The organism is Stenotrophomonas mori (genome assembly GCF_023556335.1).
In the GTDB taxonomy this organism is placed as follows: Bacteria; Pseudomonadota; Gammaproteobacteria; order Xanthomonadales; family Xanthomonadaceae; genus Stenotrophomonas; species Stenotrophomonas mori.
The window spans coordinates 1670-117012 of sequence record NZ_JAIKTS010000003.1 but is presented as its reverse complement, the minus strand read 5'-3'; the positions used below and the strand labels follow the sequence as shown (position 1 = coordinate 117012).

The following is a 115343-nucleotide window of genomic DNA, read 5'->3' as shown; positions in this document are numbered from 1 at the left end:
TCGCCCTGTATCGCCGTCATGTTGGCCAGGTGATTGCGCTGCAGGAATGCGTTCTTCCGGTACCCACCTCCAGCCGCCAACCTCGCCTCGCCGCCCGGCAACGTGAACACCGGGCCCTCCACCCCGATGTCATAGGCCCTTGTCTCATTGCAGAAGCACTGGTAGTTCCAGAGTGCGCTGCCGCCGTTGAGGATATCGATGTCGAACTGGCGATAATTGGTACGGTCCCTGCCCCAGTTCGCTCCAAGCTGGAGCATCCAGTCGCGTGGCAACGAGACCTCTATCCCTGGCGAGATCGATGCCGTCTCGGTCCGGGTCGTATTCATGAAGTAGGTCGCCCCCAGCCCGCCATTGTTCGGGAAGGTGAGCATGTGCCGTACGGTCCTCAACGCATCCAGCTTGAGTTCAACAGCGTCTCCCAGCGACTGGTGCATGCTGACAAGGGTGCTTTCCAGGTCCGTGTCCGGATAGAGCGTGCTGGGATCGAACATGCGCGCGGTGTAGTCACGCTGCCGCGCATACAGCCCGTCATTGTCGGTGTTGAGATGGGTCGCGATCAGCCCGCCGGTGGCCCACGTCGTCCCCGCCGTCAGGGTGTACTCGCGTGTCGCGAGCCCGCCTTGCGTGGCGGCGCCATAGCGCACCCCTGCGTTCACCCCATCGTAGTCACGCATCAGGATCACGTTGGCGACACCGCCCACGGCATCGGACCCGTGGATGGCCGAGGCACCGTCGGCAACGATCTCGACGCGCTCGACCGCTTCGACCGGAATCGCACTGATATCGACGGATTGGACGAAGCTTCCGTACGCCATGCGGCGGCCATTGAGCAGGGTCAGCGACGCATCGGGCCCCAGGCCCCTGAGATTCAGGCTCGATCCGCCGGTGACATTCTGGTTGGCAAGCCCTCCGACTCCTGCGGTGGCGCCCGCGGCGACACCGGGGTTCTGGCCTCCCCCGGCATTCTGCGGGAGACCACGGATCACCTCTCCCAGATCCGCGAACCCTTCTTCACGGATGGCTTCCGCGCCGATGATCACCGTCGGCGACGGTGCCGCACCGCCCCGTATCCGCGATCCGGTGACCGTCACCGCCTTGAGATCCGTGGCTGCCGCCCCCTTCCGCGACGACGAACGGGACGGAGGTGAGCCGGCAGGCCGCTTCCCTGCCCCGTCCTCCGGCACCTCCTCCGTGCCGGCGGCAGCTTCCTGGGCCATGGCCGCGTCGGGGATCCCGGCGGCCATGGCGAGCAAGGCGATGGAGATGGCGTTGCGTAGAACCCTGGTCTTCATGCTGCGTCCTTTTGCTTTCCATGAGTGATTGCCAAGGGATGGCCGGTCGCCATCCCGCGATGACAGACGCAATGCGGCGGGCAGGCCTGGAAACGCGCGCACTCCCCCGAGGCCCGGGAACGGCCATCGATCCAGTCGGGAATCGCACCCGCCCTCCAGGCAGGCCTTGCGGCGCATGGCCCGGCGACGGCCCGCAGGCCGCCCCCGTCATGCCGCGCCCGCGTCCGGCGCACTGCCCGGCCGCGATGTGCGTATTGCGTCCATTCATTAAACCGATGCGCACACTACGTTTAACGTAGTATCGATGTCAAGCGTCCTTTCGGAAGCTTCAGTCCATCGAAGTCCGGAACACGCGCGCAATTGGTCGAGAAGAAGCAGCTCCCCGTCTACAGCGTTCGCCTGCGCGAAGCACGGGAGGGCTATGGCATTTCGCAGCGCAACCTCGGCATCCGGGCCGGGCTGGACGATTTCGTCGCCAGCACCCGCATCAACCGCTATGAAACCGGGGTGCACCAGCCCGACCTGCAGACGCTGCAGCGCCTGGCCAAGGTGCTGGATGTGCCGGTGGCGTACTTTTTCGCCGAGGACGACGCGCTCGCGCAGGTGATCAAGGACTTCAGCCGCAAGGACGGCAACCGGGACTGACCCCGGGCCGGTCGGCTCTGGTAGGGCGTTCCCCTACCTCTCACAACAGACAAGGATCACAGGCAGGCACTGCGCTGCCTGACCACACGCTGCGAAGGCGGCGACGGGAATCTGTCGGCCGGGAGGGCCGGGGGGCCATCGGCAAGGCGGCATCCGGGCGCCGCGAGGCTGCCGGCCAGCGCACGCCGCCGGCATGCGCCGCTGCCGAGGAAGGCCGCAGCGCAGGTACGGGGTGTTCTTTCTTCTTTCCCGGCGGACGCCGGATGCGGCTGCCCGAGCGGGTGCGCCCTGTCGGCCGCCATGGCGTGCGCGACCGTACCCGCGGACCACGGCGGAGGGCCGCAGCGGCGCGCGCCGCCGCAGGCGCCCAGGACGGGTCCGGTGCCCGCCTCGTCGAGGCGGCCGGAACCCGTGCGCCCGCCTCAGACCCGGCCGAACACCAGGGTCGCGTTGGTCCCGCCGAAACCGAAGCTGTTCGACATGACCGTCTCCAGCCTGGCCTCGCGGCTCTGCTGCACGATCGGGAAACCGGCGGCACGCTCGTCCAGCTGCTCGATGTTGGCCGAGCCGGCGATGAAGCCGTCGCGCATCATCAACAGGCAGAAGATCGCCTCGTGCACGCTGGCGGCGCCAAGCGAATGCCCGGACAGGGACTTGGTCGAGGAGATCGGCGGAACCTTGTCGCCGAACACTTCGCGGACCGCACCCAGTTCGGTGATGTCGCCCAGCGGGGTCGAGGTTCCATGCGTGTTGAGGTAGTCGACCGGCCGGTCCAGCCCTGCCAGCGCCATGTTCATGCAGCGCACCGCGCCCTCGCCGGACGGTGCCACCATGTCGGCGCCGTCGGACGTCACGCCATAGCCGACCAGCTCCGCATGGATGTGCGCGCCACGGGCCACGGCATGCTCGTAGTCCTCCAGCACCAGCATGCCGGCGCCGCCGGCGATGACGAAACCGTCGCGATTGGCGTCGTAGGGACGCGAGGCCTGCGCCGGGGTGGCGTTGAAGCCGGTGGAAAGCGCGCCCATCGCGTCGAACATCACGCTCATCGACCAATGCAGGTCCTCGCCGCCACCGGCGAACACGATGTCCTGCGCGCCGTGGCGGATGAGGTCCGCGGCCGCGCCGATGCAGTGCGCCGAAGTCGCGCAGGCGGCGGAAAGCGAGTAGCTCAAGCCCTTGATGCCGAACGCGGTGGCCAGATTGGCCGATACCGTCGAGCACATGGTGCGCGGCACCATGTACGGACCGACCTTGCGCACCCCGCGGTTGCGCAGCAGGTCGGCGGCTTCCACCTGCCATTCGCTGGACCCGCCGCCGGAACCGGCGATCAGCCCGGTACGCGGGTTGCCGACCTGCCCCGGCTCCAGGCCGGCGTCGGCGATGGCGTCGCGCAGCGCGATGTAGCTGTAGGCCGCGGCGTCGCTCATGAAACGCTTGAGCTTGCGGTCGATCTGGGCCTCGAGATCGATCTCCACGCGGCCACCGATCTGACTGCGCAGGCCGGCCTCGGCGTGGTCGGGCAGCGCGACGATGCCGGAACGGCCTTCGCGCAGGGCGCTGGAAACGGTGGCGGGATCGTTGCCGAGGCAGGAGTTGATGCCCATGCCGGTAATGACGACGCGACGCATCAGAAGCTCTCGGTGGAAGTGAACAGGCCGACCCGCAGGTCCTTGGCGGTGTAGATCTCGCGACCGTCGACCAGCATGCGGGCATCGGTCTGGGCCATCACCAGCTTGCGGTTGATCACCCGCGTCACATCGATCTCATATTGCACCAGCTTGGCGCTGGGCAGCACCTGGCCGGTGAACTTGACCTCGCCGCATCCCAGCGCGCGGCCACGCCCTTCGGCGCCCAGCCAGGTGAGGAAGAAGCCGGTCAGCTGCCACATCGCGTCCAGGCCCAGGCAACCGGGCATGACCGGGTCGCCGAGGAAGTGGCAGCCGAAGAACCAGAGGTCCGGGCGGATGTCCAGTTCCGCACGCACCAAGCCCTTGCCATGCGGACCACCGTCATCGCGGATGTCGGTGATGCGGTCGAACATCAGCATCGGGTCGTTGGGAAGGCGGCCCTTGTTGGGCCCGAACAGCTCGCCGCGCGCACTGGCCAGCAGTTGTTCGCGCGAGAACGCATTGAGACGGTTCATCGAAGCGGTAATCCGGATCACGAAAACGTGGGTCAACGGCCGAGCATGCATGATGCGCGGGCTTTCAATCAACAGTTTTAACCGTACGCCCCCGTAGTGTCAGGCCCGGGAAACGTCCGCTGTCCGGGGCCATCGTACCAATGCGTACGGAGCCTCGGGCTATCATGCCGCTTTCGTCACCCCGGCGCGCTCTTCGGTCATGCGCAAGATCATCCATATCGACATGGACGCCTTCTATGCGTCGGTCGAGCAGCGGGACGATCCGGCGTTGCGCGGCAAACCCGTGGTCGTCGCCTGGCGGGGCGCGCGCTCGGTCGTGTGCGCGGCGTCCTACGAGGCGCGCAGGTACGGGGTGCGCTCGGCAATGCCGGCGATGCGCGCGGAGCGGCTGTGCCCGGACGCCCTGTTCGTGCCGCCGGATTTCGGCCGCTACAAGGCGGTATCCGCGCAGATCCGCGAAATCTTCCTGCAGTACACCCCGCTGGTGGAGCCGTTGTCGCTGGACGAGGCCTACCTGGACGTGACCGGCACGACGGCCTGCGGCGGGATCGCCACCGAGATCGCGCGCGCCATCCGTGCGCGGATCCGCGAGACCACCTCGCTCAGTGCCTCGGCCGGCATCGCACCGAACAAGTTCCTGGCCAAGATCGCCTCGGACTGGCGCAAGCCGGACGGCCAGTTCGTGGTGCCCCCCTCGCGCGTGGAGCGGTTCCTCACGCCGCTGCCGGTGAATCGCCTCCCGGGGGTCGGCAAGGTCATGCAGGCGCGCCTGGCCGCGCTGGGCATCGCCACGGTCGGCGACCTCCGCGGCCTCCCGGAAGAACAGCTGGAAGCGCTGTTCGGTACCATCGGCCAACGCCTGTACCGGCGTGCGCGCGGCATCGATGAGCGCCCGGTGGAGCCGGACCAGCCGGTGCAGTCGATCTCCTCCGAAGACACGTTCAGCGAAGACCTGCGCCTGGGCGAGTTCGACGAGACCATCTCCCGCCTGGCCGCCAAGACCTGGCACGCCACCGGGCGCACAGACCGTATCGGCCACACCGTCGTGCTCAAGCTCAAGACCGCGCAGTTCCGCATCCTCACCCGGAGCCTGACCCCCGACGCGCCGCCGGCCTCGATGGAGGATCTGCGCGACATCGCGCTGGCACTGTGCCAACGGGTGCAACTGCCGCCGGAAACCCGCTACCGGCTGGTCGGGGTGGGCCTGTCCGGCTTCCGCGACCGCGAGGATGCCCTGCTGCAGGGCGACCTGTTCCGCGGCATGCCGGCGGACTGAGCCGGGGCCGGCCCGCGCGCCCCGCTACACTTCCCCCATTTCCCGACAAGGAGGGCGCCACGTGGGTGCTGCGGCAGTGATATTCGACCTGGACGGCACGCTGGTGGACAGCGCCGAGGACATCGCCGAGGCGGTCAACCGCACGCTGGATGCCCTGTCGCTGCCGCGCGTGTCCGACACCACGGTGCGCGGCTGGATCGGCGAAGGCGTGCGCCGGCTGGTGGCCACCGCGCTGGCGCATGCCGGCAGCGAACGTGGGCTCGACGCGACCATGCCGCTGTTCATGCGCCACTACCATGACTGCCTGCTGCGCAGCCCGCGCCTGTACGACGGAGTCGCCGACGCCCTGCAGCGGCTGCAGCGCCGCGGCGTGCCGATGGCGATCTGCACCAACAAGCCGTCGGCCCTGGTTCCCCCGCTGCTGGACCACCTCGGCATCGCCGCGGGGTTCACGCATATCGTCGGCGGCGACACCCTGCCCCAGCGCAAACCCGCGCCCGAGCCGCTGCTGCATGCGGCGCACCTGCTGAACCAGGCACCGGCGGACTGCCTGATGGTCGGCGACTCGGCCACCGACCTGGGTGCGGCGAACGCCGCCGGCATGCCCATCGTGCTGGTGGGGTACGGCTATCCACGCGACCTGGACCTCGCATCGGCCGGCGCACTGGCGGTGATCGACGACCTCCGGCAGCTGGACGCCTGGACCTGATAGGCGCGCCGCCTCAATAGTGATAACTATTCTCATCTGATATACCATGCGCGGCGTCCGTGGCAGGCCGATGCGCCCAGCCGCATCCGGAACTGCTGCGCCTCACGCCATCGCCAGAGGCCTGCTCACCCCCGTCGAGAGGCCCGACTGATGTCCCCAACCCGCAGCGTGCGGGCGTGTCCGCACACCCGTGCTTTCCACCGCACTCCCTTCGCCACCTTGGCACTGTCGTTCCTGGCCGCCGGCCCGGCTTTGGCGGAGGAGGCGGCCGACGCCACCGACATCGCCGCCGTGCACGTCACCGCACAGCAGATCGCCCGCCAGGCGCTGGGGATCTCGACCATCACCGCCGAAGGCATCGAGAAGCGCACGCCGGCCAATGAAAACAAGCCCGGCCGCGCCTACTGGGCCAGCATGAACGTGGGCTTCTGATGGGGACGCGGCGATGAACGCAGCAGGCGGCATGCAGCGGCGGTTCGCCGCATGGCCGACGTTGGGAGCACTGTTCGCGCTGCTGCTGGCCACCGTGCCCTGGGCACAGGCACAGCAGCGCAACCCCCTGCAGACCATCGGCGAGACGGTCGCCGAGCGGACATCGCCGCACTACCGCTTCGAGCGCTTCGTGGTCACCAGCAGCGACGGCGACCGCCGCTGGCGCATCAACCTGGGCATCCCGCGCGGCCCGGCGCCGGCCGCCGGCTTCCCCGCGTTGTGGATGCTCGACGGCAACGCCGCGCTGATGGAATTCGACGCCCCGCTGTTGGAAGCGCTCGCCGGCAGCCCGCAGCCGCCGCTGCTGGTGTTCGTCGGCTACGACAACGCGTTGCGCATCGACTCGCCGGCGCGCACCCGCGACTACACCCCGCTGGCCGACCCCGATGCCGGCGACGACGCTCCGCGCGGTGGCGGCGCCGATGCGTTCCTGGACATGCTCGAACGCCAGGTGCGTCCCGAGGTCGCCCGGCGCGCACCGCTGGACGCGCACCGGCAAACGCTGTGGGGGCACTCGCTGGGCGGCCTGTTCACCCTGCATGCGCTCTATACCCGCAGCGGCGCGTTCCAGACCTATGTCCCCGCCAGCCCATCACTGTGGTGGGCGCAGGGCGCGCTGCTCGACGGTCCCGAGCAGCGCTTCGTCGACAACAATGCCGGGCATCCGGCCCGGGTGCTGCTGATGCTGGGCGGCGGCGAGCGCTCGCCGGACTTCAGCGGCCGCGACATGAACAACCCACGCGTCGTCGCCCACCTGCGGCGCATCTCCGGGGCACCGCCGGACGCCGCCTGGCAGCTGTCGCAGCGGCTGCGCCAGGTTCCGGGGCTCAGCGTGGAGTACCACCCGTTTCCCGGCCTCGGCCATGGGCCGATGCTGCGTGCCTCGCTGATGCGTACGCTGCACGTGCTGGCCGGCGTCCCCGACCGCAGCGGCGACCGGGCACCATGATTCCCGCTGCGGCCCCCGTTTCCGGCGCCGCAGCGGCACCGGTTTCCCCCTACCCAGGCCGTCCATGCGGCCAAGGCATGCCCACCACCCCGCGCCGCTGGCGCGCACTCCGTAGCGAGGCCTTGTCCATGATGTCCCACTCCCTTCCACGTTCCCTGCGCCGCGCGCGCCCGGCCCTGCTCGCACTGGCCCTGGCCTGCGCGGTGCCGGCTGCCCTGGCCGACGGCGCCTTCAGCCGCCCGGATACCGACTACCAGGGCCGCATCAGCCTGAAGTCGCAGCTGGTCACCCCGGGCAGCACCGCCGAGCTGGCCGGCGAAGGCTTCAAGCCCGGTCAGCGCGTCACCCTGCTGCGCGGCACCACCGTGCTGAACCCGCAGGCCTGGGTGGCCGATGGCGAGGGCCGGTTCAGCGCCAGCGTGGCGCTGCCGCAGGACGCCGCACCCGGCCGGCACCCGCTGCTGGTCCGCGTCGACAGCCCCGACGCCGCCGCGGTGTTCACCCTCAAGGTCTCCCCGGACCTTCCGCTGCAGGGTGCGAGCGGTTTCGCGGTGCGCGACGCGCATGTCGTCCGCGGGCTCTACCAGTCCGGCTACAGCGCCGCGTCCAACGCCCTGTTCGTGACCTCGGCCGTGGGCCGCCCGCCGGTGACCCAGTCCGAGCTGGTCAAGCTCGATCCGCGCACCCTGAAGGTGCAGGCGCGCGCCACCCCGGCGCCCGCACCGGCACCGCCGGCCGCGGCCGGGCAGCCGCCGCGGGACGGCGGTGTCTACGCCGTCTACGGCGTCGGCGTGGACGATGCCAACGGCAACGTGTGGGTCACCAACACCCGCCAGGACAGCATCGCGGTCTACCGCCAATCCGACCTGTCGCTGGTCAAGCAGTTCCCGGTCGGCACGGTGTCGCACGCACGCGACGTGCTGGTGGACGCGCAGCGCGGCAAGGCCTTCGTCTCGGCCACGGGCGGCAACCACATCGCCGTGTTCGATGCCGCCACGCTGCAGCCCGCCGCCGACATCGAGATCGCCTCGTCCCTGCGCGGCGGCCAGTTCACGCCGATGAGCCTGGCCCTGGATGCCGAGGCCGGGAAGCTGTACACGGTCAGCATCTCCAGCCCGGAAGCGGCGGTGATCGACGTCGCCAGCGGCAAGGTCGAGAAGGTGATCCCGCTGAGCAATGCCGAGAGCGCCTCGGGCGTGGCCTGGGATGCCGGCGCCAAGCGCCTGCTGGTGGCCTCCCAGGGCAGCGACAACCTGCTGATCGTCGACCCCGCCAGCGGCCGCATCGAGCATGACGTGGCCGTGGGTGCCGCGCCGCTGAACATCGCCGTCGACCCGGTGTCCGGGCTGGCCTACGTCAGCAGCCGCGCCTCCGGCAACCTGGCGGTGGTGGACCGCAGCGGGACCCTGGTCGCCAACCTCGATGGCGGCACCTTCCCCAACCACGTCCACGCCGACGGCAAGGGGTCGGTGTTCGCGGTCAACAAGTCGCAGGGCGAGAACGACCCGCGCGGCGACCGCGTGACCCGCATCGAGAAGCGCGCCCGCTGAGCCCGGGCGTCGGTGTTCCGGGTCCGCCACGGCGGGCCCGGAACCCGGTGCAGGTCCCGGATGGGCTGCATGGACACCTGCGCCGGGAAGCACCGGCCGGACGGCCGCACCACCGGTGATCGGTGATCACCCACCGCCCCGGTAGCCGGGGCACATCGTCAGCGGTCGCCAGCCGCCGGTTGCGGCACGCCTTGCAGGGGCGGTGACGGTTCGGCGAGCGGCTCCAGCGGCCCGACCCCCACCCCCCCTTCCAGCCCTTGAAATACGCCACGGACATCGCCTCCAGGGCGATGACGGCGCGCTCCGCCGATGGGCATTCATCGGAACTCTCAGGGCTCCCATGGCCCGCGTTGCTGCGCAGCCCGGCCACGCATACCGCAGGTCGGTAGGCCGCGTTTCCTGCGACCGTCGCGACCTCCCGCTTGAATCTCCTCAGCGCGCGCAGCGCCGCGACATCATCCCGGTAGCGGGGCCACAATGCGTCAAACAGCGCCTCGGCCCGCCGTCTCTCCTCGGTGGACAATGCCGCATGCACGGTCTCGGCCGCGATCTGGAAGGCCGGATCGCGCCGCTCCGCGGCCAGCCGAAGCCATGCCGCCCCCAGCAGCCGGTCGACGGCAAGCCCTTCCCCGTTGAAGTAGGCGATTCCCAGCGCGTACTGCGCAGGCTTGCTGCCCCAGCCCGCGGCGAGCCGGAAAAGCCGCTCACCCTGCCGGTAGTGTTTCCTGGCCCACATCTTCAGCCCGAGGCAATAGTTCAGCTCGCCCGGAAGAAACGGGTAGAGCGCCTGGTTGCATTGCAGCTCCAGCAACGGTTCTTCCACCGGCGACTGAGCCAATGCCGGAAACGCCCCCCCGGCCATCAGCGCGATCACCAACACCCGGACCTGCCTGCAGAGGGCAACCGCAAAGCCGCCCTCGACACCCACGCGAAACGCCTGCGTCGCAACGTCCTCCTCGAAGGTGGCCTCCACCGCCCGGGCACGCGGACCGCTACCCTGGAACGGTTCCTGCGCGGAGACGCCCCCTTGCGGGGGCGCTCCGTCAACCTCACTTTCCGCCCAGCTGCTCCCACAGGAAACTGTAGGCCAGCGCCGACATGTGCGCGGCCTGGGCGTTGTTGGCCGCGCCGCCGTGGCCGCCTTCGATGTTCTCGTAGTAGGTCACGTCCTTGCCGGCATCGATCATCTTGGCCGCCATCTTGCGGGCATGGCCCGGATGCACGCGGTCGTCGCGGGTGGAGGTGGTGAACAGCACCGGCGGGTAATCCTTGGCCGGGTCGAACAGGTGGTACGGCGAGAAGGTCCGGATGAAGTCCCAATCACGGGTATCCGGATTGCCGTACTCGGCCATCCACGAGGCACCGGCCAGCAGGTGGCTGTAGCGCTTCATGTCCAGCAGCGGCACCTGCACCACCACCGCACCGAACAGTTCCGGGTACTGGGTGAGCATGTTGCCGGTGAGCAGGCCACCGTTGCTGCCGCCCTGCACGCCCAGGTGCCGGGCCGAGGTGAGCTTGCGCGCGACCAGGTCCTGGGCCACCGCGGCCATGTCCTCGTAGGCCCGGTGGCGGTTCTGCTTCAGCGCCGCCTGGTGCCAGCGCGGACCGTATTCGCCGCCGCCGCGGATGTTGGCCACGACGTACACGCCGCCCTTGTCCAGCCACGCGCGGCCCATGCCACCGGAGTAGGACGGGGTCAGCGAGATCTCGAAGCCGCCGTAGCCGTACAGCAGGGTCGGGTTGGAACCGTCCCGCTTCATCGCCTTGTCGTGCACCACGAAGTACGGCACGCGGGTGCCGTCCTTGCTGGTGGCGAAGTGCTGCTCGATCACCTTGCCGCTCGCCTCGAAGAACGCCGGCATGGTCTTGAGCACTTCCGGCGCCTGGCCGATCTCGGCCAGGGCCAGCGTGGTCGGCGTCAGGTAGTCGGTGACCGTCATCCACACCGCGTCGCTTTCGTCCGCGTCCACCGCGCCCACCCCGATGGTGCCGAACGCCGGAGCACCGGCGAATTCGCCGCGGGTCCAGCCGCCGTCCCCGTGGGTCAGCACCTCCAGGCGGTTCTTGACGTCGTCCAGCACGTTGAGCACCACATGCGAGCGGGTCCAGGTCACCCCGGCCAGCGAGGTGGTGTCGGTCGGTGCGAACAGCACCTGGAAGTCGCGCTTGCCGGCCATGAAGTCGTCGAAGCCGATCGCCAGCAGCGAACCGGCGGCGTGGGTCGTGCCGCCCACCGTCCAGGGTTCGCGCAGTTCCAGGGTCAGCCACTGCCGGTGGACGCCCTTCTCGGCCGAATTCGGCGCATCGACCTTGGCGAGCGTGCCGTCGGCGCCGATCAGGAACAGCTCGTTGTTGTAGAACGCCAGCGTGCGGCTGACGAAGTCGCGCTCGAAGCCCGGCGTATCGTCGTGCATCGCGGCGATGTACATGTCCTCGGGCGTGCCCTCGTAGACCGGCGTGGCCGCCGACATCGGCGTGCCCCGCCGCCAGCGCTTGACCACCCGCGGGTAGCCGGAGGAGGTCATCGAGCCCTCGCCGAAATCGGTGTAGACGAAGACGTTGTCGCGGTCGATCCAGCCCAGCCCGCCCTTGGCCTCCGGGCGGAAGAAGCCGTCCTCCACCCATGCTTTGCCGGCCAGGTCGAATTCGCGGGTGACGTCCGCGTCCGCGCCTCCGCGCGACAGCGCGATCAGGCAGCGGCTGTAGTCCGGGCGCAGGCAGCTGGCGCCGTGCCACACCCAGTTCTCGCCCTCGGCCGCGTTCAGCGCGTCCAGGTCGAGCACGGTTTCCCACAACGGCTCGGCCTTGCGGTACTCCACCAGCGTGGTGCGGCGCCAGACGCCGCGCTCATGCTGTTTGTCCTTCCAGAAGTTGTAGTAGTAGTCGCCGATCTTCTCCACGCCGGGGATCTTGGCGTCGGAATCGAGCACTTCGCGGATGCCCGCCTCCATCTGCCGGAACGCGGGCGTGGCGGCCAGCCGGCCCTCGGCCTTGGCGTTCTGCTCCTTGACCCAGGCCAGCGGTGCGTCGCCGGTGACGTCTTCCAGCCAGGCGTAGGCGTCCTGTTCCTCCTCAGCGGCCATGAGGCCTCCGGACAGGCTCGCGGAAATCAGGCCTGCGGCGAGGCAGGCGCAGCGGAATCGGGTCATGACAGCTCCATGCGTTCATAGGCCGCGAACGCTAGCACAGGCCGCGCACCCCCTCCTCTGCCGAAGGTCAGCACCCGGCCGGAAGCCGCCGCCGTCCCTCAGGCGGCCGGTGCCGCCGCCCGGCGCCGGCCCTGGCCCCCCCGCAGGCGCCGGGCCTGCGGCCGCGGCCGATCCCGCCCCGCGCGGCCGCGGCGCCAGGCGGCCGGCAGACGGAAACGGTACAGCGCCCACCATGCGCTCAGCGGCATGCCCAGCAACCACAGCGGCAACCAGCCGATCCAGGGATTGCTGCCGCGCAGGGCCGGCCACACCAGCACCAGCGCCAGCCCGGCGAGCGCGGCCTGCCTGACGCAACGCAGCACCCGGGGGTCCGGTGCCGGGCGGCCACGGCGGGAACGGGAGGAAACGGGGGTCGGGCGCATGGCGGTCTCCGTGACGGTAGGCCGCGATCCTGCCCACCCGCCATCTCATCGGCTGCGACCTGCCATTGACGCATCCATCGCCGGCCATCGAACATGCTGCGGTCATACTCCACGGCGATCATGGTCCGCGATGCGAATGCTCCCCCCGCTTGTTGCCGTCCTGCTGCTCGGCCTGGTGCTGCCGGCCCCGCCTTCGTTCGCGCAGGAACCGCCTCCGCCGCCGGCCGCCGAGGGCAACGCCGAGGGTCCGGTGGACCTGCAGCGCTTCATGGGCCGCTGGTACGTGATCGGGCGGGTACCCAACTTCGTCGAGCGCGGCCACGTCGCCAGCGTCAACACCTATGCGCTGCGGGGCGGCGACCGGGTCTCCATCCGCTACCAGTACCGCGAAGGCTTCGACGAGCCCGAAGAGGAGATGGAGCTGCGTGCCCGGGTGGACGAGGACAGCGGCAACCGCCGCTGGCGCACCTGGTTCTACAAGGTGGTGCCCACCCACTCGCGCATCCTGGAAGTGGCGCCGGATTATTCCTGGGCGCTGATCGGCTATCCCGGCCGCGAGATGGCCTGGATCTTCGCGCGCGAGCCGGACATGGATGCGGCGCTGTACCGGCAGCTGGCGCAGCGCCTGCGCGACCGCTACGAGGTCAACACCGACAAGCTCAAGCGGGTGCCGCAGCACCGCGAACAGGTCGACCGGCTGGGCTTCGAGGTCCCCAACCGGAAATAGCCGGCCCCGGGCCAGGCGGCCGCGGCGGCCCGGCCGGCCTCAGTCGTAGTTGCTCAGGGCCAGCGACAGCAGCGCCTTGGCCTGCTCGCGCAGCGCCGGCGGCTCGACGATCTCCGCGTCCGAGCCGTAGTGCAGCACGTCCATCAGCAGCTCGCGCGAGACGCTGTACGGCACCTTCAGCTCGTAACGGCCATCGGCCAGGAACCGCCCCTGCTGCCGGGAGTGCCAGTGCTCGTCGGCCACCCAGCGCGCGGCCTTGGCGCTGAACACGATGGTCGCCCAGCCCTTGGGCGCACCGGAGAAGATGCCGTAGCCGGCCCCCAGCTGCTCATCGAGCTCGCTGTCGGGAATGTCGCGGGCCGGCTGGTCCACCACCCGCGCCTTGTGGATGCGGTCCACCGCGAAACTGCGCAGCGCCTCGCGGCCATGGTCCCAGGCGTCGAGGTACCAGTTGTCGCGGTAATGGGTGATGCGCTGCGGCGACACCGTGCGCCGGGTGACCTCGTCGGTCGAGCGTGCCCGGTAGTCGAAGGACAGCTGCCGGCGTTCGAGCACGCCGGAGGCCACGGTACGGAAACTGGCCTCGTCGAGCTTGCGCCCGCGGTGCGGGATCACCCGCACCCGTTCCACCGGCCAGGCCGACACCCCGGCCTGGGCTGCCAGCAGGCTCTCGATGCGCTGCTGCAGCGGCGCCAGCATCGAGGACAGCACCCCGCCGCCGGTCCGCGCCAGCAGGTGCTGGGAGGCGAGCAGGGCATGCAGCTCCGCCGAGCTCAGCCACAGCCCGGGCAGCTCGAAGCGCTCGTTCTCCCCGCTCTGGTAACGGAAGCCCGCCTCGCCATCGCCCTCCACCGGTGCCATCAACGCGTCGCGCAGGAAGGCCAGGTCGCGGTAGACGGTGGCGCGCGAACAGCCCAGCTCCTCCTGCAGGCGTACCACCGTGATCGGATAACGCGCCGATTTGAGCAGGCGATGCAGCGTATTGATGCGTTCGTAGCGGTCCATGGCCCGATTATGTCCGACTCGGGCGCGCAATGGTGCCCGGCCGCCGCCGCGGGGACACCGAACCGCAACTAAAGCCGGCCGCCGCCGGCGGACGGCCGGCGGAAAGGCTTCCGGTATCATCGAAACGCTTCCCGCCCCCCTGATCCGGAGACCCCCCGATGTCCCTGCGTGCTTCCCTGCTGCTGCCGCTGCTGCTGACCGCCCCGATGGCCTGGGCGGACGACACCTCCGACCCGGCCGCGATGACCTCGCCCTGGAGTGGCAGCGGCGGCGAGCTCGGCTTCGCCTCCGCGCGCGGCAACAGCACCACCGAGAGCTTCAACGGCCGGCTGAAGCTGCGCTACAGCGACGACGACTGGGTGCACAGCATGGACCTGTTCGGCCTGCGCTCCAGTGCCGAGTACAAGCAGAGCGACGACAACGGCGCCACCTACCGCAAGCGCCAGACCACCGCCAACCGCTACACCGGCAGTGCCGGCAGCGCCCTGCAGCTCGGCGAACACCGCCAGCTGACCGCCACCGTGCGCTATGAAAGCGACGATTTCGCCACCTACGACCGCCAGGGCAGCTTCGGTCTCGGCTACGGCACCCGGCTGATCGACGGCGAGCGGCTGGTCCTGGACACCCAGATCGGTCCGGGTGTGCGCCGCACCCACAATTCCGAGACCGACGAGAGCCGCACCGGGCTGATCGGCCGCGGCCTGTTCGACCTCAAGTTCGGCATCACCAGCAACACCGAGCTGGTGAATACGCTGCTGGTCGAATCCGGCTCGTACAACACCTTCGCGCAGAACGATTTCGGCGTCTCCGTGGCGATGAACAGCCATTTCGCGCTGAAGGCCGGCTGGCAGGCCCGCTACAACAGCGACGTCGCCCAGGACAAGCGCAAGACCGACACCCTGACCACGATGAACGTGGTCTACAGCTTCAAGTAAGCCCGCCGCGGCCGCGCCGCCCGGTGCCGCACCGGCACCGGCGGTTCAGCGCAGCAGCGCACCGGCGCCGTGGTCCAGCAGGCCCTGGGCCACGGTACGGCCCAGGGCCTCCGGGTCCCGCGCCGGGCCCTGCGCCTCGGCGCGCACCACGCGGCCGTCGGCGACCCCGCCGACCAGTCCCTGCAGCCACAGGTCCTCACCACGCCATTGCGCCAGCCCGGCCACCGGGACATGGCAGCTTCCATCCAGTGCCCGGTTCATCGCCCGCTCGGCCTCCACGCAGGGCCGCGTGCGCGGATCGTCCAGCACCGTCAGCAGCGCGACCACCGCCGCGGCATCGGCCCGGCACTCCACCGCCACCGCTCCCTGGGCCGGCGCCGGCAGCCACTGCGGCGGGCGCAGGCGGTCGCGGATGCGCGCACCGAAGGCCAGGCGCTCCAGGCCCGCGCAGGCGAGGATGATCGCCTCGTAGTCGCCGGCGTCGAGCTTGGCCAGGCGGGTATTGACGTTGCCGCGCAGGTCCAGCGGCTGCAGGTCCGGGCGCAGGGCGCGCAGCTGCGCCTGCCGCCGCAACGAGGACGTGCCGACGCGGGCCCCCTGCGGCAGGGCGTCCAGGCCCGCGAACCGGTTGGAGACGAAAGCATCGGCCGGGTCGGCACGCTCCAGGATCGCCGGCAGCGCGAACGGTGGGTCCAGCGCCATCGGCACGTCCTTGAGCGAATGCACCGCGCAGTCGGCGTCGCCACGCAGCATCGCCAGCTCCAGTTCCTTCAGGAACAGGCCCTTGCCGCCGATGGCGGCCAGCGAGCGGTCCAGCACCTCGTCGCCGCGGGTGCTCATCGGCACCAGTTCGACCACCAGCCCCGGATGCGCCTGGCGCAGGCGGGTGGCGACGTGTTCACTCTGCCACAGGGCGAGCGGGCTCTTGCGGGTGGCGATACGCAGGGTTTTCATGGCGCCATTATCGGCGCAGTGCTCAGCCCGCGGCCAGTTCCGCCTTCAGCGCCGCCACGCAGCGGCGGCTCACCTCCAGCGGTTGGGGCACATCGCGCAACAGCGCCTGCACCTGGCCGCTCGGCGTGCGCCGCAGCGCCTGCAGGCGCGCGCGCGCGACCAGGCAGTTGCGATGGATGCGCAGGAAGCGCAGGCCGAACTCGTCCTCCAGCGAGCGCAGCGACTCTTCCAGCAGGTCCTGGCCCAGGGTGTGGTGCACCACCACGTATTTCTCCTCGGCCTGCAGGTACAGCACGTCCTCCAGCGGGATCTGCCGCAGTTGGCCCCCGAGCCGCGCGCACAGCGCCCGCCGCCCTGGAGGCACGGCCGTCGCCGGCGCGGCGTCGCGCCCGGCGAGCAGGGCGCGCCCGCGATCCAGAGCCGCCGCCAGCCGCTCGGCCCGCACCGGCTTCATCAGGTAGTCGATCGCGGCCACGTCGAACGCGGACAGCGCATGCGAATCGTAGGCCGTGCAGAACACCACCGCCGGCGGCGCTTCCAGGTCGGCCAGCCGCCGCGCCAGGGCCATGCCGTCCAGGCCCGGCATGGCGATGTCCAGCAGCACCAGGTCCGGCCGCAGGCGTGCGCAGGCCTCCAGCGTCGCCTGCCCGTCGCCGGACTCGCCCACCACGCGGACATCGCCATGCGCGCACAGCAGCCGCCGCAGGCGGTCGCGCGCCAGCGGTTCGTCATCGGCAATGATTACGTCCATCGCCCTCCCCTTCCTGGTCGTTGCCGCACCGGTGCGGGTAGCCGTGCCGGTGCGGGATGTCCACTCTCCACCGCGCCGCTCAGCGCTGCGCGAAACGAGCCTGCAGCCAGTCGCCGAGGGCTTGGATCTCCTCGGCGCAGACCTGGTGCGCCATCGGATAGCGGTGCCACTCGACCGCGAACCCCAATCCCTTGAGCACCTGCAGGCTGTGCTCGGCCACCTGCAGCGGGATCACCGGGTCGCCGCTGCCATGGGCCATGAACACCGGCTGCGCGGTGGCCCCCTCGACCAGCTGCGCCGCGGCGGCGTCGACTTCCGGCAGGTAGGTGGACAACGCGACCAGGCCCGCCAGGGGCTGCCGCCGCTGCAGGCCCACGGACAGGGTGATGGCGCCGCCCTGCGAGAATCCCGCCAGGAGGATCCGTTCGAGTGGCAGCCCGCGTGCCTGTTCGCGCGCGATCAACGCTTCCACCTGCGCCACCGATTCGGCCACGCCGGCGGCATCGGCACGGCTGCGGAAATCCAGGCTGACGATGTCGTACCAGGCCCGCATCGGCATGCCGTTGTTGACGCTGACCGGACGCTTGGGCGCGTTCGGGAACACGAAGCGGATCGCCGGCCAGTGCGGACGCACCAGCTCCGGCACGATCGGCGCGAAGTCGTGGCCGTCGGCACCCAGCCCGTGCAGCCAGATCACCGACCATTCCGGCGTCGCGCCGGTTTCCTGTTCCACCGTTTCCAGCATGTGCATGTAACTCCAGCGAGGTACCGCGCATTATGCCCCTGCCGGCGCGGCAGCACCGGCAGCCGGGTTGTCGCTGCGGGCCGAAGGGCGAAGACGCCCGCGTATCGGGGCGGAATGGAGTGCGTATCGCCCGACGCGCGGGACGCAGGAAAGCCACGCGCATCCCGCCACGCCGCCCTCCGGGTGTTCCCCGCCGGCTCCATCGCCGCGGAAGGGGACCTGGAAGCCGCGGCGACGGCAGGCGGTCCCTGGGCCCGTCGCAGGACCCGTTTCGCTGATTCAAGCGCGCTGCCTGGCAGCAAGACAGTGCCCGCGCGCTACTCCTCCACGGAAAGCGGCACCTGCATCGCCGCGGCACGCAGTTCGGCCGCGCGCACCAGCACCGGCGGCGGCGCGCTTTCCTCGGGAATGGACAGCAAGCGGTGCCGGCGCAGCCAGTCCCCCAGCTTGCGCGAGGAGGTCAGCCCCACCACCGGCACCGCCAGCACCATGCCGATCACCACCGGTGACATCCACGCCGCCAGCGAGGGCGACACCGCATAGGCCATCGCTCCCATCGCCAGGCCGAAGACGCTCAAGCCGCCATAGCCGCGCACCAGCGCCCCCCACGACACCCGGCCATCATCACGCTGCTGGGCATCCCAGCCCGAATCCTTGCCGGCGAGCACCTCGGCGACGCCCCGCGACTGCACGTACATCACCACTGGCGCCATCAACGCCGCAAGCACCGTCTCCAGCAGCACGCTGGCCAGCGCGCGCAGGCCGCCGCCACAGCCCTGCCGCTCGCGGCGCGAACCGAGCATGGCCACGTAGCCCATCGCCTTGGGGGCCAGCAGCACCGCCATGGTGACGACGAACACCCACAGCACGCCACGCTCGTCCAGGCCGCGCCAGTAGTGCACCGGCGACAGCCGCAGGTGCAGCTCCTGCGCCAGGTCGATGCCGCCGCGCACCAGCGGGATGGCCATGCCGATCAGCATCAGCATCGCCCACATCGGCGCGGTGAAGTAATGCCCGATGCCGACCAGCATGTGCACCCGGCTGATCCAGTGCAGGCCCGCGGCGTGCACCACCTTGGAATGCTGCAGGTTGCCCTGGCACCAGCGGCGGTCGCGGATCAGCAGGTCGGTCAGGGTCGGCGGCCCTTCCTCGTAGCTGCCGTGCAGGTACGGCACCATGTGCGTGGCCCAGCCGCCACGGCGCATCAACGCCGCCTCCACGAAATCGTGGCTGAGCACGTGCCCGCCGAACGGCTTGCGCCCCGGCAGCTCCGGCAGCCCCGCCTGCTCGGCGAACGCGCGCGTGCGGATCACCGCGTTGTGCCCCCAGTAGTTGCTCTCCGCGCCATGCCACCAGGCCACGCCATACGCCATCACCGGCCCGTAGACGCGCCCGCCGAACTGCTGCATGCGCGCGAACGCGGTACGGCCGCCAACCACCGACGGCAGCGACTGGATCAGGCCGACACCCGGGTGCTGTTCCATCGCCGACGCCAGCCGGACGATCACGTCGCCGGTCATCAGGCTGTCCGCATCCAGGATCAGCATCTGCGGATAGGCACCGCCGAAACGGCGCACCCAGTCGGCGATGTTGCCGGCCTTGCGCCCGGCGTTGTCGGACCGGCGCCGGTAGAACAGCCTTCCGGTCCCGCCGGTGGCCGTGAGCAGCCGCGCGAACACGTCCTCCTCGGCGCGGCCGATGGCCTCGCGCGTGGTGTCGCTGAGCACGAAGAAGTCGAAGCGGTCGAGCTGGCCGGTGGCCGCCACGGACTCGTAGATCGCCTGCAGCCCGGCCATCATCCGCCGTGGATCCTCGTTGTAGGTCGGCATCAACAACGCGGTGCGGGCGCCCAGCACCGGCAACGGCGCATCCGGGTAGATGCCCAGCTTGCGCCGGCCACGCAGCAGGGCCTGCAGCCCGGCCAGGCTGCTGACGAAGGAAAACGCGACCCAGGCGAACAGCAGCACGAACAGCCCCAGCAGGCAGACCTCCAGCACATCGATCCCGCCGCGGGCCAGCACCCCGACCATCAGCCAGGTCGCGGCCGCGGTCATCAGCGCGGTGCTGCCGAACACGTACAGGCGCCGCAGCACGATGTTCGGCGGCGAGGTGTCCTGGCGGCGGCCCTGCAGCCGTCCGTGCCGCAGCGACTGCTCGGGCATCGGCAGCGGGCTTTCGGCCGGCAGCACCGCGATGCCGGCATCCCTTGCGGCGCCGTGCGGATCGCTCATGGCGCCTGCCGCGCGCGGACCGGCGCACAGGCGGACGGAGCCGGCATCGCGGACAGGCGAACGGCAGGGGCGGGAACAGGGCTTCCGTAGGGCACGGGGCTCTCCAGGGTGACGGGCAAAGGCTAGAAACTAGAAGATCGAACCTAAACAGGCTGCGAACACGCACGGAAACATCGACACGGCGTTCCTCCACGCCCCCTCGCCGCGTGCCTCCGGGGGCGGATTATCGACGAGAAACCGCCGCCCGCGTCATGATGCCCGCTGCAGTTCTTCGCTCGGCATGCCGACAGGATGCCGCGGCGCGGCCAGTCAGGCCCCGGCGCATGGCGTACCATTCCCGGCAGCCTCCGCCACTTACCGCCCTCGCCAGCCCCGCCAGTGCGCATGCCTTTTCCCACGTCCCCACTCCCTGTTTTCATCTGGAAGGCCAGGCGCGGCTTCCGGCTCGTGGGAGGGGGGCTCAAGTCGTTCGCCAACCGCGGCCTGAAGCAGACCCTCGCCCTGGCAGGGCAACGGCTGCGCTCCGCCACCGCGATGGTTCCGCCGGCGCCGGCACAACCGATGCGCGCTCCCGCGGCCTGCCCACGCCTCCTGGTGATCGACGCCGTGACCCCGGACCGCACCCGCGACTCCGGTTCCGTGCGCCTGATGGCGATCTTCGAACTGCTCGCACAGCAGGGGTTCCAGGTGACCTTCATGCCCGACAGCGGCCGGGCCAGCACCGCGGAGGCCGCCGCGCTTGCCGCCCAGGGGGTGGAGCTGATCGGCACCGGCGGCCGCCCCGACCTCCCGGACTGGCTGCGCCGGAATGCCGGGGTCCTCGCCGGAGCGCTCCTCTGCCGCCACTACGTGGCCGCACACCATCTGGGCCTGATACGCCACTTCGCCCCCTCGGCCACGGTGGCGCTGGATACCGTGGACCTGCATTTCGTGCGCGAACGGCGCACCGCGACGCTCTCCGGAAACCGCCGCGCACGGGCCAGCGCGGCGCGCACGCGCCGACGGGAGCTGCGCCAGGTACGGGCCTGCGATGCCACGTTCGTCGTCAGCGGCCCGGAGCAGCGCCTGCTGCACCGGCTGCTGCCCGATGCGCGCATCCGCGTGCTGAGCAACATCCATCCGCTCCTGCCGTGCCGTGCCGGTCCGGACGGGCGCGCCGGCATGCTGTTCGTCGGCGGCTTCGGCCACCCGCCCAACCGCGACGCGGTGCACTGGCTGGTCGAGGAGATCCTTCCCCGGGTCCGCCAGCAGGTACCGGACATGCCGCTGCACCTGGTGGGCGACATTCCCGACGCCGACGCCACGGCCCTGCGCAGGCCCGGCGTCGTGGTCCATGGCCGCATCGACGATCTCGGGCCGCTGATGGCCCATGCACGGATGGCGGTCGCGCCGCTGCGGGCCGGGGCCGGCGTGAAGGGCAAGGTGAACAGCGCGATGAGCCACGGACTCCCGGTGGTCGTCACTCCGATCGCCGCCGAAGGCATGTTCATCGAGGACGGCGAGCAGGCGCTCGTCGCCGACGGCACCGGGCCGTTCGCCGCCGCCGTGGTCCGCCTCGACCGCGACGACACGCTCTGGCAGCGGCTGTCCGACGCCGGCCGGGAAAACATACGCCGCCACTTTTCCGCGGAGAACGCGGCGCAGGTGCTGGCCGGGGTCTTCCCGTCCAGGCCCGGCTGAGCGCGGGCCGCGGAGGACGCCCCGCCTTCAGGCGAAGGCGACCCCGGTCCTGGCCTTCAGCTCCTCGAGCGTCACTCCCGGTGCGGCCTCCACCAGCGCCAACCCGGCATCGGTGACGTCGAACACCGCCAGGTCGGTGATGATGCGGTCGACCACGGCGACCCCGGTCAACGGCAGCGTGCACTCGGGCAGGATCTTGTGCTCGCCGTTCTTGGCGGTGTGCTCCATCAGCACCACCACCCGCTGCACGCCGGCCACCAGGTCCATCGCCCCGCCCATGCCCTTGACCATCTTGCCCGGCACCATCCAGTTAGCCAGGTCGCCCTTGTCGGTGACCTGCATGGCGCCGAGGATGGCCAGGTCGATGTGGCCGCCGCGGATCATCGCGAAGCTGTCATGGCTGCCGAAGTAGCTGGCACCGGCACGGGCGGTGACGGTCTGCTTGCCGGCGTTGATCAGGTCGGCGTCGATCTCCGCCTCGGTCGGGAACGGGCCGATACCCAGCAGGCCGTTCTCCGACTGCAGCCAGACATCGACTCCTTCGGGAATGTGGTTGGCCACCAGCGTCGGCAGGCCGATGCCCAGGTTCACATAGGCGCCATCGGTCAGTTCACGGGCGGCGCGCTGCGCCATTTCGTCACGGGTCCAGGCCATCTCGGTTGTCTCCAGTATTCAGTGGCTGCCACGGCCGCTCGGGCCGCGGTTCCTTCGCCTCGTCCGTTCCTGCGCGGGCCGCGCGCATCCGCGCCGACGCCGGCAGGAAGGCGGCCAGGGCGCGCTTACGCGCCCTGGCGCACGGTGCGCTGTTCGATGCGCTTCTCCGGCGTCGCGTTCAGGACGATGCGGTCGACATAGATGCCCGGCAGGTGTACTTGGTCCGGGTCGATCGCGCCCACCGGCACGAGCTCCTCCACCTCCACCACGCAGACCTTGCCGGCCATGGCGCAGGCCGGGTTGAAGTTGCGCGCGGTCCGGCGGAACACCAGGTTGCCGGCGGCGTCGGCCTTCCAGGCCTTGACCAGGGCCACATCGGCCTTCAGCGCGGTCTCCAGCACGTAGGGCTTGCCGTCGATCACCCGGGTCTCCTTGCCCTCGGCGACGACCGTGCCGTAGCCGGTGGCGGTGAAGAACGCGGGGATCCCGGCACCGCCGGCACGCAGGCGTTCGGCCAGGGTGCCCTGCGGATTGAACTCCAGCTCCAGCTCGCCGGCCAGGAACTGCCGTTCGAACTCCTTGTTCTCGCCCACGTAGGACGAGATCATCTTGCGGATCTGGCGGGTTTCCAGCAGCTGGCCCAGGCCGAAGCCGTCGACACCGGCATTGTTGGAGATGGCGGTCAGCCCCTTGACCCCGCTGTCGCGCAGCGCGGCGATCAGGGCCTCGGGGATCCCGCACAGGCCGAAGCCGCCGACGGCCAGGGTCTGTCCGTCGGCGACGACGCCATCCAGGGCCTCGGCCGCGCCCGCAAACACCTTGCCGCGCCGCCCGCTCGGGGTAGAAGGATCGCTCATCGCACCAGGCCCATTGTCGAAGGATGGCCGCATTCTAGCGCCAGTGCGCAGCGGCCCCTCTTGGACCTTCGTCCAGCCGCCAGACAGCCCGCTCATCGCCGAGCGACTAAACTGGGCACCTTCCATGCATCGACAGGTTGCCCCGCATGCCGTTACCCGCGTTCAAGGCCTATGACATCCGGGGCCGTGTGCCCGACCAGCTCAATGAAGAGCTCGCCCGCAGGATCGGCCGGGCCCTGGCAGCGCGGCTGGGCGAAGGCCCGGTGGTGCTGGGCCACGACGTGCGCCTGACCAGCCCGGGACTGCAGAACGCGCTGGCCGCCGGCCTGCGTGGCGAAGGCCGCGAGGTGATCGACATCGGCCTGTGCGGCACCGAGGAGGTCTACTTCCAGACCGACCACCTGGGGGCGGCGGGCGGGGTGATGGTCACCGCCAGCCACAATCCGATGGACTACAACGGCATGAAGCTGGTCAAGGAGCAGGCGCGGCCGATCAGCTCGGACAGCGGCCTGTTCGCCATTGCCGACGCCGTCGCCGCCGACCACGCCCCGCCGGCCGCGCCGCGGGCGGCACAGACCGCGCAGCACGACAAGAGCGCCTATGTCGCGCACCTGCTGTCCTACGTGGACACCGCCACGCTCAAGCCGCTGAAGCTCGTGGTCAATGCCGGCAACGGCGGGGCCGGCGCCATCGTCGACCTGCTGGCGCCGCACCTGCCGTTCGAGTTCGTGCGCATCTGCCATGAACCGGACGGCACCTTCCCCAACGGCATTCCCAACCCGCTGCTGCCGGAGAACCGCGCCGCCACCGCCGACGCCGTGCGCGCGCACGGCGCGGATTTCGGCATCGCCTGGGACGGTGACTTCGACCGCTGCTTCTTCTTCGACCATACCGGCCGCTTCATCGAGGGCTACTACCTGGTCGGCCTGCTCGCCCAGGCGATCCTGGCGCGGCAGCCCGGCGGCAAGATCGTGCACGACCCGCGCCTGGTCTGGAACACCCTGGACATGGTCCAGGCCGCCGGCGGCGTCCCGGTGCTGTGCAAGAGCGGGCACGCCTTCATCAAGGAGAAGATGCGCGCGGAGAACGCGGTCTATGGCGGCGAGATGAGCGCGCACCACTATTTCCGCGAGTTCGCCTATGCCGATTCGGGCATGATCCCCTGGCTGCTGCTCGCCCAGCAGGTATCGGCCAGCGGCCGGTCGCTGGCCGAGCTGGTCGAGGACCGGATGGCGGCGTATCCCTGCAGCGGCGAGATCAACTTCACCGTCGACGACGCCAAGGCCGCCGTCGCCCGGGTGATGGCGCACTTCGCCGCGCAGGCACCGGCGCTCGACCACACCGATGGCGTCAGCGCTGATTTCGGCGACTGGCGCTTCAACCTGCGCAGCTCCAATACCGAGCCCCTGCTGCGGCTCAACGTCGAAGCACGCGGCGATGCCCCCCTGATGCGCGCGCGCACCGACGAGATTTCCGCCCTTCTTTCAGCCTGAGACCGCCATGACCGACCTTCTTCCCGTCATCCTGTCCGGCGGCTCCGGCACCCGCCTGTGGCCGCTCTCGCGCGAAGCCTATCCCAAGCAGTTCCTGCCGCTGGCCGGTGCCGCGAGCATGCTCCAGGCCACGTGGCAGCGGGTCGCCCCGCTTGCTCCCCGCGGCCCGCTGGTGATCGCCAACGAGGCGCACCGCTTCGTCGTCGCCGAACAGCTGCAGCAAGCCGGCGCGCACCCGCAGGCGATCGTGCTCGAACCGGTCGGGCGCAACACCGCGCCGGCGATCGCGGTGGCGGCCTTGGAAGCCACCGCCGATGGCGACGATCCCCTGCTGCTGGTGCTCCCGTCCGACCACGTGATCGCCGACGAGGCCGCGTTCCGCACGGCGGTGGCCGAGGCCGCGAGCGCGGCGGCCGCCGGCAAGCTGGTCACCTTCGGCATCGTCCCCAGCGGCCCGGAAACCGGCTACGGCTATATCAAGGCTGCCCCCGGCGAAGGCGCGCGCGCGGTCGAGCGCTTCGTCGAGAAACCCGACCTGGCCACCGCCACCGAGTACGTGGCCAGCGGCCAGTACCTGTGGAACAGCGGCATGTTCCTGTTCCGTGCATCGCGCTATCTGGACGAACTGGCCCGCTGCGCCCCGGCCATGCTCGAGCGCAGCCGTGCCGCCTGGGAAGGCGCGCGCCGCGATGCCGACTTCACCCGGCTCGATGCCGAGGCCTTCGCCGCGGTGACGCCCGATTCGATCGACTACGCGGTGATGGAGAAGACCGCCGACGCCGTGGTCGTGGCCCTGGACGCCGGCTGGAACGACGTCGGCTCGTGGACGGCCCTGCGCGACGTGTCCACCCAGGACGGCGACGGCAACGCCCACCGCGGCGACGTCATCGCCATCGACTGCCGGCGCACCTATGCCTACAGCGAACGACTGGTAGCGATGGTGGGCCTGGAGGACGTGGTCGTGGTGGAAACCGACGACGCGGTGCTGATCGGTCACGCCGACCGCATGCAGGAGGTCAAGGACGTGGTGGCGCGGCTCAAGGCCGAAGGCCGCAGCGAAGCGACCTGGCACCGCAAGGTGTACCGGCCGTGGGGCGCCTACGACTCCATCGACCAGGGCGAGCGCTTCCAGGTCAAGCGCATCACCGTCAAGCCGGGCGGCACGCTGAGCCTGCAGATGCATCATCACCGCGCCGAGCACTGGGTGGTGGTCAGCGGCACCGCCGAAGTCACCCGCGGCGACGAGGTCCTCCTGCTCAGCGAGAACCAGAGCACCTATATTCCCCTTGGCGTCACCCACCGCCTGCGCAATCCCGGCAAGCTGCCGCTGGAGCTGATCGAGGTGCAGTCCGGCAGCTACCTGGGCGAGGACGACATCGTGCGCTTCGAGGACACCTACGGGCGCAGCTGAGGCGCCCGCGCGCGGCAGCGCCGGTGGCCGCGCGGCGGCACCAGCGCCTTCGTCCCCCGGCGGGGACGAAGGTCCCGTTCCATGGGGAGACCGGCCGCGCGTGGACCGGTCCGCCCGTGATCGGCGAAGGAGGGAATCCCGGCCCGCGGCCGTGGCTTGTGCCTGCGCCTGCGCCCGGGGTGGGCCGCGTCAGGCCGCCGCGATCTCCGCCATCACCCGCGCCAGGCCGTCCTGCCAGGAGGGCAGCGCGATACCGAAATCCTGCCGCAGCCGGCCGGTATCCAGCACCGACCAGGCGGGCCGCTTCGCCGGCGTCGGGTACGCCGTGCTGGGAATGGCTTCCACCGCCGGCACGCTCGCCAGCAGCCCGGCGGCCCGTGCCTCGGCGAAGATCGCCTCGGCGAAGCCGTGCCAGCTGGTCTGCCCCGACGCGGTCAGGTGCCAGGTGCCGGACAGCCCGCCGGGATGCCGCAGCGCCTGCACGGTGACGTCGGCGATCAGCGCCGCCGGCGTCGGCGTGCCGACCTGGTCGGCCACCACCCGCAGCCGTGCGTGCTCCCCGCCCAGGCGCAGCATGGTGCGCAGGAAATTGCCGCCGTGGGCGGCGTATACCCAGGCGGTGCGGAAGATCAGGTGGCGCCCGCCGGCGGCGCGCACCGCCTGTTCGCCGGCACGCTTGCTGGCGCCGTACACGCCCAGCGGCGCGGTCGGTGCGTCCTCCCGGTAAGGAACCGTTGCCTGCCCGTCGAACACGTAGTCGGTGGAGTAATGCACCAGTGGCACGCCGCGGGCGGCACACCAGCGCGCGATCGCGTCCGGGGCCTCGGCATTGGCACGGAATGCCGCCTCCGGCTCCCGCTCGGCACGGTCCACCGCGGTATAGGCGGCCGCGTTGACCACCACGGACGGCCGCAGGCGCTCCAACAGCCGCGGCAGCCGGTCGGGCTGGTCGAAATCGGCGACCTCGCACGCGCGCCCGTCGGGCAGCGTGCCGCTGCGGGTGGTGGCCACCCGCGCGCCCAACGGCGCCAGCGCGCGCAGCAGCGCCTGCCCGACCTGGCCGTTGCCGCCGAATACCAGAACCGTCATCCGCGCTCCGGCGCCGGCGCATAGACCGGCAGGCGGTCTTCGGCGATGTCTTCCAGGAACGGGGCCTGCTGGTCCTTGGCCGACAGGATCGGCTCGGCCAGCGGCCAGTCGATGGCCAGGGCCGCATCGTTCCAGCGCACGCCGGCATCGGCCTCCTTCACATAGACATCGGTGCACAGATAGCTGAAGACCGCACGCTCGGACAGCACCGCGAACCCGTGGGCGAACCCCTCGGGTATCCAGAACTGCTTCTTGTTCTCCGCGCTCAGCACCACGGCCTCCCAGCGCCCGAACGTCGGCGACCCGCGGCGGATGTCCACGGCCACGTCGTAGACCTCACCCTCCAGCACGCTGACCAGCTTGCCCTGCGGGCGCGGCCACTGGTAATGGAGTCCGCGCAACACGCCCCGGCTGGAGGTGGACACGTTGTTCTGGACGAAGCGGTCCGGCAGCCCCAGGGCCGCGAAGCGTTCCGCGTTCCAGGTTTCGAAGAAGCAGCCGCGCGCATCGCCGAACACCGCCGGCTCGATGATCGCGCAACCGGGCAATCGGGTCTGAATCACGTTCACGGCACCACTCCTCGTTGCAGCAGCTTGTTCAGGTACCGACCATAGCCACTCTTGAGCAGCGGCGCGGCCAGCGCCTCCAGTTCGGCGGCGCCGATCCAGCCCTGTCCGTAGGCGATCTCCTCCGGGCAGCACACCTGAAGGCCCTGCCGGGTCTGCAGGGTCTCGATGAAGTTGGCGGCTTCCAGCAGCGACTGGTGGGTGCCGGTGTCGAGCCAGGCATAGCCACGGCCCAGCGGCTCCAGGTACAGCGTGCCCGCCTCCAGGTAGCATTTGTTGAGGTCGGTGATCTCCAGTTCCCCGCGCGCCGACGGCCTGAGTTCGCGCGCATGGTCGCTGGCCTGCCCGTCGTAGAAGTACAGGCCGGTCACCGCATAGTTGGAACGGGGCACCAGCGGTTTTTCCTGGATGTCGACGACCCGCCCCGCGGCATCGAACTCGGCCACGCCGTAGCGTTCCGGATCATTGACCCAGTAGCCGAAAACGGTTGCGCCGGCCGTGCGGGCATCGGCCCTTGCCAGCAGTTCGCGCAGGCCGTGGCCATGGAAGATGTTGTCGCCCAGCACCAGGCAGCTGGGCATCCCGGCGAGGAAGTCGCGGCCGATCAGGTAGGCCTGCGCCAGCCCGTCGGGACGCGGCTGGACCGCGTAGCGGATGTCCATGCCCCATTGCGAACCGTCGCCCAGCAGCGCCTGGAACAGGGCCTGCTCATGCGGCGTGTTGATGATCAGCACCTCGCGGATGCCGGCCATCATCAACACGCTGAGCGGGTAGTAGATCATCGGCTTGTCGTACACCGGCAGCAGCTGCTTGCTGATGCCCTGGGTGATCGGATACAGCCGCGTGCCGGAACCGCCGGCGAGGATGATGCCCTTGCGTCGAACCATGTCGTCTCCCCTGGATCAGGCCGCGGTGCCGATGCGCTGCAGGCGGTAGCTGCCGTCGAGGACGCCATCGACCCAGGCCTGGTTGGCCAGGTACCAGTCCACGGTGAGTGCGAGGCCCTGCTCGAAGGTGCGGGCCGGTGCCCAGCCCAGCTCCTCCTGCAGCCGGGTGGCGTCGATCGCATACCGGCGGTCGTGGCCCGGGCGGTCGGCGACATGGACGATCTGGCGGCTGCGCGGCAACCCGTCCGCACGCGGCCGGCGCGCATCGAGCAGCGCGCAGACCGCCTGCACCACCTCGATGTTCTGCTTCTCGGCATTGCCGCCGATGTTGTAGGTCGCGCCCACCCGGCCGCCGGCCAGCACGGTGCGGATCGCCTCGCAGTGGTCGGCGACGAACAGCCAGTCGCGCACCTGCCGACCGTCGCCGTACACCGGCAGCGGTTCGCCGGCCAGCGCCTTGGCGATCACCAGCGGGATGAGCTTCTCCGGGAAATGGTACGGACCGTAGTTGTTGGAACAGTGCGTGGTCAGCACCGGCAGCCCGTAGGTATGGTGGAACGCCCGCACCAGGTGGTCCGACGCGGCCTTGGATGCCGAGTACGGCGAGTTGGGCGCGTACGGCGTGGTTTCGGTGAACTTTCCGGTTTCGCCCAGGGTGCCGTAGACCTCGTCGGTGGACACATGCAGGAAGCGGAACGCGGCGGCCGCCGCGGCCGGCAGCGTCTTCCAGTGGTCGCGGACCGCCTCGAGCAGCCCCAGGGTACCGACCACATTGGTCTGGACGAAGGCCCCCGGACCGTCGATCGAGCGGTCCACGTGGCTCTCGGCGGCGAAATTCAGCACGGCGTCGGGCCGGTGTTCGGCCAACAGCCGCCCGACCAGCTCGCGGTCGCCGATGTCGCCGTGCACGAAGACGTGCCCGGGATGGCCCCCCAGACCCGCCAGGGTCCGCAGGTTGCCCGCATAGGTCAGGGCATCCAGGTTGACGACCTTGACGCCACGGGCCACCGCCTCGAGCACGAAATTGCCGCCGATGAAACCGGCTCCACCGGTCACTAGCCATGTGGACACTGCTTGTTCTCCCGATAGCTTCCAGGCGTCCGCGCCGGAGCACACAGGATACAGCCAGCCCCCCGGCGGCTGGCCCTGCCGCCCCTGAACGGCGGGCCCGCACCGGCATGGCCGCCACCGGCGATCAGCGGCGCATGAACCGTCCGCACCGCATCGCGCGAGGGCACCGGCCGTGCCTGCCCGTGCATTCGCGCGCACATCCTCCAGCCGCTAGAATCGGGCGTTCATCCGTCCGGCGTCGCGCCGGCCCCCCGTAATCGAAGGATCCCGCAGCACATGAAAATCCTCGTCGCGTACAAGCGCGTGGTGGACTACAACGTCCGCATTCAGGTCAAGCCGGATGGTTCCGGCGTGGTTACCGACGGCGTCAAGCTGTCGCCCAATCCGTTCGACGAGATCGCGCTGGAAGAAGCGCTGCGCCTGCGTGACAAGGGGGTGGCGAGCGAAGTGGTCGTGGCGACCATCGCCCCGGCCGATGCCCAGGCCCACCTGCGCAACGGCCTGGCCATGGGCGCCAACCGCGCCATCCACGTGGTCACCGACCAGGCCATCCAGCCGCTGACCGCCGCGCGCACCCTGCTCAAGCTGGTGGAGAAGGAACAGCCGGACCTGGTCATCCTCGGCAAGCAGGCCATCGACGACGATGCCAACCAGACCGGGCAGATGCTGGCGACGCTGTGGGCGCGCCCGCAGGCCACCTTCGCCTCGAAGGTCGAGGTCGCCGACGGCAAGGCCACCGTGACCCGCGAGGTGGACGCCGGACTGGAAACCCTGGAGGTGGACCTGCCGGCGGTGATCACCACCGACCTGCGCCTGAACGAACCGCGCTTCATCAAGCTGCCGGACATCATGAAGGCCAAGGCCAAGCCGCTGGAGACCCTGCAGCTGGCCGACCTCGGCGTCGACGCCGCCGACACGTTCAAGACCACCCACTATGCCGCCCCCGCCAAGCGCAGCAAGGGCGTGATGGTGAAGGATGCCGCCGAGCTGGTGGCCGCACTCAAGCAGAAGGGGTTGCTGTAATGGCCAAGATTCTCGTCATCGCCGAACACCTGGACGGCAAGCTCAACAGCGCCGTCGCCAAGACCGTCTCGGCCGCCGCCGCCGTGGGCGGCGACATCGACGTGCTGGTGCTGGCCGCCGACCCGGCCGGCGTGGCCGCCGAGGCCGCGCAGATCGCCGGCGTCAACAGGGTGCTCACCCTGGCCAACCCGGCCAACGCGCACGCCCTGGCCCAGGTGCAGGCCCCCCAGGTCGCCAAGGCCGCCGCCGGCTACAGCCATGTGTTCGGCTGCTCGACCACCACCGGCAAGGACCTGATGCCCGCGGTCGCCGCCCTGCTCGGCGTCAACCAGGTCTCCGACCTGATGAGCGTGGAAGGCCCGCACACCTTCAAGCGCCCGATCTACGCCGGCAACGCCATCATCACCGTCGAGGTCCCGGCCGACCAGGTCGTGGTCGCCACCGTCCGCGCCGCCTCCTGGGCGGAAGCCGCCAAGGGTGGCAGCGCCCCGGTGGAGGCCCTGGACAGCGATGCCGCCCTGCCCACGCACACCCGCTTCATCGGCCTGGCCAGTGGCAAGAGCGACCGCCCGGACCTGCAGAGCGCCAAGCGCGTGGTGTCCGGCGGCCGCGGCGTCGGCTCCGAGGAGAACTTCCGGATCGTCTACGCGCTCGCCGACAGGCTCGGCGCCGCGGTCGGCGCCTCGCGCGCGGCCGTGGACGCCGGCTACGTGCCCAGTGACATGCAGGTCGGCCAGACCGGCAAGATCATCGCTCCGGAGCTGTACATCGCCGTCGGCATCTCCGGCGCCATCCAGCACCTGACCGGCATCAAGGACGCCGGCACCATCGTCGCCATCAACAAGGACGGCGATGCGCCGATCTTCGAAGTGGCCGACATCGGGCTGGTCGGCGACCTGTTCGCCGTGCTGCCGGAGCTGGAAGCCGCGCTGGGCTGAGCCGCTGCCGGTGTCCCGTGTGCGACGCCTGCCCCACTGGGGCAGGCGTCATTCGTTTTGCGACAGGCGCGTGGATGCGGCGGTCAACCGCCGTTCGAGGATATCCGCCGCCGAGCGCGCGTAGCTCGCGGTCAAGTGGTGGCGATCACGCCAGACCACGACATTGCCGATCACCACCGGGCAACGTGCGTCCGGGCACACGGTATCGGTCATGTCGACCAGGCCCACCGTCGGTGCCTTGCGCAGCGCCGACAGCTGCGGATCGCGGTGGGCGAGCTGCCGCAACGGCAACGCACAGCCGGCGTCGCGGGCCAGGCACTGGCCCGGGTCGCGCGCCCAGCGCGGCGTGTCGGCGATGACCACGACCTGCGCGCCAGAGGCCTCGATCCGGCTCCAGGTGCGGCGCAATGCGGCAGGGACCGAAGGTGCCTTCCCGCCGTTGCGCGCATGGGTCCGGTGACTGTACATCTGGCTCACGATGACCACGTCCGGGCGCTCCTGCTCGAGCAGCGCGAACAGGCGTTGCCCCCAGGCCCTGCATTCCCTGTACGGCTGGCCGTCGCGCCGTGTCATCACCGGCATCCAGCCACAGGAAGACTTGGTGTAGCTGCTGACGTTCCATTGCCGGCGCTTGGCGATTTCCTCGATGGCGGGCAGCCAGTTCACCGCATGCGAATCGCCCACCACCCACACTTTCAAGGCCCCTGACGGATCTCCGAAGCGGCAGGCCACCGGCTCGTCGCCCGCAAAGGACAGATGGCATCCATTGTCATAGGCGGCCGCCCGATCCAGGCCCAGCGCTTCCAGTGCCGGCGCATAGCCCTTGCCTTCCGGCGCCTGGACACCGTCCAGCACCCGCGCACCAGGATGCGTCGTGGCATCCACGCGTCCCGCAGCATGGATATACCCGAGCAGTGCCAGCGCCAACCCGACCGGAATAGCGGCAGCAGCCACCAGCTTCACCACGCCACGGCCGCCCTCACGGACGTGCCGGAAGCGGTCTTCGACCTGGCGCTTGCTCACCCAGGCCAGCCCGACCGCGACGACGACAAGCGCCAGCCCGCTCCAGAGGCCTGGCTCCCGTCCGCTATACGCCGCGTGGAAAACGATCAACGGCCAATGCCACAGATACAGCGAATACGAAATGTCTCCGACGAAGGTCAACGGGCGTATCGCCAGCACGCGGTAGCCGCCGCCGTCCGCACCCGCCGCCAGCACCGCCGCCGCACCCAGCACCGGCAGCAATGCCATGTAGCCCGGGAAAGGCGTGGCCGCCGAGAACGTGATCGCCGCATACAGGATGGCCACGATACCCGCCAGGCCCAGCCAGCCTGCGATCGGCCGCGGCAGAGCACGCGGCCAGGCTGCCAATGCGGCACCGATGGCCAGCTCCCAGACCCGCGCATGGCTGAAGAAATAGGCCTGCGCCGGCTCGGCACGCGTGGTCTGGATGGAAAGCAGCAGCGAAACGCCGACCACGGCCACGACCACGGCACGCACCACCCGGTTCGCCCCGAGCCGGAGGCGTGCCGCCACGAGGGACGCCAGGGCGATCAGTGCGGGCCAGACGATATAGAACTGCTCTTCGATCGACAGCGACCAGTAGTGCTGCACAGGGCTGGCCGCGTTCTCCGCCGACAGATAGTCCACCGCCGCGTGCGCCAGCCACCAGTTCTCGACATAGGTGGCCGACGCGACCACCTCCGCCGCCGTCTCCGCCCATCGATGCGCAGGCAGCAGCAAGGGCGTCGTCAACACGACGACGGCCAGCACCAGCGTCGCCGCCGGGAGCAGGCGCCGCGCGCGGCGGAGGTAGAACGTGGCGAAATCGATGCCACCGGTAGCCGCGGCCTCGCGCAGCAACAACGAGGTGATCAGGTAGCCGGAGATGACGAAGAACACGTCGACGCCGACATAGCCCCCGGGCAGCAGGCGCGGCCAGACATGGAACAGCAGCACCAGGCCCACCGCGACCCCGCGCAGCCCCTGGATGTCCTGCCTCAACCTAGCGTTCTCGGGGGGTGCGGACATGCAGGCTCGTCAGGACGGAAGGGAGGGAGGCAGCGCCGACACCGCGGCAGCCCCCGTCAGGTTCGATCGCAGACGCATGTCCACGACCAGGATGCTCGCGTGTATCGGTGGAGGAATGATAGGGCCGCGGTGCCGGCCCGTGCACAACCCGCCTGCAGGTATCGGCGCCGCCCGGGCACGGGACGCCCGCTCCCGCACGCCTTTCTCCGCCGATACTGCCGGCATGGCCCGGGCCACGTATCACGCGGCCTCGGCATCGAGGTCGGCGGACAGCGCCTGCACGCCCAGCCGGGCAAGACGGCGCCGGTAGGCCGCCGGCGTGCAGTTGTCGTGGGCATAGGCGAGCGCACGCTCGGACTGCTCCTGGAAGCGCGGCCAGTCCCGGTAGTAGGCCTGGATCAGTGCCTGTACGCCATCGGGCTCGGCGTAGAGCGCCGCCTCGCCGAACACCGGCTCGAACGTGGGCGGCAGCACCACCACCGCACCGGCGAACATCGCCTCCATGATCACCCTGCCGAACGCCTCGACCCAGTCCTTGTGGTGGAAATACACGAAGAAATCGATGGACCTCAGGAAATCCAGCGGCTGCAGCGTACCGAAGCCATGGACCTCCCAGCCCTCGATATCCTCGGCACGCAGGGCGCCGGACGCAATGACGTGATCGACACCGCCGAGCACCCGCACCTTGCACGTCCCGTCGGACGGGTACACCTTCAGCAGGGTCTCGCGGTCTTCCGGCCACTTCAGGTGGTGGTCCCGCGAGTGCCGGCCGATGACCGGAAGCGCCGCCACGGGCACCTCGCGCCGGTGCGTACGCACCGGCGCCTTGGCAAGCACCGCGATCCAGTCGACATCCAGCAATGCCCCCCCCGGCAGCTGCGGCTCCAGCATGCGGCGGATCGTGGCCGACTGCGGCGCCCAGCGCGGCGCGGGGCCGAAGGCCTCGGCGACATTCCGGCTCACTTGCCCCATTTCGTACGAGTGCCGGTCCTGATGCCGTTCGTAGGGCGGATGGTTGGCGACCACCACGGTCTGCAGCCCGCGTATGCCGGACGGCAGTGACGAGGTGTACTGGAAGCACGCCGGCCACCGCACGATCACCAGAGAAGCATCGGCCGGCGTGGTCATCGCGATCTGGGTGACCTTGCCGGACACCACCAGCGCGGTAAGCGCGTCGATGGGCTCACGCCGGGCCAGGTGCGTGAACAACAGGTTGTGCACATGCACGAGACCGACCTTCAGGCCGGCCGCCACGCAGATTTCCATTTCATGGATGAGCGAGTGCACGTTGCCGCCGGTGAAGCCCAGCTCGGAGACGAAGAGCACGTCGAACTGCTCGCGCCCACCCCGATGCGGCAGGAACGACATCGGCGCCGGGAAGGGGCGCGTCTCCGGACTGGCGGGCAGGTATGCACTGGCCTCGCCCGCGGCGATGCGCTCATGCCATTCACGGTAACGCGTACGGTAGAGCTGCCGCTCCGGATGCATGAAGCCACGGCACATGTCCGAACCGGACAGGCTGCCTACGTCCTGCAGGGCGAACAGCAGCGGCGGCGGGAGAATGCTCTCGATCTTCTGCTCGAACGCCAGGGCAATGCGGTGGATGAACTCGGCATCGCCCATCTTGCGCACAGCATCCCAGTAGCCCACACGCGCAAGCACCTCCGCGCGGCGGAACATGAGGCTGGACAGCGCGACATGCTGCAGGGTTCGCCCGGGATGGCGATGGCGGACCTCCAGGTTCACATCCACGCGCACCAGATTGACCAGGTTCGCGATGCGCCCGGAGTTTCGGGCCAGATCACTCGCCTGCCGCTTGATGCGCATCGGGTGCGACCAGTCATCGGCATCGTGGCAGGTGACGAATTCGCCCCGGGCCGCATCCAGGCCCGCGTTGCGGGCGACATAGGCTCCACGGTTCTGCGGACAGCGGATCAGCCGTATGCGCTCGTCGGCCTGGGCCCAGTGCGTCAGCACCGCCTGGTGCTCGGCGGGACTGCCGTCATCGACGATGATCAGCTCCAGGTTCTTCCAGGTTTGAGCAAGCACCGAACGGATCGCCACGTCGGTATGCGCGCCCGCGCAGTAGACCGGCATGATCACGCTCACCAGAGGCCCATCCACGCTGGCGGCCTGCACGCCCGCCGCCAGGCGGGAAAACGCGTTGCCGGCCGCATCGGCCATTTCGACGGCGGCCAGCTGCCATTCGCCATAGCCCGCGTTGAGGGCATCCAGCCAAGGCCGGATGGAAAGGCCGGGAGTCTGGTCGACGAAAGGATTGAGCGCATTGGCGCGCAGGAAATAGTGGTTGGCCGACACTGCCGGCGACAGGACCGGATCACTCAGCCAACCCAGCGCTTCCTCGAGCCGCCGCTCCTGGATCAACAGGCTTGCCAGCCATTCGAAATCGCTCGTTTCCAGCGCCGAACGACCGAAGAGCGCCAATGCCAGCTGGTACAGCGAGATCGCATCCAGCCGGTCTCCGCCACCGGCATCCTGGCGATACAGGGTTCGCGCCAACCCGAGCAGGGCGCTCTTGTCGAAGGCCCTGGCGGCCTCCACGACCCTTCCGCGCTTGCCCGGCATGCGGAAGCTCTCCAGCAGAGAGCGGATGCCGGCGACGTCCAGCTCACCGCGGGTCGCCCGGTAGGCGAGGATGTCACGCCCGTCCAGCGAACGGTCGAGCACCAGCTGCCCGACCAACTCCACGCACTTGTCGGCATTGGCCTTGGCGTAATAGCGCGCCGCGGAGAACCTGCGCAGGCTTCGTCCCTTCCCCCGCCGGGCCTGCTGTGCACCCGGGCCTCGCAGGCCTTCGCTCAGACGCTGGGAGATGCGCCGCTGCGACAGCAGCACCACCATGACCGCGACCGCCTGCAGCGCAAGCAGCGCGATGGCCGTGAGCGCATACCGCCCCGCCGCCGCGGCCACGCTCCCCAGCAGCAGCAGGGAGAAAGTAACGGCGACAACCAGCAACTGTCTCGGCGTGACCGCCTTCCGCCTTGCAAGCACCGCATCGACGATGGTGTTCAAGGCTGGCCTCCTGTTTGCCCACTGAACAGGCGCACCGGAGCCGGGCCCCGATTGCGCGTGTTACCGTTTTAGGCAAAAGACGTTTCAGCCAGGCTTCCGGTTGATGACAGTTGCGAGTCATCCCGGTGACCCGCCCTGCCGCACCCGTGATCCCCATCCCGTTACGGCCGGCGTGGACTGGTTCAAAGTCCCCAGATGCTTCTGGACAGCCGCTCCATCTCCTGGTGGGCCGCGGTCGCCGGCTGCAGCTGCCCGGCCTCTTCCGCATCGACACTGCGCTGGTGCAGGCCGATGTTTCCGCTCGAGATGAGCGGATCGAAATAGGTGTGGCCCCTGTCCTCCAGACCGGGCAGCAGCCAGGCACGCACTCGCCACCGAAAGGCGGAATCACGCACGAAGCGCTCGAATGGGACTTCGCGCAGGGTGGCCCCCACGCGACGGCCCGCCGCCGTGCGATAGGCCAGGTAGCGTTGCAGGCCGCGACCGTAGAACTCCGCCAGTTGCCGCGGCGTCCGCCAGTGGTTCTTGTCCTTGTCCTTGCGATCGGCGTAGACGTCCAGCGGATCGCGGAATACCGCCACGGCATGGCATGCGCGGAAGATTTCCAGCATCTCCACGTCACGGCCGAACACGGCATTGTTGAACAGCACCGCTTTACCGCCGTTCTGGGCGACCAGCATCGTGCACAGTCCCTCGGTGGTCTCCCTCAGCAGCTGGAACAGCCCGCCTTTGCGGGGGCTGCGCAGAAGCCCCCCACAACCCTGAAGCAACTGACAGAATGGCCTCATATAGTGAGCTCCGTAGCGCCGTACATGACGCACTGCGGCCGCACAGCTCTTGTAGTTGCTGTAACCAATCGGAGCCAAGCCAACGACATGCAGCGAGAACAAGTCCCACATCTGACTCCAGTCGAGTGTTTGCCGGTGCTTGAGGTGCAACCACAGTCCCCCCAGCCCCGTTGATGACTGGATGAAGGTCACCTCGCTGTCGGAGTCTTCATTGAGAATGGTGTCGTGACCAGGACCTTCGAATTCGCAGAACCCGCGGACGCCGCGGATATCGTCGTAAACCGCTCCTGATCCCGACCATCCAAAGCCGCAGATGAATACCTTTGGCACCCCTCTGTTGCCGTCCTCGCCGAATTCCGAATCAACATCCTCCCCGGCAACCAACAGATCTGCAGCGACCTTCGATGGTCCGCACCGGAGCGAATCAATCGCGTTCAAGGCGGCCAGTGACTCCTTGACCAGGAGTTCCACATCGTCGCGATCGAAATAATGAAGGCGGATCGCACCTTCCAAAGCAGATGCTGCGCCTGGATAGTCATCCCTTGCCAATTTGTCGTAGGCGATCATCATCATCGCATCGGCCCGCTTGGGAACGCCGGCAGGCGGCTCACCTATATCACCCGACAGCGGCGAGGGCGCCCCCGTACGTGCCAATGAATAGCGGTACGCCACATCATCCCGCCAAGGCAGCGTCCCTTGCGCCCCGGCACTCGAATAGAGATCAGCGGCGAGAGCCAAGTAGCCGCAGGTAAAGCACAGCCTCGCCAGTTTCAGCTGCACCGGCGCCATGCCCACTCCCGACATGGCGCCCAGGCGCCTGATGTCGTCAGCCAGCCGACCGAGCCGATGGGGCGCCCTGTCGACGAGAAGAGAGGGGGACTGCCTTACCAGCCTGCCCCCCTCCTCCGGCAAACGGGAGAGCTCCTGGAAAATGCGCCCACTCTCCTCCCAGTAGCCGTGACATGCCAGTTTTCCGGCAATCTCTATCATGCGCATGGGAGGCAGTCCGCCCTTCCTGCGCGCGGTGTCGATCAGCCTGCGCACACTACGGACATGCTGGGATTCGATATCCCTGGATATCCGCTCAGCCAACACGTGCGGATCGAACGGGAGCAGCCGGTGGAGCCGACCAAGACAGTAGGCGGCCCAACGATGCGCCCCGCTATCGTCGAGCTCGCCGATCAGTCCACGCAGAAGCTCGACATTTACCGGCATACCAAGCCGTACTGCAGCATCAAGTACCAACAGCCGAGTCTTTGGACCCTTCCGCTGAATGCCCCGCCAGACAGGGCGCAGGAACCTGCGTACCCACCCGGTCACTCAAACGCTCGCAATGAACACGTCATATCGCACGACATAGGACATCAACTATTCGCACCCGACGTGCGGAACGCGGACCTCAACCCGGCGAACAAGCGTCTGATGGTCGATTGGCTTTCTGGAACAGCCTCGCCCTTGGTGCGCCTCCAATAGCTGGATCGTTCCACAGACGACGAATCAGGCTTTACATAAGGCTTGGCCAAAGTAAGGTGTGGCCGCTCCCAGGCCACATCCGTCCGCACGATCCTTGCTGGAACCCCCGCCAATACACAATTGTTTGGGAACCGGCCCTTGACCACGCTGCCGAGACCGGCAATGGATCCATCTCCCATGCAGCTTCCTCCTAGGACCGTCGCACCAGCCGCCAACCAGACATGATTCCCTATGGAAATCGACCTTGGCATGTTTGTCCGCCTCCCACTTTCCACCGAAAATATCGGGTGGCCGTCATCAGAGCGTATCTCGTTCCTAGAGGCGATCATGCAGTCCTCACCGATGGCCACAGAGGACCCCTCCGCGGTGGATATGTAGCAAGGCCCGGTGCATGTAACACCATCGGATACGATGACACTACAGCCCTCACCAAGCCGGATCTTCCCCCTGAAGCGATTGTCTCCGATCTCGCATCGCGCGCCGTTGCAATCGAACATGATCGTCAAGGACTTCCGGCGAACGCCCCCCTTTATGGACAGAAAGTTTCCGCCCCCCCTGAAGATGACGGAAACACATTCTCCTATGGGATTATCGCACTCGATGACATTTCCATGCTCGTCCGAATAGCGGAAAGGGTTGCTCACTTTGATCATGGCGTCCTCCTGAACATATGGTCATGCCCCACAAGAGCGACTCACCCCAATCGGCTCTCCGGCGGGCTTTCTGGAGGGCTTTCTGGAGGGCACTCCGGAAAGCCCGCCACAACGGCCGCCATTAGGAGCCGACTCAACCGGAAGCTTCCCGTGACGATGTCGTGCCTGAACACGACTGCTTGATATTGACTTCCAGAACGACGGCAGCAGCCGTGCCTGGCCGCGGCCAAGGGCATTGTATGGGTCGCTCAAGAACCCAAGCGAAACGGCGGCGGAAAAATGCAACAGTTTCCATGCCATATCAGTGCCGCTCCATGTATATCCGTAGCACCGGATCAATGAAGATCAACACCGCGCCAATGGACCAGAGCTCGCACTGCGTCCCGGAATATCAGCGCTCATATGGGGAGGGCACTGGGAAGCGCGCATCGAGGAATTCCTTGAGGAACTCCGCCTGCGCCTTGAAATCGATATCCTCGTGCATCGTCGCGTTGAGACAGAAGAACATCGGGCTGCTCTTGGATATCCCCGCCAACCTGGAGCGAAAATCCCTGCGTCCGGTATCGGCATACGCATACTCTTTGGGCAAGCCATCCCACTCGACACCACGGCCCGTCGCGACACCATAATAGTGACTCAGCATCGACGGAATGGCATAGTCCCGATGGTCCCGGAACCGGGAGGCTCTTGTACTCCTGAAGGCGTCTGGATAGCGCTCCTCCATCTCCTCCAGCATGCTCTTCTTCATTGAATAAGGTATGTGCTTTAGCTTCCGGTCGAACTTCAAGCCGAATTCATCCCGCATCAACTTGACGGCGTTATAAGAAGCCCAGTCGGTGGGGATTGCATCCGGTGCAGGTTCGTCCTCCGCAACGAAGGACGATGGCGAGAATCGACTCTTCATCAGACCCGCCTTCGTATAGAAGTCCTCAAACCGCACTTCACGCCCAAGGAAGAAGTCATCGTTGAAGTAAAGGAAATTCTCGGCAAGACCTGGAATCCTGTGCAGGCATGCCTCGATGGAATGTGAATTAAAGGTAGGCAGCGCGGCTTCGTCAGGAAATATCACATCATGTGAAACCACCCTCAGCCTGTCATTGTCATCCGCCAACCACGCGGGCCTATGCCCGGACGTGACGATGTAGATGTTCCGGATGAACGGAGCATACAACCAGAGTGAGCGGAGGGAATATCTCAACTCCTCCCGGTCCATGTAACGCTCTTCGTTTCCTGCGGACGCCATGACTATGTTGCTTAGTCCTGCCCATTTCCGTCGCTGGGCCGCCCACTCCTCATCCGACGAATCAACCCAGGTATAGACGACATCCACATGCTGCCCGTCCTTCCCGGGCTTTACATCCGCCGGCTCGCCCCGTGCCATCGCAGTACGCTCGCGGCCAGAGAACTCGAGTGTCCAGTCGGCCTTCTCCGCACGCCGTCGCCGGGCAGTCAACCGCGCGCCCTGCCCGGTCAACAGAAGTACTTCCACACCTCCCGCACGCCCAATCGCATAGCTTCCGACCTTCAACGGGACCCCCAGAACGAACGACTCGCAGGCCGCCAGGTCCGCCAGCCGCAGATCGCCTGACCTGCGGACGGTATCGTAGCGAGTACCCGATCCAAGCCAGAAGGTGATTTCCACGCCCACATTGCGCTGCATGATCCCCAGAGCGTCATGCAATACATCGAGGTCCTGTTCGCGCACCGCGACATAGGCACGATAGTCGTCGACCTCCGCCCTGTATTCCACACCACGTTCATCGAGCGACTGCCGCAGGAGTTCGGCGACTTGGCGTCTACGGATACGCGGCACTTCGGAGAGCTCACTGCATTCGTCGCCCGGCGACGCTCCGGTACCGTTCTCCCCTGAGGAGGCGTCCTGCCCGGCAACCAGGTCGCTGTGCTCCGCAGGACGTCCGCGCAACCCCCGTAATCGCTGCAGCACCCGCTCTCCACCCGGCAAAGATAGGAGCCCAAAACGTACCGACTTCAGGAACAGCACCCTCATAGGCTCGTCCCAAAGCCCCTGCATGGCATCCGGAAGCAGCATTGCCAGAAGCCCAGGCTGACGACCTCCGCGCCGCCTGGACTTTGAAGACTTCAACTTCCGCCGCAGGCTTCTATTCTCGGCGACATAGCGGCGTACCGTTTCCCGGATCTGCTGAACTGCAAAGCTCTGCACCTCGCCAGCTTCGTGCAGCCGCATGATCTCATTTGCGCATGCGGCCGACGCACACCCGAAATTCACATAGAAGTGACCGATGAATTCCTTGTAGGCACTTTCATCAGAAAGTTTCCTGTACGACTCGTCGTAGGCATCCTGCAATGCCCCTTCCAACGGCCAGGTCGCTGCCAGCCTACTCACACTGGCATGGGATACGTCGTCGCTCGACAGCCTGGCCGCATCGGCACTCTGGAGATTCAACGAGTCGACAAGCGCCACCGGCTTGCGCATGGCAAGCGCATCGTAGATCGCGCCGGAATAATCGCTTACAACCAAGCTGCTGGCGCAGATAAGTTCGATGGGATCCGAGTCGGAGAAGTAGACAGGGACCCCGTGCTCGTCGGCCAGTGCCTTTATCTCGAAGTCCGCGTGATGCGCTTTTATCGTGAGCTCAACCCCTTGCGCCAGCAGCGCCTTCAGAACGGAGGCGCGATCGGACAGGTCGCCATACGTCGGCATGTACAGCACCCGCAGCTTCCCGCCCACCTGGCTCTCCAGCTGTGGCAGCCCATCCTTCGGCACATGCGCGTCGAACAGGGGATTTCCCGTCGCCACAGCCGTTGAGAAAGGCGAAACGACGCCCGCCGAGTAATGTCCGTACATCAGGTTCAAGCTGGCCTGTGCCCGCCAGAGCCCATACTGGTACTGTTCCTTGGCGAGGCTGTACTGCTCCGCGACGACCAAGGATTTTTCGAAGAATTTCATCAATGTGAGCGGCGTCTGGCATACCAGCACATCACATTCACCGTCTATCTTCCCGAGCTGGGAATTGAGAACCCAGCGGGTTTCGCAATTCCCGACGTGCTTCTCGACGAGTGCGCGCGTAACGCCGAAATCATCATCCCTGACATCGACATAGACCACGACATCGCAGTCCAGGTGACGCCGGATCGCTCCATAGTGAAACAGATGGAAGGGAGCTGTGACGATGAACCCGACGCGGAAGCTGCCCTTTCCGGATGCGTCGGGCCGCCCGATATCCTCTGCCTCGCTCATGCCTGTAGTCCAATGCGCTCCAGAGAACCCTCGAGCAACGCCAGCAATTGCGATCCCGAGACTTCTCTCAGATTGTTTTCCGCCCTGCCCGGGGCAATCATCCTGTTGGACAACCCAAGCACCTGGGACTTTTTTGAAACATGCTTTCTGAAAACTTCCGGGAGGTCGACGACCAGCAAAAGTTCGTCCAGGGCGTCTGCAAGAGCATCTGTACCGGCATGCCCAAGTGAGCGGGCCAGATGCGTCATCCTGCCATCGTCGGATACTTGGTTGAAACGCAGAAGTTCCGGCAAGGTAAAGCTGCAGGCGATACCGTGTGGAAGACCGAACTCAGTGGTCAGCGGATAGGATATCGAATGCGCCAAGGCCGTCCGCGTCTGGCTGATGGCCATACCCGCAAGCAGGCTGGCCTGCATCATGAGACTGCGTGCGCCAATGTCACCGGGCTTCCGCCCAAGTTCGGGGAGCGCATGCAGCGACAGCTGCAGGGACTTTGCCGCCAAGGCCAGGGTGATAGGACTGGCGTTGTGGTTCCACACGGATTCCAGGGCATGCGATATCGCATCCAGCCCTGAGGACACGGTTACTTCCACCGGCAGCTCAAGTGTCAGCTCAGGGTCCAGGATCGCAACGGAGGGATAGAGGTCATCGCCCGCGACCGAATACTTCTTCCCGAACTCGAAGTCCCAGATCGTGCCGAAGGGTGTGACCTCCGCTCCAGTGCCTGCCGTCGTGGGAATCGCCCCTACCGGCAATGCGTTGATCCCGGAAGCGAAAACCTCCGCACTCCTGAAGTGGTCCGTTAATGTCACGTTGCCGGGTTGTGGCAGCACCCTTGCCAGCGCCTTCGCGGTATCGATGCTGCTCCCCCCTCCCAGTGCCACGATCCCATCGATACCGAGCGACCTGAGCCGGACCGCCTGGGCATCCACGTCACGGACATCCGGATTCGGCTTGACATCATCGAGAACCGCCACCAGCCGTGTACCCATGGAAAGCCGGATCCGCTCGACAACCCCGCGACGAGTAAATCCCGGGCTGGTCACCAGTGCCATGCGCTGGAAGTCGATATGGTCGGCCAGAGCTGCCGAACTTCCAGCTGCGGCCACTACCCGCACCGGATTGCGATAAGTCCAATTTGTCACGGCCTACCCAAGTACAGTCATCGATAATTGATATGTGCGAAGCACCCTAGCCTCAACCAGGATGCGCTTACACGCCCAGCTTCTTCATCAGGACGTCACGGTTTTCCACCGGGCCGGATTTCGGACGCCCGAGGTCATCCCGCGCTCCCTTGTTCACGCGGATCTCAAGAAGCACCACACCGTCCCGACCCGCCAAAGCAGAAAGTGCAGCCTGGACACCGTCCGGCTCGGCAACCGAAATCGCATCGCAATAGCCGCAGGCCTTTGCCACACCCACCAGATCCATTTCGAAACCAACCGTTGGCTGGCCGCCCACAGAGTCATGCGCGCCATTGTTGATCACCACATGGACGAGGTTGCGCAATGCGGACTGGCCCATGATCGCCAGCGCACCCATGTGCATCAGCACCGAGCCATCACCATCCATGCAGACAATGCGGCGATCCGGTTGACGCCGGGCCACGCCCATCGCGATCGACGCGGTATGGCCCATGGCGCCCACCGTGAGGAAATCGCTCCCCTGCCCATCACCACGGGCGGCGCGGTATTCGTACAGCTCGCGCGAGGTCTTTCCCGTGGTGGCAATCACCACGTCGTCCGCACCGAGAGCATCCACGACGCACTTCACTGCCGCTTCCCGGTTCATCGGGAAATCGGTGACCACGTCCTTCTGCAGGGCGTATTTTGCGAACGCCCCCTTGCGTACCAGCAGTGCGACCGGAGCCATCCGTTCGCGCATCAATGTACTGGCCCTGGCGATCACCTCGCCGGCATCCTCCATGCCGGCATCAAGCTCGAACCACGGCACCTCCATGGCGTCGAGCATGGCGGTCATCACCCTGCCCTGCTTGACGTGCTGCGGCTCGTCCTTGACGCCCGGCTCACCCCGCCAGCCGATCAGCAGCAGCATCGGGATGCTGTAGACCTCCTCATCGGCCAGCGACAGCAGCGGATTGACCGCATTGCCCAGGCCGGAGTTCTGCATGTAGACCAGCGCCGGCTCGCCGGTGCCAAGGTAGTGCCCCGCTGCCAGCGCGATGGCATTGCCCTCGTTGGCGGTGATCACATGATCCTCGCTCGGCGCATGGTCGGTGACGTAGGCGCAGAAGTCGGCAAGCAGGGAATCGGGCACGCCGGTGAACAGGCGCACGCCCTGATCGCGGAACTGTTGGAATACCGTTGCCGGCTGCAACATCACTTGGTCCCCGGGATCAGTTCGAGGATGTCCTTGATCGACAACAGCTTGGAGTCGATTTCCTTGGACCGTCCGTGTTCCAGGATCGAGCGCGCCGCATCCATCATCGCCGGGTAGGCCGCGCGCAGCAGGTGGTTCGCGTAGATGACGACCTGTACGCCGTGGTCAATCAGCTCGCGCTCTGTCACCTGGTTGTAGCTGGACGGGACTACGATGAGGGGGGGGCGCTGTTCGAGCTTTGCGTAGCGCGAACAAAATTCGAAGATCTCGTCCGGCTCCTTCCTCCGGCTGTGGATCAGGATGCCGTCCGCCCCCGCCTTGATGTAGGCGTCGGCGCGGGTGATCGCATCCTCGATCCCCTGGTCCAGGATCAGGCTCTCGATGCGAGCGACGATCATGAAGTCATCGGTGACCTGTGCGGCCTTGCCGGCACGGATTTTGTCGCAGAAACCCTCGATGGTGTCCTGCGTCTGCGGCACTTCGGTGCCGAACAACGAGTTCTTCTTCAGCCCGACCTTGTCCTCGATGATCGCCACCGAGACCCCGAGCCGCTCCAGCGTGCGCACGGTGAACTGGAAGTGCTCCAGCTTGCCGCCGGTATCGGCGTCATAGACGATGGGCTTGGTGGTGACTTCAAGGATATCGTGCAGTGTGTGGGTGCGCGACGTGACGTCGACGGCTTCGATGTCCGGCTTGCCCTTGGCGGTGGACTCGGTAAGGCTGCTGCCCCACATGCCATCGAACTCACGACGCCCGTCGGGCCCGTCGAAATGCGCGTTCTCGACGATCAGGCCGGTCAAGCCGTTGTGCGCCTCCATCAACCGCACCAGCGGCTTGGCCTCGAGCAGGCGACGGAACTTGTTGCGGCGAATATCCGGCGTGGTGCCGATCTCGCGCAGTGCCTTGTTCAACTGGGTGGAGGAAATGCCGTCGGTGTAACCCACTTCCACCAGCTCCCCTCCCCATTGCGCGAGGGTATCGATCACGGCTTGACGGACCTTGCTCTGCACGCCTTCACGCCAGTCGTCGCCATGGACAACGTAGTCCGGCTTGTACTGCATCAGGTTCGGCACGTAGTCCAGGGTCTCCTGCGCCACCACGCGGCTCACGCCCTTGAGCTGTTCGACCACCTGGCGGCGCTGTTCGAACGTCATATAGGGAAGCCGCTTGTAGCTGGCGATCGCGCGATCGGTCAGCAGCCCCACAGTCACCTCACCCAGTTCGGCGGCTTTCTGGATGACATTCAGGTGTCCTGGATGCACCAGGTCCGCGCTCATCCCCACATAGACGCTCTTGCCCATTCATTTCCCTCGTGAAAACTGATTGATCCGGAAAACACGATCCGGTATTCGCTCCGTAGGCCGGATTCGATCCGCCACGGGTCCAATTCACCGCACCCTTGCCTGCGTCAGGGGCCACCGGACGGCACAGAGCCGAACAGCCTTGCCGCCTCCCGCATGCACCCGCCCCGATCCCACTCCGGGATGACGTGGCCTTCGCCGGACAACGTATCAGGCGGCTCGAATGTCACCTTGCCTGCACGGATACCAGTGGCCCGCAGATGCGTCGCGAACTCTAGCACGCGTGGATAGAGCAGGTGGATGTGCTCGCACTCGGCCCGGTCCTGGGCATGAAGCAGGTCGATACCCGAAGTCTCCAGCAAATCCTGAATGCGCCAATCGATCTGCCAATGGGACAGCGAGGCGACATCGAATGAACGCATCTGACATAACGCGATGCGCCCTTCGCCCTCCAGCATGTCGCGGATACGACTTGCGAAATATTCGGCGACCGCCCCTTCCAGGCAGTAGTCGGCCACGACCACCAGCCGATAAGAGCGCGGATCCGGCTCTGCCTTCCGATCGGGCAACATCGAGGCCGGAACGGTGAAACGCCGCTCCCCCGCCCCGGTCAGCCGCGCGCCGCCCGGCGCCTGGACCAGCCCACGGTGCCAATGCCGCCACGCGGACTCATAGCAGCGACGCTCGAAGGACACATACCCCCGGCCCAGGGTGCCGCTGGTCAGGGACGAGCGGTGCACCCGTCCAAAGGACAGTGGCATCGCCCCCACCACGTCCAGCTCCCGGCCAAAAACCAGCTCCAGCCGCTTGTAGAATTCATTGTCGGCGCCATAGCGCACCTCGTCCCACTGTCCAAGCGCCGCCATCACCGGCGCACGGCGGAACATCAGGGACGACAGGTTCGGATACACCAGGTGCCCACGCATGCTGAAGCGCTGGACCCGCAGGTCCGGAAGGACCCTGGCCCAGCGCGACAGGTTGCCGATCCGGCCCGGGTGCCGGCGCAGCTGTTCCACCTGCAGTTCGATCTTTCGCGGATGCGACCAGTCGTCGGCATCGTGGCAGGTGACGAATTCGCCGCGCGCCTCGGCCAGGCCCAGGTTGCGGGCACGGTAGGTCCCACCGTTGCGCTCGGCCCGCAGCAGGCGCACCCGCGGATCCTTGGCCGGCCAGTCCTCCAGCCGGGCGAACTCCGCTTCGGGGCTGCCATCGTCGACCACGATCAGTTCCAGTTCCGGCCAGGTCTGGGCCAAGACCGAGGCGATCGCCGTGTCCGCCGCGCTTCCGGCGCGATAGACCGGCATGACGATGCTGACCAGCGGCAGCCCTGATCGCCGGGAGACCGGGGCGACGCAGTGCAGGCGGTCGATGGCTGCCGCGTGGGCATCGCGCAACGCCAGGGGCTCCAGCCCCTGGGCCGCAAGCAGCCGGTTCATCGGCGCCAGGGAAGCTGCATCCGCTCCGGCCTGGGCGAGATTGCCCGCCAGGCAAGCGTGGTCCCAAGGCGCCCGCTCGCGCAGGCCGGATCGCGCGAGCCATTCTTCGGCCTGCCGCTTCCTCCCCAACCCATCGAGCAGGTCGATGAACTGGATATGGTCCACCGCGTCCCAGCCGGGACCACCGAAAGCGTCCACGTGCCAGCGGTACAGCGCGGCGGCCAGTGCCGGATCACCATCGAACAGGCATTGGCCTGCGAGGGTCCTGGCCAGTGCCAGGGTCGCATCCGCCTGCCGGCACCGTTGCACCAGCGCGGCGGCGGCGCTGCCGGCTCCAGCCTCCCCCATCCATGCCTCGACGTCGCCATCGCCGGTCGCCATCACCGCGAGCATCGCGCGCGCAGGCAGCGAGCGCTCCATCAGGGCAACGCGCTGCAGTGCCTGCAGTCCCGGGAGCATCGCCGCAGCACCAGCCCGCTCTTCCGCCTCGCGACCCGATCGCCAGCGCGGAAGGATCGCTTCGACTTTCCGCCAGCCGGCCGTCAAGCGCCACGAGCTGCTGGCCTGCAGCGCGGTCGCATGCCGGTGCCGGGCCACCGCCTCGTACTCGCTTGCCTGCAGGAGCAGCCGCAAGGCCTCGATGCGCCGGCGCGCACGTCCCAGTTCTTCCCGTCCTTCGTCCGGAATCCGCTCCATGCCGCGCCGTTCTCAGACGAACACGCTGGAGCCGGCATCCGCCGATGGGCCGCACTCGCGTGACTGGCCCCGCAGCTCCTCGCTGCCGCTCCTCCAGGTATGGAATTCGGGGCGCTCACTGCGGAACAAGGCGAAGTTGAACCCGTCGGCCGCCAGTACCGCCAGGTCGTGTTCGTGACAGCGCTGCAGGAAATCGGAGTCGCATCCCCGTCGGCGGCGTTCGCAGAACGGCACCTGCCGCAGCACCTCGGCGCGCCCCAGCAGGGTGCCACCGGCCAGCAGAGGGAGCCCATGTCCCGGCTGCCATACCCGCAGCGAGCGCTGTTCCATCCAGGAGGGCATCCAGTGCAGCCGATCGCCCTTCTCGGAATGGACGAACGCGATCGGCTTGCCGATGACCGGTGCGTCGCTGACGCGGCGATAGAGCATCAGGTCGGACAGGTAGTCCGGTCCATACAGGTCGTCATCGTCGATCTTGGCCCAGTACGCCGCATCGGTCTGGGCGAAGGCGAAATTGAGGCAGGCGCCCAGGCTGTGGGTGGCACCCAGCTGGAAGATGCGGATCCGCTCGCCGGGACGGACCAGCGCACGTGCCGCCGCGACATCTCCCTCGCCGTGCAGGACCACGACCAGCTCCCGGTTCGGGTAACGGTCGTTGCGGAAACGTTCCAGGCAGCGGGGCAACAGCTGTGGCCGCATCGTCACCAGCAGGCAGGCCACGCTGGGCGCAGGTTCGACAAAGCCCGGCGCCGGCAGCTCCAGCGCCGTGGCGATGTCCTGCAACCGATCCGCCAGGCAATGCGCCGACACGACCTGGCGGAATCCGGCATGCGCCTGGCGGGCCCGCAGCAAGGGGTCGGCCAGGAGCGCCTTCAGCGACGCCGCCAGCGTCTGCGGCGCCCCGCGGCAGGGCAGCCCGGGCGCCCATTGGTCACCCTCGCCGCTCCACGCCGTGATCGCCCCGCATGCGGCCGAACGCAGCAGTGCCTGCCATTGCGTCCACTCCGGCTGCAGCCGGGCGGCCGTGAACAACTCGGCACCGAACACACGGCCCAATGCCGCGCGCTCCATCACCCCGATGCGCCCCAGCATGCGGTCGCGATACGCGGGACAGTCCTCCAGCCGCTTGACCGCCACGTCCCAGACGCTCTCGGTGATGCGCAGCTGCGCCCCCATCGCGACCAGCAACGGGTCCTCCGCAGCCTGCTCCAGCAGCTCCCACCACCCGTCGTAGAGCGCCAGCCCACGCGACCGGTTCGAGGCATCGAGCAACGGCAGCGGCCGCAGCGGGTTGTACACCATCGGCTGCACCGCCGCGGGCAACACCATGATCCGGGCGTCCGGTGCATCGGCACGCAATCGCGCACTCGACGCCTCATCGATGGCGCCGACCAGGTCTGCCTGTGCGGCCAGCCAGGCGAAATGTGCATGGTCGTCGCTGCCGGTACGGAACCAGACCACCACCGGCAGGCCGACGGTGCGGCAGTGCCGCAGCATCCGCTCCAGCTCAGGTCGCGTGGCACCGTCCTGGGTCAGCGCGAAACGCCATTGGCCCCGCACCGGCTGCCATACGGTCTCGATCAGCAGGAAGGCGAACCGGCCCGGCTGCAGCTCCTCTCGCCAGCCGGATTCCGATACCGGGGTGACCCGGGCGTCGAACATCAGTTCGCCGAGCAGCCCGCCACTTCCCACGAAGGCGATGGACGGCGCGTCGGCGCGGCGCCCTGCATGGTGTTCTCCGGCGTCCGCCTCCCCCGCCGCCATGTCCGACAGCGTTCCAAGTACCACCGGGTCCAGCAGGGAGCCCATCGCTGCCGCGCAGTCCAGCAACCGGTGACTGCTGTTCTCGTCGCTTTCGCCCTCACACCGGATCGCGCTGGCCGGAATCCCCGGTACGAGCGCCTTCACGCTGGCGATGCGGCTCGACACGCCAGCATCCGCGCCCCGCTGCGGGCTCGCCGGCTCTTCGCGCCCCCCAGCACGATCGCCGTCTCCCTCGTCATCCACGCCGGGCTTGGTCCGGCGGCTGCGGACCGCGCCGCCCGGCGCAGGCAGCCCCCGCAGACGCAGGGCCAGGCTGCGCAGTGGCGCAGTAAGGCGCCAGGAAGTGCTGGCGAGGATCGCTTCCTCCTGGCGACGCTGCTGTTCAAGCTCGTGCTGGCTCTGCCTCAGGCGCCGCTCCAAGCGTGCGATTTCCGCCCGCGCCTCGACAAGTTCGTCGTCGTCCGCCATACGCCTGTCTCCTTCAACCCGCATCGGCCGCACGGGCAGCCATACCATGCCGCGCCAGCCCCTGCCGGGAAACCACTTCCTGCAACACGATCGCCAATCGCCGGCCTCGCGCCGAGTGCGCGTATTCCGCGACCGGCGCAAGCTCCAGCCCCTGCCCCAGCAGGCCCTGCCGCTTGCGCTCCACCAGGCCGGCCAGCAGCACCGACAGCGGCTCGGTTTCGGCGGCGCACAACCAGCCCCGGTTGAAGCCGCGCAGCCAATCCGCCGCGGCATCACCAGCCCCGGTATCCAGATGCAGGATCGGCCGCTCGAATCCCAGGTATTCATAGAGCTTGGCGGGTATCTGCGCAGGCAGGCCCCGGTTGCCGATGTTCACCAGGACGTCGGCATCCCGCTGCATGGCCTGCACCTGCGCGTGCGGCAGTGATCCCAGTATGCGCACCCGGCCCGCCGCCGCCGCGGCTATCGCGGCCTCGCCACCGGTGGGAGGGTCGGGCACCACAAGGGTCAACCGTACTCCCGGCGTCGCGGCCACCGCCTGCAGCAAGGGCGTCGGATCGCGATAGCCGTACAGGCGCCCGGCATACAGCAGCTCGAGCCTGCCCGGCACCCTGTCCAGCTCGCCAGCATGCGCCGGCAGCACGATGCGGTCGTCATAGCCATTGGCAAGGATAGGGCAGCGGGCGCGGTCCTGGCCATGTCGTGCGACCAGCAGTTCGCGCGTGGCTTCGGTGGTGACGATGACCGCATCGGCTTCGGCGGACACGCGCTTTTCAAGCGCCCGCGCCCGCGCCTTCCAGCGCGCGGGGGTATAGACCGCATCCACCGGATCGCCGAGGTCGGCCACCCAGGCGGCCCCCAGGCGGCGCGCCTGCAGGCCCAGGGGCAGCGTGGAGGCCGGCTCATGCGATGTCACCACCACATCGGGCTTCACCTCGGCCAGCAGGCGGCGCAGCCCGGCGCGGGCCCAGGGGGTCCATTCCGCACGCACGTCGGGAAACAGGAACCAGCCTGCGACCTGCTTGAGCCGCTCGACCGCATGCCCGCGCCAGTTGAGCTCTATGCCGGAGGGAGCGCCCCCTTGCGTGGGCGCGGACTGTGAGGGCACCGCGATGCCCTGCCGGGCACGGCGCCGGCGGGACCTGCCCACCAGCCAGCCACAGGGACCGGCAAAGGTGGTGTGCAGGACCACCCGCCCGGGCCCCGCGGGGAACTCGATGCCCGGCTGTCCCAGGTCCGGCAGCAGCACATGCACGTCATGGCCCAGAAGCACCAGTTCGCGCACCAGGTAACCCCAGCGCAGCGCGCGTGGCGACCGGCTCGGCGGGAATTCGTAGGCCACCAGCAGGATGCGCATCCTCAGCCAGCCGCCTTGCCCTTGCCTTGCGGTCCCGCGATGCCTGCCGGCGCAGGCGCGACATCACCCGTGGCGACCGCCGCCGGGCCGGCTTCCACGATTTCACCCTTCGCTGCATCGGCGGCACGGCGCGCCAGGATGGCCAGCTTCTTGGCGCGCTTGGCCGCCTTCGCCAGCTTCTCGGCCTTGGCCTCGTCCCGCGCTGCCTTCTTCGCCAGGTCGACCGGCGAGCTCGGGGGCGGATACAGCTTGCGGTAGGCCGCCAACGCATCGTCCACGCTGCCGTCGAAGACGACCTTTCCCTGGTCGAGCAGCAGCCCGCGGTTGCACAGCTTCTTCAGCAGCGCATCATTGTGGCTGGCGACCACCACGATCTTGCTGCCCTCCACCCGCCCCATCATCCGCTCGCGGGCGCGCTTGACGAACTGCGCGTCACCCGCGCCGAACCATTCATCCAGCAGGATGATGTCGGTATGGATGGCCGTCGAGATGGCGAATCCCAGCCGCATGCGCTGGCCGCTGGACAACGTGAGCAGGCGGCGGTTGGCGACTTCGCCCAGGCCGGAGAACTCCAGCACCGGCTCGACCAGGTGCCGGATGTCGTGCGGCGGCATGCCCATGGCCGTGGCACGCAGGAAGATGTTCTCCATGATCGTGGCTTCAGGGTTGAAGCCCAGGCCGATGCTCAGCAGCGCCTGCCGCGAACCGCGCGCCTCCACCGTGCCGCTGGTGGGTTCGAAAGCGCCCGCCAGCACCCGCAGCAGCGTGCTCTTCCCCGCGCCGTTGCGGCCGATAAGGGCCACCCGCTCGCCTTCGCGGATGCTGAAGGTCAGCCCGTCCAGCAGCGTGGCGAAGCGGCGCTTGGGAACCGCGGTGGCGGCCCCCAGCAGGGTCGACAGCCAGGAGGATGCGGTTTTCTCGGGTTGCACGTAGTACGGAACGACCAGCGACGCATCGCGCACGTCGATCGATACGCCCGGCGCTGCCCGCTCAGATCCAGATCGGGACATAGCGCGAGTACCTGCGGCAGAGGAAAAGAGCGAGCAGCCATCCCAGCACCGTGAGTGCCAGGACATAGAGCAGCGTCGATGCTTCGGGCATCCGCCCGAACAACGGCTCGCGGACGATCTCCAGCATGTGATAGGCGGGATTGAGCCTGACGATCTGTCCGCCAAGGCTGTCCGCCGGGTAGCGGCTTCCCTCCCAGATGATCGGCGTGAACAGGAAGCCGACCATGAGGATCGTATTGATCAGGTGCGACAGGTCGGGCAGGCGCGCCCCCAGGATGCTGAGGCTGTACCCCAGCCACAGGAGGTTGAGCAGCACGATGGGGACGGTGACGAACAGGCTGAGGATGGCCACCGGCGGCACCGCCGAGGACCAGAACAGCACGACCAGCATTCCGAGCATCGACGAAACGAAGTAGAACACCGATTTGGCGATCGACTTGAGCGTGTAGTCGGTGAGCTGGGTGTTGCCGTCCAGGATGAACGACTTGTTGCTGCGCAACGCGGTCACCGAGTCGGTGAGCACCATCACCATCAACCGCCACACCGCATAGCCCATGCCCAGGTGCACCATGTAGCTGGGCAGGTCGCGATGGAAGATCCTGGCGTAGATCGGGCCGGTGACGAGCATGAACATCGCGACCGGGGCCAGCAGCCAGAACAGCCCGAGGCGGCTGCGGCGATAACGGGTGACGATATCCAGCCAGCTGGAATAGGCCCAGAACTCGGGCTTGCGTATGCTCTTAGCGAACTGGGAAAAAAGCTGGGCGCTCATCGTGTGCCGGGACCCTCCCCTGCCGGACGGGTCCGGCTCACGCGAGCGCCTCCGCCAGGTCGGCGCGCAGGTCCTCCACGTCCTCGACCCCCACGCTCAGGCGCACCAGCGCATCGCTGATGCCCAACTGCGCGCGGCGTTCGGCCGGGATCGAGGCATGGGTCATCACCGCCGGATGGTTGACCAGGCTCTCCACGCCGCCCAGCGATTCGGCCAGGGTGAACAGCTCGGTGCGCTCGCAGAAGCGCTTGGCGGCGTCGAAGCCGCCCTTGAGGACGATGGAGACGATGCCGCCGAAGCCGTCCATCTGCCGCGCCGCCAGTGCGTGCTGCGGGTGCGAGGCCAGGCCGGGATAGATCACCTTCTCGATGGCCGGCTGGGTTTCCAGCCACTGCGCCAGCGCCTGGGCATTGGCGCAGTGCGCCTTCATCCGCAGCGGCAGGGTCTTGAGGCCGCGCAGCGCCAGGAAGCTGTCGAACGGGCCCTGCACGCCGCCCGCCGAGTTCTGCAGGAACGCCATCTGTTCGGCCAGTTCGGCGTTGTCGCCGACCACCACCATGCCGCCGACCATGTCCGAGTGCCCGTTGAGGTACTTGGTGGCCGAATGCAGCACCAGGTCCGCCCCCAGCGCCAGCGGCCGCTGCAGCATCGGCGACGCAAAGGTGTTGTCCACCACCACGATCAGGCCATGCCGCCTGGCGACGGCGGCGACCGCGGCGATGTCCACGATCTTCAGCATCGGGTTGGTCGGGGTCTCGATCCACACCATCCGGGTCTTGGGCGTGATCGCCGCCTCGAACGCCGCCAGGTCGGTCAGGTCCACGAACCCGAAATCCAGTCCGGCGGTGCGCCGGCGCACCCGCTCGAACAGGCGGAAGCTGCCGCCGTAGATGTCGTCCATCGCCACCACGTGGCTGCCGGCGTCCAGCAGCTCGATGACGGTGGCGCTGGCGGCCATGCCCGAGGCGAACGCGAAGCCGCGGGTGCCCCCTTCCAGCGACGCCACGCAGCGCTCATAGGCGAAGCGGGTGGGGTTGTGGGTACGCGAATACTCGAATCCCTGGTGCTCGCCCGGGCTGGACTGGGCGTAGGTCGAGGTGGCGTAGATCGGCGGCATGACCGCGCCGGTGCTCGGGTCCGGGGACTGCCCGCCATGGATGGCCAGGGTGGCAAGCGAAAGGCTGTCCGCGCCGTCCCGGCTGCGTGATTGCTGATCCGTCATGGTGCTTTCCGGCTAAAGGGGTGGAATTTTACCAGCACGGCCTGAACCGGCCATGCCGGGGGCCGCAGCCTACTGGACGCGGCGGCGCAGGTAGTTCAGCAGGTCGATCCGGGTGATGAGCCCGAGGAAGCTGCCGCCTTCCATGACGATGGCCACCTGGCCACGGTCGAACACCGGCAGCAGGGCCTCCACCGGGGACTTCACGTCCAGGCGGTCGAGCTTGCTGACCATGGCGATGGCCACCGGGTCGCGGAAGCGCGCCTCGTCGCCGTAGACGTGCAGCAGCACGTCGCTCTCATCGATGATGCCGACCAGGCGGTCGCCGTCCAGGACCGGCAGCTGCGACACGTCGTACAGCTTCATCCGCTGGTAAGCGGTGGTCAGCAGGTCGTTGGGGCCCACCACCACGGTGTCGCGGGCGCTGTAGGGCCGCAGGATCAGGTCCCGCAGGTCGCCGTACTGGCTGCGCTCCAGGAAGCCGTTGTCGAGCATCCAGTAGTCGTTGTACATCTTCGACAGGTACTTGTTGCCGGTATCCGGCACCAGCACCAGCACCTTCTTCGGCGTGGTCTGTTCGCGGCAGTACTTCAGCGCGGCGGCCAGCAGGGTGCCGGTGGACGAGCCACCGAGGATTCCCTCCTTCCCCAGCAGCTCGCGCGCGGTGTGGAAGCTCTCGGCGTCGCTGATGGCGTAGGCACGGGTCACCCGGCTGAAGTCGGAGATCGTCGGCAGGAAATCCTCGCCGATGCCTTCCACCAGCCAGCTGGAGGACTTCTCGCTGAGCGTGCCTTCATTGATGTATTCGGCGAGGATCGACCCCACCGGGTCGGCCAGGACCAGTTCGGTCGCCGGCGACAGCCGGGCGAAGGCCCGCGACAGGCCGGTCATGGTGCCCGAACTGCCGCAGCCGAAGACGATGGCGTCCAGTTCCCCGCCCATCTGCTCGATGATCTCCGGCCCGGTGCCGAATTCGTGCGCGGCCGGGTTGTCGGGGTTGCCGAACTGGTTGATGAAGTACGCCCCGGGGGTACGTTCGGCGATGGCCTGGGCCAGGTCCTGGTAGTACTCGGGGTGGCCCTTGGCCACGTCCGAGCGGGTGAGCACCACTTCGGCCCCCATCGCCTTGAGGTTGAAGATCTTCTCGCGGCTCATCTTGTCCGGGACCACCAGCAGCAGTTTGTAGCCCTTCTGCTGCGCCACCAGCGCCAATCCCAGCCCGGTATTGCCGGCGGTGCCTTCCACCAGGGTCGCGCCCGGAGCGATGTCACCGCGCTTTTCCGCCGCCTCGATCATCGACAGGCCGATGCGGTCCTTGATCGACCCGCCCGGGTTGGCGCTTTCGAGCTTGAGATACAGCTCGCAGACGCCGGTGTCCAGGCGCTGCGCCTTGACGATCGGCGTGCGCCCGATGAGTTCGAGTACGGAAGAATGGATTGCCATCGATATGCTTGTGAATCGCGCCGCCGGGCGGCCGGACCACGATTATCCGATGGTTATGGTGGAAAGTCAGGCAAGCGCGCCATCACCGCCCCAGGCGCCGCAGGCCAGGGGGTCCGACGAGGAAACCCCCTTCGCCCGCGGCAGTAACGTGTCAACGGGGGGAAGGTTCAGTTGAGCCGTTCTTCATAGATGCGCAGCAGCTTCTGCTTTGCGAGCAACTTCTCGCGCTTCATCTGCCCCAGCGTCGCATCGTCGATCGGGAGTACGCCCAGCTCGGCATCCATGCATTTCTTGTTCAGCTTTCTGTGCTGTTGATACAGCTGCTTGAACTCCGGGTTGGCCTTGATCAACGCATCGATCTCGCTCTGTGGCTGCCCTTCGAACATGACTACCTCCTATGTGCGCAAACGCAAAACGCCCCGGCCGGAGGGCTCGGGGCGCTTGCGGGATGGAGAGGCCCAGGCGGCACGGGAAGCCCGAACCCCCGCCCCATTCCGGCCCGACGGCCGGATGTTGCCTGGAACTGGTTCGTGCCGCTGCTGCACCGGCCTGGCCCTCCGCTGTCCGGGCAGCGAAAGTGCTGCCCGGACAATTGACCCTACGCCTGAAAAAAGGTTCCGGCAAGGCAGCGAAAAGGGATGGGTCAGGTGCATGAATACCTACGCATCGGCGGCGACAGCGGCCCCGTTGGACGTGGCCCGCGACGCACTCCTCGATGCGGGTTTCCCGTTCCACGCGGTCAGCAAACTGACTGCACAGAACCCGCGTCCGGCGCCGATGCCGACGCTGTCGGGCGGGCACGTCGAGTGGTCCATCCACGCTTGCGCACCCTTCCAATCCGATATATCGTCTTCGCGGATCCGATATATCGAAAACCATGTCCTCACGCCTGCTCACCCCGCCCTCGCGCCCCCGCACCCGCCCGCTCGGCCGGGGCGACCTGCGCCTGCTGCTGCTGGCGCTGCTGGGACAGGCCCCGCGCCATGGATACGAGCTGATCCAGCTGGTCAGCGAGATGTTCTCGCGCGTCTATACCCCCAGCGCCGGCTCGGTCTACCCGCTGCTGGCCGATTTCGAGAAGCAGCGCTGGGTGACCGCCGAGGAACAAGGCGGCCGCAAGCGCTACCGCATCACGTCCCTGGGCCAGGCGCAGCTGAAACTGCGTGGCAGCGACGTGGAGGATGCCCAGTTGCGCGCGCGCTACAGCGCGCGCGCGATCAGCAAGGCCAACCTCCCGCTGCCGGTCCGCACCGCGATGCAGCGCTTCACCCACGCGCTCATGGAGCGCCACGGGCGCTGGCAGGACGTCGATGCCGAGCACGTCGCGCAGTTGCTGGAGCAGGTCGCCGACCTGCTGGCCCTCGACAAGCGCGACGCATGACCCCTTTCCCCACGACCCAGCCAGACGCCTCCAGCCAGGTCACCACGGCGCTCCGCGCCAACCGACCACAGGTACTGCCATGCGATCCCACGAAAACAGGATGGTCCAGCTCACTCCCCGCTTCCGCCAGCTGCAGGTGCTGCGCAGCGAGCGCCTGACCCCGAACATGCAGCGCATCGTGCTCGGCGGCGAGGCGCTGGCCGGCTTCCACAGCCCGTCGCCGGACGATCACGTCAAGCTGTTCTTCCCCAACACCGAAGGCGCCTTCGTGTTCCCGGAGCTCACCGCGTCGGGCCCGCGCTGGCCCGAGGGCCTGCCGCCGTCGCCCGCCCGCGACTACACCCCGCGCTTCCACGATGCCGACGCCGGCGAGCTGGCGCTGGACTTCGTGCTCCACGGTCACGGCGTCGCTTCCACCTGGGCCGCCAAGGCCAAGCCCGGCGACCCGCTGGTGGTGGCGGGCCCGCGCGGATCGCACCTGGTCGCCGAGGACTACGACGCCTATGTCCTGATCGGCGATGAAACCGCCTTGCCGGCGATCGCGCGGCGCCTGGCCGAATTCCCGGCACATGCCCGGGTTGAGGCGCTGATCGAGATCCCCGAGGAGGGCGACCGCCAGCCCCTGCCCAGCGCCGCCCAGGTGCGGGTGTCGTGGCTGGAGCGCAATGGCGTCGATCCGGCCACCAGCACCCTGCTGGAGGACGCGCTGGTGGACTTCGAGGCGCCCGAGGGCGATGCGTTCTACTGGATCGCCCTGGAATCGCGGCGTGCGCGGATGATGCGCAAGTTCGTGGAGGGCCACCTGAGCGTGCCCAAGGACTGGATCCGCGCAACCGGCTACTGGAAAGCCCACCCGGAGGACGCCGAGTAGCGGACGCCCACCGGTCCTTCCGCGGCGTCGCGTGGCAGCCGCGGACGGCCACCATTCCGGAAACACCGGCCTGTCCGCCGGCCTGATTCTCCCTGGCCGGCGTGCCCCTTGACGGTCGCGCCGCGGCGCCCGTCCGGAACGCCCGCGCGCATCCGCCGTCGCGGCTATTGCACCGCTTGCCGGCCCGTGCCGAACAGCCAGGTCACTCCCAGCATCGGCCCGCCCTGGCTGAAATCCAGGCGGCGGCCGCCGTCGCGGTAGTCCACGCTCAGGTGCCGGTAGCCCAGGGACAGGTGCAGGTTGTCGAGCGCGGCGTAGTTCACCGCCCCGAGCAGCTGCCAGGTCGAGCGCGAACCGACGCCGAAACCGCCGGTATCGCCGTAGACGAGCGTCGACCAGCGCGGCGCCAGCGACTGCCGCCAGCGCGCGGCGACGATGGGGTCGGTGAACGACGAATTGGAATGCGCCTTCACCAGTCCCGGCACCTCGACCGTGGCCTTGATGTCCCAGTTGCGCAGGCCGCCCATGAGATCGACGCTGGCAGCCGCGGTCGGCGTCCAGTTGTAGCCGCCGGTCACGGTCAACGAGGTCTGCCGCACCTTGGCCCGCGCCGGCAAACCGATCGGCAGCGTACCGCTGCTGGAGACGGACGCGTGGCTGAAGTCGGCCTGCAGCACGAAGCGGTCGCGGCGCGCGGTACCGGTCACGAACGCGGCCGCGTCCAGATCATTGAGCAGCTTGGAGAACGGGCGGTCCACGTCCACCAGCGGCGCGCCGCTGAAGGGCCGCACCTGGCCGTCCAGGCCGGCCATCCACACATAGGGCGTCAGCTGGAACCGCCAGGCATCGGCCTCGGCCGCCTGCGCGTGGGCCGTCGATGCCAGGGCGCACAGGCCGGCCAGGACACAGGCGCCCGATGCGCGCCGGGAAGGAAAGTGAAGCATGCGGGGTATCTCCGTGGGTTCGGCCGCCGGCGACGGCGGCGCAGCAGTGTAGCCACGGGCCCTGGCCGGCGCACCGGCCGGGGCCCGCCGCGGGCGTCAGATGCCGAGGAACCGGAACGGCGCGGCGTCCTTGAACTGCGCGTTGGCCTCGCCCGAGTAGATGGTCCGCTGGAAACGCCCCAGGTCCAGGCGCTGGGTCCTGCCGGTCTCGGGAGTGAAGTCGATCTTCTTCAGGTCCACCCAGAACACGTTCGGGGCCAGCGCCGACTCGAAGAAATACAGGCCGCGCTTGTGGTCGGCGATCGTGCGCCAGCGGGTCGAGGCGATGTTCGGCTGGTTGGGCGTGGTGATGCCGTAGGGCACCGAGACGTTGCGGATCACGCTGAAGGCCGAGGCGATGGATTCCACCGGGTCCTCGGACTTGGGCAGCGCATTGACGTAGAACGACGCCCGCGCGAAGCGGTCCGCAGCGCGGTTGGTGCCCGGCAGCATCACCGTGCCGCCGATGTTCTGCCAGTACTTGTCCAGCGCCAGCTGTTCTTCGAACACCGGCGAGTTGGTCATCACCTGGTAGTCGCGGCTGTGGTGGATGACCTGCCGGCCCTTGATGTACTCGATGATCGCGCTGTCGCCGCTGGCGTCGGACAGCGACAGGTGCAGGGTGGCCAGGCGGTCCTCGCCCGGCGCGCTGTCGGTGACCAGGGTGAACGGCTCGCGTGCCAGGGCCTTCACCGCCTCGTCCACGGTGGCGAAGCTGTCGAGCATGTACTGCGCCCAGGCGGAAATGCTCAGTCCGGGCTTGCCGCCATTGAGCTCGGGGTACTCCGATTCGGCCAGCCACAGGATGTTGGCGACCAGCCCGGCCTCGTTCATGCCGTCGGTGGTGGCGAAGTCATAGGCCCCGGCGATCACGCTGCCGTAGCGCGAGGTCCACTCCAGCGAGCGGGGGCCGGCCTCACCGCTGCGCTTCATGCCGCGCGGGAAAATCCACAGGTGGGTATCGGTATCCACCTTGTAGTCCATCGAGCGGCCGGTGATCACTTCGCCGTTGGCGCCATGGAAGACGAAGCGGGTGCAGGCATCCGCCTCCTGGCCAAGACTCAGTCCGCCCACGGCAAGCGCGATGCAGGCTGCGATGATGGATTTCCCCGGTTTTCCCATGGTCTGCAGCTCCCGTTCGGTTGTGTTCGCGTGTGGTTCGGTGGTCGATCCGCGCAAGCCTAGCAATCCCGCCTGCCGTCGACGATGAACGCTGCGGCTGCCGATCACGCAACGTGACCTCCGTCACCGATGGCGCCGGCACCCGGCACAGGACTGCTATGCTTCCGGCGGCCCCACCGGTTGCCTGCCATGACGATACTCTTCCGCCGCCTGTTCCGCCTTCCCGCCACCGCCCTGCTGCTCGCCACGGGCGTGTCCGGCTGCCTGACCACGCCCGGCCCGACCATCGCCGGCGACGGCCACTGCGATGCCTCGCAGCTGCAGTGGGCCCTGGGCCAGAGCGGTGACGAGGCCACCATGCGCCGGCTGGCACGCGAAAGCGGCGCCGGCCTGGTCAATCCGATCGGCCCGGCCACCGTGGTCACCCGGGACCTCCGCCAGGACCGCCTGCGGGTGTTCCTCGATGCGGCCAACACCATCACCGCGGTGCGCTGCGAGTAAGCGCACCGGCACAGGCTCCCGCCAGCGCCCGCTGGTCCCCGGCGCACTGCACCCTGACGCAATGGCCCCTCTGACGATCACGGCCCTGGAGGCCCTCCGGGAACGCCTGGCCGACGACACCGGCTGCGATGCCCTCCTGGCCGGATTCGCGTGCCCAGCAGTGCTGCGCGACGCGCTGCGGGCCGTGGTGCAGGCGCAATGGCACGGGCTGCAGGCCGAAACGGCGGTCTCGCAGGTGGCCGACATGCTGCGTCGCGACCAGAAGTTCGCCCCACCCGGACGGCCTTCGGCTCCCCTCGTGCAGCTGCGCCGGCAACAGGCCGCGGCCAGGCAGGCCATGTTGGCCGCCCGCCAGCGGCTGGCGCAGGCATCGCAGGCGTTCGTGCAGGCCAGCGGCCTGGCATTGAAGGCCGGGCAACCCCCAAGCGAAGCGGTCGCCGCCTGGCTGCAGGCGCAGTGCGCCCCAGCGGGCTGCGGCCGCAGCCGGCCCTGACGCAGAAGACCCGCCATGGGCGGGCCTTCTGCTGCGTACTACCGTCGCCGCGTGCCCGCAGGCACCGGCACGGCCTTAGCCGGCCTTCGGAATCGACGCCTCGGTGGTGATCCGCACGCGCAATTCATCGCTGACGGCCGGCGCATAGCCGCCCATGCCGAAATCGCTGCGCTTGAGCGTGGTGGTGGCATCGAAGCCCACCGACGGCACCTTGGCCATCGGGTGCTCGCCGGCACCGTTGACGGTCACGTCGAGCACCACCGGCCGGGTGACGCCCTTCACGGTCAGGTCGCCGGTGACGGTCAGCCTGTTGGTGCCGGCCGCTTCGACCTTGGTGCTCTTGAAGGTGGCGCTGGGGAAGGTGGCGGCGTCGAAGAAGTCGGCACTGCGCAGGTGCTCGTCGAACTTGGCCGTGAAGCTGTTCAGGCCCGACAGCGGCAGGGTCACTTCCACATGCGACTTGGTCACGTCGGCGGCATCGTAGACCAGGGTGCCATCGGCCTGGCCGAAGTGCGCGCTCGGATTGGAAAAGCCGAGATGGTTCCACTGCACCAGCACGTCGGTGTGGGTCGGATCGAGGGTGTAGGTGCCCGATGCCACGTCGACCGCCTTGGCCGGCTGGGCATCGGCCGCGGCCGCTGGCGGGGCGTCGGCAGCCGCCGGCGCCGGGGTGCCGGCCTGCTCGGAGCAGGCGGAAAGGGCGGCCACCAGGGCCAGGGGAAGCAGCAGCTTGGTAACGGTGGACATGGGTGTCTCCTGTGGTGTCGGAAGCTGGAGTGGGAACGGGTTCGGCGAGCCGCCCCCGTGGCACGGGGCGCGGCGGCCGGTCAGGCGATCCGGGCCGCCTCGTCGAACGACAGGCGCGGCAACCGCGGGAACAGCCCCGCCGGGTCGCCATGACCCAGGTTGGCGAGGAAATTGGTCTTGATGGCGGTGCCGGCGAAGAAGGCCGCATCCACCTTGGCGGCGTCGAAGCCGGACATCGGCCCCACGTCCAGCCCCAGCGCGCGCGCAGCCAGCATCAGGTAGGCGCCCTGCAGGCTGCCGTTGCGCAGCGCGGCCTCATGGCGCCCGTCGCGCGGGCCCTCGAACCACGACCGGGCATCGGTATGCGGGAACAGGTAGGGCAGCTTTTCGTGGAAATCCTCGTCGTACCCGACGATCACGGTCACCGGCGCGGCCAGGGTCTTGGCCAGGTTGGCTTCGGACAACGCAGGGGCAAGTTTCTGCTTGGCCTCGGCCGACTTCACGAACACGAAGCGCGCCGGCGTGCTGTTGGCCGCGGTCGGCCCCCACTTCGCCAGTTCGTACAGCGCGTGCAGCTGGCGGTCCTCGACCGGCCGGTCCTGGAAGGCATTCTGGGTGCGCGCCGTGCGGAACAGCTGGTCGAGCGCGGCGTCGGCAAGAACATCAGACATGGAAACTCCGTGATGGATTGGCTACGGTCGTGGTCTTGGCCGGGAGTCCCCGGACAATGCCACTGCAACAGTGCCCGCAGTGTAGAGCGCGGCGACTGTTGCAACACCAGGCCTCATTGAAACGAATCAATGCCATACGCGAAACGATCGACGCTTCCCTGGACGATCACCGACGGCCGCGCCGGCAACATGCGCCAGGCCGTGGCGTTGGCATCGGCGCTGCGCCTGGGGGGGCAGCAGCGCCTGCAGCTGGCGCCGCGCGCGCCCTGGCGGTGGCTGGCACCGCGCCTGGCGCCCGGGGCCGTGCGCGGCTTCGGCGACGCCTTCGAGCGGCTCGCCGGCCTGGTCTCGCCCGCGCTGGCCATCGGCTGCGGCAGGCAGGCCGCGGCCGCCCTGCGCCTGCTGGGCCGGCGCGGGACACGCACCGTGCAGATCCTCGACCCGCGCATCGATGCCCGTCACTGGGACCTGGTCGTGGTGCCCGAGCACGACCGCCTGCGCGGCGCCAATGTCCTGCCGCTGCTGGGCAGCCTGAATCCGGTGACCGACGAGTGGCTGGCCTGTGGCCGTGCCGCGTTCGCCAGCTTCGAGCAGCTTCCGGGGCCACGCACCGCCCTGCTGGTCGGCGGCCCCACCGACCACGCGCCCTGGCGGCAGGAGGACATCGCCCCCCTGCTGGCCGCACTGGCCACGCGCCTGCGCCAGGAAGGCGGCAGCGTGCTGGCGACCACCTCGCGCCGTACCCCGCGCCCGGTGACCCAGGCGCTGCTGCGGGCCTTCGACGACGTGCCCGGGGTGATCTGGAGCGATGGCGGCGACGGCAGCAACCCCTATGCCGGCCTGCTGGGCTGGGCCGACCGGGTGCTGTGCACCCCGGATTCGGTCAACCTGCTCTCCGAGGCCTGTGCCACCCGCGCCCCGGTCGGGGTCCTGCTGAGCCAGAAGGCCCGCGGACGGCTGCGGCACTTCCAGAACGCGCTGCGCGACCGTGGACGGCTCCTCGACGGGCTGCAGCTGCTGGACGTGGACCCGGACCACCCGGTGGAGCCCTTGCGCGAGACCCCGCGGATCGCCGCCGAGGTCGCGCTGCGGCTGGACCTCTGAGGCCGGCGGCCACGCGCCCGGCGCCCGTTCCGATACCGTTCCCGAAGCGCATGCGAGCATGCGGCCGATGAAACCCTCCTTCCTGTCCCTGTTCGCCGCCGGCCTCGCCCTGGCGGCGTCGGCCACGGCCACCGCGGCGCAGCCGCTATGCGCTCCCCGCTACCCTCCGCCGGCCACCATGGCCGCCATGTTCGACATGGCCGCGGTCACCGCCGACACCCTCGACGACCTGTCCGGCGTCGATGTCGCCCTCGCCGCGCGTGGCGGCCAGGATCTGAGCAAGTACGGCCTGCGCCACAGCCACCTGGCTTTCCTGGTGCGCAACGCCGACGGCGGCTGGGATGTCCTGCACCTGCTCAACCGCTGCAAGACCGACCAGTCGGACCTGTACCGCGAGGGCCTGGTGAACCTGGTCGGCGAAAGCGCGATCACCACCGACCTGCGCGTGGGCATCCCCACGCCGGCCGTGCAGGCCGCCTTGAAGTCCCTGCTGGACGGGGCCGCGCCGCGGGCGCGGGCGCTGCACCAGCCGCGCTACAGCATGCTGGCCTACCCGGGCAACGCCGGCTACCAGAACTCCAACCAATGGATCCTGGAAGTCACCGCCGCGGCCATGGCGCAGTCCGCCGGCGAACCGGCGCTGGACACCCGTGAACGCTCCCTGGCCTGGCTCAAGCAGCGCGGCTACGCCCCTTCGCGCTTGCACATCGGCATCGGCAAGCGCCTGGGCGCGCGCTTTTTCGCCGACAATGTGGCGGTCACCGACCACCCCGCCAGCGAGCGCATCTCCGGCAACTACTCGGTGGTGACCGTGGAGTCGGTCTTCGACTTCCTGCTTCGCAGCGGCGCCCTGGAGCGCGAGCTGGCGATTCCCCATCAAGGCGCAACGGCGCCCACCGCCTCCCCATCCCCCCAGGAGTCCACCCCATGACCTCCCTGCTCCGAAACAGCACCTTCGCCGTCATTGCCGCCACGGCCCTGGCCAGCGCGTTCCCGACCGGCGCCGCCCGCGCCTCCGACCACGACCTCAATGGCGGCTCCCGGGCATCCGTGCTGATATCCGGCTACAGCGCGGTGATGGTGGTGTCCGGCCCCCTGTTCCTGTCCGCGGCCGGCGCACGCGGTGCCGCCGACCTGTCCAGCGATTCGCGCGAGCGGCGTGACGAACGGGCACGGCGGATCGGGGCCGGGCCGCTGCCGGACATGCGGGTCAATTCCGTCGCCACCGCCGACGACGGCGGCCGCCGGGTCACCCTGGAGGATCCGCAGAACGCCGAGAACACCGCCACCCTGCAGTGGCCCAAGCGCGAGGACGACCCCGCCGCCGGCTTCAGCGAAGGCGCGATGGTCGCCTTCCAGCCCAGCCCCCAGGGCAGCGGCTGGATGGTCCGCGACGACACCGGTACCGCGCTGGCCTTCGTTCCCACCATCCAGACCGCCGACGAGAGCCGTACCCGGGTGCTCTGACCCTACCGCCGCCGTGCGCTTCCCGGCGCACGGCGGCGCCGGCTGCCCGTGAAGGGCGGTACCGCGCCGGCCCGTACAATGCCCCCCGGTCCGCGCTCCGCGCCGGCCCGTCCCTGTCCTCCTCCGCCTCCGCGCGGCGCCGACCGCGTCGCCCGCCATTGCCTACCGTGCCCCAGCCCCGCTCCCCCCGCTTCGCTCCCCTCACCCCGCTGTCATCGCTGCTGGCGGTCCTGGCGATGGGGGTCGTGGTGCTCGCCTCCAACGTGCTGGTGCAGTACCCGATCAACGACTGGCTCACCTGGGGCGCGTTCAGCTATCCGGTGGCGTTCCTGGTCAGCAACCTGATCAACCGCCGCTTCGGGCCGCACGCCGCGCGCCGCGTGGCCTGGTCCGGCTTCGCGGTCGCGGTGCTGCTCTCGGTCTGGGTCGCCACACCGCGCATCGCGGTGGCCTCGTGCTCGGCCTTCATCGTCGCGCAGTTGCTGGACATCACCGTGTTCGACCGGCTGCGGGCCGGCAACTGGTGGCGTGCGCCGATGGTCGCCACCAGCTGCAGCGCCACCGTGGATACCGCGATCTTCTGGTCGGTCGCGTTCGCTGGTTCGTCGCTGCCGTGGATCAGCTGGGGCGCCGGCGACCTGGCCGTGAAGCTGGCCATCGGCCTGTGCCTGCTGGCGCCGTTCCGCGCCCTGCTGTGGAAGATGGCGCCGCTGCCCGGCAGCGTGCGCTGACCCGGCGCCGGCGCCCGGCCTGGGGCCTCACGGGCCGCGCCGGCCCGGTTCGAACGGCAGCCCACGGGCACTGGCCGCCGCAGAGATCGCCGCACAGGCCGCTTCGATCGCCTCGGTGGGCGCGGCGATCCGCGGGCGCCGGTCCAGCGTGCACGACAGCCCCACGCCCAGCAGGGTGGCATGCGCCGCATGCAGGGCCACCGCGGTCCCGCCCGGCAACCAGCCGGCCGCGGCCAGCGCCGCGATCAGGAACGGCGTCTCACGCGGCTCGCACAGCGCCGGGTTGCGCGCCGCCTCGGCCAGCACGCCGGTCTGCAGCACGAACTCCAGGTCGACCAGGCCCCCTGCGCCCTGCTTGAGGTCCAGGCGCGCCGCATCGCTGCGGTCCAGCTCGGCACGCATCCGCGCCCGCATCTTCAGCACATCCTCGAACAACGTCGCCGGGTCGCGCACGCGCTCCAAGGTCGCCGTGCGCACCTGCTCGAAGTCGGCCAGCAGCGACGCATCGCCGGCCACCCCGCGGGCACGCACCAGTGCCTGGTGCTCCCAGGTCCAGGCGCGCTCGCGCTGGTACTCGGTGTAGCTGGCCAGCGACGACACCAGCGCTCCCTTGGCGCCATCGGGCCGCAACCGCACGTCGATGTCGTAGAGGCGGCCGGCGGCGGTGATCGCCGCCAGCAGCGCCATCACCTTCTGCGCCAGCCGCGCCGCCCAGCGGCTGCTCTCCAGCGGACGCGGACCGTCGCTCTCCTCGGCCTCGGGGGGATGGTCGTGCAGGAACACCAGGTCCAGGTCGGAACCGAATCCCAGCTCCAGGCCACCCAGGCTGCCATAGCCGACGATGGCGAAACGCCCGCCCGGCACCTCGCCGTGCGCGGCCACCAGGTCGGTGCGCGCCATCTCCAGCACGGTGACCACCACCGCGTCGGCGAGCTGGGCCAGTTGCCGGGTGCAGTCCACGGCACGCTGGCGGCCGTCGTGGAAGGCCAGCGCCATCCGGAAGCTCAGCGCCAGCCGGGTCTCGTTGAGGGTGCGCAGCGCCACTTCCGGATCGTCGATCGCCAGCGCCGCGGCACAGGCATCGTGCATGTCCTGCGCTTCGGGCAGCGGCCCCGCCACCCGCGTGTCCAGCAGCTCGTCCAGCAGCAGCGGGAAGGCCACCAGCCGTTCGGACAGCAGCGCGCTGCGCGCCAGCACGTTGACCAGGCGGGTCAGCGCGCTGGGCTGTTCGTCCAGCAGCGCCAGGTAGCTGGTGCGCCGCAGGATGGCCTGCAGCAGCCCGAGCACGCGGCGCAGGGCGGCGTCGGGCTGCGGCGAGTGGGCCGCGGCGTGCAGCAGCGCCGGCAGCACCCGGTCCAGGCGCGCCCGCGCGCTGTCGGACAGCGACTTCACGCCCAGCGACTGCGCGAAGTCGCGCAGCAGCTGGTCGGCGCCGGCCGCATCGTTGAACCCGGCATCGGCCAGCACCGCCGCCTCGCCGCCGCCGGGCAGCACCCGCCAGTAGCTGGACAGCGCGTCCGGCGCCGCCTGGCCGCGGCGCGGGGCCAGCAGGGCGTCGAACTCGGCGCCGACGCGCCGGCGCTGCGCATCCAGCGCCTGCACCAATGCCGGCCAGTCGGCATGGCCCAGGCCCGAGGCCAGCCGCGCGCGGTCGTGGGCATCGTCCGGCAGGCGATGGGTCTGGGCGTCGCGCAGCATCTGCAGCCGGTTCTCCAGCCGCCGCAGGAAGCGGTAGGCATCGACCAGCGCCGCGCCGTCCGCCGCATCCACCTGCCCTGCCTCCACCAGCGCCTGCAGCGCCGGCAGCAGCCGGCGCTCGCGCAGGGCCGGCTCGCGGCCACCGTGGATCAACTGCAGCGTCTGCGCCAGGAACTCGATCTCGCGGATGCCGCCCGGACCGCGCTTGATGTCGTCGAAGCGGTCGCTGCGCGCGACCTCCGCGGCGATCGCCGCCTTCATCTCGCGCAGGCCGTCGAGCGCGGTAAAGTCCAGGTAACGGCGATAGACGAAGGGACGCAGCGTCTCCAGCCACGCCTCGCCGGCGGCGATGTCGCCGGCCACCGCGCGCGCCTTGATCCAGGCATAGCGCTCCCAGTCCCGGCCTTCGCGCTGGAAGTACTGGTCCATGGCCGTGAACGACAGCGCCACCCGGCCCGCGCTGCCGAACGGACGCAGGCGCAGGTCCACCCGGTGGCAGAACCCGTCGGCGGTGGTCTCGTCCAGCAACCGCGCCAGGCGCTGGCCCAGCCGCGCGAAATACTCCTCGGCGGCCAGCGGCCGTGCACCATCGGATTCGCCGGACTGCGGGTAGGCGTAGACCAGGTCGATGTCCGAGGAGAAGTTCAGTTCGCCGCCGCCCAGCTTGCCCAGGCCGAACACCACCAGCCGCTGCGCGCCGCCCTCGGCCGTGCGCACCACGCCATGGCGCTGGGCGAACTCCTGTTCCAGGGCGGCCAGGGCCAGGTGCAGGCACTCCTCGGCCAGGCGGGTGGCAGCGCGCAGGGTCGCGTCCACGTCGTCCAGGCCGGTCACGTCGCGCCAGACCAGGCAGGTGGACACGGCGGCCCGGTAGCGGCGCAGCTGCAGCGGCCAGGCGCTGGGCTGCAGCGGGTCCAGCTCGGGTGCCGGCGGCATGCGCCCCTCCGCCATCGACGTCAGCAGGTCCGGCTGGCGGCACAGCGTATCGATGGCGAAATCGCTGGCCACGGCCAGCCGTTCAAGGCGCGCCTGGACGTCGGCCGGGAGCGGCCAGTGCGCGGGTGCGGCCAGCTTCAGGCGGGCCAGGGCACGGTCCCGCAGCGGGACCAGGGAGGCGGGCAGTTCGGTGCAGGGGATCGTCATCCGGGGATGATGGCATCCACGCCCGGCCGGCGTACCGTCTGCCGGATCCCGGGAAGTAAAAAGCCCGCTGACAGCGAACTGCCAGCGGGCTCTGCTCCCTCCCCCACGTCGGGATGCAGGTCGATCCTGCGGGCTCCGCGGACAACTTGCACGCTGCAGTGCAAAAATTTTCAGTGGAAACCCTTAGCCCGCTCCGGACAGGCGGCCTGCCGCCGGTCCATCCGGCGCGGACACCGCCAGCCTGTCCCAGCCCCGGCCCTGCCGCGGAGGATGCGGACGCTACCCGGCCCCCGCTCCCGCCGGCCGCGAGGGCGCGGACACATCCCGGCACCAGCAGCGGGCGGCCGCCGCGCATGTCCTCCGGGACGCGGGCGGGCCTGCATGCCAACCACGCCCTCCATGCACATTCAACCGCGCCCGGGTCCCACCAAGGTAGGGCACCGCCCCCTGCCGCGATCCGGGATAATCGGCGTTCCCTACATGCACGTGTTGTCGCCACCATGTCTGTCGAACGTATCCTGGACGCGCGCCTGCGCGACCGTGTGGTCTCCGCCGAGCACGCCGCCGCCCTGATCCAGCCCGGGGAGACCGTGGCCATGAGCGGGTTCACCGGCTCCGGCTACCCCAAGGCGGTGCCGATGGCGCTGGCCCGGCAGATCGAGCAGGCGCACCAGCAGGGGCAGCCGTTCCAGATCAAGCTGCTGACCGGCGCCTCCACCGCGCCGGAGCTGGACGGTGCGCTGGCCAAGGCCGACGGCATCGCCATGCGCATGCCGTTCCAGAGCGACCCGGATGCCCGCAAGCGCATCAACGACGGCATGCTCGACTACATCGACATCCACCTGTCGCACGTGGCCCAGCATGTCTGGTTCGGCCTCTACGGGCAGATCGACACCGCGGTGATCGAGGTCTCGGCGATCCGCGAGGACGGCGCCCTGGTGCCCTCGACCTCGGTCGGCAACAACAAGACCTGGCTGGACCTGGCCCGCAAGGTGATCATCGAGGTCAACGACTGGCAGCCGGCCGGCGTAGACGGCATGCACGACATCTACTACGGCACGGCCCTGCCGCCGCAGCGCCGGCCGATCCCGCTGGTGCAGGGCAACGACCGCATCGGCGAGACCGCGCTGCGCTGCGACCCGGACAAGATCGTGGCGGTGGTGCGCACCCATGGCCCCGACCGCAACAGCCCGTTCACCCCGATCGACGCCACCAGCGAGCAGATCGCCGGCCACCTGATCGCCTTCCTGCAGCACGAGGTCGCCCGTGGGCGGCTGCCGGCCAACCTGCTGCCGCTGCAGTCCGGCGTCGGCAACATCCCCAACGCGGTGCTGGCCGGCCTGGCCAAGAGCGGGCTGCGCGGCCTCAGCGCGTTCACCGAGGTGATCCAGGACGGCATGCTCGAGCTGCTCAAGTCCGGGGTGCTCGACTACGCCTCGTGCACCGGCTTCGCGCTCAGCCCGGACGCCAACGAGGAGTTCAAGCGCAACATCGACTTCTACCGCCGGCGCATCATCATGCGCACCCAGGAGATCTCCAACCATCCCGAACTGGTGCGCCGCCTGGGCTGCATCGGCATGAACGGCATGATCGAGACCGACCTCTACGGCAACGTCAACTCCACCCATGTGATGGGCAGCCGCATCATGAACGGCATCGGCGGCTCCGGCGACTTCGCCCGCAACGGGTTCCTGTCCACCTTCCTGAGCCCGTCCACCGCCAAGAACGGCACCATCTCCTCGATCGTGCCGATGGTCAGCCACGTCGACCACACCGAGCACGATGTCTCGATCATCGTCACCGAGCAGGGCCTGGCCGACCTGCGCGGCCTGCCGCCGCGCGCCCGTGCGCGCGCGGTGATCGACCACTGTGCGCACCCGGACTTCCGCGACCTGCTGGACGACTATTTCCAGCGCGCCTGCCGCGACAGCTACGGCAAGCACACCCCGCACCTGCTGCCCGAGGCGCTGTCCTGGCACCAGCGCTGGCTCGACACCGGCAGCATGAAGCCCTGAGCCCGCTTGGCCGGCCCGGCACGCCGGCCGCTTCCCGCCCCCATCCCCGCGCCATGCGCCGGGGGCCGATGCTAGGGCAGCAGCCGCGGCTGGCTGTCGTACCACTGGCGGGCACCCCGCAGGTGGTAGGTACGCTTGCCGTCGCGCAGCTCCACGCCGACGCCGAGCACGCCCCACTTCAGGTAGAGGTCGCCACGCTGGCGCGGACCTTCCAGCGCCAGCCGCGCGTCCACCGCGAAGCGCGCGTTCTCCGCATGCGCCCGGTCCAGAACCAGCCGCGTGTCCTTCCACAGCCAGGTCCCGCTCAGCCGCGCCTCGCCGGCATCGACGACCCGCGCCGTCCAGCGCGGCAGGTCGGTGCGGTCGGCGAACATCGCCAGCAGGAAGCCGACATCGCGCATCCACACCTGCAGGCTGCCGCTGGCCGAAGACGGCGTCTTCCACTCGGCGCGGCCGCGGTCGATGGCCAGCGTCGCCCACCAGCCGGAGTGCGTGGTGCCGCCGGGCTCGGTGAAGGCGACGTTGCGCACGCTGGCCCGGCTGTCGCCCAGCTCGAACTCGCCCTTGTGCAGGTTGCCGCGCCGCAGCCGTGCATCCACCGCCACGTCGCCGCGCAGCTGCATGCCCGACACCGCCAGGCGCACCTGCCGGCCTTCGACCCGCAGGGTCCCCTGGCCGACATCGCCATCGCCATCCAGCCGCAGGTCACCACTGAGCAGGCCATTGCCGCCGGCAAAGCGCAGCGTGTCGTTGGGCAGGTAGGGGTTGAACAGCGTCAGGTCGGGAATCCGCGCGCGTTCGAAGCGCAGCCGCGCCTGCATGCTCTCGGCCATCCGCTCCAGGCGTGCATCGGACACGGTCTCCAGCCGCAGCCGCTCGCCGCTGAAGTACGGCCGCTCCGGGGTGCGCGCCGGCGCCGCGCTGAAGGCGTCCATCACCACCTCCAGACGCGACTGCGGCTGGCCGGCGGCATCGTTGGCGATCACCGCGCGCGCGCGGCCCTTGCCGCTGAAGTGGTTGCCCAGCACGTCGGCGTGGGCCGCCACGTCGGTCACCTCCAGGCGACTGCCGTCGACCAGCCGGCCGTCCTCGAGGCGCAGGTCGGCATCGACCGTGCCACTGCCCTCCAGCCCCATCCAGTCGGCCTCGGCGAACAGCGCGACCACCGCGCCGATCGACGGCAGGTGGCCGTGCGCGCGCACCGCCCCGCTAGCCGCGACCAGCCGCGGGCGCCAGTCCGTCAGCGGCAGGGTGGTGCCGGGCAGGTCGAGATGGGCATCGAGCGAAGGATGGCGGCCATCCAGGTCCGGCAGGGTCGCGCGCAGCCGCAGGCCGTCGTCCACCGCCAGCTGCAGGTCCAGCTGGTTGGCGACGCGCCCGCCTCCGGCGTCCACGCTCAGCAGCGGCAGCCGCAGCTGCAGCCGGCCGTCGCGCGCCAGCGCCCCCTGCCGCAGCGCCAATGCCGCCTGCAGCCGGCCCTCGCCGGGCTGCACCGCGAATCCGTAGCGGCCCTCGGCATCCAGCGTGGACTGCAGGCCGACCGTGGTACCGCGCAGCTCCAGGGTCGCGTCGACCAAGTCGAGCTTGGCCAGGCCGGGGTGCTCGGTGCCGACATGCCGCGGCATCGCCGCGGTGGCCGACAGCGTGGTGCCGCGCAGCCAGGCCGTGTCGCCATGGCGTACCTGCAAGGCCTCGAACCACAGCGAGGACGGCCGCAGTTCCATCGGTCCGCCCCGCAGCTGCTTGACGAACCCGACCTCGGCCCGGCCCTCACCGGCGAGCTGCCAGCCGTCCAGGGTGGCCGCCCGCAGGCTGTCGGTGGCGATCCGCGGGAAATCAAGGATCCAGCCGCCCGGGCGCGGTGGAGGCGCGGGCCGCTCGTGCGGGGCGCGGCCGACACTGCCGGATACCCCGTCGGCCTCGACCCACGGCACCCGCAGCTCCCGCCGCAGCAGCGGCCACAGCGCGATGCGCCCGCGCACCGTCTCGGCCCGGGTCGACCACTGCACCCGCCGCACATGGCCGCCCATGCGCACCGCGTGCAGCGTCACCCGTCCGGGCCAATAGGTGCGGCCACCGCTCCAGTCCAGCGTGAACGCCTCCGGCTTGCGGTTGAGCAGGTCATGGCCGATACGGCTGTTGAGGAAAACGTTGCCCGCCAGCAGGTACAGCGCATAGCAGGCCACCAGCAGCAGCCCGGCCAGGCGCAGCGCGCGCCAGGGCAGGGCTCGACGGACAGGGGAGGCGTTCATGGCCGGCAGGATAAGGCACCGGCCGGACGTGGGCGGATCACGGACCCCTCACGCCGGTGCGGCGCCGTGGCCGCTGCTTCAGGGCGACGCGGCCCCGTCGTGCAGCAGCCAGGCCAGCTTGCGGGCCCGCGGCTGCTGCTTGATGCACCATTCGGCCCGCGACGCCGCCGCCCGGTCCGGATAGGCGCGGGCGCCGAGGACCCTCAGCGGCGGGCGCGCCCGCGTGTAGCGCGCGCCCTTTCCGGCCAGGTGCGCCCGGAAGCGGGCCTGCACATCGGTGCTGATGCCGGCGTAGTAGCTGCCGTCACTGCATTCGAGCAGGTACAGGAACCAGCCGCCCGCCGCCTCCGGCGTGGCCATGGGCTAGAGGCTGGCCGCGTCGGCGATCTTGCACAGGCCCTCGCCCACGGCCTTGTTCGAGGTCATCTGCCCGCCCTTGATGCTGAAACGCACCTCCACGCGGATGCCGCCGTCGTCCTGGCGACGCACGGTGGTGCGCAGCGGCACGCTGGTGCCACCGCGCACCGGGTTCTCGGCGGCGATGTAGCCGGTCTGCTCGTTCGGCGAGATCGAGAGCATCCCTTCGGCCTCGATCGCGGCCACGGTCTTGCGGAAGGCATCGGCATAGCTGACGCCCTCGTGCTCGGTCGACGCCAGGAACTGCTTGCCGGTGGTGAAGCCGCCACTCACCGACAGGTTCTGCAGGCAGCCGCTGCCCGAATCCACCACCGGCGTGCGGGCGGCCAGCGCCAGGGACGGCGCCAGCGTCGCGGCCAATGCCAACATCAGAATACGGGTCTGCGTCACGTACGGTTTCCTCTTGAATGGGTGCAGGGTCTGCCTGCCGGGCAAGCCATGGGCCCGCTGTGCAGCGGGCAGGCGGCGCCAGGCCGCCCGCCGCGTAAACTACTTGCAAGCGGGCACCGTGCGCCAGTGCACCCGCGCACGGATCAGGCCGCGGCCTCCAGCCGTGCACGACGGCGCGTCCGGACCGCCTCGGCCAGGCGCTCCAGCACCGCCACGGTGCTGTCCCAGTCGATGCAGCCGTCGGTGATGCTCTGCCCGTAGACCAGCGGCTGGCCCTCGACCAGGTCCTGGCGGCCGGCCACCAGATGGCTTTCGACCATCACCCCGACCACGCGCGCCTCGCCACCTTCCAGCTGGAGGGCGATGTCCTCGACCACCTTCGGCTGGTTTTCCGGCTTCTTGCTGCTGTTGGCGTGGCTGGCGTCGATCATCAGCCGGGGCGGCAGCTGCGACGTGCCCAGCACCTCGCTGGCCGCCTGCACGCTGGCCGCGTCGAAGTTGGGCGCCTTGCCGCCGCGCAGGATCACGTGGCAATCCGGATTGCCCTGGGTGGCGACGATGGCGGTGCCGCCCTCCTTGGTCACCGACAGGAAACGGTGCGGATGCGAGGCCGCGCCGACCGCATCGGCGGCGATCTTCACGTCGCCGGTGGTGCCGTTCTTGAAGCCCACCGGGCACGACAGCCCCGAGGCCAGCTCACGGTGCACCTGGCTCTCGGTGGTGCGTGCGCCGATCGCGCCCCAGGCCACCAGGTCGGCGATGTACTGCGGCGAGATCACGTCCAGGAACTCCACGCCCGCCGGCAGCCCCAGCTTGTTGATGTCGCGCAGCAGCCCGCGCGCCACCCGCAGCCCCTTGTTGATGTCGAAGCTGCCGTCCAGGTCCGGATCGTTGATCAGGCCCTTCCAGCCCACCGTGGTGCGCGGCTTCTCGAAGTACACCCGCATCACCAGCTCCAGCTCGCCGCCCAGCGCATCGCGCAGCGGGCGCAGGCGCTGGGCGTACTCCATCGCCGCCACCGGATCGTGGATCGAGCACGGCCCGACCACCACCGCCAGGCGGTCGTCCTCGCCCTGCAGGATGCGGTGCAGCGAGGCGCGCGCGTCGGCCACCGTCTGCGAGGCCTGATCGTCGCAGGGCAGCAGCGCGATCAGCTCGGCCGGCGGGGTCAGCGGCTCCAGCTTGCGGATGCGAAGGTCGTCGGTGTGGGGAGGCATTGCGGGATCTCCGGTTCAGGTCTTGAAGGGATTGCCCCCGGCAACGGCGGCATGAAAAAAGCCGCCAGGTGCGCTGGCGGCTTTTCGGGAATGCGTCTGAAGGGATTCTTCAGGGTGAGCGCAGTCCTTCCTCCGCCAGCGGCTTCGGAAAGTAGTACCAAAAGTAAAAACGGGCAGAGGCTGCGTTCATGGGCAGCATTGATAACACGGTTGTTTGTGCAATGCGACAGTTTCAGCCGCAACGGGGCCGCCGCGCGTCGGGCCGGGCCGGGCGGCGGCACCCGGTGCATCGTCCGCCCCACCCGGCGCACGGCGGCGGACCGGCCGGCCCGCGGACGGCACCGCGCCGGCGCGCCCGGACCCGCGGATGAAACAGAGCGTTGCTAGGGTCGCCGGCAGCCGTCCCGTCGGGCCAGCGCACGCCGGAAGTGGCCCGGTACCGGCAGGCGCCGGCCACCCGGCATGCTCCCGTACGCCTCCGTAGCGAGCTTCGCAGGCAGGCGGGTGCGCTACAATTTGCGGTTCAAAACATACGAAGCCAAGCGCGCGCGTGCGTGCCGTAACTGGGAGCGCCAATGAACTGGTTGAATGAAGTGCTGAACGACGATCCGAACCCCCTGGAGACCCAGGAGTGGATCGAATCGTTGAAGGCCGTTATCGATGTCGAGGGCCCCGAGCGCGCGCATCAGTTGCTGCAAGGCATGGTCGAGCTGACCCGTCGTTCGGGCGCGTTCCTGCCGTTTTCCCCCACCACCGAGTACATCAACACCATCGCCCCGCAGCTGGAGGCCAAGAGCCCCGGCAATGCCGACCTGGAATGGCGCATCCGCTCCATCATCCGCTGGAACGCGATGGCCACCGTGGTGCGCGCCAACCGCAAGCCGGGCGACCTGGGCGGGCACATCGCCTCCTTCGCCTCCGGCGCCACCCTGTATGACGTGGGCTTCAACCACTTCTGGCGCGCGCCCAGCGACAGCCACCCGGGCGACCTGCTGTTCATCCAGGGCCACAGCGCCCCGGGCATCTACGCCCGCGCCTTCCTGGAAGGCCGCATCAACGAACAGCAGCTGGACAAGTTCCGCATGGAAGTGGACGGCGGCGGCCTGTCCTCCTACCCGCACCCGTGGCTGATGCCGGACTTCTGGCAGACCCCGACCGTGTCGATGGGCCTGGGCCCGCTGGCGGCGATCTACCAGGCGCAGTTCATGAAGTACCTGGAAAACCGCGGCCTGATCGAGAAGAGCGACCGCAAGGTGTGGTGCTTCATCGGCGACGGCGAGAGCGACGAGCCGGAGACCCTGGGCGCCATCGCCCTGGCCGGCCGCGAGGGGCTGGACAACCTGATCTTCGTGGTCAACTGCAACCTGCAGCGCCTGGACGGGCCGGTACGCGGCAACGGCAAGATCATCCAGGAACTGGAAGGCGTGTTCCGCGGCGGCGGCTGGAACGTCATCAAGCTGCTGTGGGGCTCCTACTGGGATCCGCTCCTGGCCAAGGACACCAACGGCGTCCTCAAGAAGCTGATGATGGAAACCGTCGACGGCGAGTACCAGAACTGCAAGGCCTTCGGCGGCGCGTACACGCGCGAGCATTTCTTCGGCAAGTACCCGGAGACCGCCGCCATGGTGGCCAGCCTGTCCGACGACGACATCTGGCGCCTGAACCGCGGCGGCCACGACCCGCACAAGGTGTACGCCGCCTACCACCAGGCCGTGAACACCAAGGGCGTGCCGACCGTGATCCTGGCCAAGACGGTCAAGGGCTACGGCATGGGCAGCGCCGGCGAGTCGCTCAACCCGACCCACCAGACCAAGAAGCTGGACGACGACGCGGTGCGCCACTTCCGCGACCGCTTCAACATCCCGGTCACCGACGAACAACTCAAGGACGGCCAGGTGCCGTTCTACCACCCCGGCCCGGATTCGCCGGAAGTGCAGTACCTGCAGGAGCGCCGCAGCGCGCTTGGCGGCCACCTGCCGCAGCGCCGCCAGAAGGCCGACAAGTCCTTCAACGCGCCCAGACTGGAAACCTACGAGCGCCTGCTCAAGGATTCCGGCGAACGCAGCTACTCCACCACCATGGCCTTCGTGCAGACGCTGAACATCAGCCTGCGCGACAAGGAACTCGGCCCGCGCCTGGTGCCCATCGTCGCCGACGAAGCCCGCACCTTCGGCATGGAAGGCCTGTTCCGCCAGATCGGCATCTACGCCCCGTACGGCCAGAAGTACAAGCCGGTCGACGCCGACCAGCTCATGTACTACCGCGAAGACCAGAGCGGCCAGGTGCTGCAGCAGGGCATCAGCGAGCCGGGCGCCATCGCCTCGTGGATGGCCGCCGGCACCAGCTACTCGGTCAGCAACGTACCGATGCTGCCGTTCTACATCTACTACTCGATGTTCGGCTTCCAGCGCGTGGGCGACCTGGCCTGGCAGGCCGCGGACATGCGTACCCGCGGCTTCCTGCTCGGCGGCACCGCCGGCCGCACCACCCTCAACGGCGAAGGCCTGCAGCACGAGGACGGCTTCAGCCACATGGTGGCCGGCGGCATTCCGAATGTGCGCAGCTACGACCCGACCTTCGGCTACGAGGTCACCGTGATCCTCCAGCATGGCACCAAGGCCATGATGGAAGACCAGATCGACGAGTACTACTACATCACCCTGATGAACGAAAACTACACCCACCCGGCCATGCCGGACGGTGCAGCCGACGGCATCATCAAGGGCATGTACCTGCTCACCGATGCCGGCAAGCCCAAGAAGGGCGAGCTGCGCGTGCAACTGCTGGGCAGCGGCACCATCCTGCGCGAGGCCATTGCCGCGGCCGAACTGCTGGACAAGGACTTCGGCGTCACCGCCGACATCTGGTCCTGCCCCAGCTTCAACGAGCTGCGCCGCGACGGCTTCGACGCCGAACGCTGGAACCGCCTCCACCCGGAAGCCGACCAGCGCAAGCCCTACGTCACCCAGCTGCTGGAAGGCCGCCAGGGCCCGGCCATCGCCGCAACGGACTACGTCCGCGCCTACGCCGACCAGGTCCGCGCCTTCGTGCCGATGACCTACTCGGTACTGGGCACCGACGGCTTCGGCCGCTCCGACACCCGCGCCAACCTGCGCCGCTTCTTCGAGGTGGACCGCTACTACATCGCCCACGCCGCCATCGCGGCGCTGGCGAAGGACGGCAAGATGACCGCGAAGGACGTGGCCCGGGCGATCAAGCAGTACAACATTGATCCGGAGAAGGCGAATCCTGTTGGGGTTTGATAGATGGCAGCAAAAGGGGGCGATTCCGCCCCCTTTTGCTATCGGCGCCCATCGTTCATCGGCGCCCCGCGAAGAGTGGATGCCAGCACCATCTGCAGGCTTCGCGACGACAGCTTGATTTTCCGCTTTTCTTACCTCAGTATGAGGTCGTTCTTCCGGAAAATTGAAGGTATGCTGCCGTGCGTAAGTTTGAGCTATCGCCTCCTAGTTCCAGCAACCGCAATGCGAAGGTCGTCCTCACTGATCCCATGGAAGTTGAGGCGCGCCTTCATGAGCTGCATCCCGATTTAAAAGCCGCTCTTTTCCAAATTGTTGTTATTGGAGGGCTAAGTGCGCGTAATGACGTGACGCCCGCCTCAGCTCCGACCGCTGCGGGTGTGAAACAGTGGTTGGCCACGGTAGAGGAGCTCCGCACTTTGTTGGCTCAACTCCAATGGCGTATTCACGAAAATAAGAACTGTCCCTTTATTAGTTCGCCTGATAGGGCGGTGTCCATAGTAGTGATGACGGGCAACGCTGAGACCGGAATGGATGTTGATGAAGGGCCGGCAAATCAAGCTGAGAAAGGCGCGGTTGCTGAGGGGTATGTTCAAAAGAATTGGAGTCAATTAGAGCTTTTCAATCACGACGCTTTCAAGTTGGTAAAAGATAAGCAAAAAGAAACTCAGGTTTGGGTGTTGCTTTATCATTATGACCGAGTGCTGAAGCAAGTTCGATTTGAGCTTTCCTTGCCCACCGGGTTTAGTAATAAAAAGATCACTGATTGGGGGGAGCGTCTGGTCTTTGGCCCTATTCCGAATGATCCTGCTACGTTTGTGATTCGCAAAGACGAGCCAATCGAGCCGGCTACAGTAGATGTTGTGCCCAAAAAGGGCGCATTCTGAGTATGAGTTTATGTATGAGATTAATCCTAAGCAAATTGCATTTGCCAGGGTGCGGCGGCGTTTGACGAAGGCTCAGTTATCCAAGGAGGTTGGGGTAACTAGTCGTAGCTTGCAGAATTACGAATCCGGAGCTTCTACTCCAGATTTGGAAACCCTAGCTAAGATTGCTAGGGTTTTGAATTTCCCGGAGCAGTTTTTCTATATTGAAGAAAATATGCCTGAAGTCTCTGGGCATGCGGTAAGTTTTCGTAAGCTTTCCAAAATGACGGACGCAATGAAGGCTTGCGCATTTGCTGCGGGGGCTATTGCGTTCCAGGTCAATAGGTGGATTGAGGAAAGGTTTACTCTGCCTAGCTTGAATCTTCCGGATCTCAGTGATTTGGAGCCTGAGGAGGCTGCTGCTACATTGCGGCGCGTGTGGGGGCTTGGTAATGCGCCTATCCCGAATGTCATCCATTTGCTTGAGTCTAAAGGTATTCGTGTTTTCTCTCTTGCGGAGGAGACGAGGGATGTGGATGCGTTTTGTATATGGCATGAGGGAACGCCATTTGTTTTCTTGAACACTATGAAGTCTGCCGAGCGCAGTCGCTTCGATGCTGCGCACGAATTAGGGCATTTGGTGCGTGATGTATATACGATGCAGCATGGCGAGGGCCACGGCCCTGAAATGGAGCGGCAGGCGGATGCTTTTGCTTCTGCTTTTTTGATGCCAGCGAATAGCGTTATTGCCAATCAGCCGCCAGCGTACACCCTTAAGTATTTGATGCGGCTAAAGCACTATTGGGGAGTTTCCCTGGCGGCGGTTGCCTACAGATTTAGTTCGCTTGGCCTTATCAGTGAGTGGGGCTATCGTAATCTTTGTATAGAAATCGCAAAGAATGGGTATAGGACCAATGAGCCTGAACCCATGGAGCGAGAGAAGTCGCAGCTGCTCGATAAGGTCATGGAAAGTCTGCGTGAGTATGGTAAGGGGCGCAGGCAGATTGCAGAAGCTTTGAAGGTAAGCGTAGAGGAGATTGATGCACTTACTTTCAACTTGACTAAGCTTTCGGTTGTTTCGGGAAGGGCTTCTACTGGCGGAGTTCCTAAAGTTCGTCCAAAGTTACGTTTGGTATAGGATTGTATTTATTAGGCCTCAGTATTGAGTTGCGAATTAATGAGCCTCGGTGGAAGTGTACGTGCTGGACTTTTTGGTCGCTTTACTGATGCTATAAGTGCGGTGCACTGCATTGGGTCCTGAGGGTTTATTAGATTTTTCGCTCGTTTTACGGGGTCTCAGATTTTTCTTCTTTGGGGGTAGGGATTTCCTCCATTCGCCAGTTCGTATGCATCGCTATTGACTTTCTTGCAAGGAGTAGCAACCTCATTGGCCAAGGAGCGTCGAAACTCCTCACAGAGCGGTACCCACCTCCGACAAACCGGTGGGTTTTTTGTGCCTGATCTCGGGTGCAAGCCGACGCGATGCCTGCGTCGGGAGGGCGGCTAATACAACACCCTTCGGGGAAATACGCCCGCCGGCTCTGTGCGGTTTCGAACCTCCCGACATCCCGTCGCCTTCGGGCGACGGTACTTGGCGTATTCCAGGAGGGCGTTGCCATGTACACCCCACCCTCCCCGCCGGCCCCCGTGCCGGGCTACCTGTTGCCCGAGGGCGCGCACGCCCTGCTGCGTGAAGTGGGCGACGTCATGCAGCGGCTGGCCGCACTGGCGGCCACCGAGCAGGCCAACCACGATCTCACCACGCACCTGCTCTGCCAGCCCGGCGTGCCGGCGCAATGCCTACGCAGCCTGTCTACCCGCATCAACGTTGTCCTGCGCGAGTGCAGTTGCCTGGTCCAACCCGCGTGCGACGCGCAGGAGGACTCATGAGCCGTCGCCGCGCGTCCGGCGCATCAACCGGCGAGCAGTCAGTCTGTTACTCGTGGCCGGCAACCGCACAAGCGCTCCCCGACGCCTTGCCGCCCCTGCCACCACCGGACCTCCAACCCGATCCGCCACCCAACCGCCCCGGCAGCCTGAGCGCACCCCGTCGCCCACGCAGGCCACGCCAATGTACGGTCAGCTACACCCACTACGCCGGCGCCTACGACCACGGCGGTGACCAGGCCGTTCCGCAGCTGCGGCTCAGCGGTCTATGGCTGGAGCAGCCTGGCTTCGCGATCGGCACCAAGCTGCGGATCTCCGCGCAGGAGGGGCGCTTGGTGATTGAGTTACCGGCATGAGTGGAGGGAAAGTGGAGCGTGAGCCGTAGGCAGGTCGCGCTCCTGCTTTCAGGCTTTGAATCGTTCCCGACGGTGCCACTGGAGGTAGATAGGGTGCGGCCGCCAGGCTGGGTTGTCGGGAAGGAGGAGCGTCCTTTCGGGGCGGATCAGTTTGTCCAGCCCGTCGGGCACGCCGTGCGGCGAGAGCAGGATGTCGTAGTCATCTGAGAAACTCATCAGCCCACGATCAAACAGCCAGTGCGCCGTTCCCGTCAGCGCAATGCCGTTACGCACGGTATCTGGCCCGTCGTTCTCGACCGGACGGATATGAGCGGCCTCCACTTCGGGGCGGCCGCCGCCGTTGATCAGGCGCAGGCCGGTAACCGCACAGGTCTTGTCATAGGCGCTGCGCACGTGGCGCCTGAAGCGCGCATCGCGGAACTTCCGGTTGATGACGCATTGGACGATGGCGCGGGGCACGTACTCTGGCGGCGCTTCTTCCGCTAGGTCCACGTCGAACATCGGCTCGTCCGGTGTGGGGGCCTCCCACGGTTCCAACTCGGTCGCGAACCCAGCCTGCACGATGGCCGCAAACTCGTTGAGTGGCAGGTTGCGCACGGAGCGCCCGAAGGCTCCTTTGTTGGTACTGCCATCCTCCTTCTTGAGCATGGATTCGTAGTAATGCCCGTTCTCCTTAAATGGGACGGCACGGTCGAACTCCATGAACCCAGAGATGCGCGCGTAATAGTGGTCCGGAGAGTACGGATCCGCCTCAACGGCCGTGAGCCTGGCCATGGCGAAGTAGGCTTGGCGCCCTGTAGCGCTCTGCGGCCCTGTGGTTCGGCGGGGCTCGTAATAGAGGATGAAGTCGCCTATGGCGGCTTGCGCTTGCCTCAGATAGGTGGACGGGAAGTGATAGTGGTACTCGATTTGATCGTCGTAGGCAGAGCTTTCGGATGTGGTGAGTACCGCGTTGGTCATGCCTGCCTCCAATCATCTAGCCCATTCAGGGTAGCAGGCGGGCGAGGCGTCCTCATCAGTTGCAGCGGGCGCCATACGCAGGCCGGTTTCCGCTGGCGACGGCGTCGGCTTCGCTGGCATAGCGGCCTTGCTTGGTGGCGCCGTAGTAGCGTGTGCCGGGGCAGTGATAGACGTGCGAGCCGGTGTTGATCCAGACGCGCGTGGCGGCTGCTGGCGCAGCGGTCCTGGCCGGCGGCGTCAGCTGTTGAATGACTTGTTGGCGTCCGGCAGCGGCCTCGCCGGGGGAGCAGCTGCGGCCATAAGCGGCGCGATACCCATGCTGCGCGGCTTCGCGTTCTGACATGAAGCGGCCGCGCTTGGTGGCGCCGTAGTACTGCCCGCCCGGGCAGTGGTAGACACCCGTACCGGTGTTCACCCATACGTCGGCGGCGGCCGCCGGCAGTGCCCAGGCCAGCAGGAGTAGCAGGGCCAGCAATGGAGCAAGCCATGTTGCGAGGCGCTTCGTGGTGTCGGGCATGTCCTTGCCTGCTATCGCGGAAGGGGCAGCTCTACTGCGGTGATTGGAGCGCGTCTGCGACTACTCGCCATCCTGTGTATTGGCTTCGGCCAAGAGCAACTCGTAGGCCTGCACCCGGACGCGGAGGTTGATCAGGTGCCACGAGAGCGCGTAGGCAAGGAAGATTGCGAACGCGAGGAGGCCCTGTACCAAGGTGATATTGGCGAACGTGTTCCAGTTGCCCCAGCGCCAGTCCTTGAACTGCAGGTACAGCGCCACGAGCAGGGGCAGTACCCCTAGCCGTTCCATTCCGCCCGTGAACAAGCCCAGGCGCTCATGCATCGTGGTGCGCCGGTCGCGTATGTAGCGCAGGCGCCGGCGACGCTGTTCCAGCGGAAAGGCGCGCACCTGCTGGACCAGTTGCTGGTACTGCGTATATCCCTCCTCGATCTCCCGCGCGTGTTCGCGGCGAGCCCCTCGGAACTGGCGCCACTCCCGACGTATCTGCAGGCACATGGAGGTGCCAAGGCCCAGGATTTCTACGGCAAGGCCCGACAGGGTGACGATAGCCCCGGCCTTCCCCGATAGAACACTGCCCAGCAACATGCCCAACCCGGCACCGGCAATGCCGACGATCAGCGACCAGCGCTCCCAGGGACCGGCCCGGGTGCCGCCTGTTCGTGCCAGGTAGTCGTCCAACGCGGCGTTGAGCGCGGGGAAGCTGAGTTCCTGGAGCGGTGTGCCTGCAGCGGCGGCCGGTACGGCGTCCACTGCAGGCGCTTGGCCTGATGTCGGCACGGGAACGGTATCCATACGATTCCTGGGGTATGAACGTCGGCGACACCATGCATGATTGCCCCGGCGGGGTCGAGGTCCACGTGCACCGCGCCGCGTCGAAGCGTGGCGCCGTGGCCGCCAAGGCAGGATCCGGCCGACGGTGCCGCGGGGCGCGGTACCGCAAGCGCACGGGGGCGACACTCCCTGCAGTCATCCCGCCCGGGTGGGACGGGGATCTCCAGCGGCGTGTCCCGCAGCGACCGGCGTGGACGCCCGGGCGCTTGCCGGCGGCTGTCGACGACGCCCCGCCAAGCAACCGGGCAGGGCGCCCCGTCAGGGATGCGCGGCTTCCCGCTGCCGGTCCACGCGCCCTGCCCGGCTCCAGGCCCGCAATCCCATGGCCGCCAGCGCCACGAACACCAGGTACAGCGCCGCGGTGGCGTGCAGCGATTTCACCGCGTACATGCCGACGTAGACCACGTCCACGCCGATCCACAGCCACCAGGTGGCGGCATGGCGGCGCGCCTGCCACCACTGCGCCACCAGGCTGAGGGCGGCGAGCTGGGCGTCCAGCCAGGGCAGTGCGGCGTCGGTCCAGGCATGCATGGCCGCCCCCAGGGCGACGCCGGCCGCGATGCCCAACGCCAGGTCGCGGGCGCCGCGGCGCATGGGCAGGTGGGCGATGACGACGCGGCCGTCGTGCCGGGCCTGGCGCCGCCAGGTGGACCAGCCGTACACCAGGAACGCGGCGAAGGCGCCCTGCAGCAGGGTGTCCGAGTACAGTCGGGCCTGGAAGAACACCAAGGCATACAGGCCCACGGAGACCAGGCCGACCGGCCAGGCCAGCATCCGCCGCTGCGCCATCAGCCAGACGCCCAAGGCGCTGGCGATGACCGCCGCTGCTTCCAGGGTCGCCAGGGTCATAGCGCGAGGGTGACCGTCAGCCGCGCCTGACGCGGCGCGCCGGGGAACAGGTAGTAGTCGCCCGAACTGCTGCCGGTGTCACGCCAGTAGAAGCGGTTGAACAGGTTCTCCACCGACAGGTTCCAGTCCAGCGCGCGGCCCTGCAGGTCGTGCCGGAAACGCAGGCCGGCGTCCACCACGCTGTAACCCGGCGCACGCACGCGGCCGTCGGCGGTGGCGACGTTGGAGGAGGCGTAGCGCCAGCCGCCGGTGAGGCCCAGCCCGGCGACGGACGGCAACGCGTAGTCGGCATGCACGCTGGCGCGGGTGGTCGGCACGTTGATCAGCGGGTGGCCTTCATAGGCCGGGGTACCGGTACCGCGGGCGCGTGCCTGCAGGACGCTGGCGCTGGCGGTGAGCTGCAGGTGCGCGCCCACGCGTCCCTGCGCGCCCAGCTCCAGGCCGGTGTGGACCTGCCGGCCCTGCTGCACGAAGGTGTAGCCGTAGTCGCTGTCGTCCGGTCGCGCGTACTGGAACGGGCGACTGATGCGGAACAGCGCCGCGCTCAGCGACAGGCCCGGGGTCGGGGCGTACTTGGCGCCGACCTCGACCTGCCGCGACAGCACCGACGGCAGCGTGGTGCCGTCGTTGGCGGTCCAGAACGGCGCTTCCTGCCCCAGGGTGATCCCGCGCACATGGCTGGCGTAGAGGTTGAGGGTGTCGTTGGCGCTCCAGATCACCGCGGTCTGCGGCAGGAACCGCGAGACCCGGCTCTCGCGCTCCAGGACTCCGCGCTTGTTGCGGGCGCGTTCGTCCAGGCGCACGAAGCGCCCACCGGCCAGCCATTGCCAGCGCTCGCCGAGGTCCATGCGGTCGAGCACGAACAGCGCCTTCTGGCGGCTGTCCAGGCGCCGCACCGACGGGCCGGGCTGCAGCGGCGAGGGCTGGAACTGCGGCACCTCGCGGTCATGGATGTTGGCGGTGCCGACGTACTCGTTGACGTTGCGGCGCTTGTCCACGGTGCGGTGGAAATAGTCCGCGCCCAGCGTGAGCTGGTGCGCCACCGCGCCGGTGGCGACGTGGCCGCGCAGCTCGGCGCGCAGCTGCTGGTTGCGGCGGGTGTCGTCCGGGCTGCGGTAGTCGTAGATGTCGTACTCGCCATCGGGCGCGAAGTAGTTGCCGGGCACGCCGCCGTCGGCGCAGCCGGCCGCGTAGTAGCAGCCATAGGCGAAGGCGACGTTGTCGTCGATCACCGAGCGGCTGTGGCTGGCCGACACGCGCGACTGCCACACCGGGCTGAAGTCGTAGGTATGCAGGGCGGTGATGTGGCGGCTGTCGATGCCCACCGGCTTCTGCCAGTGCTGGTAGCCGAGCATCTGCCGGCGGTGCACGCCGCGCGGCAGCGCGCGGGCGCCCAGCAGCTGGTAGCCGGAGACCGAGCGCTGCGCGCTGGTCTGGTAGCTGGCGTCGACCTCGAGCCTGCCGCGTTCGCCGAGCAGCCAGTCGCTGGCCAGTGCGTAGAAGTTCCGGCGCCCATCGGCATGGTCGATGTACGCGGCGCTGTCGTCCCAGGCCGCATTGAAGCGCAGGCCGATGCGCGGGGTCAGCCAGTGGCCCACGTCGACGGCGGCGTAGCGCGACCCTTCCGCATCGGTGCCCAGGGTCACGGTGCGCACCTCGGCCGGGCGCTTGCCGACGTAGTTGACGACACCGCCGGGGGCGATGACGCCGGCGGCCAGGCCGGCTTCGCCCTTGAGGATCTCCACCTGCTGCACGTTCTCCAGCGCCAGGCGCTGCTCGCCGGCGACACTCAGGCCGTTGAAGCGGTAGCCGGTGGCGGTGTCCAGCGCGAAGCCGCGGATGGCGATGTTCTGGTAGTAGCCCACCGGCGCGTAGCTGTCGCCCAGCGCGGCATCGTTGCGTACCAGCTCGGACAGGGTGCGCACGACCCGGCGGTCGAGCAGCTCGCGCTCCAGCACGCTGACCGAGGCCGGGGTGTCCTTCCAGCCCCCGCTGCCGAAGCTGCTGGATGCCGTGTCCCGGGCATCGGCCTGTCTGGCCTGGACCCGCACCGCGGCCAGCTCGGTGGCGGTGCGCTCGGAGGCGTCGTCGGCAAGGGGGCTGGCCTGCAGCGGCAGCGCCGCGCCCAGGGCGGCAGTCAACAGCGGGATTCGGTAGCAGCGGTTCATTCGGTTCGTCATCGGCCGGTGGGGGAGACGAAGCGAAGGCGCGCACGCGCGACCGGCCACGAAGGCGGTGTGCCTGCTGCTCAAAGCTCCCTACGCCGGTGCAAACCGGATCAGGTTCCAAGGGACTCTCTCAGCCTGGTCGTTCCAGGCACCCCCGCTTCAGGCGCGTATTTGACCACAAATGGTACGGATTGGCCCGTACGCGCGTTCAGGCCGCGCGGCGCAGGGCCTCGAGCAGTGCCTGTCCGGGGCCGCCGCGGAACCAGCGCGCATGGCCGCGCAGGAAGACGTGGTAGGCGATGTCGGCATTGGCGGTGGAGCCGGTGATGCCCTGGAAGTACTCCACCTCGGACAGGGCGAAGTCCAGGTGCACCACCGGCAGCAGGTCGGCCAACAGCCGTAGGCGCTCGGCGGACAGCGGCAGCACCTGCCGGTAACCCTCGACCAGCGCCAGCGCGGTGGCGGCATGCACCGCCTGTGCGCCGCGCTCCAGCGCCAGCCAGGCCACCGCGTTGCGCTCGATGGCGGTGGCCAGGTCGAACAGTGCGCTGGTGGGCGAGGCCAGGCCGAAATCGAAGACCGTGGCCACCCGCGGCTCCCCGCCCTGGCGGCGCCAGAGCAGGTTGGAGGCATGCCAGTCGTTGTGCGTCCACAGCCGCGGCTCGGCCTGCAGACGTTCGGCCAGGGCCGCGCCGGCATGCCAGGGCAGCACGTCGTGGCGCAGCTGGGCGCGCCACGGGTGCCGCGCCAGGTAGTCGGCCAGGCCCGGACGCCCCGGCAGCTCCTGTTCGAGCCGTGCCAGCGGGTCGGCCGCGCGGAGCAGGTCGTCGCGCGCCACCAGCAGGTGGGTATCGCGCTGGGGCGCGGCATAGCCGGCCGAGGCCCGGTGCAGGGTGGCCAGCATGCGGCCGGCGGCGCGGGCCTGCTCCAGGTCGGTCAACGGCGTCCACGAATGCGCGTCCCGGTACAGGTCCAGGCCGTCGCCGGGCGCATGCAGCTCGTAGCAGTTCGACCCCTGTGCCACCGCGCTGCGTCCGTGCCGGTCGTGCAGGACCCGCACCACCGGCACGCCGGCCGCGGCCAGGTGGGCGATGAAGCGGTGCTCCTCGCCCAGGGTCGCCGGCGTGCGCACACTGCACGCATGGCGCTTGACGAACACGCGCCCGGCCGCGCTTTCCACCAGGGCCGCGGCCGACAGCGGGCGCGGGCTGTGCCACAGCGTGCGCACCCGGCCCTGCAGCTGCGGGTAGTGCTGCTGCAGCCAGGCAAGCTCGGCGGCGTCGATCGGCGGCCAATCGGCGGCGACCTCGTCGTTGCCGAGGCCCTGGACGCGGTGGTCGGTGGAGGTCATGGAAGCGCGCCGCGCACGCGGCGGATTGGCTGCGGGGAGCGGCCACCATACGGCCGGCAGCGGCACTTGGCGACCGCGACCGCCGGGGCCATCGCCGTCGCGGCGCATACGGACGCAGGACAGGAAAACGCTCCTGCCCTGCGGGCACCCGCCGTGGGCGGGACGGCTTCAGTCCTGCGAACGGTAGCGCAGCGTCAGCTGGTACTCGCGGCCGGGCTGGCTGAACCAGGACACGGTTTCATACCTGCGGTCGAACACGTTGGCGGCCCGTGCCTGCAGGCTCCAGGCGGTACTCCACGCGCAGGTCGACGGTGCCGTAGCCGGCCAGGCGCACGCTGTTGGCGGCGTTGTCGAAACGCTGGCCGCTGCCGGCGGCGGTGAGCCCCACCCGCAGCGGACCGAAGCCGCGGTCGATGTCTAGGCGCCCATTGATGCGCGCGCGGCGCGCCAGCCAGTTGTCGTAGCTGGCGGTACCGCGGGTGCGGTCGCGCGGATCGGTGACGCTGGCCTGGGCGTTGATGTCGAAGCCGACCAGTGCCAGGAAGCCGGTCAGCTCGGCGCCGCGGATGCGCCCCCTGGCGGTGTTGTACGGGGTGAAGGTGCTGTCCAGCGCGATCAGCTGGTCGACCCGGGTTTCATAGGCGTTGAAGATCCAGTTCCACCCCTGGCGATATTGGGCGATGCCCAGGTTCACGCTCTTGGATTTCTCCGGGTCCAGCTCGGGATTGCTGGACCACGGGAAATACAGGTCGTTGAAGGTCGGCGCCTTGAAGCCGGTGCCGGCGCTGGCGGTCAGCCGCAGGCCGCTGCCGAGGGCGACGCCATAGCCGAGGCTGCCGGTGGTGTGGTTGCCGAACTGCTCGTTGTCGTCGTTGCGCACGCTGGCCTGCAGCGCATGGGCGCCGAAGCGGCCCTGGTATTCCACGAACACGCCGGTGTTGTCGCGGTGGTCCACCGCGTAGGACTCGATGCTGGTGACCGTATCCTTCTGCCAGTCGACGCCGGCGCTGAGCCGCTGGCCAGCGGCGAACATGAGGTCGCCCTGCACGCTGGCGGTATCGCGGCGGGTGTCGAAGGTGCCGACGTGGCTGCGGGCGCCGTTGTCGGCGAAGTAGGTGTCGGAACGGTCGTTGCTGCGGCCCGCCTGCAGCGCCAGGCGGACGGCCTCGCCGGGTGTCCACAGCAGGCGGCCGCCGAACACCTGCTGGCGGTTGTCGGCCTCGTTGCCGCCGAAGATGTTGCCGTCGTACTGGGTGCGGCTGGCGGCATCGAGCACGTGGCCTTCCAGGCTCAGGGCCTCGGCGAGCGCATAGCCGCCGCGCACGTTGAGCGAAGTGTTGCGGTAGCCGTCGCGGTCCGGCTCTTCCACGTAGCAGCCCTGGAACAGCACCGACGATCCATTGCAGGCATTGATGCCGTCGGTCTTCTGCCAGGCGCCCTGCGCCGAGATCCAGCCGCGCTCGCCACGGTTGCTGAAACCGGCGCTGGCCTGCCGCAGGGTGTGGCTGCCGGCGGCTCAGTCGTCGCCGAACCCGCTTGCGTCCGGATCGGCCGCCTGCTCGGATGCCCCCGCCCCGGCGCCCATGTAGGTCTCGCGGACCGGCCCGGCCTCCTGACCGGCGCGCGGCGCCGCCAGGCTGCTGGCGGCGCGTTCGTACTCGGCGACCAGTTGCTGCCGGCGCGCTTCGGGCACCTCCTGCCAATGGCAGCCGGTCAGCGCGCCTTCCAGCGAATAGAGCAGGTTGAGGCTGGGCTTGAAGCCGGCCCGGCGCACCTTCACGAACGCGCCCACGGCCCCGACCGCCGCCAGGTCCTCGCCACTGCGCAGCCCTACCTGTCGCAGCCACGCGGCACTCTTGGGGCCGATGTTGCGCAGCTTCGCGGCGCTCATGCCAGGGCCTCCACGAAGGCCTGCGCGAGGGCTTCGATGCCGGCCTGGTCGTCGTCGTCGAAGCGGCCGGGAACCGGGCTGTCCAGGTCGAGCACGCCGATCAGCGCCCCGGCATGCCGCAGCGGCACCACCAGTTCCGAGCGCGATGCGGCATCGCAGGCGATGTGCCCCGGGAAGGCCTGCACGTCGTCCACCCGTTGGGTCTGGCCCGTGCGGGCCGCGGCGCCGCAGACGCCTGCGTGCAGTGGAATGCGCACGCAGGCCGGCAGCCCCTGGAAGGGGCCGACCACCAGCTCGGTGCCATCGAAGAAATAGAAACCCGCCCAATTGAGCTGCGGTACGGCGTGGTAGACCAGCGCCGAAAGGTTGGCCGCGTTGGCGATGCGGTCGCGTTCGCCGTGGAGCAGGCTGCGGGCCTGGGCCAGCAGTTGGGCGTACTGTTCCGGCTTGCTGCCGGTGAGTGCGGTAGAACTGAACATTCCCAGAGTCTACCCCCAAGCCCGGCGGCGATTCCTGTCCACGGCCGGCCGCCGGCAGCCCGGGCAGGCCGCCCGCCACTGCCGCGACGGTACCTCGCACCGGTCGCCGCCGGCGGGCTGCGCGCATAAAAAGACCCGGCAACGGAGAGACTGTTGCCGGGTCCGGACAGGGCGCGGGGGAGGGGATCCGCGCACTGCTTGAAACGCAGGTCAGCGGCGCTTGCCACCCGGCCGCGGCGTGGCGTCGTCCTGCAGCGGCTGCCGCGCCAGCTCGCCCAGCGCCTGGCCGGTCTTCATTCCGAGGTCGATGATCTCCTGGCCGGCGCTGGCCAGCCGGTGCAGGTTTTCCTGCGCCACCTGCAGCCCCTTGGGCAGCAGCGACGGCAGGTCCTGCGGCGGTTCGGGCCGGGCCAGTTCGCCCAGGAAGCCGACGGTGGCGGTGGCATTGCGCTCGAAGGTGCGCAACTGCACGCCGACGGCGCTTTCGGCATTCTCCAGCGCCAACCGGTTGGCCCGGTTGGCCAGCGCGGTGAACTGCCGGGTGTAGTCGCTGAACGCAGTATCGAACCTGGCTGGCATGGCATCGCCCCGTCTGTTGTTGCGATGCAGCATAGCCCGGATCGGCGGGCGGCGGAAGCCCGCGGGCAGCGCCCGATGCGCGGCTCAGTCGCCGCTGTAGCGGCAGCCGGACGTGCAGGTCTCATGCACGGTGATGGCGCTCAGCAGCGGCAGTGCGGGCTTGAGCCGCTCCCAGATCCACATCGCCAGACGCTCGCTGGTGGGGTTCTCCAGCCCCGGGATGTCGTTCAGGTAGTGGTGGTCCAGCTGCTCGTACAGCGGCTGGAACGCTACCTTGATGTCGCCGAAGTCCATCACCCAGCCGGACGCCGGACCGGGCTCGCCACGCACCTCCAGGCGCACGCGGAACGAGTGGCCATGCAGGCGCGAGCATTTGTGGCCGGGGGGAACGTTCGGCAGCCGGTGGGCCGCCTCCAGGGTGAAGTCCTTGAAGATATCCATGCCGCGATTGTAGTGGCCGGACGCTCCTGCGCCGCGCGCGGCGGCCGCACCACCGGCCGGTCCCTGGCCACCGCTGCTGCCGGCACGGCAGGACCGCGCCCCGGTGGATGATCCGGGGGCGCCGTGGACCGGAACGCTGCACCGGCGATGCCGGCGCCGGCCGCGGCGTCGTCCGGGGCCGAGCTGCGCACGCCGGCCGTCATCGCCCGGCATCTCTTGCCGGCCGCATGCCCCCGTCTCCCAAGGACCGAGCCATGGCGTGGCCATGGGTCCCCCGATGCCCGGCCATCGCCGCGCACCACCGGTGTCCCCTCCGGCTCCTGCGGCATCACTCCACGGCGCCGACTTGCGAGATTCATTCCTATTTGCAAATGATTCTCAATAAAATAGAATAGTGAAGCCGGGGTGAAATCGCCCTGTTCATCGGAACCCGTTCATGAAACTCCACCGCACCGCGCTGCTCCTGGCGGCCATCGCCCTGCCCGCCGCCGCGCATACTCCCTTCCTCGCCCCCACCCACTTCGATGCGCGCGAAGGCGCCACGGTCAGCCTGGATGCGGCTTTCGCCGAGGCCTTCTTCGTCCCCGAGGTGGTGTTCGACAACAGCGACTTCGTGGTGACCGACCCGGCCGGCGTCACCCGCGCGGCGGAGACGGTGCAGCGCCTGCGCACCCGCGCCGTCGTGGAACACCGCCTGGATGCGGGCAAGGGCACCTACCGCTTCAGCACCGGCGCGCGGCTCGGCGCGCTGTTCCGCACCTGGGAACAGGGCGGCAAGCGCGAAAGCACCCGCGACCCGGCGGTCAAGATCCCCGCCGGCGCCAAGGTGATCTCCGACTTCCAGTCGCTGACCCTGGCCGAAACCTACATCACCGCCGGTGCGCCCGACCGTGCCGCGCTCGCAGCGCGGGGCAAGGGCCTGGAATTCGTCGCGCTCACCCATCCCAGCGACCTGTACGTGGGCGAGCACTTCGACTTCGTGGTGCAGTACGACGGCGCGCCGCTGCCACGGCAGAAGGTCGAAGTGACCGAGGCGGTGTGGACCTCCGACCGGACCGCGGAAGTGACCACCCTGGAGAGCGACGCCGAGGGCCGGATACGGCTGCCGCTCGCGCGCGCCGGCACCTTCCTCGCCCTGGCCCGCCACCGCAGCCCGGCCCCCGCCGGCGCACCGGTGCCCGAATACAGCAACAGCTACACCCTCACCTTCCACGTGCTGACGCCGTGAGGCACGGCCTTTTCCTGGAGACCCCCATGCGCAAGTTCCTTCCCCTGGCCCCGCTGCTGTTGGCGGTGCCGTTCGCCTCCCCTGCCCAGACGCAGCGCCCGCCCGCGACCGACGTCGCGCCGACCGTGGCCGCCTTCCTGGAGCAGTTCGACGCCACCGGCAGCGGCAGCGTCAGCTGGGAGCAGTTCGTGGCCTTCCGCCAGCAGCGCTACGCGCAGACCGACGAAAATGGCGATGGCGTGGTCGACGAGGACGAGTACGTCAACGAATACCTGGGGCGCCTGGATGCGCGCCTGGAGAAGGCCCGCGCCGGCCACGTCGCACAGACCCGCACCCGCTTCGACGCGCTCGACGCGGACAAGGACGGCCGCCTGACCCGCGCCGAGTTCGATGCCGTCGGCGAACGGACCTGGAGCGGCTACCAGAAGCTGCTGGCCCAAGGACCGGCCGAACGCACCCGGCCGGTCCGCAGCAGCGACCCGCTGCGCATGCCGACCTCGCACAGCCTGGCCGGCATGCTGGAGATCTACGACCGCAACGGCGACGGTCGCGTCGACCGCGCCGAGTTCGACCAGGTGCGCGCGACGATGTTCGCCGATGCCGACCGTGGCGGTGACGGCCAGGTGCGGTTCGAGGACTACCTGGGCGAGTTCGAGGACCGCCTGGACCGCCGCGCCGCCCAGGTGCGCGACGCCGCCGCGCAGCAGGCACGGGTGCGCTTCAAGGCCTTGGATGCCGACAAGGACGGGCGCATGACCTTCGCCGAGTACCAGGTCTCCGGCAAGCGCCTGTTCGACCGCGCCGACAGCAACGGCGACGGCGTGGTCGACGCACGCGATCCCGAGCCGGCCCCGGCCGCCACCGGGCACGGCAGCGCCACGCCCTGACCGGTACGGAACCCCCATGTCCGCCTCCTTCCGCTGGCTCCTGGCCGGTGCCCTGGCCCTGGCCTGCGCGCCCGCGCAGGCCGATCCGCCATTGCGGCACTACACGCACGAGCAGGTGCTGGGCACCTCGCTGCGGATGAGCGTGGCCGGCGCCTCGCCGGCCACGGCCGACGCCGCGCATGCCGCGGCGCTGGCCGAGATCGCCCGGCTGGACGCGGTTTTCAGCACCTGGCGCGAGGACAGCGAGCTGGCGCGCCTGAACCACGCCACCGCACCGGTCACGCCCTCGCCCGAGCTGCGCCGGCTGCTGCAGTTGTGCGAACACTGGCGCACCGCCAGCGACGAGGCCTTCAGCTGCCGCCTCGGCGGACCATTGCAGGCCTGGCGCGACGCCGCGGCCAGCGCCACCCTGCCCGACCGCGTGCAACTGCGCCAGCAGGCACGGGCCCTGGCACGATTGGAGCCGGACCTCACCGCCGCCACCGTCGCGCCCCTGCCCGGCCTGCACTGGCAGGCCGATGGCGTGGCCAAGGGCCACATCCTCGACCTGGCGTTGCAGCAGGCCCGCCAGGCCGCGCCGGACGCGCTCGGCATCGCCCTGGACATCGGTGGCGATGCCCTCTACTGGGGTGTTCCCGCCCGCGGCGGACATTGGCGGGTCGGGGTCGCCGACCCGCTGGCGCCCGCCGACAACGCGGCCCCGCGCGCGACCCTGCAACTGGCCTCGCAGGCGGTGGCCTCCAGCGGCCACCGCAGCCGCGGCTTCAAGGTCGGCCGGCGGCACTTCAGCCATCTGCTGGATCCGCTGCAGGGCTGGCCGATGGCCTACCCGCCCTCGGCCACGGTGGTGGCGCCCGACGCCGCCAGCGCCGATGCCCTGGCCACCGCACTGAGCGTGATGCCGATCCGCGACGGCCTGGCCTGGGTGGAACAGCAGCCGGGCGTGGAAGCGCTGATCGTCAGCGACCGGGGCGTCAGTTTCGCCAGCAGCGGCTGGCACCGGCTGCTGGCGGCCGAGCCCGGAGCCCCGCAGCCAGCCGCGTGGACGCGGCCGGTGGTCATCGAGTACGAGATCCCGGTCCAGGACAGCGCGCGCTACCGTGCGCCCTACCTCGCACTGTGGATCGCACGGCCGGACGGCAGCCCGGTGCGGCAGCTGCTGGTACTGGGCGACCGCTCCCGCTATCTGCAGGAACTGCCGCAATGGTGGCGCCTGTACGGACGCGACGACGATGCCGCCGTGCACGGCATTGCCCGCCCCACCCGGCTGCCCGGGCACTACACGGTGGCCTGGGACGGCCGCGACGACCAGGGACGGCCGTGCCCGCCCGGCGACTACCTGATCGAAGTGGAGGCCGCGCGCGAACACGGCGGCCGCCAACGCCTGAGCCTGGCGCTGCCCGCGCCGCAGGGCCAGGTCCGCCACCCGCCGCGCCGCGGCGACGAAATCGGCGCCGTGCACGCCCATCCCGGCAACGACGCCCGCTAGCGTCGGGCGCCTCCCGCAAACGCCACCCCAGCACCGCGCCGGCCCCGTCCGGACCCCGCAGCCAGGAACGGCAAGCCGCACCCGCGGCGATTCCTTGACGACCTTTTCCTGACCTGACTGTGGAGCATGACCATGAAACCCTCTCCCTCCCTGCTGACCCTGGCGGTCCTCGCCGGCCTGTCGCCATTGGCGCATGCCGACGCCGCACTGGACGCACGGACCCTGGACACCGTGAAAGTGGAGGCCGCGCGCGAGAAGGTGGCGCGCTCGGCCACCCAGAACGTGCAGGTGCTCGGCCGCGCCGAACTCGACGATGAAATGGCCGAGAGCATGGAAGACCTGGTGCGCTACCTGCCGGGCGTGAGCATCACCGACATGGGCCGCTTCGGCGACAACGGCTTCAACATCCGCGGCATGGAAGGCGACCGCGTGTCGATGACCATCGACGGCCTGGGCATGGCCGAGGGCATGGAGACCGCCCGCAGCTACGAATTCTTCCGCGCCGGCCGCGGCGGCGTGGACATCGACACCCTCAAGCAGGTCGAAGTGGTCAAGGGCGCCGACGCCATCGCCGGCGGCAGCGGCTCGCTGGGCGGCGGCGTGGCGTTCACCACCAAGGACCCCGCCGACTACCTCAAGGCCAGCGGCAACGACAGCTTCGGCAGCGTGAAGCTCGGCTATACCGGCCACAACGACGAGAAGCTCGGCTCGTTCACGGTCGCCAACCGCACCGGCATCGTCGAATCCATGCTGGTCTACACCAAGCGCAAATCGCACGAATCCGAGGGCTGGTACGACAGCACCGCGATCGCCACCGGCAGCGCGCGGCGCTTGCCGGACCCGATCGACCATGACAGCGACAACGTCCTGGCCAAGGTCGACGTGGTGCTCAGCCCGGCCCACCGCCTGGGAGTGGTCTACGAGCGCAACCGCGTGGACAACCTGGTGGAGAACCTCAGCCGCGTGAGCGCGCCGGGCTACCTGGAGCGCTGGGGCGACGACAGCAACAGCCGCGACCGCTACGGGCTGCGCTACCTCTGGCAGGCCGACACGCCGGCGTTCGACACCCTGGAGGTCCAGGCCGACCGCCAGAAGACCGAGAGCCGCGGCATCACCCGGGTGATCTCCGGCAGCGGCAGCTCGGCCAACCCCACCGTGACGCCGCTGACCACGCCCTGCACCCTCACCGCGACCTGCATGCGCGCCGAGGACCGCTCCACCGAGCAGGTGCTGGACCGCATCGCCGTGGACCTGGACAAGCGCGCCGGCGCCCACTCGCTGATCTACGGCGCGTCCTGGCAGAACCGCGAGATCGACTACAGCGCCGTCGACTACCGCTGGAACAACGCCGGCGTGCTGGACACCGCGACCATCGACCCCGGCCAGGTGCCGCGCACCGATGCCGCCTCCTGGAACCTCTACCTGCGCGACCGCATCGACCTGCTCGACGATGCCCTGCAGCTGAACCTGGGCGTGCGCTACGACCGCCACGACTACACCCCGCACCTGGGGCCGACCTTCCAGGACAACACCGGCACCGTGCATCCGGTGCGCTTCGCCTCGCCCACCTGGCAGGCCGGCATCAGCTACCTGTTCGCGCCGGGCCACACCGTGTGGTTCCAGGCCGGCCGCGGCTTCCGCGCACCGACCACCGGCGAGATGTATGCCCCCACCAGCGTCACCAGCATCACCGAGGTCGCCACCGGCCAGGTGGTCAGCGTGCCGACCAGCGCCTCCAACCCGGACCTGGAATCGGAGAAGAGCCTGAACCTGGAGCTCGGCTGGCGCTGGGAGACCGACAACGCGCGCCTGTCCCTGTCCGCGTTCCGCGACCGCTACGACGACTTCATCGAAAGCGTGCGCGTGCTCAACAATGCCGGTACCCAGTACCGCACCTGCCCGACCTGCGCAGCCGTGGACGGCTACACCACCACGGTCCTGCGCAACACCGGCGAGGTCACCGTCAAGGGCGTGGAGGCCGAAGGCCTGTGGCGCTTCGGCGACGCCTGGATGCTGCGTGCGGTGTACTCGCACAACGAGGGCGAACTGCGCAACGGCAAGCCGCTGGACAGCATCAACCCGGACCGCGGCGTGCTCGGGCTGAGCTGGCAGGGCCTGGACCAGCGGCTGCGGCTGACCGGTGCCCTCACCCATGCCCTGGCCAAGAAGCGCAAGGACGTGGCCCAGGCCAGCGACGTGTTCGGCCAGGCAGCGGCGCCGTTCCTCAGCGACGCCTACACCGTGTTCGACCTGTTCGGCAGCCTGCGCGTCAACGACCACCTGAAGATCAGTGCCGGCGTCTACAACCTGTTCGACGAGCGCTACTACCAGTGGGCGCGCGTCCGCACCGTCACCCGCGGCGACTTCTACCTCTACGGCTACGCCACCGAGGACGGCATCGGCCGCTACAGCGAACCGGGCCGGAACTACCGCGTCAACCTGACCTGGACCTTCTGAGCAGGGCCTCCACGTGTCCCAGGGGACCGGCCGCAGGGACGCGGCCTTTTTCCTGTGGATGCTTCCTCACGCACAACGGCCGCAGCAGCGGCCGTTGTGCATTGTCGGGCGGTGGCGCCGGATCGCGGCGCCGCATGCGCTCAGGGAGCGCTGCTGGGCTGGGCCGGTTTGCCCCGGCCACGGCCCCCCCGGCGGCGGCGGCCGGTGCCGGCCGGCTGCGCCTCGCGGCGCGGACCGCCGCCCTCACCGCGTGGTGCGGCGGACTTGGCGGCCGCTCCGCCACGGCGTGGCCCCGGCGCCGCATCCCGCTGGCCGCCACGGCCACCGCCGCCGCGGCGCGGCGGGCGCTCGCCCCCCGGCTGCTCGGCCTTGCCCGGCGCACTGTTGCCCCAGCGGATCGGCGTCTGCGGCTCGAAGCCCGGCACGTCGCGGATGTCCATGTCGCGGTCGAGCAGGCGCACGATCTGCCGCAGGTACTTGGCATCCTCCTGCGCCACCAGCGAGATCGCCTGGCCGCTGGCGCCGTTGCGTCCGGTGCGGCCGATGCGGTGCACATAGTCCTCGGCCACCATCGGCAGGTCGTAGTTGATGACCTTGGGCAGCTCGTTGATGTCGATGCCGCGCGCGGCGATGTCGGTGGCCACCAGCACGGTGACGCGGCCGGCCTTGAAGTCGCCCAGCGCACGCAGGCGCTGGCTCTGGCTCTTGTTGCCGTGGATCGCCGCGGTCTTGATGCCCGACTTGTCCAGGAACGTGGCCAGCTTGTCGCTGCCGTGCTTGGTCTTGGCGAACACCAGCGTCTGCTCGCGCGACTCCTGCGCCAGCAGGTGCAGCAGCAGCTCGCGCTTGCGCCCGGCGTCGACCGGATGCACGCGGTGGGCGATGGTCTCGGCCACGGTGTTGCGCGGGGTCACCATCACCTCGCGCGGGCTGCGCATGAACTCCAGCGCCAGCTGCTTGATCGGGTCGGCGAAGGTCGCCGAGAACAGCAGGGTCTGCCGGTTCTGCTTGGGCAGCTTGGCGAGGATGCGCTTGATCGAGGGCAGGAACCCCATGTCGAGCATGCGGTCGGCCTCGTCCAGCACCAGCACCTCGATGCCGGACAGGTCCACGCTGCGCCGCTCCATGTGGTCGATCAACCGGCCCGGGCAGGCCACCAGCAGGTCCACGCCGCGGCGCAGGATGTCGAGCTGGTTGCCCATGCCCACGCCCCCGTAGATGCAGGTGCTGGGGATGCGCAGGTACTTGCTGTAGCCGCGCAGGCTGTCATGCACCTGGGTGGCCAGCTCGCGGGTCGGGGTCAGGATCAGCGCACGCGGGCGGCGCGCACCGCCGCGGACTTCCTGCGCCGAGGTGGCCAGGTGCTGCAGCAGCGGCAGGCCGAACGCGGCGGTCTTGCCGGTGCCGGTCTGCGCGCCGGCCAGCAGGTCATGGCCCTGCAGCACCAGCGGGATCGCCTGCTCCTGGACCGGGGTGGGATTCTCGTAGCCCTGCTCGGCGAGCGCGCGCAGCAGGAAGGGCGCAAGGCCCAGATCTTCGAACGACATGGAAACTCCGCAAGGTAGGGATGCGCCGGCCCGGATGGGCCTGCGCTGCCGGTCGAGGCGACCGGCCGGCTCGGAGCGTTCCCGTAAACCGCGCTGCGAGATCCTGGGTGCGACCCGCGCAGGCGCGCGGACCGGAATGCGTGACGAAAGGCGTCGGAATGGGGGCGGGCGGGCGGAACGGGCAACGGGGCCGGCATTCCTGCGCCGCCGGCGGTCCCGGAAGGGAAACGGACGGCCGCTGGCAGACCGGCGTAGTCTAAGGGATGTTTGAGAACCGCACAAAATCACCCGTTCAGCGACCCCTCGGCCCGGCCGCGACGCGCTGCACGCCGGCGCCGGCCAGGCCCGGGGCGACACCGCCGCGGGCCTGCGGTACAAGGAGGGGCGCCGCCGCCTGCAGGGCCGGACGGCGCGCGCGCGATGCATGCATGCCGCCCCGGCGAGGCTGGCCGCGGTGGAGGCATTCGTTACAATCGAAACCTGTTTTCGGCCCAGGACTGGATGCACCGATGAAGCTTGGTTCCCTGAAGGAAGGTGGCCGCGACGGCACCCTGATCGTGGTCGCGCGCGACCTGACCCGCGCCGTGCGCGCCACCGGCATCGCGCCGACCCTGCAGCAGGCGCTGGAGGACTGGTCCAACGCCGCGCCGCGCCTGAATGCCTTGTCCCAGGCGCTGGCCGCCGGCCAGGCCGAGGGCGCCTTCGACCTGGACATGCACGCCCTGGCGGCGCCGCTGCCGCGCGCCTACGAGTTCGTCGACGGCAGCGCCTACCTGCCGCACGTGGAACGCGTGCGCCGCGCGCGCGGCGCCGAGGTGCCGGAGAGCTTCTATACCGACCCGCTGATGTACCAGGCCACCAGCGCCGGTTTCCATGGCCCGCGCGATCCGGTCAAGGTGGTCAGCGAGGACTACGGCATCGACCTGGAAGCGGAGATCGTGGTGATCACCGACGACGTGCCGATGGCGGTGACCCCGGCCCAGGCCGCCGGGCACATCCAGCTGGTCGGCCTGGTCAACGACGTCAGCCTGCGCAACCTGATCCCGGCCGAGCTGGCCAAGGGGTTCGGCTTCCTGCAGTCCAAGCCGCGCTCGGCGCTCAGCCCGGTGTTCGTGACCCCCGACGAGCTGGGCGACGCCTGGCGGGACAACAAGCTGCACCTGCCGCTGGTGACCCACGTCAACGGGGAATGGTTCGGCGCGCCGGAGGCCGGCGTGGACATGCAGTTCGATTTTTCCCAGCTGGTCGCGCATGCCGCCAAGACCCGGCCGCTCAGCGCCGGCGCGATCGTCGGTTCCGGCACCATCGCCAACGAGGACACCACGCTGGGCGCCTCGTGCTTCGCCGAGCGCCGCACCGTGGAGACCCTGCGCGACGGCAAGCCGTCCACGCCGTTCATGGGGTTCGGCGACACGGTGCGGATCGAGATGTTCGACCGCCAGGGCAACAGCCTCTTCGGCGCCATCGAGCAGCGCATCGAGCAGGCACAGCGGCCGTGACACCGGGCCGGCGGCACGCCGGCCCTCCCTCCACCCCCAGGCCCCGGAGTCCGGCATGCACCCGGCATTGACGCTCTACAGCTACTGGCGCTCCAGCGCCGCCTACCGCGTGCGCATCGGCCTGAACCTGAAAGGGCTGGAATACGCCATCGTGCCGGTGCACCTGGTGCGCGACGGCGGCCAGCAGCACGCCCCCGCCTACGCCGCCCTCAACCCGCAGCAGCTGGTGCCGGCCCTGCGCGACGGCCCGCACCTGCTGACCCAGTCGCTGGCCATCCTCGACTACCTGGAAGAGACCCGGCCGGCGCCGCCCTTGCTGCCGGCCGAACCCGCCGCGCGGGCACGGGTGCGCGCACTGGCACAGCTGGTGGCCTGCGACGTGCACCCTCTCAACAACCTGCGCGTGCTGCAGTTCTTCGACCGCCACTGGCACGTGCCGCAGAGCGAACGCGACGACTGGGTCCAGCACTGGATCCATACCGGTTTCACCGCGCTGGAGGCGCAGCTGGCCGGTACCGGTCAGAGCGGGCGCTTCTGCTACGGCGACGCCCCCGGGCTGGCCGACTGCTGCCTGGTGCCGCAGCTGTACAACGCCCGCCGCTTCGGTCTGCCGCTGGACGGCTTCCCGACCCTGCTGCGGATCGAGGCCGCCTGCCTGGCACTGCCCGCCTTCGACGCCGCGCGGCCGGAGAACCAGCCCGACGCCGCCTGAGCGGCGCCGGCAGCGGTCAGAAACCGTGGGTGATGCTCGCCGCCGAGGCCGCGGCGAAATCGGCGTACGGATCGTGCTCGCCGCTGGTGCCTTCGGACAAGCGGAACTTCAACGCCAGCCCATCGCGCGAATCGGCCGCGCGCAGCGCTTCTTCCTGGTCGATCGCGCCCTCCTTGAACAGCCGGAACAGGCACTGGTCGAAGCTGTGCATGCCTTCCTCCAGCGACTGCTCCATGGCCTGCTTGAGCTCGTGCACCTGGCCGCGGCGCAGCAGGTCGCGGATCACCGGCGTGTTGAGCATCACCTCGGTCGCCGGGCGGCGGCGGCCGTCCACGCCGGTCACCAGCCGCTGGCTGATCACCGCGCGCAGGTTCAGCGAGAGGTTCATCAGCACGTTGCGGTGCGCATTCTCGGGGAAGAAGTTGAGGATGCGCTCGATCGCCTGGTCGGCGTTGTTCGAGTGCAGGGTGGCCAGGCACAGGTGGCCGGTCTCGGCGAAGGAGATCGCCGCCTCCATGGTCTCGGCATCGAGGATCTCGCCGATCAGGATCACGTCCGGGGCCTCGCGCATGGCGTTCCGCAACGCGTTGTGGAAGGCGTGCGTATCCAGGCCCACCTCGCGCTGGTTGACGATCGACTGCTTGTGGCGGTGCAAGAACTCGATCGGGTCCTCGATGGTGAGGATGTGCCCGGTGGTGGTGCTGTTGCGGTGGTCGATCATCGACGCCAGCGACGTGGACTTGCCCGAGCCGGTGGAGCCGACCACCAGCACCAGCCCGCGCGGGGTCATGCTGACGTCCTTGAGCACCTCCGGCAGCTTCAGCTCCTCGATCGAGGGGATGCGGTTCTTGATCGCGCGGATGACCATGCCCACCTCGCCGCGCTGCTTGAACACATTCACCCGGAACCGGCCCACGTCGGCCAGGGCGATGGCCATGTTCAGCTCCAGGTCGCGCTCGAACTGCGGCACCTGGCCCTCGTCCATCAGCGAATAGGCGATCTTCTTCACCATCCCCGGTGGCAGCCCGGTATTGCCCAGCGGATAGAGCCTGCCCTCGATCTTGATGTGGACCGGCGCGCCGGTGGTCAGAAACATGTCCGACGCGTTCTTTTCGGTCATCAGCTTGAGGAAATAGCCGATATCCATGAATGCAGTTCCCTGAACAATGATGGCGCGCCGTTGCAAGCACACCACAGCCTTGACGACAATGGCCGTGCACAACCCTATGGCGACGGCTCCCCTTATGAAACCTAGCTTCGCACACTTGCGGCGTTTCCTGTACGTGACGGCATGCGTTTCCGTGCTCTGCGCCACGGCCCTGGCACAGGACCCGGCCGCGGCCGAACTGGCCACCGCACAACAGGCGGTGGACCGCGCCGACCGCGCCGATGCCGACCAGTACGCCCCGGACATCATGGCCTTGGCCCGCCAGCAGCTGGAGCAGGCGCAGCGTGCCGCCGGCGACCGCCGCGAACGGCGGCAGGCCCCGGTGCTGGCACAGCGCGCCGCCGTCGACGCCGACCTGGCGCGCGTGCAGAGCGAAGAGGCGGTGGCGCAGACCCAGCTCGCCCAGCGCCGCGCCGAAGTCGAACGGCTGCAACGCCAGCTGGCCACCGGGGAGACGCGCTGATGAGGCTGCATGCATACGCACTGGCCGGGCTGCTGGCCCTGCCGTCCCTGGCCGCCGCCGCGGATGATCCGGCGGTGGCCGGCCTGAACCAGCGCCTGGTCGCGCTGCAGGCCGACATGCGCACCACCGACCTGGCCATCCTCGAGCGGTTGCAGGCGCAGCAGGCCGTCACCGACCTGGCCAAGGGCAAGCGCCGCGAACTGGACCAGCTGCGCTACCTGGCCGAACGCCGGGTGATGATCGCCGAGGCCAGCGCCCGCGCCGAGGCGGCACGGCGCGAAGTCGACCAGCTCGAGCGCACCCGCAGCGAGCTGCTGGTGGAGGCCAGCCGCCGCGAAGCCCTGCGGGCCCGCCAGGAGGCCGAGCGCCTGCGCGTGCAGGCACAGATCCAGGCCGAGGAATCCGAGCGCCTGCGGCAGGCCGCCGAGGCCGAGACCCTGGCGCGGCAGGATGCCGAAGCGGCGCTGACCAGCGTCGCCGGCCGCCAGGCCGCGCGCCTGAGCAGCGCCCAGCAGAACGCGGCCAAGCTGGCGCGCGAGGAGGCCGAGCTGGTCTCCGGGCACCGCCTGCCGGCGTCGCGGTTCGACAACCGCGGTGAGGTCTTCACCTTCGTCGGCGACAGCTTCGCCGCCGGCCAGGCCACCCCGGCCGGCCCCGCCCCGGACCAGCTCAAGGCACTGGGCGAATACCTCAACATCGGCAAGAAGGGCCGGATCACGATCGAGGGCTACGACAGCGCCACCGGACTGGGCGAACGCCGCGCCCAGGCCCTGAAGGACGCCCTGGTGAGCGCCGGCATCAGCGCCAACCGCATCCAGGTCAGGGGCAAGAAGGCCGCCGCCACCCGCGCGCGCGCGGCCGAGCTCATCGTCGCCCCCTGATCCTCCGCCGGGCCCCCACGGGCGCGGCGCTCCGGCCCCACCGTTGCCCGCGAGGGGGGCGGCCGGCCAGCGCCGCGGAGGCGCACGCGCTTCCGGCCCCTTTCCGGGCCGACATCCGCGACCGGCAACGCCCGGCCTGGACACATCCGCGCCCTTTCCTGGCCTCCCGCGGCGGGCCGGGCACCGCGCTTCGTGACCCGGCCAGGCGAGCTGTTCCCCACGCGGCGGGTTCCCACACGCACTGCGGCGCCCGCCGGCGCCGGGCAACCGCCTTCCCCGCTGTCTAGCGGTAGCGCGTGCCCCTTGCCCGGCCCTTCTCCCGCCCTTCGCCCACAGCAGCAGGACCAGGACCAGCGCCATCGACGCTCCCACCGCCCGCAGCGCGGCCCCGGATTCCACCGCGCAAACGAAAACCCCGCCATGAGGCGGGGTTTCCGGTAACGCGGTGGATCAGGGTGAACGGTGGATCAGAAGTCCATGCCGCCCATGCCGCCCATCCCACCCATGCCGCCGCCGGCGCCGCCCATGGCGGGCTCGTCCTTCTTCGGCGCCTCGGCCACCATGGCCTCGGTGGTGATCATCAGGCCGGCGATCGACGCGGCGTTCTGCAGCGCCGAACGGGTCACCTTGGTCGGATCCAGGATGCCGAACTCCAGCATGTCGCCGAACTCGCCCGAGGCGGCGTTGTAGCCGAAGCTGCCGGTGCCTTCCTTGACCTTGTTGACGATGACCGACGGCTCTTCGCCGGCGTTGGCGACGATCTCGCGCAGCGGGGCTTCCATGGCGCGCAGGGCGATCTGGATGCCGTGGTTCTGGTCTTCGTTGGCACCCTTCAGGGCGCCCAGCGCGGTGACCGCACGGATCAGGGCCACGCCGCCGCCCGGCACCACGCCTTCCTCGACCGCCGCACGGGTGGCGTGCAGGGCGTCGTCGACGCGGTCCTTCTTTTCCTTCATCTCGATCTCGGTCGACGCGCCGACCTTGATCACGGCCACGCCACCGGCCAGCTTGGCCACGCGCTCCTGCAGCTTCTCGCGGTCGTAGTCGGAGGTGGTGTCCTCGATCTGCACCTTGATCTGCTTGACGCGCGACTCGATGGCGGCGGTGTCGCCGGCGCCGTCGATGATGGTGGTGTTCTCCTTGGAGACCTGCACCTTCTTGGCGCGGCCCAGGTCCTTGATGGTGGCCTTCTCCAGCGACAGGCCGACTTCCTCGGAGATCACGGTGCCGCCGGTCAGCACGGCCATGTCTTCCAGCATCGCCTTGCGGCGGTCGCCGAAGCCCGGGGCCTTCACGGCGACGACCTTGACGATGCCGCGGATGGTGTTGACCACCAGGGTCGCCAGCGCTTCACCCTCGATGTCCTCGGCCACGATCAGCAGCGGCTTGCCGGCCTTGGCGACGCCTTCCAGCACCGGCAGCAGGTCGCGGACGTTGGAGATCTTCTTGTCGTGCAGCAGGATGAACGGGTCGTCCAGGTCGGCCGACTGCGCCTGCTGGTTGTTGATGAAGTACGGCGACAGGTAGCCGCGGTCGAACTGCATGCCCTCGACCACGTCCAGCTCGTTCTCCAGGCCCGAGCCTTCCTCGACGGTGATCACGCCTTCCTTGCCGACGCGCTGCATCGCCTCGGCGATGATGTTGCCGATCGACTCGTCCGAGTTGGCCGAGATGGTGCCCACCTGGGCGATGGCCTTGTCGTCGGCGGTCGGCTTGGAGATGGTCTTCAGCTCGGCGACCGCGGCGACCACGGCCTTGTCGATGCCGCGCTTGAGGTCCATCGGGTTCATGCCGGCGGCCACGGCCTTGGCACCCTCGCGGATCAGCGCCTGGGCCAGCACGGTGGCGGTGGTGGTGCCGTCACCGGCGTTGTCGTTGGTCTTGGAAGCGACTTCCTTGACCATCTGCGCGCCCATGTTCTCGAACTTGTCGGCCAGCTCGATTTCCTTGGCGACGGAGACGCCGTCCTTGGTGATGGTCGGCGCGCCGAAGCTCTTCTCGAGCACGACGTTGCGGCCCTTCGGGCCCAGGGTGGCCTTGACGGCATTGGCGAGCGTGTTGACGCCGCGCACCATGCGCGAACGGGCGTCTTCACCGAAACGAATATCCTTGGCAGCCATTGCGATTACCTCGTTGATAGCCCCGGGACGGGCCCGGCGGCTGGAAATTGGGGATCAGGGGGTGGAACAGGCCGGTGCGGCGGTGGCTCAGCCGATGACGGCGAGCACGTCGTCCTCGCGCAGCACCTTGTACTCGATACCGTCGGCCTTGTAGGTCGAACCGGCGTACTGGCCGTAGATGACCTTGTCGCCGACCTTCAGCGCGGGGGCGCGGACGCTGCCATTGTCCAGCGGCTTGCCGGGGCCCACGGCCACGACTTCACCCTTGGTGGACTTTTCCTTGGCCGAATCGGGGATCAGGATGCCGCCGGCGGAGATTTCGTCGGCTTCGATGGGCTTGACCACGACGCGGTCGTGCAGCGGGTTGATGCTCATGTGAGACCTCTTAAGTTGTTGATTGGTCTGAAAAGTCCGGCGGTTTCCACGCCCGGGCGGGCGATGGTGGCACCACGCTTAAAAACGCCCGTACAACGGGCTTGGCTGGGAGATGGGGCTCGCCGGTGGCCTTTCAAGGGGCCAGACGCAAATCGCGCGCACCGCACCCCGGACATGCGGAAGGCGCGGCCCCCGCAAAAGGACCACGCCTTCCGTCCACCGCGGCCCTGGCGCTCAGCTGCCGCTGGCGTCGACCCGGCAGCTCAGGGTGAAGCGCGCCTCACCGCCGCCGGGGAAGTGCGGCAGGGTGAGTCCGGCACCGGTCAAGGCATCCGGATCGAGCGGCCCGGCCGGACAGCCGGAGCCGTCGCAGGCCAGGGTGGCGCCGGACGCCGTCGTGCAGTCCAGGCCCGCCCCGGGGACGTCCCGGACCACCGCGCCGTCGGCCGCGTCCGGCCCCTCGTTGCGGACCACGAGGGTGTAGTCGAGCCGGCCGCCGGCGGCCGCCGATGCCGCGCCGGCGGTCTTGGTGACCGACAGGTCGACCGCCGGGGTGATCCTGAGCACCGCACAGGCGTCCGGGCCGTCGATGTACTCCAGCGCGCTGAGGTCGGCCGCGCAGTTCTCCAGGGTCGTACCGGCGTCCACGCTGGCGGCGACCTCCACGTCGAACTCCACGGTGCACGACGCCCCGCCGGGCAGGCTGCCGCTGACCGTGATCGATGTCCCGCCCACCGTGCCGGCCAGGGTGGCCCGGGTGCCGGGGGTGTTGTCGTGGTTGGTGCAGGTGCCACCGGCCACGGTACCGGCCAGGGTCAGCCCGGCCTGCAGGGTGTCGGTGAACCGCCAGCCCACCTTCGCCAGGCCATCGGGACGGTTGTTGACGGTGAACACCATCCGCGCGGTGCCGCCGCCAGCGGGCAGGCTGCCGGGACTAAACGCCTTGGCCAGCTTGGGGGTGGCGTCGGTGATGACGATGTTGTCGATCGCCGCATCGTTGCCGTCGCCCGAGCCGGTGCGGTTGCGCAGCCGCACGCGGACCGCCGAGGCGTCCGCCATCTTCATCGCGGCATCGGAATAGAAGCGGCCGGCCCGTACCGTGGCGCCGCCGCCCTCCCAGCCGTCGCCGCTCGCTCCGGCCTCGAGTCCGCCGTCCAGGTTGGCCGCCTGTCCCGGCGACGAATAGTCCGCCGCCCGGCCGTCCGCGCAGGCCTCGATGGGCCGGTCGGTGATGGCGTGCTCGACGTTGCCGGAGACCAGGTACAGGTCCAGCCTGGACGTCGTACCCACGTTCCTGCTCCAGCTGCAGGAGGCCTCGGCCACGTCCACGCGCGCGGTGTAGAAGCGCATCCCCGCGCCGAGGTTCATCGATGCGGTCTCGAACTGCTTCAGGTTGTCGCTGCCGTTCCTGAAGGTGGTCCAGGCGGTCAAGGCATGGTTGCGCCGGGTGGCCGGCGTGGAGCCGGCCAGGCCCGCGTCCACCTGCCCCAGCGCATCGGCCAGGCGCCGCACGTTGTTGCGCGATGCCGCACCGGCGACGGCATCGTTCCAGCTGCCGACCGGATTGCTGCAGTGCCCGCCTGAGAAGCCGGAGGACCCGTTGTCCGCGGCATAGCGCACGATGACGCCGTTGCAGTTGGCGTAGTCCAGCCAATAGGCGTCCGCGCTGTAGGGCGTATAGCCGCCGTGGGTGTAGTCGGCCAGCGCCAGGCTCATCGTGCCGGTGCCGGCCTCGAAGTCCTCCGCGTACCGGATGTCCTCCGGCAGCACCTGCGCCAGCGCGCAGGGCGAGAGCGCCAGGGTGAGCGCGGCGGTCAGGGCCCGGGCCCGGCGGTGGTGGTCGCGCGGGCGCCGCGCCTGCGGCGAGCCGCCGGCCGGACCCCTCGATGGATCGTTGTTGTTCATGGTTTCCCCAGACATCGGAAGTACGCGGTGGCCCCTGTGGCGGGGCCCGGAGAGGCAGGTCGGGCCGCCGTGGCCGCGGGCGCGGTGCACGGACGGACGATCAGTAGGTCCCCGTCAGGTTCAGGAACCAGCCCTTGTGGTCGTAGTCGAAATTGGTCAGGTCGTCGCTGAAGCGGGTGAAGTTGTAGCCGGCGCCGATGCGGAAGTGCGCATTGAGGTCGCGGTCCACGCCCACCAGGAAGCCGCTCCGTGCGCCGCCGTCCTTCACGTCCAGCCAGCGGTATTCGCCCAGCGCGTGCCAGCGCGTGCGCAGCTCGTAGCGCACCTGGGCAGCGGCGAAGGTGGTGGCCGAGTCCAGCCAGGGCCCGGTACCGCGGCCGAGCCGCACCTGGCCCTCGCGCCGCGCCAGCTTGCCGGCGAACTCCCAATGGCGGTCGTACCGGTGGACCCCCTCGAACGAGAGGATGCGCGAACGCTGGTCGTAACGCGCACCGCCCAGCTGGCCCATGCTCGCCAGGTCGTACAGGTAGGTGTAGCGCCCGAACAGGCCCCAGCGCTCGCTGTTCCACGGACGGTAGGCGAAGCCGACATTGCCCTCGACGAACCGGGCCCCCTGGCGCGGATCGAACCGGTCCTCGGTATCGGCGTAGTTGACGCGGGCGGCGATGCGCCAACTGTCGTTGAAACGATGGGTCAGGCGGCTGGTGCTGACCCACTGCCGGCGCTGCTCGGCGCCGCTGTCCTCGCGCCACTCCAGCTTGCTCTGCCAGTCGGTCTGCGGCGACGTGCGCCCACCCGACAGGCTGATGGCCCGGCGCTCGACCCGGCCTCCGGCCTGCGTGTCCAGCTCGCCCTTGGACAGGGTGAAGCCGGTGTTCCAGCCCTGCGCAGGATAGAAGTCCATGCCGAAGGTATGCGCCAGCCCGCTCTGCTCGCGCTCCTTCAGGAACTGGCTTTCGTTGAACACGTTGACCTGGCTGGACAAGCGCCAGCGCTGGCCCAGGGTCCAGCCGTTCTGCGCCCGCGGATTGAACAGCGAATCGTAGGCGGTGGTGTCGGTCGACTGGGTGTAGCCGGCATAGAACGCATGCTCGGGCGCCAGCCGGTACTCGGCGTTGACCGTCGCCGCGCTGCCGCGGTCGCCGTCGGTGACTTCCGCCCCCAGCGACGAGCCGTCGCCGAACAGGTGCTTGGCGCCCAGGGTGTAGGCGTCGTTGTCGGCATAGGCGCCGCCGTCGTCGTCCACCGTGAGCTGGGCCACCCCGTAGAGCTCCAGGGCACTGCCGAAGCGGTGCTGGTACTTCACCGCCGCCAGGGTGCCGGCCGACTCCAGGACGTATCCCTCCTGGTTCACCCGGCGCAGCTCCAGGCCCAGGGTGCCGTCGTCGCTGACCTGCCACTCCAGGGTGCCCTGCGCCTGGGTCAGCACCGCCCCGCCGCGCTCGGCGCGGCTGTAGCGCGTGTACAGCCCCAGGGTCGGGGTGAAGCGGCCCAGCAGTTCGGCGCCATACTCGGTCACCGGCAGGCCGTTGTCGTAGCGCGCGGTGGAGTAGCCGGCATCGGTACGCCGCCACCAGGCCGCGGCGCTCCATTCCTGCTCGGTCCAGCCCAGCTCGCGGAAATTGGCGCGCGCTTCGACCGCGCGCGCCTGGCCCTTGCGGTGCGGCGCGGTCGTGTTGTGCTGGACGAAGCTCAGGCCACCGTTGTCGGAGAAGAATGCCGGCAGCCCGAAGGATTCGCTGCGGGCGTACTCGAGCTTCAGGAACGTGCCCTTGCCCGCCTGCAGGGTGAGGTCGGCGCCCTTGAGGGTGTAGTCCTCGCCGGCCCGGCGTTCATCGACATAGGTGCCTCCCAGCCCGACATGGTCGCCGAACCAGTGCTTGCCGCGCAGGCCGACGGTGAGCTCGTCGGCGGCGAACCCCGACGGCACCCATTCGTAGTCCACCAGCAGCCGTTGCTCGAACCCGTCCAGCGGCACGTCGCGGGTCAGGGTCGGGCTGTTGTCGCGGCTGATCTGCGCCAGCGGCCGGGTCAGCAGGATGCGCCCCTGCAGCGCGTCGATCTCGTAGTCGGCACCACGCTGCAGCACCACCCGGTTCTCGGTACGCCCGGTGGTGCGGTCGCGGACCTCCAGGGTCACCACGTCCGAGCCCGGCAGCAGGTCGGTGTGGCGCAGGTAGTACAGGCTTCCGCCGGTGCCGATGAACTCGTTGTGCCCGGGCACGGTTTCCGGCTGCGAGCCGAACACCCGCAGTTCGCTGCCGGCACCGCCCCAGCGGTTGCTGGCATTGGAGCGCCAGTCCAGCGCGGCGCCGTACAGGGCGCGCTGGTACTGCCCGAACTCGGTGCCGGTCAGGCCGGTGGCGTAGTTGCCCCAGAGCGCCTGGTTCTTGTCCCAGTCCATGCGCAGGTAGAAGCGGCCCATGGTGTCGACATCGCGCCAGGTGCGCGAATCGTCGCCGTAGACCGGGTAGTAGAGGTCCGGGTCCAGGCGCCGGAACACATCCTTGGGGTCGGCGTTGGTGAAGCCGTCGAACAGCCGCTGCAGGTCGCGCTCGGTGGTGTCGGCCTGCGCGGTCAGCAGGTACCTGCCCCGCAGCTTGGCCTTGCCGTAGAACGCCAGCCGGCCATCGCTGATGACGTCGTCACGGTAGCGGGCATCGCCCTGGAAAGGCGCCCTGGAGCCGCTCACGCGGTTCTGGGACAGGGTCACGTCGGCCAGCGCGACGCCGAAGAAATAGCGGCCGCTGACCTCCACGTCCAGCGGATGCACGCTGCCGTGCTCGGCGTCGTCGCCGGCCCGGACCACACCGAGGTCGAAGCGGTGATGGCCGACCGGGACCAGGTATTCGGCGGCGAACCGGCGCTCCAGGTCCACCGGATAGTCGTGGCCATCGAGGGTCAGCCGCACGTCCTGCGGAAGATCGCGGCCATGGATGCGCACCCGCGATCCGTACAGCGGGATGTTCTGCTGGCGCAGGCCGTTGCCGGCGAACACGCTGTCGATCAGGCTCTGGCGCTGCGCCTGTTCGCTGTCCAGGGCACTGCCGCGCGTGCGTTCCACGCTGTTGCGCAGGGCGCTCGCGCCGCGCTCGGCCTCTTCCGGCGACACCAGCTGCAGGGTGCGGGGGGCGGTTTCGTCCACCTGCCCGCCGGCGCCGGTGGCGCGCAGCACGTAGACCAGTTCGTCGCCCTTGCGGAAGCGGTACTGCGCGGGCAGTGCCCCGTCCCATTCGGCGCGGCTGACCGCGGCCACCGGCAGCGGCACCGTCGCCAGCGGCGCGATCAGGTCGGCATCGCTGGCGCGGTACAGGCGCACCTCCATCGCTTCGATGAAGGCCGGGTAGTTGCCGCGCGCATAGAACGGCACCGGCGCGGTGATGCGGCGGCCGTCGAAGGCCACCATTGATGGCGCCGATACCGACAGCTCGGGCAGGCCCAGGGCCGGGTCCTCGGTCGCCCATACCACTCCGCCGCCCGGCAGGTCCACGGAGAACACGCCGCTGGCCACGGCCCGGCCCGGCGGGGCCACCGACACCGCCACCCGGCGGTCCGGCTGCAGGGCCTGCGACGATGCCGTGGCATCGGTGCCGCGCGTCACCGGACGGTCGTAGCTGCGCGTGCGCAGCCGGAACAGCAGCCCGTCCTCGCCATGGCAGTCCCCGGCCGCGCAGTCCAGCGCCACCGCGGCCCCTTCTGCCGCATCGGCGGCGGCCTGCCCGTCCGGCACCGCCGTCTCCTGCGCCGCCGCCAGCGGGACGGCGCCCGCCAGCAGGCAGATCAGGGTGTAGTCCAGCACTTTCATCTTCATACGTTTGTCCATGACCCGTCCCCTCACCTGCGCACGCCGGACGGCGTGGCCGGGTCGTTGTCGATTTCCACCCGCAGCGCACTGCGCGCCTGCGGGCTCAGCCGTGCGGCCAGCGCATCGAACACTGCGCGGGCGCGGCGCATCCCCAGCGCCGCGTTGTAGGCATGCGAAGCACGCACGTCGGTGTGTCCGACGATGGCGATGCTGCCGCCTCCCATCCGCTCCAGTGCCGCGGCGACACGGTCCAGCAGCGCGTCGAACTCCGGTCTGATCGTCGCCTTGTCGGTATCGAACAGGACCGTGCCCAGCAGCGCACCGCCTTCGTCCACGCCCACCAGCAGCGCGCCCGGATCGTCCACCGTGGTGCGCACGCCGACCGTCAGGCCCGCGGCCACGTCCGCATCCAGCTGCGCCAGCAGCGCGGTGCGCAGCGCATCGGCACGCTCGAACGCCAGGGCCTCGTGCTCCGCATTGGCCTGGATCACCACGTCCCCGCCCCGGTACTCGCGCACCCGGGCGGCCATGGCATCCACCACCGCGGCATGGCGGGGACGGATCTGCGCGCTGCCCGGAGCGAAGAGCACCTCGCCCATCTGCAGCTCGACCCGCTCGCTGCCGCTGCCGATCACCTGCTCGGGCACGCTCACGCCCCAGTCGAACCGCACCGGGACACCCGGGGTGATCCGCCTCAGCAGCGGGTTGTCGGTGGTGAAGCGGGCATCGGCCGGCAGCGTCGACGGGTCCACCTTCAGGAGAAGGTTGCGGCCCCGTTCCCAGGCGCCGCCGGACACGCCGGCCAGGTGGTAGCGGCCGAACTGGTCGGTTTCCACCAGCAGGCCCTCCACCGAGGCGATGCGCACGCCGGGGATGCCCCGCTCGTCGATGCCGGCGTTGCCGACCACGTACTCCACCACGTAGCCGTTGTCCGCCTGGGCGATGCGCCGCTGCACGGTCGGCTCGGCCGCATTCAGCCCCTTGGCCGCTTCTCCGCGCTTCTCCAGCGTGGTGACGCCGTCGCGGTCCATGCGCAGGGTCACGCCCTGGTCGCTGGTCAGCACGAAGTCGTCGGTGAATGCCGGCGCGCGCAACACCTGGCGGATCACCAGCTGGCGCGCCTGCACCGGGTCGGCCTCGGACTGGCGGCCATCGAGGGTGCCCAGCGCCAGGCCATGCAGCAGCGGCGCACTGGCATCGGCCAGCGGCTGCGCACCGTCCCCCCGGTCCAGCGTGGTCGAACCGGGCACATAGGCCGTGGCGGCGAACCCGCCCTGCACGCGGATGCCGGTCAGCGTTGCGCTGTCCTGCCAGCCGTCGCCGTCGCGGTCGTGGAAGACCGTGCCGAACACCAGGCTGTCGTCGAGCAACGGATCGCCGGCCAGCGCCACGGCCGCGGTGGCCACGTTCGACAACGGTTCGCCGGTGATGCTGCGCGCCTGCACCTGGTTGACGTGGCTGCCGGCGCGTACGCCGGCGCCCACGCGCAGCAGGTACGACAGCCGCACGGCGGCGCCGGCACGGACCGCCAGGCCCTCGATGCGCAGCGGCTGCTGCCCCGAGACCGCGCCGACCGGAGCGCCCTCGACGACCGTCAGCGAACCCTCCACGTAGCTGAAGCCTGCCGGCGGCGTATCGACCAGGAGGCCGTCCTCCAGATCGCGGTTGCCGATGTTCTCCACCGTCAGCGTGTAGCGCACCAGATCGCCGACGCGCGCTTCGCGCACCCCGGCGGTCTTGGTGACGCGCAGCAACGCCTCGCCGATCACGCTCACCGTGGCCACCGCGCTGTCGCAGTTCCCGGGGTTGCGGACCTCGCAGATGGTGTAGGGATACTGGTAGGTGCCGGTCGGCACCCCGCGTGCGATCCGGATCGTACCGTCCGGGTCCATCGCCAGCCCCGGATGCGACGGCACGCCCGGCTGCAGGGTGATCCGCTCCGGCGGGAACGGCTTGCCGCCAAGCCGGTCGTTGCCGAACACGCTCGGCGTGGTGCCGCCCTCGTCGGCATGCACCGGATCGGAGGCATCATCCAGCGCCTCGATCACCGGCGCGGTCACGGTCACCGTGATCAGCGCATCGGCGCAGTTGTCCGGAGCCGCGGTCTCGCAGATGCGGTAGGCGATGCGGTAGTCGCCCGCCGCCGTGTCCGGCAGCACGCTGACCACGCCCGTGGCCGGGTCGAGGACCGGCACCGGACCGCCATCGATCGTGGTCGCCGGCGTGGTCACCGTCGCGGTGATCAGCGCGGGCGCCACCGGCTGGCCGGCCAGCGTGTCGTTGTCGAACGCATTGCCGGCATTCGCCGCACCCACGCTGCCTTCCACCGGCGGCAGCGGGTCGTCCACCGCGATGATTTCGCGGGTGACCGGCGTATCCACGTCCGCCGGCGGGGTGGTCACCGCCGGCGGAGCCGGGGTGCCCGGGGTTGCCGGCGGGGTGCCCTGCGCAGTCGCGCTGTTGTGCACGTTGCCGGCAGCCACGTCGGCCGCGGCCACCGTGTAGCTGGCCGTGCAGG

93 protein-coding genes, 1 pseudogene and 1 riboswitch (1 of these 95 cut by a window edge) are annotated in these 115343 nt (G+C 69.0%); of the genes and pseudogenes, 35 read left to right on the top strand and 59 right to left on the bottom strand.

The window, feature by feature from the left end:
- A protein-coding gene (locus K5L01_RS10035; protein WP_250064256.1) for a TonB-dependent receptor plug domain-containing protein crosses the window boundary here: on the bottom strand, positions 1 to 1292 show its 5' portion. Its footprint begins 1132 nt before the window's first position; the window shows 1292 of its 2424 coding nt (coding positions 1-1292); the start codon lies at positions 1290 to 1292; its stop codon lies beyond the left edge, outside the window.
- A 360-nt stretch (positions 1293 to 1652) separates the two neighbouring features.
- On the opposite strand from K5L01_RS10035, the gene K5L01_RS10030 reads away from it, so the two are divergent.
- Positions 1653 to 1937: a helix-turn-helix domain-containing protein gene (locus tag K5L01_RS10030; protein WP_250064255.1), complete on the top strand. Its 285-nt coding sequence runs from the start codon at positions 1653 to 1655 to the stop codon at positions 1935 to 1937.
- 422 nt (positions 1938 to 2359) lie between these two features.
- Here K5L01_RS10030 and fabB read toward each other — a convergent pair whose 3' ends face one another.
- Both fabB and fabA read right to left on the bottom strand, forming a co-directional pair.
- Complete coding sequence (gene fabB / locus K5L01_RS10025; protein WP_250064254.1) at positions 2360 to 3568, bottom strand: beta-ketoacyl-ACP synthase I; 1209 nt, start codon at positions 3566 to 3568, stop codon at positions 2360 to 2362.
- Positions 3568 to 4083: a 3-hydroxyacyl-[acyl-carrier-protein] dehydratase FabA gene (gene fabA, locus K5L01_RS10020; RefSeq protein ID WP_250064253.1), complete on the bottom strand. Its 516-nt coding sequence runs from the start codon at positions 4081 to 4083 to the stop codon at positions 3568 to 3570. The genes fabB and fabA overlap by 1 nt, the downstream gene beginning before the upstream one ends.
- 199 nt (positions 4084 to 4282) lie before the next feature.
- On the opposite strand from fabA, the gene dinB reads away from it, so the two are divergent.
- From dinB to K5L01_RS09995, 5 genes are all read left to right on the top strand, one after another.
- The gene (gene dinB / locus K5L01_RS10015; protein ID WP_250064252.1) at positions 4283 to 5359 is read left to right on the top strand and encodes a DNA polymerase IV; all 1077 of its coding nucleotides are present in this window, start codon (positions 4283 to 4285) and stop codon (positions 5357 to 5359) included.
- Between the two features lie 61 nt (positions 5360 to 5420).
- On the top strand, positions 5421 to 6068 hold the full coding sequence (gene gph, locus K5L01_RS10010; protein ID WP_250064251.1) for a phosphoglycolate phosphatase: 648 nt from the start codon (positions 5421 to 5423) through the stop codon (positions 6066 to 6068).
- 150 nt (positions 6069 to 6218) lie between these two features.
- A complete protein-coding gene (locus K5L01_RS10005; RefSeq protein WP_250064617.1) occupies positions 6219 to 6500 on the top strand; it encodes a hypothetical protein in 282 nt (93 codons plus the stop codon).
- Between the two features lie 13 nt (positions 6501 to 6513).
- Complete coding sequence (locus K5L01_RS10000) at positions 6514 to 7509, top strand: alpha/beta hydrolase (protein WP_250064250.1); 996 nt, start codon at positions 6514 to 6516, stop codon at positions 7507 to 7509.
- A gap of 131 nt (positions 7510 to 7640) precedes the next feature.
- On the top strand, positions 7641 to 9059 hold the full coding sequence (locus K5L01_RS09995; protein ID WP_250064249.1) for a YncE family protein: 1419 nt from the start codon (positions 7641 to 7643) through the stop codon (positions 9057 to 9059).
- On the opposite strand, the gene K5L01_RS09990 is transcribed toward K5L01_RS09995, so the two are convergent.
- The 3 genes from K5L01_RS09990 to K5L01_RS09980 form a co-directional block, all read right to left on the bottom strand.
- Entirely contained in the window at positions 8989 to 10032 is a 1044-nt protein-coding gene (locus K5L01_RS09990; protein WP_250064248.1) for a tetratricopeptide repeat protein, read from the bottom strand. The genes K5L01_RS09995 and K5L01_RS09990 overlap by 71 nt on opposite strands.
- Positions 10033 to 10108: 76 nt before the next feature.
- Positions 10109 to 12208: a prolyl oligopeptidase family serine peptidase gene (locus K5L01_RS09985; RefSeq protein WP_250064247.1), complete on the bottom strand. Its 2100-nt coding sequence runs from the start codon at positions 12206 to 12208 to the stop codon at positions 10109 to 10111.
- Positions 12209 to 12306: 98 nt separating this feature from the next.
- Positions 12307 to 12630 (bottom strand): hypothetical protein, encoded by a 324-nt coding sequence (locus tag K5L01_RS09980; protein WP_250064246.1) that lies wholly within the window; start codon positions 12628 to 12630, stop codon positions 12307 to 12309.
- A 130-nt stretch (positions 12631 to 12760) separates the two neighbouring features.
- On the opposite strand from K5L01_RS09980, the gene K5L01_RS09975 reads away from it, so the two are divergent.
- Entirely contained in the window at positions 12761 to 13357 is a 597-nt protein-coding gene (locus K5L01_RS09975; protein ID WP_250064245.1) for a lipocalin family protein, read from the top strand.
- Positions 13358 to 13396: 39 nt separating this feature from the next.
- Here the strand turns inward: K5L01_RS09975 and K5L01_RS09970 are convergent, their stop codons facing one another.
- The gene (locus tag K5L01_RS09970) at positions 13397 to 14362 is read right to left on the bottom strand and encodes a helix-turn-helix transcriptional regulator (RefSeq protein WP_250064244.1); all 966 of its coding nucleotides are present in this window, start codon (positions 14360 to 14362) and stop codon (positions 13397 to 13399) included.
- Between the two features lie 158 nt (positions 14363 to 14520).
- Between K5L01_RS09970 and K5L01_RS09965 the strand changes: the two genes are divergently transcribed.
- Positions 14521 to 15297 carry a DUF481 domain-containing protein gene (locus K5L01_RS09965; RefSeq protein ID WP_250064243.1) on the top strand — a complete coding sequence of 259 codons (777 nt, stop codon included), beginning with the start codon at positions 14521 to 14523 and terminating at the stop codon, positions 15295 to 15297.
- 45 nt (positions 15298 to 15342) lie between these two features.
- Here K5L01_RS09965 and hemC read toward each other — a convergent pair whose 3' ends face one another.
- The 4 genes from hemC to mdoH all read right to left on the bottom strand — a co-directional run bounded on the left by hemC (position 15343) and on the right by mdoH (position 19978).
- Positions 15343 to 16251 (bottom strand): hydroxymethylbilane synthase, encoded by a 909-nt coding sequence (gene hemC / locus K5L01_RS09960; RefSeq protein WP_250064242.1) that lies wholly within the window; start codon positions 16249 to 16251, stop codon positions 15343 to 15345.
- Positions 16252 to 16273: 22 nt separating this feature from the next.
- Positions 16274 to 17002, bottom strand: a complete 729-nt coding sequence (locus tag K5L01_RS09955; protein ID WP_250064241.1) for a LytR/AlgR family response regulator transcription factor — start codon at positions 17000 to 17002, stop codon at positions 16274 to 16276.
- A 79-nt stretch (positions 17003 to 17081) separates the two neighbouring features.
- Complete coding sequence (locus K5L01_RS09950) at positions 17082 to 17747, bottom strand: alpha/beta hydrolase (protein WP_250064601.1); 666 nt, start codon at positions 17745 to 17747, stop codon at positions 17082 to 17084.
- 317 nt (positions 17748 to 18064) lie between these two features.
- Entirely contained in the window at positions 18065 to 19978 is a 1914-nt protein-coding gene (mdoH, locus tag K5L01_RS09945; RefSeq protein ID WP_250064240.1) for a glucans biosynthesis glucosyltransferase MdoH, read from the bottom strand.
- Positions 19979 to 20539: 561 nt separating this feature from the next.
- On the opposite strand from mdoH, the gene K5L01_RS09940 reads away from it, so the two are divergent.
- Entirely contained in the window at positions 20540 to 21658 is a 1119-nt protein-coding gene (locus K5L01_RS09940; RefSeq protein WP_250064239.1) for a glycosyltransferase family 4 protein, read from the top strand.
- A gap of 27 nt (positions 21659 to 21685) precedes the next feature.
- Here K5L01_RS09940 and K5L01_RS09935 read toward each other — a convergent pair whose 3' ends face one another.
- Positions 21686 to 22312 carry a CoA transferase subunit B gene (locus K5L01_RS09935; protein ID WP_250064238.1) on the bottom strand — a complete coding sequence of 209 codons (627 nt, stop codon included), beginning with the start codon at positions 22310 to 22312 and terminating at the stop codon, positions 21686 to 21688.
- 125 nt (positions 22313 to 22437) lie between these two features.
- Positions 22438 to 23169, bottom strand: a complete 732-nt coding sequence (locus K5L01_RS09930) for a CoA transferase subunit A (RefSeq protein WP_250064237.1) — start codon at positions 23167 to 23169, stop codon at positions 22438 to 22440.
- Between the two features lie 146 nt (positions 23170 to 23315).
- Here K5L01_RS09930 and K5L01_RS09925 point away from each other — a divergent pair, with 146 nt between their 5' ends.
- Together K5L01_RS09925 and K5L01_RS09920 are read left to right on the top strand one after the other, a co-directional pair.
- A complete protein-coding gene (locus K5L01_RS09925; protein WP_250064236.1) occupies positions 23316 to 24662 on the top strand; it encodes a phosphohexomutase domain-containing protein in 1347 nt (448 codons plus the stop codon).
- Between the two features lie 7 nt (positions 24663 to 24669).
- Positions 24670 to 26073: a mannose-1-phosphate guanylyltransferase/mannose-6-phosphate isomerase gene (locus K5L01_RS09920; RefSeq protein WP_250064235.1), complete on the top strand. Its 1404-nt coding sequence runs from the start codon at positions 24670 to 24672 to the stop codon at positions 26071 to 26073.
- Positions 26074 to 26262: 189 nt separating this feature from the next.
- Here the strand turns inward: K5L01_RS09920 and rfbD are convergent, their stop codons facing one another.
- From rfbD to rfbB, 4 genes are read right to left on the bottom strand one after another with little or no spacing between them, the layout of a single operon-like run.
- A complete protein-coding gene (gene rfbD, locus K5L01_RS09915) occupies positions 26263 to 27162 on the bottom strand; it encodes a dTDP-4-dehydrorhamnose reductase (RefSeq protein WP_250064234.1) in 900 nt (299 codons plus the stop codon).
- Positions 27159 to 27731: a dTDP-4-dehydrorhamnose 3,5-epimerase gene (gene rfbC / locus K5L01_RS09910; protein ID WP_250064233.1), complete on the bottom strand. Its 573-nt coding sequence runs from the start codon at positions 27729 to 27731 to the stop codon at positions 27159 to 27161. The genes rfbD and rfbC overlap by 4 nt, the downstream gene beginning before the upstream one ends.
- Entirely contained in the window at positions 27728 to 28615 is an 888-nt protein-coding gene (gene rfbA, locus K5L01_RS09905) for a glucose-1-phosphate thymidylyltransferase RfbA (protein WP_250064232.1), read from the bottom strand. The genes rfbC and rfbA overlap by 4 nt, the downstream gene beginning before the upstream one ends.
- A gap of 15 nt (positions 28616 to 28630) precedes the next feature.
- Positions 28631 to 29686 (bottom strand): dTDP-glucose 4,6-dehydratase, encoded by a 1056-nt coding sequence (gene rfbB / locus K5L01_RS09900; RefSeq protein WP_250064231.1) that lies wholly within the window; start codon positions 29684 to 29686, stop codon positions 28631 to 28633.
- 276 nt (positions 29687 to 29962) lie between these two features.
- On the opposite strand from rfbB, the gene K5L01_RS09895 reads away from it, so the two are divergent.
- Both K5L01_RS09895 and K5L01_RS09890 read left to right on the top strand, forming a co-directional pair.
- Positions 29963 to 30709 (top strand): electron transfer flavoprotein subunit beta/FixA family protein, encoded by a 747-nt coding sequence (locus K5L01_RS09895; RefSeq protein WP_250064230.1) that lies wholly within the window; start codon positions 29963 to 29965, stop codon positions 30707 to 30709.
- Positions 30709 to 31647 (top strand): electron transfer flavoprotein subunit alpha/FixB family protein, encoded by a 939-nt coding sequence (locus K5L01_RS09890; protein ID WP_250064229.1) that lies wholly within the window; start codon positions 30709 to 30711, stop codon positions 31645 to 31647. Before K5L01_RS09895 ends, K5L01_RS09890 begins: the two co-directional genes overlap by 1 nt.
- A gap of 48 nt (positions 31648 to 31695) precedes the next feature.
- On the opposite strand, the gene K5L01_RS09885 is transcribed toward K5L01_RS09890, so the two are convergent.
- From K5L01_RS09885 to K5L01_RS09815, 15 genes and pseudogenes are all read right to left on the bottom strand, one after another.
- Positions 31696 to 33678 (bottom strand): acyltransferase family protein, encoded by a 1983-nt coding sequence (locus tag K5L01_RS09885; protein WP_250064228.1) that lies wholly within the window; start codon positions 33676 to 33678, stop codon positions 31696 to 31698.
- A gap of 240 nt (positions 33679 to 33918) precedes the next feature.
- On the bottom strand, positions 33919 to 36711 hold the full coding sequence (locus K5L01_RS09880) for a glycosyltransferase (protein WP_250064227.1): 2793 nt from the start codon (positions 36709 to 36711) through the stop codon (positions 33919 to 33921).
- 182 nt (positions 36712 to 36893) lie between these two features.
- Complete coding sequence (locus K5L01_RS09875) at positions 36894 to 38714, bottom strand: hypothetical protein (RefSeq protein ID WP_250064226.1); 1821 nt, start codon at positions 38712 to 38714, stop codon at positions 36894 to 36896.
- A 1302-nt stretch (positions 38715 to 40016) separates the two neighbouring features.
- On the bottom strand, positions 40017 to 42845 hold the full coding sequence (locus K5L01_RS09870; protein ID WP_250064225.1) for a stealth conserved region 3 domain-containing protein: 2829 nt from the start codon (positions 42843 to 42845) through the stop codon (positions 40017 to 40019).
- Positions 42842 to 43954: a phosphonoacetaldehyde reductase gene (locus tag K5L01_RS09865; RefSeq protein WP_250064224.1), complete on the bottom strand. Its 1113-nt coding sequence runs from the start codon at positions 43952 to 43954 to the stop codon at positions 42842 to 42844. The genes K5L01_RS09870 and K5L01_RS09865 overlap by 4 nt, the downstream gene beginning before the upstream one ends.
- 103 nt (positions 43955 to 44057) lie before the next feature.
- Positions 44058 to 45185 carry a phosphonopyruvate decarboxylase gene (aepY, locus tag K5L01_RS09860; RefSeq protein ID WP_250064223.1) on the bottom strand — a complete coding sequence of 376 codons (1128 nt, stop codon included), beginning with the start codon at positions 45183 to 45185 and terminating at the stop codon, positions 44058 to 44060.
- Positions 45185 to 46462 (bottom strand): phosphoenolpyruvate mutase, encoded by a 1278-nt coding sequence (aepX, locus tag K5L01_RS09855; RefSeq protein WP_250064600.1) that lies wholly within the window; start codon positions 46460 to 46462, stop codon positions 45185 to 45187. The genes aepY and aepX overlap by 1 nt, the downstream gene beginning before the upstream one ends.
- Positions 46463 to 46593: 131 nt before the next feature.
- Complete coding sequence (locus K5L01_RS09850) at positions 46594 to 48618, bottom strand: glycosyltransferase family 2 protein (protein WP_250064222.1); 2025 nt, start codon at positions 48616 to 48618, stop codon at positions 46594 to 46596.
- Positions 48619 to 48630: 12 nt separating this feature from the next.
- Positions 48631 to 50850 carry a glycosyltransferase gene (locus K5L01_RS09845; RefSeq protein ID WP_250064221.1) on the bottom strand — a complete coding sequence of 740 codons (2220 nt, stop codon included), beginning with the start codon at positions 50848 to 50850 and terminating at the stop codon, positions 48631 to 48633.
- A gap of 13 nt (positions 50851 to 50863) precedes the next feature.
- Positions 50864 to 52207 (bottom strand): glycosyltransferase, encoded by a 1344-nt coding sequence (locus tag K5L01_RS09840; RefSeq protein ID WP_250064220.1) that lies wholly within the window; start codon positions 52205 to 52207, stop codon positions 50864 to 50866.
- A 2-nt stretch (positions 52208 to 52209) separates the two neighbouring features.
- Positions 52210 to 53049 (bottom strand): annotated as a pseudogene (locus tag K5L01_RS09835) (ABC transporter ATP-binding protein); the annotation flags it as partial.
- A gap of 148 nt (positions 53050 to 53197) precedes the next feature.
- Positions 53198 to 53989, bottom strand: coding sequence for an ABC transporter permease (locus tag K5L01_RS09830; protein WP_250064218.1), 792 nt, complete (start codon positions 53987 to 53989; stop codon positions 53198 to 53200).
- Between the two features lie 37 nt (positions 53990 to 54026).
- Positions 54027 to 55211: a cystathionine gamma-synthase gene (locus K5L01_RS09825; protein ID WP_250064217.1), complete on the bottom strand. Its 1185-nt coding sequence runs from the start codon at positions 55209 to 55211 to the stop codon at positions 54027 to 54029.
- Between the two features lie 69 nt (positions 55212 to 55280).
- A complete protein-coding gene (locus K5L01_RS09820; RefSeq protein ID WP_250064216.1) occupies positions 55281 to 56651 on the bottom strand; it encodes a pyridoxal-phosphate dependent enzyme in 1371 nt (456 codons plus the stop codon).
- A 167-nt stretch (positions 56652 to 56818) separates the two neighbouring features.
- Positions 56819 to 57037, bottom strand: coding sequence for an HP1242/YdcH family protein (locus K5L01_RS09815; RefSeq protein ID WP_250064215.1), 219 nt, complete (start codon positions 57035 to 57037; stop codon positions 56819 to 56821).
- A 491-nt stretch (positions 57038 to 57528) separates the two neighbouring features.
- Between K5L01_RS09815 and K5L01_RS09810 the strand changes: the two genes are divergently transcribed.
- Complete coding sequence (locus tag K5L01_RS09810; RefSeq protein WP_250064214.1) at positions 57529 to 58032, top strand: PadR family transcriptional regulator; 504 nt, start codon at positions 57529 to 57531, stop codon at positions 58030 to 58032.
- 79 nt (positions 58033 to 58111) lie between these two features.
- A complete protein-coding gene (locus K5L01_RS09805) occupies positions 58112 to 58903 on the top strand; it encodes a siderophore-interacting protein (protein WP_250064213.1) in 792 nt (263 codons plus the stop codon).
- Positions 58904 to 59067: 164 nt separating this feature from the next.
- On the opposite strand, the gene K5L01_RS09800 is transcribed toward K5L01_RS09805, so the two are convergent.
- Together K5L01_RS09800 and K5L01_RS09795 are read right to left on the bottom strand one after the other, a co-directional pair.
- A complete protein-coding gene (locus K5L01_RS09800) occupies positions 59068 to 59847 on the bottom strand; it encodes a hypothetical protein (protein WP_250064212.1) in 780 nt (259 codons plus the stop codon).
- 96 nt (positions 59848 to 59943) lie between these two features.
- Positions 59944 to 61017 carry a linear amide C-N hydrolase gene (locus tag K5L01_RS09795; RefSeq protein ID WP_425603883.1) on the bottom strand — a complete coding sequence of 358 codons (1074 nt, stop codon included), beginning with the start codon at positions 61015 to 61017 and terminating at the stop codon, positions 59944 to 59946.
- Positions 61018 to 61197: 180 nt separating this feature from the next.
- Here K5L01_RS09795 and K5L01_RS09790 point away from each other — a divergent pair, with 180 nt between their 5' ends.
- Positions 61198 to 61509 (top strand): I78 family peptidase inhibitor, encoded by a 312-nt coding sequence (locus K5L01_RS09790; RefSeq protein WP_250064210.1) that lies wholly within the window; start codon positions 61198 to 61200, stop codon positions 61507 to 61509.
- Between the two features lie 61 nt (positions 61510 to 61570).
- Complete coding sequence (locus tag K5L01_RS09785; protein ID WP_250064209.1) at positions 61571 to 62002, top strand: hypothetical protein; 432 nt, start codon at positions 61571 to 61573, stop codon at positions 62000 to 62002.
- A 75-nt stretch (positions 62003 to 62077) separates the two neighbouring features.
- On the opposite strand, the gene K5L01_RS09780 is transcribed toward K5L01_RS09785, so the two are convergent.
- Together K5L01_RS09780 and K5L01_RS09775 are read right to left on the bottom strand one after the other, a co-directional pair.
- Positions 62078 to 62749 carry a YceI family protein gene (locus K5L01_RS09780; RefSeq protein ID WP_250064208.1) on the bottom strand — a complete coding sequence of 224 codons (672 nt, stop codon included), beginning with the start codon at positions 62747 to 62749 and terminating at the stop codon, positions 62078 to 62080.
- Between the two features lie 80 nt (positions 62750 to 62829).
- Entirely contained in the window at positions 62830 to 63420 is a 591-nt protein-coding gene (locus K5L01_RS09775; protein WP_250064207.1) for a malonic semialdehyde reductase, read from the bottom strand.
- A gap of 129 nt (positions 63421 to 63549) precedes the next feature.
- On the opposite strand from K5L01_RS09775, the gene K5L01_RS09770 reads away from it, so the two are divergent.
- The 4 genes from K5L01_RS09770 to K5L01_RS09755 all read left to right on the top strand — a co-directional run bounded on the left by K5L01_RS09770 (position 63550) and on the right by K5L01_RS09755 (position 66722).
- On the top strand, positions 63550 to 64524 hold the full coding sequence (locus K5L01_RS09770; protein WP_250064206.1) for a mitochondrial fission ELM1 family protein: 975 nt from the start codon (positions 63550 to 63552) through the stop codon (positions 64522 to 64524).
- Between the two features lie 67 nt (positions 64525 to 64591).
- The gene (locus tag K5L01_RS09765; protein WP_250064205.1) at positions 64592 to 65455 is read left to right on the top strand and encodes a DUF2145 domain-containing protein; all 864 of its coding nucleotides are present in this window, start codon (positions 64592 to 64594) and stop codon (positions 65453 to 65455) included.
- Positions 65452 to 65991: a hypothetical protein gene (locus K5L01_RS09760; protein ID WP_250064204.1), complete on the top strand. Its 540-nt coding sequence runs from the start codon at positions 65452 to 65454 to the stop codon at positions 65989 to 65991. The genes K5L01_RS09765 and K5L01_RS09760 overlap by 4 nt, the downstream gene beginning before the upstream one ends.
- A 158-nt stretch (positions 65992 to 66149) precedes the next feature.
- A complete protein-coding gene (locus tag K5L01_RS09755; RefSeq protein ID WP_250064203.1) occupies positions 66150 to 66722 on the top strand; it encodes a VUT family protein in 573 nt (190 codons plus the stop codon).
- Positions 66723 to 66749: 27 nt separating this feature from the next.
- Here K5L01_RS09755 and glnE read toward each other — a convergent pair whose 3' ends face one another.
- Complete coding sequence (gene glnE / locus K5L01_RS09750; protein WP_250064202.1) at positions 66750 to 69563, bottom strand: bifunctional [glutamate--ammonia ligase]-adenylyl-L-tyrosine phosphorylase/[glutamate--ammonia-ligase] adenylyltransferase; 2814 nt, start codon at positions 69561 to 69563, stop codon at positions 66750 to 66752.
- A gap of 500 nt (positions 69564 to 70063) precedes the next feature.
- On the opposite strand from glnE, the gene scpC reads away from it, so the two are divergent.
- On the top strand, positions 70064 to 71578 hold the full coding sequence (gene scpC / locus K5L01_RS09745) for a succinyl-CoA:acetate CoA-transferase ScpC (RefSeq protein ID WP_250064201.1): 1515 nt from the start codon (positions 70064 to 70066) through the stop codon (positions 71576 to 71578).
- A gap of 71 nt (positions 71579 to 71649) precedes the next feature.
- Here scpC and K5L01_RS09740 read toward each other — a convergent pair whose 3' ends face one another.
- From K5L01_RS09740 to K5L01_RS09725, 4 genes are all read right to left on the bottom strand, one after another.
- A complete protein-coding gene (locus tag K5L01_RS09740) occupies positions 71650 to 73830 on the bottom strand; it encodes an AsmA family protein (protein ID WP_250064200.1) in 2181 nt (726 codons plus the stop codon).
- A gap of 78 nt (positions 73831 to 73908) precedes the next feature.
- Positions 73909 to 74190, bottom strand: coding sequence for a GIY-YIG nuclease family protein (locus tag K5L01_RS09735; RefSeq protein WP_250064199.1), 282 nt, complete (start codon positions 74188 to 74190; stop codon positions 73909 to 73911).
- A 3-nt stretch (positions 74191 to 74193) separates the two neighbouring features.
- Complete coding sequence (locus tag K5L01_RS09730; RefSeq protein WP_250064198.1) at positions 74194 to 74637, bottom strand: hypothetical protein; 444 nt, start codon at positions 74635 to 74637, stop codon at positions 74194 to 74196.
- 143 nt (positions 74638 to 74780) lie between these two features.
- Positions 74781 to 75854, bottom strand: a complete 1074-nt coding sequence (locus K5L01_RS09725; RefSeq protein ID WP_250064197.1) for a 3-deoxy-7-phosphoheptulonate synthase — start codon at positions 75852 to 75854, stop codon at positions 74781 to 74783.
- A 575-nt stretch (positions 75855 to 76429) separates the two neighbouring features.
- On the opposite strand from K5L01_RS09725, the gene aceE reads away from it, so the two are divergent.
- The 5 genes from aceE (at position 76430) to K5L01_RS09700 (ending at position 82223) form a co-directional block, all read left to right on the top strand.
- A complete protein-coding gene (gene aceE, locus K5L01_RS09720; protein WP_250064196.1) occupies positions 76430 to 79117 on the top strand; it encodes a pyruvate dehydrogenase (acetyl-transferring), homodimeric type in 2688 nt (895 codons plus the stop codon).
- Positions 79118 to 79296: 179 nt separating this feature from the next.
- Positions 79297 to 80001 carry a hypothetical protein gene (locus tag K5L01_RS09715; RefSeq protein ID WP_250064195.1) on the top strand — a complete coding sequence of 235 codons (705 nt, stop codon included), beginning with the start codon at positions 79297 to 79299 and terminating at the stop codon, positions 79999 to 80001.
- A 10-nt stretch (positions 80002 to 80011) separates the two neighbouring features.
- On the top strand, positions 80012 to 81118 hold the full coding sequence (locus K5L01_RS09710) for an XRE family transcriptional regulator (RefSeq protein ID WP_250064194.1): 1107 nt from the start codon (positions 80012 to 80014) through the stop codon (positions 81116 to 81118).
- A 479-nt stretch (positions 81119 to 81597) separates the two neighbouring features.
- Positions 81598 to 81870: an XAC0095 family protein gene (locus K5L01_RS09705; protein ID WP_250064193.1), complete on the top strand. Its 273-nt coding sequence runs from the start codon at positions 81598 to 81600 to the stop codon at positions 81868 to 81870.
- The gene (locus tag K5L01_RS09700) at positions 81867 to 82223 is read left to right on the top strand and encodes a SymE family type I addiction module toxin (RefSeq protein WP_425603877.1); all 357 of its coding nucleotides are present in this window, start codon (positions 81867 to 81869) and stop codon (positions 82221 to 82223) included. The genes K5L01_RS09705 and K5L01_RS09700 overlap by 4 nt, the downstream gene beginning before the upstream one ends.
- 48 nt (positions 82224 to 82271) lie before the next feature.
- Here K5L01_RS09700 and K5L01_RS09695 read toward each other — a convergent pair whose 3' ends face one another.
- The 11 genes from K5L01_RS09695 to queD all read right to left on the bottom strand — a co-directional run bounded on the left by K5L01_RS09695 (position 82272) and on the right by queD (position 92289).
- The gene (locus K5L01_RS09695; RefSeq protein ID WP_250064192.1) at positions 82272 to 83183 is read right to left on the bottom strand and encodes an HNH endonuclease; all 912 of its coding nucleotides are present in this window, start codon (positions 83181 to 83183) and stop codon (positions 82272 to 82274) included.
- A gap of 55 nt (positions 83184 to 83238) precedes the next feature.
- Positions 83239 to 83700, bottom strand: a complete 462-nt coding sequence (locus tag K5L01_RS09690; RefSeq protein WP_250064191.1) for a hypothetical protein — start codon at positions 83698 to 83700, stop codon at positions 83239 to 83241.
- Between the two features lie 60 nt (positions 83701 to 83760).
- Complete coding sequence (locus tag K5L01_RS09685) at positions 83761 to 84492, bottom strand: hypothetical protein (RefSeq protein ID WP_250064190.1); 732 nt, start codon at positions 84490 to 84492, stop codon at positions 83761 to 83763.
- 297 nt (positions 84493 to 84789) lie between these two features.
- Positions 84790 to 85380: a nicotinamide riboside transporter PnuC gene (pnuC, locus tag K5L01_RS09680; protein WP_250064189.1), complete on the bottom strand. Its 591-nt coding sequence runs from the start codon at positions 85378 to 85380 to the stop codon at positions 84790 to 84792.
- Positions 85377 to 87548 carry a TonB-dependent siderophore receptor gene (locus tag K5L01_RS09675; protein WP_250064188.1) on the bottom strand — a complete coding sequence of 724 codons (2172 nt, stop codon included), beginning with the start codon at positions 87546 to 87548 and terminating at the stop codon, positions 85377 to 85379. The genes pnuC and K5L01_RS09675 overlap by 4 nt, the downstream gene beginning before the upstream one ends.
- A gap of 70 nt (positions 87549 to 87618) precedes the next feature.
- Positions 87619 to 87714: riboswitch (TPP riboswitch) on the bottom strand.
- A 42-nt stretch (positions 87715 to 87756) separates the two neighbouring features.
- Positions 87757 to 88899, bottom strand: coding sequence for a phosphotransferase enzyme family protein (locus K5L01_RS09670; RefSeq protein ID WP_250064187.1), 1143 nt, complete (start codon positions 88897 to 88899; stop codon positions 87757 to 87759).
- Between the two features lie 238 nt (positions 88900 to 89137).
- Positions 89138 to 90289: a TonB-dependent receptor domain-containing protein gene (locus tag K5L01_RS09665; protein WP_250064186.1), complete on the bottom strand. Its 1152-nt coding sequence runs from the start codon at positions 90287 to 90289 to the stop codon at positions 89138 to 89140.
- Between the two features lie 126 nt (positions 90290 to 90415).
- On the bottom strand, positions 90416 to 90790 hold the full coding sequence (locus K5L01_RS09660) for a TfoX/Sxy family protein (RefSeq protein ID WP_425603876.1): 375 nt from the start codon (positions 90788 to 90790) through the stop codon (positions 90416 to 90418).
- Entirely contained in the window at positions 90787 to 91269 is a 483-nt protein-coding gene (locus K5L01_RS09655; RefSeq protein WP_250064185.1) for a GAF domain-containing protein, read from the bottom strand. Before K5L01_RS09655 ends, K5L01_RS09660 begins: the two co-directional genes overlap by 4 nt.
- 210 nt (positions 91270 to 91479) lie before the next feature.
- Positions 91480 to 91848: a phasin family protein gene (locus K5L01_RS09650; RefSeq protein ID WP_250064184.1), complete on the bottom strand. Its 369-nt coding sequence runs from the start codon at positions 91846 to 91848 to the stop codon at positions 91480 to 91482.
- Between the two features lie 84 nt (positions 91849 to 91932).
- Positions 91933 to 92289 (bottom strand): 6-carboxytetrahydropterin synthase QueD, encoded by a 357-nt coding sequence (queD, locus tag K5L01_RS09645; protein ID WP_250064183.1) that lies wholly within the window; start codon positions 92287 to 92289, stop codon positions 91933 to 91935.
- 436 nt (positions 92290 to 92725) lie between these two features.
- On the opposite strand from queD, the gene K5L01_RS09640 reads away from it, so the two are divergent.
- From K5L01_RS09640 to K5L01_RS09625, 4 genes are all read left to right on the top strand, one after another.
- A complete protein-coding gene (locus tag K5L01_RS09640) occupies positions 92726 to 93517 on the top strand; it encodes a DUF4198 domain-containing protein (RefSeq protein WP_250064182.1) in 792 nt (263 codons plus the stop codon).
- Between the two features lie 26 nt (positions 93518 to 93543).
- Entirely contained in the window at positions 93544 to 94404 is an 861-nt protein-coding gene (locus tag K5L01_RS09635) for an EF-hand domain-containing protein (RefSeq protein ID WP_250064181.1), read from the top strand.
- Between the two features lie 16 nt (positions 94405 to 94420).
- Entirely contained in the window at positions 94421 to 95893 is a 1473-nt protein-coding gene (locus K5L01_RS09630) for a DUF2271 domain-containing protein (protein WP_250064180.1), read from the top strand.
- A gap of 132 nt (positions 95894 to 96025) precedes the next feature.
- Complete coding sequence (locus K5L01_RS09625) at positions 96026 to 98350, top strand: TonB-dependent hemoglobin/transferrin/lactoferrin family receptor (protein WP_250064179.1); 2325 nt, start codon at positions 96026 to 96028, stop codon at positions 98348 to 98350.
- Between the two features lie 140 nt (positions 98351 to 98490).
- On the opposite strand, the gene K5L01_RS09620 is transcribed toward K5L01_RS09625, so the two are convergent.
- Complete coding sequence (locus K5L01_RS09620) at positions 98491 to 99897, bottom strand: DEAD/DEAH box helicase (RefSeq protein WP_250064178.1); 1407 nt, start codon at positions 99895 to 99897, stop codon at positions 98491 to 98493.
- A 509-nt stretch (positions 99898 to 100406) separates the two neighbouring features.
- On the opposite strand from K5L01_RS09620, the gene K5L01_RS09615 reads away from it, so the two are divergent.
- Together K5L01_RS09615 and maiA are read left to right on the top strand one after the other, a co-directional pair.
- Complete coding sequence (locus K5L01_RS09615) at positions 100407 to 101396, top strand: fumarylacetoacetate hydrolase family protein (protein WP_250064177.1); 990 nt, start codon at positions 100407 to 100409, stop codon at positions 101394 to 101396.
- Between the two features lie 55 nt (positions 101397 to 101451).
- Positions 101452 to 102108, top strand: coding sequence for a maleylacetoacetate isomerase (maiA, locus tag K5L01_RS09610; RefSeq protein ID WP_250064176.1), 657 nt, complete (start codon positions 101452 to 101454; stop codon positions 102106 to 102108).
- Between the two features lie 16 nt (positions 102109 to 102124).
- On the opposite strand, the gene K5L01_RS09605 is transcribed toward maiA, so the two are convergent.
- Positions 102125 to 103255 (bottom strand): PilT/PilU family type 4a pilus ATPase, encoded by a 1131-nt coding sequence (locus K5L01_RS09605; RefSeq protein WP_250064175.1) that lies wholly within the window; start codon positions 103253 to 103255, stop codon positions 102125 to 102127.
- A gap of 97 nt (positions 103256 to 103352) precedes the next feature.
- Between K5L01_RS09605 and K5L01_RS09600 the strand changes: the two genes are divergently transcribed.
- Positions 103353 to 103739 carry a DUF4398 domain-containing protein gene (locus K5L01_RS09600; protein ID WP_250064174.1) on the top strand — a complete coding sequence of 129 codons (387 nt, stop codon included), beginning with the start codon at positions 103353 to 103355 and terminating at the stop codon, positions 103737 to 103739.
- Positions 103739 to 104620, top strand: a complete 882-nt coding sequence (locus K5L01_RS09595; protein ID WP_250064173.1) for an OmpA family protein — start codon at positions 103739 to 103741, stop codon at positions 104618 to 104620. Before K5L01_RS09600 ends, K5L01_RS09595 begins: the two co-directional genes overlap by 1 nt.
- A 467-nt stretch (positions 104621 to 105087) precedes the next feature.
- On the opposite strand, the gene groL is transcribed toward K5L01_RS09595, so the two are convergent.
- The 5 genes from groL to K5L01_RS14905 all read right to left on the bottom strand — a co-directional run.
- Entirely contained in the window at positions 105088 to 106740 is a 1653-nt protein-coding gene (groL, locus tag K5L01_RS09590) for a chaperonin GroEL (RefSeq protein ID WP_250064172.1), read from the bottom strand.
- An 87-nt stretch (positions 106741 to 106827) separates the two neighbouring features.
- Entirely contained in the window at positions 106828 to 107115 is a 288-nt protein-coding gene (locus K5L01_RS09585; RefSeq protein WP_250064171.1) for a co-chaperone GroES, read from the bottom strand.
- 234 nt (positions 107116 to 107349) lie between these two features.
- A complete protein-coding gene (locus tag K5L01_RS09580) occupies positions 107350 to 109020 on the bottom strand; it encodes a DUF11 domain-containing protein (protein WP_250064170.1) in 1671 nt (556 codons plus the stop codon).
- A gap of 100 nt (positions 109021 to 109120) precedes the next feature.
- Positions 109121 to 112831, bottom strand: coding sequence for a TonB-dependent receptor (locus K5L01_RS09575; protein ID WP_250064169.1), 3711 nt, complete (start codon positions 112829 to 112831; stop codon positions 109121 to 109123).
- A gap of 23 nt (positions 112832 to 112854) precedes the next feature.
- Positions 112855 to 115343: OmpA family protein (locus K5L01_RS14905; RefSeq protein WP_272494166.1), on the bottom strand; the 2489-nt coding region annotated here is incomplete at its 5' end.

Coding starts and splice junctions, on each gene's coding strand:
- fabB (WP_250064254.1), bottom strand. CDS start 3,568: ATGCGTCGCGTCGTCATTACCGGCATGGGCATCAACTCCTGCCTCGGC.
- fabA (WP_250064253.1), bottom strand. CDS start 4,083: ATGAACCGTCTCAATGCGTTCTCGCGCGAACAACTGCTGGCCAGTGCG.
- dinB (WP_250064252.1), top strand. CDS start 4,283: ATGCGCAAGATCATCCATATCGACATGGACGCCTTCTATGCGTCGGTC.
- K5L01_RS10005 (WP_250064617.1), top strand. CDS start 6,219: ATGTCCCCAACCCGCAGCGTGCGGGCGTGTCCGCACACCCGTGCTTTC.
- K5L01_RS10000 (WP_250064250.1), top strand. CDS start 6,514: ATGAACGCAGCAGGCGGCATGCAGCGGCGGTTCGCCGCATGGCCGACG.
- K5L01_RS09995 (WP_250064249.1), top strand. CDS start 7,641: ATGTCCCACTCCCTTCCACGTTCCCTGCGCCGCGCGCGCCCGGCCCTG.
- K5L01_RS09985 (WP_250064247.1), bottom strand. CDS start 12,208: ATGACCCGATTCCGCTGCGCCTGCCTCGCCGCAGGCCTGATTTCCGCG.
- K5L01_RS09980 (WP_250064246.1), bottom strand. CDS start 12,630: ATGCGCCCGACCCCCGTTTCCTCCCGTTCCCGCCGTGGCCGCCCGGCA.
- K5L01_RS09975 (WP_250064245.1), top strand. CDS start 12,761: ATGCGAATGCTCCCCCCGCTTGTTGCCGTCCTGCTGCTCGGCCTGGTG.
- K5L01_RS09970 (WP_250064244.1), bottom strand. CDS start 14,362: ATGGACCGCTACGAACGCATCAATACGCTGCATCGCCTGCTCAAATCG.
- K5L01_RS09965 (WP_250064243.1), top strand. CDS start 14,521: ATGTCCCTGCGTGCTTCCCTGCTGCTGCCGCTGCTGCTGACCGCCCCG.
- hemC (WP_250064242.1), bottom strand. CDS start 16,251: ATGAAAACCCTGCGTATCGCCACCCGCAAGAGCCCGCTCGCCCTGTGG.
- K5L01_RS09955 (WP_250064241.1), bottom strand. CDS start 17,002: ATGGACGTAATCATTGCCGATGACGAACCGCTGGCGCGCGACCGCCTG.
- K5L01_RS09950 (WP_250064601.1), bottom strand. CDS start 17,747: ATGCTGGAAACGGTGGAACAGGAAACCGGCGCGACGCCGGAATGGTCG.
- mdoH (WP_250064240.1), bottom strand. CDS start 19,978: ATGAGCGATCCGCACGGCGCCGCAAGGGATGCCGGCATCGCGGTGCTG.
- K5L01_RS09940 (WP_250064239.1), top strand. CDS start 20,540: ATGCGCGCTCCCGCGGCCTGCCCACGCCTCCTGGTGATCGACGCCGTG.
- K5L01_RS09935 (WP_250064238.1), bottom strand. CDS start 22,312: ATGGCCTGGACCCGTGACGAAATGGCGCAGCGCGCCGCCCGTGAACTG.
- K5L01_RS09930 (WP_250064237.1), bottom strand. CDS start 23,169: ATGAGCGATCCTTCTACCCCGAGCGGGCGGCGCGGCAAGGTGTTTGCG.
- K5L01_RS09925 (WP_250064236.1), top strand. CDS start 23,316: ATGCCGTTACCCGCGTTCAAGGCCTATGACATCCGGGGCCGTGTGCCC.
- K5L01_RS09920 (WP_250064235.1), top strand. CDS start 24,670: ATGACCGACCTTCTTCCCGTCATCCTGTCCGGCGGCTCCGGCACCCGC.
- rfbD (WP_250064234.1), bottom strand. CDS start 27,162: ATGACGGTTCTGGTATTCGGCGGCAACGGCCAGGTCGGGCAGGCGCTG.
- rfbA (WP_250064232.1), bottom strand. CDS start 28,615: ATGGTTCGACGCAAGGGCATCATCCTCGCCGGCGGTTCCGGCACGCGG.
- K5L01_RS09895 (WP_250064230.1), top strand. CDS start 29,963: ATGAAAATCCTCGTCGCGTACAAGCGCGTGGTGGACTACAACGTCCGC.
- K5L01_RS09890 (WP_250064229.1), top strand. CDS start 30,709: ATGGCCAAGATTCTCGTCATCGCCGAACACCTGGACGGCAAGCTCAAC.
- K5L01_RS09885 (WP_250064228.1), bottom strand. CDS start 33,678: ATGTCCGCACCCCCCGAGAACGCTAGGTTGAGGCAGGACATCCAGGGG.
- K5L01_RS09875 (WP_250064226.1), bottom strand. CDS start 38,714: ATGCCGGTAAATGTCGAGCTTCTGCGTGGACTGATCGGCGAGCTCGAC.
- K5L01_RS09870 (WP_250064225.1), bottom strand. CDS start 42,845: ATGAGCGAGGCAGAGGATATCGGGCGGCCCGACGCATCCGGAAAGGGC.
- aepY (WP_250064223.1), bottom strand. CDS start 45,185: ATGTTGCAGCCGGCAACGGTATTCCAACAGTTCCGCGATCAGGGCGTG.
- aepX (WP_250064600.1), bottom strand. CDS start 46,462: ATGAGCGCGGACCTGGTGCATCCAGGACACCTGAATGTCATCCAGAAA.
- K5L01_RS09850 (WP_250064222.1), bottom strand. CDS start 48,618: ATGGAGCGGATTCCGGACGAAGGACGGGAAGAACTGGGACGTGCGCGC.
- K5L01_RS09845 (WP_250064221.1), bottom strand. CDS start 50,850: ATGGCGGACGACGACGAACTTGTCGAGGCGCGGGCGGAAATCGCACGC.
- K5L01_RS09840 (WP_250064220.1), bottom strand. CDS start 52,207: ATGCGCATCCTGCTGGTGGCCTACGAATTCCCGCCGAGCCGGTCGCCA.
- K5L01_RS09830 (WP_250064218.1), bottom strand. CDS start 53,989: ATGAGCGCCCAGCTTTTTTCCCAGTTCGCTAAGAGCATACGCAAGCCC.
- K5L01_RS09825 (WP_250064217.1), bottom strand. CDS start 55,211: ATGACGGATCAGCAATCACGCAGCCGGGACGGCGCGGACAGCCTTTCG.
- K5L01_RS09820 (WP_250064216.1), bottom strand. CDS start 56,651: ATGGCAATCCATTCTTCCGTACTCGAACTCATCGGGCGCACGCCGATC.
- K5L01_RS09815 (WP_250064215.1), bottom strand. CDS start 57,037: ATGTTCGAAGGGCAGCCACAGAGCGAGATCGATGCGTTGATCAAGGCC.
- K5L01_RS09810 (WP_250064214.1), top strand. CDS start 57,529: ATGTCCTCACGCCTGCTCACCCCGCCCTCGCGCCCCCGCACCCGCCCG.
- K5L01_RS09805 (WP_250064213.1), top strand. CDS start 58,112: ATGCGATCCCACGAAAACAGGATGGTCCAGCTCACTCCCCGCTTCCGC.
- K5L01_RS09800 (WP_250064212.1), bottom strand. CDS start 59,847: ATGCTTCACTTTCCTTCCCGGCGCGCATCGGGCGCCTGTGTCCTGGCC.
- K5L01_RS09790 (WP_250064210.1), top strand. CDS start 61,198: ATGACGATACTCTTCCGCCGCCTGTTCCGCCTTCCCGCCACCGCCCTG.
- K5L01_RS09785 (WP_250064209.1), top strand. CDS start 61,571: ATGGCCCCTCTGACGATCACGGCCCTGGAGGCCCTCCGGGAACGCCTG.
- K5L01_RS09780 (WP_250064208.1), bottom strand. CDS start 62,749: ATGTCCACCGTTACCAAGCTGCTGCTTCCCCTGGCCCTGGTGGCCGCC.
- K5L01_RS09775 (WP_250064207.1), bottom strand. CDS start 63,420: ATGTCTGATGTTCTTGCCGACGCCGCGCTCGACCAGCTGTTCCGCACG.
- K5L01_RS09770 (WP_250064206.1), top strand. CDS start 63,550: ATGCCATACGCGAAACGATCGACGCTTCCCTGGACGATCACCGACGGC.
- K5L01_RS09765 (WP_250064205.1), top strand. CDS start 64,592: ATGAAACCCTCCTTCCTGTCCCTGTTCGCCGCCGGCCTCGCCCTGGCG.
- K5L01_RS09760 (WP_250064204.1), top strand. CDS start 65,452: ATGACCTCCCTGCTCCGAAACAGCACCTTCGCCGTCATTGCCGCCACG.
- glnE (WP_250064202.1), bottom strand. CDS start 69,563: ATGACGATCCCCTGCACCGAACTGCCCGCCTCCCTGGTCCCGCTGCGG.
- scpC (WP_250064201.1), top strand. CDS start 70,064: ATGTCTGTCGAACGTATCCTGGACGCGCGCCTGCGCGACCGTGTGGTC.
- K5L01_RS09740 (WP_250064200.1), bottom strand. CDS start 73,830: ATGAACGCCTCCCCTGTCCGTCGAGCCCTGCCCTGGCGCGCGCTGCGC.
- K5L01_RS09735 (WP_250064199.1), bottom strand. CDS start 74,190: ATGGCCACGCCGGAGGCGGCGGGCGGCTGGTTCCTGTACCTGCTCGAA.
- K5L01_RS09725 (WP_250064197.1), bottom strand. CDS start 75,854: ATGCCTCCCCACACCGACGACCTTCGCATCCGCAAGCTGGAGCCGCTG.
- aceE (WP_250064196.1), top strand. CDS start 76,430: ATGAACTGGTTGAATGAAGTGCTGAACGACGATCCGAACCCCCTGGAG.
- K5L01_RS09710 (WP_250064194.1), top strand. CDS start 80,012: ATGTATGAGATTAATCCTAAGCAAATTGCATTTGCCAGGGTGCGGCGG.
- K5L01_RS09705 (WP_250064193.1), top strand. CDS start 81,598: ATGTACACCCCACCCTCCCCGCCGGCCCCCGTGCCGGGCTACCTGTTG.
- K5L01_RS09700 (WP_425603877.1), top strand. CDS start 81,867: ATGAGCCGTCGCCGCGCGTCCGGCGCATCAACCGGCGAGCAGTCAGTC.
- K5L01_RS09695 (WP_250064192.1), bottom strand. CDS start 83,183: ATGACCAACGCGGTACTCACCACATCCGAAAGCTCTGCCTACGACGAT.
- K5L01_RS09690 (WP_250064191.1), bottom strand. CDS start 83,700: ATGCCCGACACCACGAAGCGCCTCGCAACATGGCTTGCTCCATTGCTG.
- K5L01_RS09685 (WP_250064190.1), bottom strand. CDS start 84,492: ATGGATACCGTTCCCGTGCCGACATCAGGCCAAGCGCCTGCAGTGGAC.
- pnuC (WP_250064189.1), bottom strand. CDS start 85,380: ATGACCCTGGCGACCCTGGAAGCAGCGGCGGTCATCGCCAGCGCCTTG.
- K5L01_RS09675 (WP_250064188.1), bottom strand. CDS start 87,548: ATGAACCGCTGCTACCGAATCCCGCTGTTGACTGCCGCCCTGGGCGCG.
- K5L01_RS09670 (WP_250064187.1), bottom strand. CDS start 88,899: ATGACCTCCACCGACCACCGCGTCCAGGGCCTCGGCAACGACGAGGTC.
- K5L01_RS09660 (WP_425603876.1), bottom strand. CDS start 90,790: ATGAGCGCCGCGAAGCTGCGCAACATCGGCCCCAAGAGTGCCGCGTGG.
- K5L01_RS09655 (WP_250064185.1), bottom strand. CDS start 91,269: ATGTTCAGTTCTACCGCACTCACCGGCAGCAAGCCGGAACAGTACGCC.
- K5L01_RS09650 (WP_250064184.1), bottom strand. CDS start 91,848: ATGCCAGCCAGGTTCGATACTGCGTTCAGCGACTACACCCGGCAGTTC.
- queD (WP_250064183.1), bottom strand. CDS start 92,289: ATGGATATCTTCAAGGACTTCACCCTGGAGGCGGCCCACCGGCTGCCG.
- K5L01_RS09640 (WP_250064182.1), top strand. CDS start 92,726: ATGAAACTCCACCGCACCGCGCTGCTCCTGGCGGCCATCGCCCTGCCC.
- K5L01_RS09635 (WP_250064181.1), top strand. CDS start 93,544: ATGCGCAAGTTCCTTCCCCTGGCCCCGCTGCTGTTGGCGGTGCCGTTC.
- K5L01_RS09630 (WP_250064180.1), top strand. CDS start 94,421: ATGTCCGCCTCCTTCCGCTGGCTCCTGGCCGGTGCCCTGGCCCTGGCC.
- K5L01_RS09625 (WP_250064179.1), top strand. CDS start 96,026: ATGAAACCCTCTCCCTCCCTGCTGACCCTGGCGGTCCTCGCCGGCCTG.
- K5L01_RS09620 (WP_250064178.1), bottom strand. CDS start 99,897: ATGTCGTTCGAAGATCTGGGCCTTGCGCCCTTCCTGCTGCGCGCGCTC.
- K5L01_RS09615 (WP_250064177.1), top strand. CDS start 100,407: ATGAAGCTTGGTTCCCTGAAGGAAGGTGGCCGCGACGGCACCCTGATC.
- maiA (WP_250064176.1), top strand. CDS start 101,452: ATGCACCCGGCATTGACGCTCTACAGCTACTGGCGCTCCAGCGCCGCC.
- K5L01_RS09605 (WP_250064175.1), bottom strand. CDS start 103,255: ATGGATATCGGCTATTTCCTCAAGCTGATGACCGAAAAGAACGCGTCG.
- K5L01_RS09600 (WP_250064174.1), top strand. CDS start 103,353: ATGAAACCTAGCTTCGCACACTTGCGGCGTTTCCTGTACGTGACGGCA.
- K5L01_RS09595 (WP_250064173.1), top strand. CDS start 103,739: ATGAGGCTGCATGCATACGCACTGGCCGGGCTGCTGGCCCTGCCGTCC.
- groL (WP_250064172.1), bottom strand. CDS start 106,740: ATGGCTGCCAAGGATATTCGTTTCGGTGAAGACGCCCGTTCGCGCATG.
- K5L01_RS09585 (WP_250064171.1), bottom strand. CDS start 107,115: ATGAGCATCAACCCGCTGCACGACCGCGTCGTGGTCAAGCCCATCGAA.
- K5L01_RS09580 (WP_250064170.1), bottom strand. CDS start 109,020: ATGAACAACAACGATCCATCGAGGGGTCCGGCCGGCGGCTCGCCGCAG.
- K5L01_RS09575 (WP_250064169.1), bottom strand. CDS start 112,831: ATGAAGATGAAAGTGCTGGACTACACCCTGATCTGCCTGCTGGCGGGC.